The sequence below is a fragment of the Streptomyces sp. NPDC045998 genome (assembly GCF_056430285.1).
Window position 1 is genome coordinate 778,845 of the sequence record NZ_JBWKLJ010000001.1, and the last position, 114,808, is coordinate 893,652.

The 114,808-nt window shown below is 72.9% G+C and carries 96 protein-coding genes and 1 tRNA gene (2 of these 97 only partly in view); 65 read left to right on the plus strand and 32 right to left on the minus strand.

Annotated features, from left to right (window positions below; genetic code table 11):
* On the minus strand, window positions 1–1,042 hold the 5' portion of the coding sequence (locus tag AC07FJ_RS03495; RefSeq protein WP_479044762.1) for an oxidoreductase. Its footprint begins 566 nt before the window's first position; the window shows 1,042 of its 1,608 coding nt (coding positions 1–1,042); its start codon is at window positions 1,040–1,042; its stop codon lies beyond the left edge, outside the window.
* A gap of 159 nt (window positions 1,043–1,201) precedes the next feature.
* Here AC07FJ_RS03495 and hisD point away from each other — a divergent pair, with 159 nt between their 5' ends.
* The 8 genes from hisD to hisF are packed head-to-tail and all read left to right on the plus strand — an operon-like array spanning window position 1,202 to window position 6,994.
* The gene (gene hisD / locus AC07FJ_RS03500; protein WP_479044764.1) at window positions 1,202–2,524 is read left to right on the plus strand and encodes a histidinol dehydrogenase; all 1,323 of its coding nucleotides are present in this window, start codon (window positions 1,202–1,204) and stop codon (window positions 2,522–2,524) included.
* Entirely contained in the window at window positions 2,521–3,651 is a 1,131-nt protein-coding gene (locus AC07FJ_RS03505; RefSeq protein ID WP_479044766.1) for a histidinol-phosphate transaminase, read from the plus strand. The genes hisD and AC07FJ_RS03505 overlap by 4 nt, the downstream gene beginning before the upstream one ends.
* On the plus strand, window positions 3,648–4,241 hold the full coding sequence (gene hisB, locus AC07FJ_RS03510; protein WP_030492957.1) for an imidazoleglycerol-phosphate dehydratase HisB: 594 nt from the start codon (window positions 3,648–3,650) through the stop codon (window positions 4,239–4,241). The genes AC07FJ_RS03505 and hisB overlap by 4 nt, the downstream gene beginning before the upstream one ends.
* The gene (locus AC07FJ_RS03515; RefSeq protein WP_479044769.1) at window positions 4,238–4,405 is read left to right on the plus strand and encodes a hypothetical protein; all 168 of its coding nucleotides are present in this window, start codon (window positions 4,238–4,240) and stop codon (window positions 4,403–4,405) included. The genes hisB and AC07FJ_RS03515 overlap by 4 nt, the downstream gene beginning before the upstream one ends.
* A complete protein-coding gene (gene hisH, locus AC07FJ_RS03520; protein WP_479044770.1) occupies window positions 4,402–5,040 on the plus strand; it encodes an imidazole glycerol phosphate synthase subunit HisH in 639 nt (212 codons plus the stop codon). The genes AC07FJ_RS03515 and hisH overlap by 4 nt, the downstream gene beginning before the upstream one ends.
* A 57-nt stretch (window positions 5,041–5,097) precedes the next feature.
* Complete coding sequence (gene priA / locus AC07FJ_RS03525; protein ID WP_355358373.1) at window positions 5,098–5,832, plus strand: bifunctional 1-(5-phosphoribosyl)-5-((5-phosphoribosylamino)methylideneamino)imidazole-4-carboxamide isomerase/phosphoribosylanthranilate isomerase PriA; 735 nt, start codon at window positions 5,098–5,100, stop codon at window positions 5,830–5,832.
* A complete protein-coding gene (locus AC07FJ_RS03530; protein ID WP_479044772.1) occupies window positions 5,829–6,242 on the plus strand; it encodes a RidA family protein in 414 nt (137 codons plus the stop codon). The genes priA and AC07FJ_RS03530 overlap by 4 nt, the downstream gene beginning before the upstream one ends.
* Entirely contained in the window at window positions 6,239–6,994 is a 756-nt protein-coding gene (gene hisF / locus AC07FJ_RS03535) for an imidazole glycerol phosphate synthase subunit HisF (protein ID WP_361414619.1), read from the plus strand. The genes AC07FJ_RS03530 and hisF overlap by 4 nt, the downstream gene beginning before the upstream one ends.
* 96 nt (window positions 6,995–7,090) lie before the next feature.
* On the opposite strand, the gene AC07FJ_RS03540 is transcribed toward hisF, so the two are convergent.
* Both AC07FJ_RS03540 and AC07FJ_RS03545 read right to left on the minus strand, forming a co-directional pair.
* On the minus strand, window positions 7,091–7,477 hold the full coding sequence (locus AC07FJ_RS03540; protein WP_479044776.1) for a VOC family protein: 387 nt from the start codon (window positions 7,475–7,477) through the stop codon (window positions 7,091–7,093).
* Window positions 7,478–7,592: 115 nt separating this feature from the next.
* The gene (locus tag AC07FJ_RS03545) at window positions 7,593–8,228 is read right to left on the minus strand and encodes a TIGR03085 family metal-binding protein (RefSeq protein WP_479044778.1); all 636 of its coding nucleotides are present in this window, start codon (window positions 8,226–8,228) and stop codon (window positions 7,593–7,595) included.
* Window positions 8,229–8,312: 84 nt separating this feature from the next.
* Between AC07FJ_RS03545 and hisI the strand changes: the two genes are divergently transcribed.
* The 11 genes from hisI to lgt all read left to right on the plus strand — a co-directional run bounded on the left by hisI (window position 8,313) and on the right by lgt (window position 17,564).
* Window positions 8,313–8,663, plus strand: coding sequence for a phosphoribosyl-AMP cyclohydrolase (gene hisI, locus AC07FJ_RS03550; RefSeq protein ID WP_355358359.1), 351 nt, complete (start codon window positions 8,313–8,315; stop codon window positions 8,661–8,663).
* A gap of 11 nt (window positions 8,664–8,674) precedes the next feature.
* Window positions 8,675–10,162, plus strand: coding sequence for an anthranilate synthase component I (locus AC07FJ_RS03555; RefSeq protein ID WP_479044781.1), 1,488 nt, complete (start codon window positions 8,675–8,677; stop codon window positions 10,160–10,162).
* Window positions 10,163–10,176: 14 nt separating this feature from the next.
* Complete coding sequence (locus AC07FJ_RS03560; RefSeq protein ID WP_479044782.1) at window positions 10,177–10,836, plus strand: TIGR02234 family membrane protein; 660 nt, start codon at window positions 10,177–10,179, stop codon at window positions 10,834–10,836.
* A 138-nt stretch (window positions 10,837–10,974) separates the two neighbouring features.
* A complete protein-coding gene (locus tag AC07FJ_RS03565) occupies window positions 10,975–11,247 on the plus strand; it encodes an HGxxPAAW family protein (RefSeq protein WP_479044784.1) in 273 nt (90 codons plus the stop codon).
* An 83-nt stretch (window positions 11,248–11,330) separates the two neighbouring features.
* Complete coding sequence (locus AC07FJ_RS03570; RefSeq protein WP_479044787.1) at window positions 11,331–11,921, plus strand: DUF2752 domain-containing protein; 591 nt, start codon at window positions 11,331–11,333, stop codon at window positions 11,919–11,921.
* Window positions 11,922–12,035: 114 nt separating this feature from the next.
* A complete protein-coding gene (gene trpC / locus AC07FJ_RS03575) occupies window positions 12,036–12,845 on the plus strand; it encodes an indole-3-glycerol phosphate synthase TrpC (protein ID WP_479044789.1) in 810 nt (269 codons plus the stop codon).
* A 175-nt stretch (window positions 12,846–13,020) separates the two neighbouring features.
* Window positions 13,021–13,269 carry a tryptophan biosynthesis modulator TrpM gene (gene trpM, locus AC07FJ_RS03580; protein WP_479045285.1) on the plus strand — a complete coding sequence of 83 codons (249 nt, stop codon included), beginning with the start codon at window positions 13,021–13,023 and terminating at the stop codon, window positions 13,267–13,269.
* Between the two features lie 167 nt (window positions 13,270–13,436).
* The gene (gene trpB, locus AC07FJ_RS03585; protein ID WP_479044790.1) at window positions 13,437–14,747 is read left to right on the plus strand and encodes a tryptophan synthase subunit beta; all 1,311 of its coding nucleotides are present in this window, start codon (window positions 13,437–13,439) and stop codon (window positions 14,745–14,747) included.
* Window positions 14,744–15,568 (plus strand): tryptophan synthase subunit alpha, encoded by an 825-nt coding sequence (trpA, locus tag AC07FJ_RS03590; RefSeq protein ID WP_479044793.1) that lies wholly within the window; start codon window positions 14,744–14,746, stop codon window positions 15,566–15,568. Before trpB ends, trpA begins: the two co-directional genes overlap by 4 nt.
* Before the next feature lie 63 nt (window positions 15,569–15,631).
* Entirely contained in the window at window positions 15,632–16,510 is an 879-nt protein-coding gene (locus AC07FJ_RS03595; protein ID WP_479044795.1) for a DsbA family protein, read from the plus strand.
* A 76-nt stretch (window positions 16,511–16,586) separates the two neighbouring features.
* Entirely contained in the window at window positions 16,587–17,564 is a 978-nt protein-coding gene (gene lgt, locus AC07FJ_RS03600) for a prolipoprotein diacylglyceryl transferase (RefSeq protein ID WP_479044797.1), read from the plus strand.
* Between the two features lie 75 nt (window positions 17,565–17,639).
* Here the strand turns inward: lgt and AC07FJ_RS03605 are convergent, their stop codons facing one another.
* The 7 genes from AC07FJ_RS03605 to AC07FJ_RS03635 all read right to left on the minus strand — a co-directional run bounded on the left by AC07FJ_RS03605 (window position 17,640) and on the right by AC07FJ_RS03635 (window position 25,972).
* Window positions 17,640–18,458, minus strand: a complete 819-nt coding sequence (locus AC07FJ_RS03605) for an HpcH/HpaI aldolase/citrate lyase family protein (RefSeq protein ID WP_479044800.1) — start codon at window positions 18,456–18,458, stop codon at window positions 17,640–17,642.
* A gap of 113 nt (window positions 18,459–18,571) precedes the next feature.
* The gene (locus AC07FJ_RS03610; protein ID WP_479044801.1) at window positions 18,572–19,810 is read right to left on the minus strand and encodes a CaiB/BaiF CoA transferase family protein; all 1,239 of its coding nucleotides are present in this window, start codon (window positions 19,808–19,810) and stop codon (window positions 18,572–18,574) included.
* Window positions 19,807–20,691, minus strand: a complete 885-nt coding sequence (gene rbsK / locus AC07FJ_RS03615; protein WP_479044803.1) for a ribokinase — start codon at window positions 20,689–20,691, stop codon at window positions 19,807–19,809. The genes AC07FJ_RS03610 and rbsK overlap by 4 nt, the downstream gene beginning before the upstream one ends.
* Window positions 20,688–22,334: an ADP-ribosylglycohydrolase family protein gene (locus tag AC07FJ_RS03620; protein WP_479044805.1), complete on the minus strand. Its 1,647-nt coding sequence runs from the start codon at window positions 22,332–22,334 to the stop codon at window positions 20,688–20,690. The genes rbsK and AC07FJ_RS03620 overlap by 4 nt, the downstream gene beginning before the upstream one ends.
* On the minus strand, window positions 22,331–23,509 hold the full coding sequence (locus tag AC07FJ_RS03625; protein WP_479044807.1) for an ADP-ribosylglycohydrolase family protein: 1,179 nt from the start codon (window positions 23,507–23,509) through the stop codon (window positions 22,331–22,333). The genes AC07FJ_RS03620 and AC07FJ_RS03625 overlap by 4 nt, the downstream gene beginning before the upstream one ends.
* Window positions 23,433–24,965, minus strand: a complete 1,533-nt coding sequence (locus AC07FJ_RS03630; protein WP_479044808.1) for an ADP-ribosylglycohydrolase family protein — start codon at window positions 24,963–24,965, stop codon at window positions 23,433–23,435. Before AC07FJ_RS03630 ends, AC07FJ_RS03625 begins: the two co-directional genes overlap by 77 nt.
* On the minus strand, window positions 24,965–25,972 hold the full coding sequence (locus AC07FJ_RS03635; RefSeq protein ID WP_361414655.1) for an ADP-ribosylglycohydrolase family protein: 1,008 nt from the start codon (window positions 25,970–25,972) through the stop codon (window positions 24,965–24,967). The genes AC07FJ_RS03630 and AC07FJ_RS03635 overlap by 1 nt, the downstream gene beginning before the upstream one ends.
* A 224-nt stretch (window positions 25,973–26,196) precedes the next feature.
* On the opposite strand from AC07FJ_RS03635, the gene AC07FJ_RS03640 reads away from it, so the two are divergent.
* The 6 genes from AC07FJ_RS03640 (at window position 26,197) to AC07FJ_RS03665 (ending at window position 36,538) form a co-directional block, all read left to right on the plus strand.
* Window positions 26,197–26,925, plus strand: coding sequence for a VIT1/CCC1 transporter family protein (locus AC07FJ_RS03640; protein ID WP_479044812.1), 729 nt, complete (start codon window positions 26,197–26,199; stop codon window positions 26,923–26,925).
* Between the two features lie 782 nt (window positions 26,926–27,707).
* Entirely contained in the window at window positions 27,708–32,267 is a 4,560-nt protein-coding gene (gene gltB, locus AC07FJ_RS03645; protein ID WP_479044814.1) for a glutamate synthase large subunit, read from the plus strand.
* Window positions 32,260–33,720, plus strand: coding sequence for a glutamate synthase subunit beta (locus AC07FJ_RS03650; RefSeq protein ID WP_479044816.1), 1,461 nt, complete (start codon window positions 32,260–32,262; stop codon window positions 33,718–33,720). Before gltB ends, AC07FJ_RS03650 begins: the two co-directional genes overlap by 8 nt.
* Before the next feature lie 404 nt (window positions 33,721–34,124).
* Window positions 34,125–35,093 carry a hypothetical protein gene (locus AC07FJ_RS03655; protein ID WP_479044818.1) on the plus strand — a complete coding sequence of 323 codons (969 nt, stop codon included), beginning with the start codon at window positions 34,125–34,127 and terminating at the stop codon, window positions 35,091–35,093.
* Window positions 35,094–35,100: 7 nt separating this feature from the next.
* Window positions 35,101–35,709 (plus strand): hypothetical protein, encoded by a 609-nt coding sequence (locus tag AC07FJ_RS03660; protein ID WP_479044821.1) that lies wholly within the window; start codon window positions 35,101–35,103, stop codon window positions 35,707–35,709.
* Entirely contained in the window at window positions 35,690–36,538 is an 849-nt protein-coding gene (locus AC07FJ_RS03665; RefSeq protein ID WP_479044824.1) for an inositol monophosphatase family protein, read from the plus strand. Before AC07FJ_RS03660 ends, AC07FJ_RS03665 begins: the two co-directional genes overlap by 20 nt.
* 3 nt (window positions 36,539–36,541) lie before the next feature.
* Here the strand turns inward: AC07FJ_RS03665 and AC07FJ_RS03670 are convergent, their stop codons facing one another.
* Window positions 36,542–37,705: an SLC13 family permease gene (locus AC07FJ_RS03670; RefSeq protein ID WP_479045287.1), complete on the minus strand. Its 1,164-nt coding sequence runs from the start codon at window positions 37,703–37,705 to the stop codon at window positions 36,542–36,544.
* Between the two features lie 125 nt (window positions 37,706–37,830).
* Between AC07FJ_RS03670 and AC07FJ_RS03675 the strand changes: the two genes are divergently transcribed.
* Window positions 37,831–43,719: a WD40 domain-containing protein gene (locus AC07FJ_RS03675; RefSeq protein WP_479044826.1), complete on the plus strand. Its 5,889-nt coding sequence runs from the start codon at window positions 37,831–37,833 to the stop codon at window positions 43,717–43,719.
* A gap of 20 nt (window positions 43,720–43,739) precedes the next feature.
* Window positions 43,740–44,459 carry a vWA domain-containing protein gene (locus AC07FJ_RS03680; RefSeq protein WP_479044827.1) on the plus strand — a complete coding sequence of 240 codons (720 nt, stop codon included), beginning with the start codon at window positions 43,740–43,742 and terminating at the stop codon, window positions 44,457–44,459.
* A gap of 3 nt (window positions 44,460–44,462) precedes the next feature.
* Here AC07FJ_RS03680 and AC07FJ_RS03685 read toward each other — a convergent pair whose 3' ends face one another.
* On the minus strand, window positions 44,463–45,374 hold the full coding sequence (locus AC07FJ_RS03685; RefSeq protein WP_479044829.1) for an aldo/keto reductase: 912 nt from the start codon (window positions 45,372–45,374) through the stop codon (window positions 44,463–44,465).
* Window positions 45,375–45,434: 60 nt separating this feature from the next.
* Between AC07FJ_RS03685 and AC07FJ_RS03690 the strand changes: the two genes are divergently transcribed.
* The 4 genes from AC07FJ_RS03690 to AC07FJ_RS03705 all read left to right on the plus strand — a co-directional run bounded on the left by AC07FJ_RS03690 (window position 45,435) and on the right by AC07FJ_RS03705 (window position 48,101).
* Window positions 45,435–45,788, plus strand: coding sequence for a MerR family transcriptional regulator (locus AC07FJ_RS03690; RefSeq protein WP_479044831.1), 354 nt, complete (start codon window positions 45,435–45,437; stop codon window positions 45,786–45,788).
* Window positions 45,789–45,870: 82 nt separating this feature from the next.
* The gene (locus AC07FJ_RS03695; RefSeq protein WP_479044833.1) at window positions 45,871–46,314 is read left to right on the plus strand and encodes a hypothetical protein; all 444 of its coding nucleotides are present in this window, start codon (window positions 45,871–45,873) and stop codon (window positions 46,312–46,314) included.
* Window positions 46,315–46,365: 51 nt separating this feature from the next.
* Entirely contained in the window at window positions 46,366–46,842 is a 477-nt protein-coding gene (locus AC07FJ_RS03700; RefSeq protein WP_479044835.1) for a pyridoxamine 5'-phosphate oxidase family protein, read from the plus strand.
* 185 nt (window positions 46,843–47,027) lie between these two features.
* A complete protein-coding gene (locus AC07FJ_RS03705) occupies window positions 47,028–48,101 on the plus strand; it encodes an AI-2E family transporter (RefSeq protein WP_479045289.1) in 1,074 nt (357 codons plus the stop codon).
* 138 nt (window positions 48,102–48,239) lie between these two features.
* Here the strand turns inward: AC07FJ_RS03705 and AC07FJ_RS03710 are convergent, their stop codons facing one another.
* Window positions 48,240–48,878 (minus strand): SIMPL domain-containing protein, encoded by a 639-nt coding sequence (locus tag AC07FJ_RS03710; protein ID WP_479044838.1) that lies wholly within the window; start codon window positions 48,876–48,878, stop codon window positions 48,240–48,242.
* A 230-nt stretch (window positions 48,879–49,108) separates the two neighbouring features.
* Between AC07FJ_RS03710 and AC07FJ_RS03715 the strand changes: the two genes are divergently transcribed.
* The 4 genes from AC07FJ_RS03715 to AC07FJ_RS03730 all read left to right on the plus strand — a co-directional run bounded on the left by AC07FJ_RS03715 (window position 49,109) and on the right by AC07FJ_RS03730 (window position 52,885).
* On the plus strand, window positions 49,109–49,312 hold the full coding sequence (locus tag AC07FJ_RS03715) for a cold-shock protein (RefSeq protein WP_005318814.1): 204 nt from the start codon (window positions 49,109–49,111) through the stop codon (window positions 49,310–49,312).
* A 344-nt stretch (window positions 49,313–49,656) separates the two neighbouring features.
* Window positions 49,657–51,246: a DEAD/DEAH box helicase gene (locus tag AC07FJ_RS03720; protein ID WP_479044839.1), complete on the plus strand. Its 1,590-nt coding sequence runs from the start codon at window positions 49,657–49,659 to the stop codon at window positions 51,244–51,246.
* A 138-nt stretch (window positions 51,247–51,384) separates the two neighbouring features.
* Window positions 51,385–52,392 (plus strand): ArsR/SmtB family transcription factor, encoded by a 1,008-nt coding sequence (locus tag AC07FJ_RS03725; protein WP_479044841.1) that lies wholly within the window; start codon window positions 51,385–51,387, stop codon window positions 52,390–52,392.
* 76 nt (window positions 52,393–52,468) lie between these two features.
* The gene (locus AC07FJ_RS03730; RefSeq protein WP_479044843.1) at window positions 52,469–52,885 is read left to right on the plus strand and encodes a guanyl-specific ribonuclease; all 417 of its coding nucleotides are present in this window, start codon (window positions 52,469–52,471) and stop codon (window positions 52,883–52,885) included.
* 33 nt (window positions 52,886–52,918) lie between these two features.
* Here the strand turns inward: AC07FJ_RS03730 and AC07FJ_RS03735 are convergent, their stop codons facing one another.
* The gene (locus tag AC07FJ_RS03735; protein WP_479045291.1) at window positions 52,919–53,791 is read right to left on the minus strand and encodes a hypothetical protein; all 873 of its coding nucleotides are present in this window, start codon (window positions 53,789–53,791) and stop codon (window positions 52,919–52,921) included.
* A 323-nt stretch (window positions 53,792–54,114) separates the two neighbouring features.
* Here AC07FJ_RS03735 and AC07FJ_RS03740 point away from each other — a divergent pair, with 323 nt between their 5' ends.
* Window positions 54,115–54,879 carry a S1 family peptidase gene (locus tag AC07FJ_RS03740; protein ID WP_468292774.1) on the plus strand — a complete coding sequence of 255 codons (765 nt, stop codon included), beginning with the start codon at window positions 54,115–54,117 and terminating at the stop codon, window positions 54,877–54,879.
* A gap of 62 nt (window positions 54,880–54,941) precedes the next feature.
* Here AC07FJ_RS03740 and AC07FJ_RS03745 read toward each other — a convergent pair whose 3' ends face one another.
* A complete protein-coding gene (locus tag AC07FJ_RS03745; protein ID WP_479044845.1) occupies window positions 54,942–56,711 on the minus strand; it encodes a glycoside hydrolase family 35 protein in 1,770 nt (589 codons plus the stop codon).
* A gap of 174 nt (window positions 56,712–56,885) precedes the next feature.
* On the opposite strand from AC07FJ_RS03745, the gene AC07FJ_RS03750 reads away from it, so the two are divergent.
* From AC07FJ_RS03750 to AC07FJ_RS03760, 3 genes are read left to right on the plus strand one after another with little or no spacing between them, the layout of a single operon-like run.
* On the plus strand, window positions 56,886–57,773 hold the full coding sequence (locus AC07FJ_RS03750; RefSeq protein ID WP_479044847.1) for a helix-turn-helix domain-containing protein: 888 nt from the start codon (window positions 56,886–56,888) through the stop codon (window positions 57,771–57,773).
* Window positions 57,774–57,784: 11 nt separating this feature from the next.
* Window positions 57,785–58,114, plus strand: coding sequence for a chorismate mutase (locus AC07FJ_RS03755; protein ID WP_479044849.1), 330 nt, complete (start codon window positions 57,785–57,787; stop codon window positions 58,112–58,114).
* Complete coding sequence (locus AC07FJ_RS03760; protein ID WP_479044851.1) at window positions 58,111–59,127, plus strand: asparaginase; 1,017 nt, start codon at window positions 58,111–58,113, stop codon at window positions 59,125–59,127. Before AC07FJ_RS03755 ends, AC07FJ_RS03760 begins: the two co-directional genes overlap by 4 nt.
* A gap of 88 nt (window positions 59,128–59,215) precedes the next feature.
* Here AC07FJ_RS03760 and AC07FJ_RS03765 read toward each other — a convergent pair whose 3' ends face one another.
* Window positions 59,216–59,917 carry a FadR/GntR family transcriptional regulator gene (locus tag AC07FJ_RS03765; RefSeq protein ID WP_479044852.1) on the minus strand — a complete coding sequence of 234 codons (702 nt, stop codon included), beginning with the start codon at window positions 59,915–59,917 and terminating at the stop codon, window positions 59,216–59,218.
* A gap of 279 nt (window positions 59,918–60,196) precedes the next feature.
* On the opposite strand from AC07FJ_RS03765, the gene leuA reads away from it, so the two are divergent.
* The 4 genes from leuA (at window position 60,197) to AC07FJ_RS03785 (ending at window position 67,464) form a co-directional block, all read left to right on the plus strand.
* A complete protein-coding gene (gene leuA / locus AC07FJ_RS03770; protein ID WP_479045293.1) occupies window positions 60,197–61,945 on the plus strand; it encodes a 2-isopropylmalate synthase in 1,749 nt (582 codons plus the stop codon).
* A gap of 78 nt (window positions 61,946–62,023) precedes the next feature.
* On the plus strand, window positions 62,024–64,507 hold the full coding sequence (pepN, locus tag AC07FJ_RS03775) for an aminopeptidase N (protein WP_479044854.1): 2,484 nt from the start codon (window positions 62,024–62,026) through the stop codon (window positions 64,505–64,507).
* 108 nt (window positions 64,508–64,615) lie between these two features.
* Window positions 64,616–66,097, plus strand: a complete 1,482-nt coding sequence (locus tag AC07FJ_RS03780) for a pyridoxal phosphate-dependent decarboxylase family protein (protein WP_479044856.1) — start codon at window positions 64,616–64,618, stop codon at window positions 66,095–66,097.
* The gene (locus tag AC07FJ_RS03785) at window positions 66,094–67,464 is read left to right on the plus strand and encodes a lysine N(6)-hydroxylase/L-ornithine N(5)-oxygenase family protein (RefSeq protein ID WP_479044858.1); all 1,371 of its coding nucleotides are present in this window, start codon (window positions 66,094–66,096) and stop codon (window positions 67,462–67,464) included. The genes AC07FJ_RS03780 and AC07FJ_RS03785 overlap by 4 nt, the downstream gene beginning before the upstream one ends.
* Before the next feature lie 218 nt (window positions 67,465–67,682).
* On the opposite strand, the gene AC07FJ_RS03790 is transcribed toward AC07FJ_RS03785, so the two are convergent.
* Window positions 67,683–69,488 carry a bifunctional metallophosphatase/5'-nucleotidase gene (locus tag AC07FJ_RS03790; RefSeq protein ID WP_479044860.1) on the minus strand — a complete coding sequence of 602 codons (1,806 nt, stop codon included), beginning with the start codon at window positions 69,486–69,488 and terminating at the stop codon, window positions 67,683–67,685.
* 112 nt (window positions 69,489–69,600) lie between these two features.
* Here AC07FJ_RS03790 and AC07FJ_RS03795 point away from each other — a divergent pair, with 112 nt between their 5' ends.
* Together AC07FJ_RS03795 and pyk are read left to right on the plus strand one after the other, a co-directional pair.
* The gene (locus AC07FJ_RS03795; RefSeq protein WP_479044863.1) at window positions 69,601–70,299 is read left to right on the plus strand and encodes an SIMPL domain-containing protein; all 699 of its coding nucleotides are present in this window, start codon (window positions 69,601–69,603) and stop codon (window positions 70,297–70,299) included.
* Window positions 70,300–70,431: 132 nt separating this feature from the next.
* A complete protein-coding gene (gene pyk, locus AC07FJ_RS03800; RefSeq protein WP_479044864.1) occupies window positions 70,432–71,859 on the plus strand; it encodes a pyruvate kinase in 1,428 nt (475 codons plus the stop codon).
* 194 nt (window positions 71,860–72,053) lie between these two features.
* Here pyk and AC07FJ_RS03805 read toward each other — a convergent pair.
* Window positions 72,054–72,126, minus strand: a tRNA-Leu gene (locus AC07FJ_RS03805).
* 102 nt (window positions 72,127–72,228) lie between these two features.
* Here AC07FJ_RS03805 and AC07FJ_RS03810 point away from each other — a divergent pair.
* Window positions 72,229–72,882, plus strand: coding sequence for an ANTAR domain-containing response regulator (locus AC07FJ_RS03810; protein WP_361414715.1), 654 nt, complete (start codon window positions 72,229–72,231; stop codon window positions 72,880–72,882).
* Window positions 72,883–72,898: 16 nt separating this feature from the next.
* Here AC07FJ_RS03810 and AC07FJ_RS03815 read toward each other — a convergent pair whose 3' ends face one another.
* The 6 genes from AC07FJ_RS03815 to AC07FJ_RS03840 all read right to left on the minus strand — a co-directional run bounded on the left by AC07FJ_RS03815 (window position 72,899) and on the right by AC07FJ_RS03840 (window position 78,284).
* Window positions 72,899–73,627 (minus strand): thioesterase II family protein, encoded by a 729-nt coding sequence (locus AC07FJ_RS03815; protein ID WP_479044866.1) that lies wholly within the window; start codon window positions 73,625–73,627, stop codon window positions 72,899–72,901.
* A complete protein-coding gene (locus tag AC07FJ_RS03820; RefSeq protein WP_479044869.1) occupies window positions 73,624–74,619 on the minus strand; it encodes a DMT family transporter in 996 nt (331 codons plus the stop codon). The genes AC07FJ_RS03815 and AC07FJ_RS03820 overlap by 4 nt, the downstream gene beginning before the upstream one ends.
* On the minus strand, window positions 74,606–75,241 hold the full coding sequence (locus AC07FJ_RS03825) for an alanyl-tRNA synthetase (protein ID WP_479044870.1): 636 nt from the start codon (window positions 75,239–75,241) through the stop codon (window positions 74,606–74,608). The genes AC07FJ_RS03820 and AC07FJ_RS03825 overlap by 14 nt, the downstream gene beginning before the upstream one ends.
* Window positions 75,242–75,339: 98 nt before the next feature.
* On the minus strand, window positions 75,340–76,296 hold the full coding sequence (locus tag AC07FJ_RS03830) for a chlorinating enzyme (protein ID WP_361414723.1): 957 nt from the start codon (window positions 76,294–76,296) through the stop codon (window positions 75,340–75,342).
* A 136-nt stretch (window positions 76,297–76,432) separates the two neighbouring features.
* On the minus strand, window positions 76,433–76,687 hold the full coding sequence (locus tag AC07FJ_RS03835) for an acyl carrier protein (protein ID WP_468292830.1): 255 nt from the start codon (window positions 76,685–76,687) through the stop codon (window positions 76,433–76,435).
* A 1-nt stretch (window position 76,688) separates the two neighbouring features.
* A complete protein-coding gene (locus tag AC07FJ_RS03840) occupies window positions 76,689–78,284 on the minus strand; it encodes an amino acid adenylation domain-containing protein (RefSeq protein WP_479044874.1) in 1,596 nt (531 codons plus the stop codon).
* Window positions 78,285–78,628: 344 nt separating this feature from the next.
* Between AC07FJ_RS03840 and AC07FJ_RS03845 the strand changes: the two genes are divergently transcribed.
* From AC07FJ_RS03845 to AC07FJ_RS03870, 6 genes are all read left to right on the plus strand, one after another.
* Window positions 78,629–80,113 (plus strand): cation:proton antiporter, encoded by a 1,485-nt coding sequence (locus AC07FJ_RS03845; protein ID WP_479044876.1) that lies wholly within the window; start codon window positions 78,629–78,631, stop codon window positions 80,111–80,113.
* Between the two features lie 121 nt (window positions 80,114–80,234).
* Window positions 80,235–81,455, plus strand: coding sequence for a branched-chain amino acid ABC transporter substrate-binding protein (locus tag AC07FJ_RS03850; protein WP_479044878.1), 1,221 nt, complete (start codon window positions 80,235–80,237; stop codon window positions 81,453–81,455).
* A gap of 133 nt (window positions 81,456–81,588) precedes the next feature.
* Window positions 81,589–82,512, plus strand: a complete 924-nt coding sequence (locus tag AC07FJ_RS03855) for a branched-chain amino acid ABC transporter permease (protein WP_468292842.1) — start codon at window positions 81,589–81,591, stop codon at window positions 82,510–82,512.
* A complete protein-coding gene (locus AC07FJ_RS03860; RefSeq protein WP_479044881.1) occupies window positions 82,509–83,876 on the plus strand; it encodes a branched-chain amino acid ABC transporter permease in 1,368 nt (455 codons plus the stop codon). The genes AC07FJ_RS03855 and AC07FJ_RS03860 overlap by 4 nt, the downstream gene beginning before the upstream one ends.
* On the plus strand, window positions 83,876–84,781 hold the full coding sequence (locus tag AC07FJ_RS03865; RefSeq protein ID WP_479044883.1) for an ABC transporter ATP-binding protein: 906 nt from the start codon (window positions 83,876–83,878) through the stop codon (window positions 84,779–84,781). The genes AC07FJ_RS03860 and AC07FJ_RS03865 overlap by 1 nt, the downstream gene beginning before the upstream one ends.
* 2 nt (window positions 84,782–84,783) lie before the next feature.
* A complete protein-coding gene (locus AC07FJ_RS03870) occupies window positions 84,784–85,545 on the plus strand; it encodes an ABC transporter ATP-binding protein (RefSeq protein WP_468293409.1) in 762 nt (253 codons plus the stop codon).
* A gap of 101 nt (window positions 85,546–85,646) precedes the next feature.
* Here AC07FJ_RS03870 and AC07FJ_RS03875 read toward each other — a convergent pair whose 3' ends face one another.
* Both AC07FJ_RS03875 and AC07FJ_RS03880 read right to left on the minus strand, forming a co-directional pair.
* Window positions 85,647–86,123 carry a PaaI family thioesterase gene (locus AC07FJ_RS03875; RefSeq protein WP_468292850.1) on the minus strand — a complete coding sequence of 159 codons (477 nt, stop codon included), beginning with the start codon at window positions 86,121–86,123 and terminating at the stop codon, window positions 85,647–85,649.
* Window positions 86,124–86,195: 72 nt separating this feature from the next.
* The gene (locus AC07FJ_RS03880; protein ID WP_479044885.1) at window positions 86,196–88,478 is read right to left on the minus strand and encodes an FdhF/YdeP family oxidoreductase; all 2,283 of its coding nucleotides are present in this window, start codon (window positions 88,476–88,478) and stop codon (window positions 86,196–86,198) included.
* Window positions 88,479–88,658: 180 nt separating this feature from the next.
* On the opposite strand from AC07FJ_RS03880, the gene polA reads away from it, so the two are divergent.
* Window positions 88,659–91,313, plus strand: coding sequence for a DNA polymerase I (polA, locus tag AC07FJ_RS03885; protein WP_479045295.1), 2,655 nt, complete (start codon window positions 88,659–88,661; stop codon window positions 91,311–91,313).
* A 92-nt stretch (window positions 91,314–91,405) separates the two neighbouring features.
* Here the strand turns inward: polA and AC07FJ_RS03890 are convergent, their stop codons facing one another.
* Window positions 91,406–92,368, minus strand: a complete 963-nt coding sequence (locus AC07FJ_RS03890; RefSeq protein ID WP_479044887.1) for a DUF4184 family protein — start codon at window positions 92,366–92,368, stop codon at window positions 91,406–91,408.
* Window positions 92,369–92,572: 204 nt separating this feature from the next.
* On the opposite strand from AC07FJ_RS03890, the gene AC07FJ_RS03895 reads away from it, so the two are divergent.
* A complete protein-coding gene (locus AC07FJ_RS03895; protein WP_479044888.1) occupies window positions 92,573–94,324 on the plus strand; it encodes a lytic transglycosylase domain-containing protein in 1,752 nt (583 codons plus the stop codon).
* A 59-nt stretch (window positions 94,325–94,383) separates the two neighbouring features.
* Here AC07FJ_RS03895 and hrpB read toward each other — a convergent pair whose 3' ends face one another.
* A complete protein-coding gene (gene hrpB, locus AC07FJ_RS03900) occupies window positions 94,384–96,879 on the minus strand; it encodes an ATP-dependent helicase HrpB (protein ID WP_479045297.1) in 2,496 nt (831 codons plus the stop codon).
* Window positions 96,876–97,670: a class I SAM-dependent methyltransferase gene (locus AC07FJ_RS03905; protein ID WP_479044891.1), complete on the minus strand. Its 795-nt coding sequence runs from the start codon at window positions 97,668–97,670 to the stop codon at window positions 96,876–96,878. The genes hrpB and AC07FJ_RS03905 overlap by 4 nt, the downstream gene beginning before the upstream one ends.
* A gap of 374 nt (window positions 97,671–98,044) precedes the next feature.
* On the opposite strand from AC07FJ_RS03905, the gene rpsA reads away from it, so the two are divergent.
* From rpsA to AC07FJ_RS03925, 4 genes are all read left to right on the plus strand, one after another.
* Complete coding sequence (gene rpsA, locus AC07FJ_RS03910) at window positions 98,045–99,547, plus strand: 30S ribosomal protein S1 (protein ID WP_345489430.1); 1,503 nt, start codon at window positions 98,045–98,047, stop codon at window positions 99,545–99,547.
* Window positions 99,548–99,743: 196 nt separating this feature from the next.
* Complete coding sequence (locus AC07FJ_RS03915) at window positions 99,744–100,682, plus strand: PAC2 family protein (protein WP_479044893.1); 939 nt, start codon at window positions 99,744–99,746, stop codon at window positions 100,680–100,682.
* 70 nt (window positions 100,683–100,752) lie between these two features.
* A complete protein-coding gene (gene coaE, locus AC07FJ_RS03920; protein WP_468292869.1) occupies window positions 100,753–101,352 on the plus strand; it encodes a dephospho-CoA kinase in 600 nt (199 codons plus the stop codon).
* 88 nt (window positions 101,353–101,440) lie between these two features.
* Entirely contained in the window at window positions 101,441–101,809 is a 369-nt protein-coding gene (locus tag AC07FJ_RS03925; protein WP_479044896.1) for a tetratricopeptide repeat protein, read from the plus strand.
* A 20-nt stretch (window positions 101,810–101,829) separates the two neighbouring features.
* Here AC07FJ_RS03925 and AC07FJ_RS03930 read toward each other — a convergent pair whose 3' ends face one another.
* On the minus strand, window positions 101,830–102,081 hold the full coding sequence (locus AC07FJ_RS03930) for a DUF6343 family protein (RefSeq protein WP_479044898.1): 252 nt from the start codon (window positions 102,079–102,081) through the stop codon (window positions 101,830–101,832).
* 152 nt (window positions 102,082–102,233) lie between these two features.
* On the opposite strand from AC07FJ_RS03930, the gene AC07FJ_RS03935 reads away from it, so the two are divergent.
* The 6 genes from AC07FJ_RS03935 to AC07FJ_RS03960 all read left to right on the plus strand — a co-directional run bounded on the left by AC07FJ_RS03935 (window position 102,234) and on the right by AC07FJ_RS03960 (window position 111,441).
* The gene (locus AC07FJ_RS03935) at window positions 102,234–102,707 is read left to right on the plus strand and encodes a DoxX family protein (protein ID WP_479044899.1); all 474 of its coding nucleotides are present in this window, start codon (window positions 102,234–102,236) and stop codon (window positions 102,705–102,707) included.
* A gap of 70 nt (window positions 102,708–102,777) precedes the next feature.
* On the plus strand, window positions 102,778–104,283 hold the full coding sequence (locus AC07FJ_RS03940; protein WP_479044901.1) for a carboxylesterase/lipase family protein: 1,506 nt from the start codon (window positions 102,778–102,780) through the stop codon (window positions 104,281–104,283).
* 213 nt (window positions 104,284–104,496) lie between these two features.
* Window positions 104,497–107,394, plus strand: coding sequence for a DEAD/DEAH box helicase (locus tag AC07FJ_RS03945; protein WP_479044904.1), 2,898 nt, complete (start codon window positions 104,497–104,499; stop codon window positions 107,392–107,394).
* A 44-nt stretch (window positions 107,395–107,438) separates the two neighbouring features.
* A complete protein-coding gene (locus AC07FJ_RS03950) occupies window positions 107,439–108,731 on the plus strand; it encodes an SWIM zinc finger family protein (RefSeq protein ID WP_479044906.1) in 1,293 nt (430 codons plus the stop codon).
* Between the two features lie 48 nt (window positions 108,732–108,779).
* Complete coding sequence (locus AC07FJ_RS03955; RefSeq protein WP_479044908.1) at window positions 108,780–109,220, plus strand: hypothetical protein; 441 nt, start codon at window positions 108,780–108,782, stop codon at window positions 109,218–109,220.
* Between the two features lie 16 nt (window positions 109,221–109,236).
* Window positions 109,237–111,441, plus strand: coding sequence for a hypothetical protein (locus tag AC07FJ_RS03960; RefSeq protein WP_479044910.1), 2,205 nt, complete (start codon window positions 109,237–109,239; stop codon window positions 111,439–111,441).
* Here the strand turns inward: AC07FJ_RS03960 and AC07FJ_RS03965 are convergent.
* Window positions 111,413–113,131, minus strand: coding sequence for a translation initiation factor 2 (locus AC07FJ_RS03965; RefSeq protein ID WP_479044911.1), 1,719 nt, complete (start codon window positions 113,129–113,131; stop codon window positions 111,413–111,415). The two genes, AC07FJ_RS03960 and AC07FJ_RS03965, sit on opposite strands and share 29 nt — an antisense overlap.
* Window positions 113,132–113,419: 288 nt before the next feature.
* Between AC07FJ_RS03965 and AC07FJ_RS03970 the strand changes: the two genes are divergently transcribed.
* Complete coding sequence (locus AC07FJ_RS03970) at window positions 113,420–114,196, plus strand: chaplin (RefSeq protein ID WP_479044913.1); 777 nt, start codon at window positions 113,420–113,422, stop codon at window positions 114,194–114,196.
* 29 nt (window positions 114,197–114,225) lie between these two features.
* Here AC07FJ_RS03970 and AC07FJ_RS03975 read toward each other — a convergent pair whose 3' ends face one another.
* Window positions 114,226–114,808, minus strand: the 3' portion of a protein-coding gene (locus AC07FJ_RS03975) for a DUF2293 domain-containing protein (RefSeq protein ID WP_479044915.1). Its footprint extends 80 nt past the window's final position; the window shows 583 of its 663 coding nt (coding positions 81–663); the start codon falls outside the window, past its right edge; its stop codon occupies window positions 114,226–114,228.

The window sequence follows — 114,808 nt, forward strand, 5'->3', positions numbered from 1 at the left end:
TGGTGGACAGGTCGATCAGCGTGACGACCTTCGCGCCGTTCAGCACGACCCGGCCCTCTTCCGGGCGCTCGCCGTTGAACCGCAGCTCCGGGGTGACGATCCGGCGCAGCGACAGCTCCTCCTTCCGCTCCGACGACAGCAAGAAGCGCGCGTGGTGGAAGTCGACCGCGTCACCGAAACGTCCGTCGTCCAGCCGCACCCCGCCCCGGCACTCGAAGGGCTGTATCCGGGCTCCGCGCATCGGCGTGTTGAAGTTGGCGAGCCCTCCCGGCGGTGTCGTCCCCGCCACGTTCCCCGAGTCGCTCACCCACGCGTACGTCATGTAGAGCGTGCGCTCCACGCTCAGCTGCGGCGCGTTGAGCGCCCGCCGGCCCTCCGCGCCGCGCAGCCGGCTGCCCCGCAGGTTCAGCGACACGCCGATCTTCGCGCCGCGCAGCGACAGCTCGCCGTACGTCTCGATCAGCTCCGCCTGCAGGTCCTGCGCGACCGACATGCCGTCCGCGACGATCGCCCGCCCGTTCCGGTCCGGCCGGACGTGGATCTGGTTGATGAGCAGGTCCGTGCCGATCTGGGCGTCCGTGAGCCGGATGCCGCGCTCCACCCGGCAGCGCGGCAGATGCAGATCGCCCTCCGTGTGCAGCCGGGCCGCCTCCAGCCGCGGTATCGCGCACCCGACCATGCGCAGCGTGCCGAACCGGCACTCCGGCAGCACCACTTCGTTCTCGAACCGGCAGCCGTGCAGCTCCACGTACGGGGAGACCGTGCCGCCCGCCAGGTCCAGCGTCCCGGTGATCTGCACCCCGCGCAGCTTCAGCGCCGACACCCGCCCCGGCAGGGCCGGCGGCCCGTCGAGGAGCAGCAGCGCGACCACCCGGGCGCGCACGCTGCGCTCGGGCGGCCAGGCGCGCGGCGAGAACGGATCGTCCAGCACCGCGTTGCCCACGCTTAGGTCGTAGGTCGCGCCGATCCGGAACGCCTGCCACATGCCCAGCTCGCTCGGGCTGAGGTCGCCCGGTACGTCGTCGTCGTGCGGCTCGGTCACTGCCGCCCCCTCCGCTTCCCCTGTTCGTACGGTTGTTCTTCCCTCTGTGTGACGGACCGAACGCTAACGGTCAGGTGTGACGACAAGACGCCACTGCGGCTTGTATCAGCCAGTGATACGGACGTCCGGCCGTGCGACGCCGTCTGAGAGAATTGACCTGTGATCTCACGAATCGATCTGCGTGGCGACGCCCTCCCGACGGGCGGCGCCCTGCGCGACCTGCTGCCCCGTGCCGAGTTCGACGTGGAAGCCGCCCTGGAGAAGGTGCGGCCCATCTGCGAGGCCGTGCATCATCGCGGGGACGCGGCGCTGATCGACTACGCGGAGAAGTTCGACGGTGTGGTCCTCGACCAGGTCCGCGTCCCGGCGGCCGCGCTCACGCGCGCGCTGGAGGAGCTGGACCCGGCCGTCCGCGCCGGTCTGGAGGAGTCGATCCGGCGCGCCCGCATCGTCCACCGCGAGCAGCGCCGCACCCCGCACACCACCCAGGTCGTGCCCGGCGGCACCGTGACCGAGAAGTGGGTTCCGGTCGAGCGCGTCGGGCTGTACGCACCGGGCGGCCGCTCCGTCTACCCCTCGTCCGTGATCATGAACGCCGTACCGGCGCAGGAGGCGGGCGTCGAGTCCATCGCCCTCGCCTCGCCGCCGCAGCGCGAGCACGGCGGCCTGCCGCACCCGACGATCCTCGCCGCCTGCGCCCTCCTCGGCGTCGACGAGGTGTACGCCGTGGGCGGCGCCCAGGCCGTCGCCATGTTCGCGTACGGCACCGAGTCCTGCGCCCCCGCCAACATGGTCACCGGCCCCGGCAACATCTGGGTCGCCGCCGCCAAGCGGTACTTCACCGGCCGGATCGGCATCGACACCGAGGCCGGCCCGACGGAGATCGCCGTCCTCGCCGACGACACCGCCGACCCGGTGCACATCGCCGCCGACCTGATCAGCCAGGCCGAGCACGACCCGCTCGCCGCCGCCGTCCTCGTCACCGACTCCGTCGACCTCGCCGAGGCCGTCGAGAAGGAGCTGGAGCCGCAGGTCGCGGCCACCCGGCACGTCGAGGACCGGATCCTGCCCGCCCTGCGCGGGCGGCAGTCCGCGATCGTGCTCGTCGACGGCCTGGAGGAGGGCCTGCGCGTGGTCGACGCGTACGGCGCCGAGCACCTGGAGATCCAGACCGCCGACGCCGCCGCCGTCGCGGACCGCGTCCGCAACGCGGGCGCGATCTTCGTCGGCCCCTGGGCGCCGGTCTCCCTCGGCGACTACTGCGCGGGCTCCAACCACGTCCTGCCCACCGGCGGCTGCGCCTGCCACTCCTCGGGCCTGTCCGTCCAGTCCTTCCTGCGCGGCATCCACATCGTGGACTACACGCGCGACGCGCTCGCCGAGGTCGCCCACCACGTGGTGACGCTCGCCGAGGCGGAGGACCTGCCCGCGCACGGCGCGGCCATCAAGGCCCGCTTCGGGTGGAAGGTGCCGCAGCAGTGACCGCCCCCGACACCGTCGGCATCGACGACCTGCCCATCCGCGACGAGCTGCGCGGCAAGTCCCCGTACGGCGCGCCCCAGCTCGACGTGCCCGTACGCCTCAACACCAACGAGAACCCGTACCCGCTGCCCGAGCCGCTCGTCGAGCGCATCGCCGAGCGTGTCCGGGAGGCGGCCCGTACGCTCAACCGCTACCCCGACCGGGACGCCGTCGAGCTCCGTACGGCCCTCGCCGCCTATCTCACGCGTACCACCGGATACGACGTGGGCCTCGCCAACCTCTGGGCCGCCAACGGCTCCAACGAGGTCATCCAGCAGCTGCTGCAGACCTTCGGCGGACCGGGCCGCCTCGCGATCGGCTTCGAGCCCTCGTACTCCATGCACGGACTGATCTCACGCGGGACCGGGACGGGCTGGATCTCCGGGCCGCGCACCGACGACTTCCGCGTGGACGTGGACGCGGCCAGGGCCGCCATCGCCCGGCACCGCCCCGACGTCGTCTTCGTCACCTCGCCCAACAACCCCACGGGCACCGCCGTCGAGGCCGACACCGTACTGGCGCTGTACGAGGCCGCGCAGGCCGCCAAGCCGTCGCTGGTCGTCGTCGACGAGGCGTACGTGGAGTTCAGCCACCGCCCCTCGCTGCTGCCGCTGATCGAGGGCCGGCCCCACCTGGTGGTCTCCCGGACCATGTCCAAGGCGTTCGGCGCCGCCGGACTGCGCCTGGGCTACCTGGCCGCGCACCCGGCCGTGGTCGACGCCGTCCAGCTCGTACGCCTGCCGTACCACCTGTCGGCCGTCACCCAGGCCACGGCGCTCGCCGCCCTGGAGCACACCGATACGCTGCTGGGGTACGTCGAGCAGCTCAAGGCCGAGCGCGACCGGATCGTCGCCGAGCTGCGCGCCATCGGGTACGAGGTGACCGAGTCCGACGCCAACTTCGTCCAGTTCGGACGCTTCACCGGCGAGGGCGGCGCCCATGCCGTCTGGCAGCGGATCCTCGACCGGGGCGTCCTGGTCCGGGACAACGGCGTACCGGGGTGGCTGCGGGTCACCGCCGGCACCCCCGAAGAGAACGACGCGTTCCTGGATGCGGTTCGCGCACTGAAGAAGGAGCAGAGTTCATGAGCCGCGTAGGACGGGTCGAGCGCACCACCAAGGAGACGTCCGTCGTCGTCGAGATAGACCTCGACGGCACCGGAAAGGTCGACGTGTCGACCGGCGTCGGCTTCTACGACCACATGCTCGACCAGCTCGGCCGCCACGGTCTGTTCGACCTCACCGTCAAGACCGACGGCGACCTGCACATCGACTCGCACCACACCATCGAGGACACCGCCCTCGCGCTGGGCGCCGCCTTCAAGCAGGCGCTCGGCGACAAGGTCGGCATCTACCGCTTCGGCAACTGCACCGTGCCGCTCGACGAGTCCCTCGCCCAGGTGACGGTCGACCTCTCCGGCCGCCCCTACCTGGTGCACACGGAGCCGGAGAACATGGCGCCGATGATCGGCTCGTACGACACGACCATGACCCGGCACATCCTGGAGTCCTTCGTCGCGCAGGCGCAGATCGCGCTCCACGTCCACGTGCCGTACGGGCGCAACGCCCACCACATCGTGGAGTGCCAGTTCAAGGCCCTCGCCCGCGCCCTGCGCTACGCCTCCGAGCGCGACCCGCGCGCGGCCGGGATCCTGCCCTCCACGAAGGGCGCGCTGTGACGGGTCTCTCGACCATCCTCATCGTCGTCGGCCTCTTCCTGACCGGCGGCGTGTACTCCTTCACCAAGCAGGAGATGCCCAAGGGACTCATCGTCCTGCTGGCCATCGCGTCGGTGATGTGCCTGGTCGCCGGCGTCATGCGGATTCAGGGGATCTGGGAATGACTTCCAAGAAGGTCGTGGTCTTCGACTACGGGTTCGGCAACGTCCGCTCCGCCGAGCGGGCCCTCGCCCGCGTCGGCGCCGACGTCGAGATCACCCGCGACTACGACAAGGCCATGAACGCCGACGGGCTGCTCGTCCCCGGCGTGGGCGCCTTCTCCGCCTGCATGACGGGGCTCAAGGAGGCCCGCGGCCACTGGATCGTGGAGCGCCGGCTCTCCGGCGGCCGCCCCGTGATGGGCATCTGCGTCGGCATGCAGATCCTCTTCGCGCGCGGCATCGAGCACGGCGTGGAGACCGAGGGCCTCGACGAGTGGCCCGGCACGGTCGGACCGCTCCAGGCCCCGATCGTGCCCCACATGGGCTGGAACACCGTCGAGTCGCCCGGGGACAGCGAGCTCTTCGCCGGCCTCGACGCCGACGCCCGGTTCTACTTCGTGCACTCCTACGCCGTGCACGACTGGGACCTGGAGATCACGAACCCCGCCATGCGCGCGCCGAAGGTCACCTGGTCCACGCACGGCGAGCGGTTCGTGGCGGCCGTCGAGAACGGCGCGCTGTGGGCGACGCAGTTCCACCCGGAGAAGTCCGGCGACGCCGGCGCCCAGCTGCTGACCAACTGGCTCCACACCTTCTGACCCCACCTTCCGACCTCCCCTTCTGATCTCCCTCCAAAGGATCTAGGACCCGCTGAGATGAGCAAGCTCGAACTCCTCCCCGCCGTCGACGTCCGGGACGGCCAGGCCGTACGGCTCGTCCATGGCGAGTCCGGCACGGAGACGTCGTACGGCTCTCCCCTGGAGGCGGCCCTGACCTGGCAGCGGGCGGGCGCCGAGTGGCTCCATCTGGTCGACCTCGACGCCGCCTTCGGCACCGGTGACAACCGGCAGCTGATCGCCGAGGTGGCCAAGGCCATGGACATCAAGGTGGAGCTCTCCGGCGGCATCCGCGACGACGCCTCGCTCGCCGCCGCGCTCGCCACCGGCTGCACCCGGGTCAACCTGGGCACCGCCGCCCTGGAGACCCCGGAGTGGGTCGCCAAGGTCATCGCCGAGCACGGCGACAAGATCGCGGTCGGCCTGGATGTCCGCGGCACGACGCTGCGCGGCCGCGGCTGGACCCGCGACGGCGGCGACCTGTACGAGACGCTGGCCCGCCTCGACTCCGAGGGCTGCTCCCGTTACGTGGTCACCGACATCGCCAAGGACGGCACGCTCCAGGGCCCGAACCTGGAGCTCCTGCGCAACGTCTGCGCCGCCACCGACAAGCCGGTCGTCGCCTCCGGTGGCGTCTCCTCGCTCGACGACCTGCGCGCCATCGCCGCGCTCGTCCCCGAGGGCGTCGAGGGCGCGATCGTCGGCAAGGCGCTGTACGCCAAGGCGTTCACCCTGGAGGAGGCCCTCGCGGCCGTCGCGGCGGTGGCCGAATGACCGCTTCCGTACGCAAGGTCGTGACCGGCGCGCCCTGGGAGGAGCAGTTCGGCTACTCCCGCGCCGTGGAGCTGCCGAACGGCCTGGTCCTGGTCTCCGGCTGCACCTCCGTCGTCGACGGCCAGATCGCCGAGGGCGGCCCCTACGAGCAGGCGGTCAACTCCTTCAACGTGGCCTTCGGCGCACTGGAGCAGCTCGGCCTGGGCGCGGCGGACGTGGTCCGCACCCGCATGTACATCACCCACGCGCGGGACGTGGACGAGGTCGGCCGGGCCCACAAGGAGCTGTTCGACGCCGTCCGGCCCGCCGCATCCATGATCATCGTCTCCGGTTTCGTCGACCCCCGGCTGGTCGTCGAGGTCGAGATCGAGGCGTACCGAGGAACAGAGCGAGGAGCGCAGTCCTCATGACCCTCGCGGTCCGAGTCATCCCCTGCCTGGACGTCGACAACGGCCGGGTCGTCAAGGGCGTCAACTTCCAGAACCTGCGCGACGCGGGCGACCCCGTCGAGATGGCCAAGCTGTACGACGCCGAGGGCGCCGACGAGCTGACCTTCCTCGACATCACCGCGTCGTCCGGCAACCGGGAGACCACCTACGACGTGGTGCGCCGCACCGCCGAGCAGGTCTTCATCCCGCTGACCGTCGGCGGCGGCGTCCGCAGCGCCGAGGACGTCGACAAGCTGCTGCGCGCCGGTGCCGACAAGGTCGGCGTCAACACCGCGGCGATCGCCCGCCCCGAGCTGATCCAGGAGATCGCCGAGCGCTTCGGCCGCCAGGTGCTGGTCCTGTCGGTCGACGCCCGCCGCACCCCCCAGGGCACCTTCGAGGTCACCACGCACGGCGGCCGCCGCGGCACCGGCATCGACGCCGTCGAGTGGGCCCACCGGGCCGCCGAGCTGGGCGCGGGCGAGATCCTGCTCAACTCGATGGACGCGGACGGCACCAAGGACGGCTACGACACCGAGATGATCGCGGCCGTGCGCAAGCACGTCACGGTCCCGGTGATCGCCTCCGGCGGCGCCGGCAAGCTCGCCGACTTCCCGCCCGCCATCGACGCGGGCGCGGACGCGGTGCTGGCGGCCTCGGTCTTCCACTTCGGCGACCTGCGGATCTCCGAGGTCAAGGACACCCTGCGCGAGGCCGGCCACCCGGTCCGCTGACGCGGCACCCGCCGTCCGCCGGGCTCGGCGGACGGGGCAGACCTGCGCGCCAGGCCGGGGTACCGGCAGACCCGCGCGCCAGGCCCGGCGGGCGGCTCAGGCCGCCCGCTGGGCCAGCTGTATGAGGTTGCCGACGGTGTCGTCCAGCACGGCCGTCAGCACCGGACCCTGCTCCATGGGCGCCTGCGTGAACCGCACGCCCAGGCCGCTCAGCCGCTCGTGCTCCGCCCGCAGGTCGTCCACCGAGAGCACCAGGCACGGCAGCCCGGCCTCGCGCAGCCCCTTCCGGTACTGCGCCGCCAGCGGGCTGTCCCCGGGCTCCAGCAGCAGCTCCACGTCCTGGCCGGGCGCGGCCACCGTGATGAACCGCGCCCCGCCCAGATCCAGGTCGGTTCTCGTCTCGAAGCCGAGCACGCCGGTGTAGAAGGCCTGCGCCTTCGCCTCGTCGTCGACGTACACGCTCGTCATCGCGATCCTGATCATCGTCCGCCTCCGGGGTCCGCCGGGATGAACCACGTACGTCCGATGATGCCCGCCACCACTGACAGTGGCCGATCGCGCGCCGTCGCCGCAGGTCGGAGGCGTCCGGCGGCAGCCGTCAGATACCCAGCTGCTTGGCCCCGTGCAGCCGCTCCACGGCCTCCTTGTCGCCCTCGACCTCCACGCTCGCCGCGTCCTGGCGGCCGAACGCGAACATCGTCAGCTCGCCCGGCTCCCCGGTCACCGTGACCACCGGGGTGCCCCGGCGGCCCACCGCCGTCTGGCCGTTCGGGCGGCGCAGCACCAGACCCACCGGCACCTTGCGGCACAGCATCCGCGCCCCCTTCTCCAGGCGCGACCACAGCGCGTCCGCGAAGACCGGGTCCAGCTCGCGCGGCGTCCAGTCCGGCTGGGCCCGCCGCACGTCCTCGGCGTGGACGTAGAACTCGACCGTGTTGGCCCCCTCGTCGACCTGCTTGAGCGCGTACGGGGACATCCTCGGTGGCCCCGTACGGATCAGCTGGATCAGTTCGTCGTACGGCTTCGAGGCGTACTCCGCCTGCACCTGCTCCAGGCGGGCGCGCAGCGGCCCGATCAGGATTCCCGCAGCGGCGTCCGGGCGGCGCTCGCGCACCACCACATGGGCCGCGAGGTCCCGGGTCTTCCACCCCTCGCACAGGGTCAGGGCATCCGGGCCCGCCGCTTCCAACAGATCGGCGAGCAGAAGTCGTTCACGCTTGGCATGGGTCGACATGGGCGCCAGCGTACGGGGGCAGGGCCCGGTCCGCCCAGTGGACGTGCCCCCGGGCCGACCCCGGGGCCACGGCACAATGGCGACATGACCAGCAACCTTGACCCGGCCATCGCCGCCCGTCTCAAGCGCAGCCCCGACGGGCTGGTCCCGGCCATCGCCCAGCAGTACGACACCGGCGAGGTGCTCATGCTCGGCTGGATGGACGACGAGGCCCTGCACCGCACCCTCACCACCGGCCGCTGCACCTACTGGTCCCGCAGCCGCCGCGAGTACTGGGTCAAGGGCGACACCTCCGGTCACGTCCAGCACGTCAAGTCCGTCGCCCTGGACTGCGACGCCGACACCGTCCTGGTCAAGGTCGACCAGGTGGGGGCCGCCTGCCACACCGGCGCCCGTACCTGCTTCGACGCCGACGTCCTCCCCCTCGCCGAATAGGGTCTGCCGCCATGGATCTCGAGACCTTCCGCAAGCTGGCGGCCGACCGCCGCGTCATCCCCGTCAGCCGCCGCCTGCTCGTGGACGGCGACACCCCGGTCGGGCTCTACCGCAAGCTCGCCGCCGAGCGCCCCGGGACCTTCCTGCTGGAGTCCGCCGAGAACGGCCGCTCCTGGTCCCGGTACTCCTTCGTCGGCGTCCGCAGCGCCGCCACCCTCACCGCGCGCGACGGACAGGCCCACTGGCTCGGCACCCCGCCCGTCGGCGTCCCCGTCGACGGCGACCCGCTGGAGGCGCTGCGCGCCACCATCGAGACGCTCCACACCCCCAGGGACCTCGCCTCCGGCCTCCCGCCCTTCACCGGCGGCATGGTCGGCTACCTCGGTTACGACGTCGTGCGCCGGCTGGAGCGCATCGGCGAGCACGGCCGCGACGACCTGCGGCTGCCCGAGCTCACCATGCTCCTCACCTCGGACCTCGCCGTCCTCGACCACTGGGACGGCACCGTCCTGCTGATCGCCAACGCGATCAACCACAACGACCTCGACACCGGCGTCGACGAGGCGTACGCCGACGCCGTCGCCCGCCTCGACGCCATGGCCGCCGACCTGGCCAAGCCGCTGGCGACGGAGCCCGCCGCCCTGCCGCCCTCCGAGCTGCCGCCGTACACCGCCTTGTGGGGCGGAAAGGCCTACCAGGACGCCGTCGAGGACATCAAGGAGCGCATCCGCGCGGGCGAGGCCTTCCAGGTGGTGCCCTCCCAGCGGTTCGAGACGCCCTGTACGGCCAGTGCCCTGGACGTCTACCGGGTGCTGCGGGCCACCAACCCGTCCCCGTACATGTACCTCTTCCGGTTCGACGGCTTCGACGTCGTCGGGTCCAGCCCCGAGGCACTGGTCAAGGTCGAGGACGGCCGCGCGATGGTGCACCCCATCGCCGGAACGCGTCCGCGCGGGGCCACCCCGCAGGAGGACCAGGCGCTCGCCGAGGAGCTCATCGCCGACCCCAAGGAGCGCGCCGAGCACCTCATGCTCGTCGACCTCGGCCGCAACGACCTGGGCCGGGTGTGCGAACCGGGCTCCGTCGAGGTCGTCGACTTCATGTCGATCGAGCGGTACTCGCACGTCATGCACATCGTCTCCACCGTCACCGGCCGCGTCGCCGAGGGCCGCACCGCCTTCGACGTGCTGACCGCCTGCTTCCCCGCCGGGACCCTGTCCGGCGCGCCCAAGCCGCGCGCCATGCAGATCATCGAGGAGCTGGAGCCCTCCCGGCGCGGACTGTACGGCGGCTGCGTCGGCTACCTGGACTTCGCCGGCGACTCCGACACCGCCATCGCCATCCGTACGGCCCTGCTGCGCGACGGCACGGCGTACGTCCAGGCCGGCGCCGGTGTCGTCGCCGACTCCGACCCGGTCGCCGAGGACACCGAATGCCGCAACAAGGCGGCCGCCGTGCTCCGCGCCGTGCACACCGCCAACCGGATGAACCACGCATGACGGCGTAAGGGATAGTGGAGTACGTGACTGCCGCATCCGTACCCCAGCCCCGTGCCACGCGCGCGGACGAGACGACGGCCGCCACCCGCGGCCGTCGCAGTCTCGCCGCCGCCCTGTTCCTCGGCGCCGTCGGAGCGGCCGTCGTCCTGCTCGCCTCCGGGCAGACCTGGGCCGAGGGCGAGGTCGCGGTGGGCGGCGGGGCGGCCCCGCTCGACGCCTCCGGCGGCGACGTCACCGGCGTACCCACCGCCCTCGCCATCGTCGGCCTGGCGGCCCTGGTGGCCGTCTTCGCGGTCCGCAGGGCCGGCCGCCTTCTGGTCTCCCTGCTGCTCACGCTGACCGGCGCGGGAGCGGCGGCCGCCGCGTACCTGGGCGCCTCCGACAGCGCCGCGCTGGACGAGAAGGCGGCGCGCACCACCGGGGACACCGCCGCCCGCGTGGACGCCCTCACGCACACCCCCTGGCCGTACGTGACGGCGGCCGGCGGCCTGCTGCTCCTGCTGGCCGGACTGCTGGCCCTGCGCTACGGCCGTACCTGGCCCGCCATGTCCGGGCGGTACGAACGCGACGGCGCCCCCCGGGCACGCGCGGCACGGCGCCCCGTGGACCCGGAGCGCCCCGAGGAGCTGTGGAAGGCCCTGGACCGCGGCGAGGACCCCACGCGCGGCGCCTGACGCCCGGGGGACGGCTCCGGGCGGCCGCCGGCGCGAGGGTGACCCCGGATCACCCCGCACGCGCGCGTGCGGGACAATATCGGCGAGCGTCCGCACTCGGCGGGGCCGTAACAGAGCAACATCAACGAGGAGCAACTCATGGCGGGCAGCGACCACGGACACACCCCGGCCGCCTGGACCGGTGTCATCATCTCCTTCGCCGGCTTCTGCGTCGCCGGTGCCTTCATGGTGGCGGCCAACCCGGTGGGCTTCTGGGCGGGCATCGGCGTCGTCCTGCTCGGCGGTGTCGTCGGTGCTGCCATGAAGGCCGCCGGACTCGGCGCGAAGCCGTCCCCGGAGCTCGATCGCGCCCGCGAGGAGGCCGCCCGCGCCGACCACACGCCCGAGACCGCTCACGCGGGCCGCTCCTGACCCGTTCGGGCGCACCGGCGACACGGGGCGCGGTCCGGCACGGCCGGGCTGCGCCTTTCCGTATCGCCGGGGACAATCCCCGGGTGGACGACGCCTTGCCGAACAGCCCGAACAGCCCGAACAGCCCGAACAGCCCGAGCAGCCCCGCCCCGTACGGCGCGGACCCTTACGGCGCGGACCCGTGCGGCGCGGGTCCGCACACACCGGTCCCGCCCGCCTCGGGGCCGCCGGCCGTGCAGCGTCCGCCGCACGCACCGACCCCCGCCCCGGCCCCGCCCCCGCTCGTACGGCGCCTCGCGGCGCCCGTGGGCACGCTGGCCGCGGTCGCCGCGGCCTTCGCGTACGTGGGCGCCGTCGACCCCAACGAGCCCGGCCACTACCCGGTCTGCCCGCTGCTGCGGTTCACCGGCCTCTACTGCCCCGGCTGCGGCGGCCTGCGCAGCGCCCACGCCTTCGTCCACGGTGACCTGGCCGCCGCCCTAGAGGCCAACGCCGTCGCCGTCGCCGGGTACGTCGCCTTCGCCGTCCTGATGGCCCTCTGGCTCGTACGGGCCGTGCGCGCGCAGCCCGTACGGATCGACATCGGACAGGTGTGGGTCTGGTCCTTCGGCGCCCTCCTGGTGCTGTTCGCCGTCGTCCGGAACCTGCCCTTCGGGTCCGCGCTCGCTCCGTGAACCCACAGGCCAGCGCGGTGCGCACCACCGGGTGCGCACACTGTCGCCGTCGGCGGATACCATCGAGGTGACTGATCCGGCTCCAACATCACCCTCCGGAAGGGGGCCTCTCGCGTGAGTGTGCTCGACGAGATCATCGAGGGCGTACGCGCCGACCTCGCGGAGCGGCAGGCGCGGGTCTCCCTCGACGAGCTCAAGGAGCGGGCGGCGAAGGCGCCCCAGGCCAAGGACGGCGCGGCCGCGCTCCGCGGCGACGGCGTCCAGGTCATCTGCGAGGTGAAGCGCTCCAGCCCGTCCAAGGGAGCGCTCGCCGCGATCGCCGACCCGGCCGGGCTCGCCGCGGACTACGAAGCGGGCGGCGCCGCCGTCATCTCCGTCCTGACCGAAGAGCGCCGCTTCGGCGGCTCCCTCGCCGACCTGGAGGCCGTCCGCGCCCGGGTCGACATCCCGGTCCTCCGCAAGGACTTCATCGTCACCGCCTACCAGCTGTGGGAGGCACGGGCGTACGGCGCCGACCTCGCCCTGCTGATCGTCGCCGCCCTCGACCAGCCCGCCCTGGAGTCCCTCATCGAGCGGGCCGAGTCCATCGGCCTCACCCCGCTCGTCGAGGTCCACGACGAGGAGGAGGTCGAGCGCGCCGTCGCCGCCGGTGCACGCGTCATCGGCGTCAACGCGCGCAACCTGAAGACCCTCAAGGTCGACCGCGCCACCTTCGAGCGGGTCGGCCCCGAGATCCCGGACGGCATCGTCAAGGTCGCCGAGTCCGGCATCCGCGGCCCGCACGACCTGATCGCCTACGCCAACGCGGGGGCCGACGCCGTCCTCGTCGGCGAGTCGCTCGTCACCGGCCGCGACCCCAAGGCCGCGGTGGCCGACCTGGTCGCCGCCGGCGCCCACCCCGCCCTGCGGCACGGACGGGGCTGACCCCGCCATGACCGCCGCCGCCCGCGCCCTCGCGCCGACCCCGCACCCCGCGCCCGCGCGCCCGGTGCGGTCGGCCGACGGGGCGTGCGCGCGTGCGGCCGGTCGCACGGCGCCCTCCACGGCTTCCCACACGGCCTCCGCCACCGCCGTCACCCGCGCCTGCGTGGGTGCGGGCGTGGGCGTGGGCGCCGGCTCCCCGACGGCGGGCCGCCCCCGCCGCCCGTACGCGCCCGGCCTCGCGACCGGCCCGTACGCCCTCCCCGACGCGTACGCCCGGCTCGCCCGCGGCTGCCGCCCGCGCGGCTGCCGGGCCCCGGCCCGGCGGGTGCACGGGCGCCGCGTCCGCTACGTCATCGGCGACGAGCCCGGCCAGGTCAACGGCATGCGATGGCGCGCGCGCACCGCGCGCCCCCACCACCGCTAGCCCGCCGCCCCTCGCCGGAGCGTCCCCGTACGCGCGTACGGGCACGCCCCGCGACGTCTCCACGACGTCACGCGCGACGGGCGGGGAGCGGTGGCACCGGCGCACCCCGTGACCACCGTCCCGCACCGTCATCCGGGAGCGTTCGCGCCCCCGTGAGGAGCAGTCGCATGCCCAGCGAGTTCTTCATTCCCGACCCCCAGGGTCACGTCCCGAGCACCGAGGGCTACTTCGGTGCCTACGGCGGCAAGTTCATCCCCGAGGCGCTCGTCGCCGCGGTCGACGAGGTCGCCGTCGAGTACGAGAAGGCCAAGGCCGACCCGGCCTTCGCAGCCGAGCTCGACGACCTGCTGATGAACTACACCGGCCGCCCCAGCGCCCTCACCGAGGTGCCCCGGTTCGCCCGGCACGCCGGCGGAGCCCGGGTCTTCCTCAAGCGCGAGGACCTCAACCACACCGGCTCGCACAAGATCAACAATGTGCTGGGCCAGGCCCTGCTCACCAAGCGCATGGGCAAGACGCGCGTCATCGCCGAGACCGGCGCCGGCCAGCACGGCGTCGCCACCGCCACCGCGTGCGCCCTCTTCGGCCTCGAATGCACCATCTACATGGGCGAGATCGACACCCAGCGCCAGGCGCTGAACGTCGCCCGGATGCGCATGCTCGGCGCCGAGGTCATCCCCGTGAAGTCCGGCAGCCGCACCCTCAAGGACGCCATCAACGAGGCGTTCCGCGACTGGGTCGCCAACGTCGACCGCACGCACTACCTCTTCGGCACGGTCGCGGGCCCGCACCCCTTCCCCGCCATGGTGCGCGACTTCCACCGCGTCATCGGCGTCGAGGCCCGCCGCCAGATCCTGGAGCGGGCGGGGCGGCTGCCCGACGCGGCCATCGCCTGCGTCGGCGGCGGCTCCAACGCCATCGGCCTGTTCCACGCGTTCATCCCGGACGCGTCCGTCCGGCTGGTGGGCTGCGAGCCCGCCGGACACGGCGTCGAGACCGGCGAGCACGCGGCCACCCTCACCGCGGGCGAGCCCGGCATCCTGCACGGATCGCGCTCCTACGTCCTCCAGGACGAGGAGGGCCAGATCACCGAGCCGTACTCCATCTCGGCCGGCCTGGACTACCCCGGCATCGGCCCGGAGCACGCGTACCTCAAGGACAGCGGGCGCGGCGAGTACCGCGCGGTGACCGACGACGCGGCGATGCAGGCCCTGCGCCTGCTGTCCCGTACGGAGGGCATCATCCCGGCCATCGAGTCCGCGCACGCCCTGGCCGGTGCCCTGGAGGTCGGGCGCGAGCTCGGTGAGGACGGCCTGATCATCGTCAACCTCTCCGGCCGCGGCGACAAGGACATGGATACCGCCGCTCGCTATTTCGGCCTGTACGACGCCGAGCCGCCCGCCGTGGTCGAGGCCGACGCCTCCGCCGAGAACGGCGCCGCCGAGATCCAGCGCGACACCCAGGGGGAGACCAAGTGAGCGGGAACATCCAGCTGCTGCAGGACACCCTGGAGCAGGCCAAGGCGGAGGAGCGCGCCGCCCTCATCGCCTACCTCCCGGCCGGCTTCCCCACCGTCGACGGAGGCATCGAGGCCGTCAAGGCCGTCCTCGACGGCGGCGCCGACATCGTCGAGGTCGGCCTGCCGCACAGCGACCCGGTCCTCGACGGCCCGGTCATCCAGACCGCCGACGACATCGCGCTGCGCGGCGGCGTGAAGATCGCCGACGTGATGCGCACGGTCCGCGAGGCCCACGAGGCCACCGGCAAGCCGGTGCTCGTGATGACGTACTGGAACCCCATCGACCGGTACGGCGTCGAGCGCTTCACCACCGAGCTGGCCGAGGCGGGCGGCGCCGGCTGCATCCTGCCCGACCTGCCGGTCCAGGAGTCCGCGCTGTGGCGCGAGCACGCCGAGAAGCAGAACCTCGCCACCGTCTTCGTCGTCGCGCCGAGCAGCAAGGACGAGCGGCTGGCCACCATCACCCGCGCGGGCAGCGGCTTCGTGTACGCCGCCTCCCTGATGGGCGTCACCGGCACCCGCGAGTCGGTCGGCGCCCAGGCGGCCGACCTGGTGCGGCGCACCCGCGCCACCACCGAACTGCCGGTCTGCGTCGGCCTCGGCGTCTCCAACGCCGAGCAGGCCGCCGAGGTCGCCACCTTCGCCGACGGCGTCATCGTCGGCTCGGCCTTCGTCAAGCGCATGCTCGACGCCGGGGACCACGCCGCGGGCATCGCGGCCGTACGGGAACTGGCGGGCGAACTCGCGCGAGGAGTGAAGCGCTCCCAGGGAGTGTCGTAGCTCGAACGGGTGGATCTGGACCGGGGAGGCGCGCCCGCGCCTCCCCGGTTCGTTGCTGTGGGCGTGAGCGAGAAGAACAGTGCAGGCAAGCGGAGCGCGCGAGAACGGCTCCAGATCGAACGCGAGCAGCAGAAGGCGCGGGAGCGGCGCAGGCGCACCCTGCTCGTCTCGGCGGCCGTCGTCGGCGTGCTCGGCCTGGCCGCGGTGGTCGGCGTCATCGCCGCCAACACCGGAGACAAGAGCGACGGCTCCGGCGACGGTCCGGTCGCCGCGCCCTCCGGAGCGGCCGGCAAGGACGGCCTGGCGATCCCCGCCGGCGCCACCGACGCCCCGTCGACGCTCACGATCTGGGAGGACTTCCGCTGCCCGGCCTGCGCCCAGTTCGAGAACGCCGTCCGGGACACCGTCCACGAACTGACCGAGTCGGGCCAGGTCAAGGTCGAATACCACCTCGCCACGATCATCGACGGCAACATGGGCGGCAGCGGCTCGCTGAACGCGGCGAACGCCGCGGCCTGCGCCCAGGACGCCGGCAAGTTCGTGCCGTACCACGACGTGCTCTACCAGAACCAGCCCCCCGAGCCGGACGACGCCTTCGCCAAGGACGAGCGGCTCTTCGAGCTGGCGGCGAAGGTGCCGGGCCTCGACACGCCGGCCTTCCGCAGCTGTGTGGCGGAGGGCAAGCACGACGGCTGGGTCAACAAGTCCGCCCAGGCCTTCCGGGACGGCGACTTCCGGGGGACGCCCACCGTGCTGCTCAACGGAGAATCGATCTTCCCGACCAAGGGCAAGGAGCAGATCTCCGTGGAGAACCTGAAGAAGTGGGTCGAGGAGGCCAACAAGGGCAAGAAGCGGGGTACGGCCTTCCCGACGGCGCCGGCGTCGCCCTCCGCCCCGGGCTCTCCGTCGGGCCAGGGCTCCCCGTCGCCCGGGCGGGGCTGAGCACCTCTCTTGTTATGCACTCTTTGCCGGGCGGGTTCCCGTGTCTCCCGCCCGGCACGGTAGCGTCGGTCCTGCCATGGACCTTGCCTACATTCCGAGCCCGTCGACCGGTGTGATCCACCTCGGACCGCTCCCGCTGCGCGGCTACGCCTTCTGCATCATCATCGGTGTCTTCGTCGCCGTCTGGTACGGCAACAGGCGCTGGCTCGCCCGGGGCGGCCGTGCCGGCACCGTGGCCGACATCGCCGTCTGGGCGGTGCCCTTCGGTCTCGTCGGCGGCCGGCTCTACCACGTCATCACCGACTACCAGCTGTACTTCAGCGAGGGTGAGGACTGGGTCGACGCCTTCAAGATCTGGGAGGGCGGCCTCGGCATCTGGGGCGCGATCGCCCTCGGCGCGCTCGGCGCCTGGATCGGCTGCCGCCGCCGCGGCATCCCGCTGCCGGCGTACGCGGACGCCATCGCGCCCGGCATCGCCTTCGCGCAGGCCATCGGACGGTGGGGCAACTGGTTCAACCAGGAGCTGTACGGCAAGCCGACCGACCTGCCGTGGGCGCTGGAGATCAGCGAGGGCGTGAACCGCGAGGCGGGGCTCTACCACCCGACGTTCCTGTACGAGTCGCTGTGGTGCGTCGGCGTGGCGCTCCTGGTGATCTGGGCGGACCGCCGCTTCACACTCGGCCACGGGCGCGCCTTCGCGCTGTACGTCGCGGCGTACTGCGCCGGGCGGGGCTGGATCGAGTACATGCGCGTCGACGAGGCGCACCACATCCTGGGCCTCCGGCTCAACGTGTGGACCGCGATCGTGGTCTTCCTGGCGGCGGTCGCGTACATCGTGATCTCGGCGCGGGTACGGCCGGGACGCGAGGAGGTCGTGGAGCCGGACGCGCCCGCGGGGAAGGCGGCGGCGGGCAAGGACGCCGTCGCCGGCACCGCGCCCGCGGACTCCGCGCCTACGGATTCCGTACCGGCGGACGCCGAGCGCGACGCCGGAGGGGACGCGGAGGCGGACGGCGAGACGGACGCGCAGGCGAAGTCCGCCGGACCGCGCTGACGCGGTAAGCACGTACGAGGCGGCCGCCGGGACCGAGAGGTTCCGGCGGCCGCCTCGCGCGTTACGTGGAGGAGGTCAGGTCCGGCGGGCGAGGGCGAGTGTGCGGCGGGCCTCGGCGACGATCGCCGCGTCGACGAAGCGGCCGTCGGGCAGGGCCAGCGCGCCCGCACCGGCGGCGCCCGCCGCGACGACCTCCTCCGCCGCCGCGACCTCCTCCGGGGTGGGGAGGTAGGCCCGCTCGATGACCGGGAGCTGGCGGGGGTGGATCGCGGCGCGGCCCAGGAAGCCCAGGGCGCGGCCGTGGGCGCAGGACGCGGCCAGGCCGTCGAGGTCGCGGATGTCGGGGTGGACCGACTGGGCGGGCGGCGGCAGGCCGGCGGCGCGGGCGGCGACCACGACGCGACTGCGCGACCAGTCGAGGCCGCGGTCGTCGCGTACGCCCAGGTCGGCGCGGAGATCGGCCTCGCCGATGGTGAGGGAGCGGACGGCGGGGTGGGCGGTGGCGATGGCGTACGCACGCTCGATGGCCAGGGCGGATTCCAGCAGCGGGTGGAGCGGGACGCCGGGGGCGAGGGCCGCGATCCGCTGAATGTCAGTGCCGTGTGTCACCTTGGGAACACGAAGAGTCGCGATGCCGGGGAGGGGGGCCAGCGATGCGATGGCCGTGTTGTCGTGCGCGGTGTCGTGAGGACCGGGGAGGCGGACGTGGACCGGTACGGGCTGGGGCGAGGAGAGCAGTTCGACGGTGGCGTCGAGGGCGTACGCCCTGCGGTCGGGCGCCACCGCGTCCTCCAGGTCGACCACCACCACGTCGGCGCCGGAGCGCAGCGCCTTGGCGACCACGTCGGGGCGGTCCCCGGGCGCGTAGAGGAAGGTGAGGGGGAGGGGGGTCATGGCGGGGAGCGAAGTCATGGAGGCCACCGGGGTGTGGGGGGTCACCGTGGTCCTGGAAGTCACCGTGGTCCTGGAGGTCACCGTGGTCGTGCCGGTCGCCGGGGTTCTGGGGGTCATACGGCCCCCTCGGCGCGCAGGGCGGTGATCTCGTCCGCGGACAGGCCGAGTTCGCCGAGGACGGTGTCGGTGTCCGCGCCGTGCGGGCGGCCGGACCAGCGGATGGAGCCGGGAGTCTCGGAGAGGCGGAAGAGGATGTTCTGCATACGGAGCGGGCCGAGCTCGGGGTCGGGGACTTCGGTGATGGTCTCCAGCGCCCGGTACTGGGGGTCCTCCATGACGTCACGGATGTCGTAGACCGGGGCGATCGCCGCCTCGGCCTTCTCGAACGCGGACATGGCCTCCTCGCGGGTGTGCCGGGCGATCCAGCCGCCGACCGCCTCGTCCAGCTCGTCGGCGTGGTCCGCGCGGGTGGTGCCTTCGGCGAACCACGGCTCGTCGATGAGCTCGGGGCGGCCGACCAGGCGCATCAGGCGTTCGGCGACGGACTGGGCGGAGGTGGAGACGGCCACCCAGGAGCCGTCGGCGGTGCGGTAGGTGTTGCGGGGGGCGTTGTTGCGGGAGCGGTTTCCGGTGCGGGGCTGGACGTAGCCGAGCTGGTCGTACCAGAGCGGTTGCGGGCCGAGGACCATGAGGATCGGTTCGATGATCGCCATGTCGACGACCTGGCCGCGGCCGGTGGCGGTGCGGGCGTGCAGGGCGGTCATCACGGCGTAGGCCGTGGCCAGGGCGGCGATGGAGTCGGCGAGGCCGAAGGGAGGGAGCGTGGGCGGGCCGTCGGGCTCGCCGGTGATGGCGGCGAAGCCGCTCATCGCCTCGGCGAGGGTGCCGAAGCCGGGGCGGTGCGCAGAGGGGCCGGTCTGGCCGAAGCCCGTGACGCGGGCCAGGACCAGGCGGTCGTTGACGGCGGAGAGCTCGGGCCAGCCGAGGCCCCAGCGCTCCAGGGTGCCCGGGCGGAAGTTCTCGACGACCACGTCGGCGGTGGCGGCGAGACGCAGCAGGGTGGTGCGGCCGCCCGGGGTGGACAGGTCGAGGGTGAGGGTGCGCTTGTTGCGGCCGAGCAGCTTCCACCACAGGCCGACGCCGTCCTTGGCGGGGCCGTGGCCACGGGAGGGGTCGGGCTTGCGGGGGTGCTCGATCTTGATGACGTCGGCGCCGAAGTCGCCGAGCATGGTCGCCGCGAGCGGGCCGGCGAAGAGGGTGGCGAGGTCGAGGACGCGGAGTCCTCGGAGGGGAGGGGTGCTGGTCGCCGCGGCGGCGGTCGCGGCTGTGCTGGTCGTCGGTGTGCTGGTCATAGGGCGTCGATCTCCGAGCGGTACGGCATCGAGGAGGAGGCGCCGGGGCGCTGGACCGACAGCGCGGCGGCGGCCGACGCCCAGGCCAGGGCGTCGGGTACGGGACGTCCCTCGCCGAGCGCCACGGCGAGGGCGCCGGTGAAGGTGTCGCCCGCGGCGGTGGTGTCCACGGCCCGCACGCGCGGGGCGGGGACGGTGACGGGGCTCGCGCCGCGCGCCGCGTAGAGGCTGCCGGACGAGCCCAGGGTGACGACCACCTCGGGGACGTACCGCAGCAGCTGCTCGGCGGCGGCGTGCGGGTCGGCGATGCCGGTGAGGGCCGCGGCCTCGTGCTCGTTGGGCACCAGGAGGTCGGTGGCCGCGAGGAGTTCGGGCGGCAGCGGCTGCGCGGGTGCGGGGGTGAGGACGGTCCGGACGCCGTGGCGGCGGGCCGCCTCCGCGCCGGCGATGACGGCGGAGAGGGGGAGTTCGAGTTGGAGCAGCAGGGAGTCTGCGGTGGCGATGAGCGGTTCGTCGCCGGGGGAGAGGGAGGTGACGGTGCCGTTCGCACCGGGGATGACGATGATCGCGTTGTCGCCGTCGTCGTCGACGACGATGTGGGCGGTCCCCGAGGGGCCTTCGACGGTACGGAGACGTTCGGTGGCCACACCGGCGCCGTCGAGCTCGGCGCGCAGGCGGGTGCCGAAGTCGTCGGAGCCGACGGCGCCGATCATCGACACCCGGGCGCCGGCGCGGGCGGCGGCGACGGCCTGGTTGGCGCCCTTGCCGCCGGGGATCGTACGGAACTCGCGCCCGGTGACGGTCTCGCCGAGCTTGGGCGCCCGGTGCACATAGGCGACCAGGTCCATGTTGGTGCTGCCGAGTACCGCGATGTGGGTCATGGGCGGTGTGCCTCCTGGTGGACGAGGTCGTGCGTGAGTGCGGCCAGTGTGTCGAAGCCGATGCCGTCGAAGGGGTGTACGGACGTGGCGAGCCGGTTCTTGAGGGGGGAGGTCCAGCGGTCCGGGATCCGGTCGGGGTGCCCGGCGAGGAGGCCGGCGACGGAGCCGGCGGTGGCGCCGTTGGAATCGGTGTCCCAGCCGCCGGATACGGCGCGGCAGATGGAGAGGGTGAAGTCGCCGTCGGCGTGGGTGAGGGCGGCGGAGAGGAGGGCGGCGTTCGGGACGGCGTGCACCCAGTGGTAGGCGCCGTAGGCGGTGTGGAGGCGGTCGGTGACGGTGTCGAAGTCGGCGTGGGCGCGGGCCGTGGCGATGCCGAAGCGCACCGCCCGGGCCAGGCGGGAGTCCGGCGGCACGACGGTGAGCCCGGCGGCGAGTGACCGGTGGACGTCGGCGGTGCCGGAGGCGGCGGTGGCGATGACGGCGGCGGCGAACATCGCCCCGTACACGCCGTTCGCGGTGTGCGTGAGGACCGCGTCCCGATGGGCCTGTTCGGCCGCGGCGGCCGGGTCGCCGGGGTGGGTCCAGCCGTGGACGTCGGCGCGGATCTGGGCGCCGATCCACTCGCGGAACGGGTTGCGGTGGGTGGCGGTCAGCGGGGGTTCGAGCCCGGAGAGGAGGTTGCGGTAGGCGACGCGCTCGGCGGTGAAGGCGCGGCCGGCGGGCAGTTCGTCGAGCCAGAGGCGGGCGACGTCCGCGGTGGTGAAGCCGTGGCCGTACCGCTGGAGGAGCAGGAGGGTGAGCAGGGGGTAGTTGAGGTCGTCGTCCTCGGGCATGCCGTCGATGTTCTCGGCGAGGGAGGTGGTGGCGGAACGGCGGTTCCAAGGGTGGGCCGCGGCGAGTGCCGGGGGCAGGCCCCTGGCGGTGAACCAGGAGGTCAGCGGCCAGTTCCCGGTGGCGCGGGCGAGGGCGCGGAGGGCGGCGAGGGGCAGCTTCTCGACGGGCTTGCCGAGCAGGCACCCGGCGGCGCGGCCGAGCCAGGCGGCGTGCAGCCGCTCACCCAGGCCGGGCGCCACGGTGCAGGCGGGGGGCGGGCCCGCGGCGTGGGCGGGGTGCGCTGCCGCGGGGTGCGCGCCGGTCCGCTGGGCGTCCGCCGGTCCGGAACCCCGCGCGTCGCCGGAGGCCCGCGGCGGGGCGTCTGCGGCGCAGGCACGGGCCCGACCCGGCGGCCGCCCGGCGGCCGCGTACCAGGTGCCGCCCGTCGCGGCTGCTTCGGCGGGGGCGTGGGCCGGGGCGCACGCCGAGGCCCTGGTCGGCGTGGTGGCGGAGGCGGTGGCGGAGGTGGTGAGCGGTTCGGGGGACGGCCAGGCCGGGCAGGCCCGGATGATACGGGGGAGGGAGGTGGGCTCGGCCGCGGCCAACGGACTCGGCACGGCGGCCAGTTCGTCCAGGAGGCGCTCCGCGAGGGCGCGCAGGTGCGGGGGCGCGGGCGTGGGGGAGGCGCCGGCCGCCGCGGGGGCGCGGGTGCCGCCGGCGGCGAGCCAACGGGCCTCGACGGCCGAGGCGTCGCGCCCGTCCTCGGCGGCCTGCCGCAGCTCGTGGCCGATCAGGTCCTCGGGCTGGACCCAGGTGAGGCGCACGCTCACGGGGTCACCCCGGGCCGGGGGGAGAGGGCGATGAACGCCGTCTCGTGGGCGCGGCGGCGGACCGTGTCCCGCATGAAGATCTCGCGGGCCACCTCGGCCAGCACCTCCGCCGGGGCGTGCAGGTCGAGGCGGCTGGCCTCGGCGACCTGCTTCACCCAGAACGCCGGGATCGCCGCCTCGCCGTGCAGCGCGCCCACGATCGCGCCCGCCATGGTGGCGATCGAGTCGCAGTCGCGGCCGTAGTTGACGGCGCCCAGCACCGTACGGCGGTAGTCGCCCTCACCGACCAGCAGCATGCCGAGGGCGATGGGGAGTTCTTCGATGGAGTGCAGCCGGGAGGGCCGACGAGCGGCCAGGGAGGGGGAGCGGTAGTCGGGGCCGACCGTGTCGAAGGGGGCGACCGCCTCGCGGAGGGGGCGCAGGGCGGACTCGAAGTCGGTGTGGAGCGCGGCCACCTCGCACACCGCTTCGATCGCCGCCCGGGTGCCGTCCTTGGCGAGGGAGAGCGCCGCGTCCACCACGGTCGTCGGAGTCGCGGTCGGCCGGCACGCCTCGGCGACCGCCGCGGCGAAGACGCCCGCCGCCTCACGGCCGTAGGACGACTGGTGGGCGCCGGCGATGTCGAGGGCCTCGGCGTACGCGGCCTCCGGGTTGGCGGCGTTGACCAGCCCGACGGGCGCCATGTACATCGCGGCACCGCAGTTGACGATGTTTCCGGTGCCGGCCTCGCGCGGGTCGACATGGCCGTAGTGGAGCCGGGTGACCAGCCACTTCTCGGCGAGGAAGATCCGCTGGAGGGGCAGCGCCTCGGCCTCCAGCTCCGGAATCCAGCGCGGGGTGGAGATCAGGTCGGGGACGAGGTGGTCGGCGACGGCGTACGCGTCGAGGTGGTCGCGGACCGTGTCGTACACCCGGATCAGCGCGTGGGTCATCAGGGTGTCGTCGGTGACGTGCCCGTCGCCCTTGTGGTACGGGGCGAGGGGCCGGGCGGTGCGCCAGGCGTCGCCGTGCCAGGGGCCGACGATGCCGGTGACGCGGCCGAAGTGGCGCTCCGCGATCTGCTCGGGGCTGTACCCCTCGACCGGGCCGCCGAGGGCGTCACCGACGGCGGCTCCGACGAGGCTGCCGGTGATCCGGTCCTCGAGGGTCGAGGGCGTGGGGGTGATGGTCGTCATGTCGGAATTGTCCACCCGGTGTGGCGAGTTCCGTGTGTGCCAGCCGCCCGGCGAGTTCCACGAGGTCCGTGCCCGCCAGGCGGGGGAGTGCGCAGCCCGCGAGCGTCCGGCACGCCTCCCGCCAGGTGGCCGGCACCCCGCCGCCGCCGCTGAACGCGCCGGTCAGCGCGCCCGCGAGCGCAGGTGCGGAGTCGGCGACCCGCGACAGGCAGGCCGCCGCCGGCACCGCCTCGGTGACCCTGCCGCCGGCGGCGATGGCGAGCGCCAGGGCGACGGGGACCGTCTCGGCGGCGGCGATGCCGTAGCTGTAGACGTGGTCGACGATCTGGTGTTCCAGGAGCGGCACCAGCTCGAAGGCGGTGTCGGCGGCGCGGGCGAGCCGGGTGGCGTGCTGGGCGTTGCGGCCGATCTCGGTGGCGTACGGCAGCTGGTCGAGCGCGGCGTCGACCGCCTCGCCGACCGGCGCGCCGCCGAGTGCCGTGGCGACGGCGGCGGCCATGGCGCGGGCGCCGTGGACCCCGTCGCCGTCCTGCGTGTAGCGCGCGTCGAATTCCGCGAGCTCGGCCGCGGCGCGCGGGTCGCCCGGGTGCGCGACGGCGAGGACGGCCGCCCGTACGCAGGCGGCGTCGTCGAAGTAGTGCGGGTTGTCGTGGCCCGTGGCGGGCGGGCGCAGGCCCGTGGCGAGATTGCCCAGCCCGGCGCGTACCGAGATGCGGGCGCGCAGGGGCAGCACGGCCGACTCCACCTCGGGGGCGCGGTCGGCGGCGGCGGCGATCTCGGCGGCGAGGGAGTTCCAGGCGAGGTCGACCGCGGCGCACAGGCGGCGGGCGGGTGGGAGGCCGCGGAGCAGCTCGCCGTCGGCGGCGAGGAGCGTCTCGGCGGTGAAGACCGCCCACTCGGCGTCGTCGGAGGGACCGAGGCGGAGGGGCTCGGGCGGCTGGTTGAGGGCGATGGGGACGGGGAGGGTGGTGGTGGCGTTCTGCTCGGCGAAGGTGTCCAGCTCACGGGTGAGGCGGCGGGTCCACTCGGGCATCCGGGCGGCGCGGTGGCGCGCGGCGGGCCACCCGGCGGCGTCGCCCGCGGCGAGGCCGAGGAGCAGGCCCTCGATGCGGCTCGCCGCGCGGGGGTGGTGGGCCGGGCGCCGTACGACGCGTTCCCCCGGGGCGTCCGCCGCGCCGTCCCCGGCGCGCGAGACGGTGGCCGGCCCGCGTCGAGGGTGGATCGGCGGGGACTGGACCGGTGACGGCTGGACCGGCGGGTCGCTGCTCGTCGGAGCGCTCCCGAGCGGGTGCCCGAGCGCGGCGTCCGGCGGGTGCCCGAGCGCGGCGTCCGGCGGGTGCACGAGTGCGGCGCCCCATGGGGCGCCGGGTGCGTCTCCCCGCCCGTCGCCGAGCGGGGCACCGCCCGGGGAAGCGGTGCGCCCCTGCGGGTCGCCTGAGAAGGGGGTCTGGGGCATCAGAGGGCCTCGGATTCGTCGGGGGTCAGGAGGTCCGCGATGTCCAGGACGTGGTAGCCGCGCATGGACGGCAGGCAGCTGCCGCGGACCGGGCCGATGGGGGCCGACCACTCCGGGGGGATCGCCGACGCCCCCGACATCGCGCCGGCCAGGGCGCCCGCCACCGCGGCCGTCGTGTCGGCGTCGCGGCCCATGTTCACCGCGGTCAGGACCGACGTACGGAAATCGCCGCGCGCCGCCGCGAACGCGCCGAACGCCAGGCCGACCGCCTCCGGGGCCAGGTCCGTCCACGGGTAGCCGCCGATGACGACGGCGGAGCGCACGGCGCGCTCGCGGACCAGCGGATCGGGCTGTACGCGCTGGGCCGCGACGACCGCGCGGCGCATCGAGCGCGCGGTCCACGAGTCCATCGGCACGACCGAGAGCGCGGCGGCGATGACCGAGGCCGGGTCGGCGCCGGACATGGCCGCCGCCACACCCGCCGCGACGGCCTGGCCGCCGTAGATCCCCTCGCCCTCGTGGCTGACCGTGCCGTCGATCGCCACCAGCCGCGCCGCCTCCGCCGGGCGCCCCGCCGCGAACACCCCGAACGGCGCCGCGCGTATGGCCAGCCCGTCGCTCCAGGCGTGCCGGTGCTGCGCCGAGATGGGTGCGGCGAGGCCCCGCCGGAGGTTCTCCAGCGTGCCGCGCTCGCTGAAACCCGCGCCCCGGAACGGGCCCTCGTCCAGGTCCGCGATCCAGTGGTGCCACGCCTTCTCGACGTGCGCCACCGTCAGCGCCGAGCCGTGCCGGGCGAGGAGCAGGCCGGAGAAGATCGCGTACTCCGTGTCGTCCGTGCCCGCCGGGTCCTCGCTGACGAAGCCCTCGATACGGCCCCACCTGCGGCGGATCTCGGACGGTCGCATGTTCTCGGCGGGCGCCCCGAGGGCGTCTCCGACGGCCAGTCCGAGCAGCGCGCCCCGGGCTCGGTCGAGGAGAACCGAAGGTGCCGTCGACTTCGACTCCATCGCGTGGGCCTTTCGATGCGCGTCGCTCGATCCGCTTCCTGGATGCGTGCCACGCGGGCCCGGGTGGTTGTCGCGGAGGGCCCCTCTGTCACCCCGATGACGCCCCGACGACCGCTGGTTAGTAAAGCCTGCCTTGCTGGCGCGCCCCTTACATCGCGCGTACTTTCGAGGTGTTGAGGGGCGCGGGCCGGTACGAGCCCGCCGCACGACGCAAGGGGAGAGCTGTGTCCATCATCGAGACCGAGGCGACGCTTCACGAGGCGCACCGCGACAACCACACGCACCGCGATGTGAACGGTGGCTGGCTGCGTCCGGCGGTGTTCGGCGCGATGGACGGTCTCGTGTCGAACCTCGCGCTGATGACCGGCGTCGCCGGTGGCGCGGTGTCCCAGCAGACCATCGTGATCACGGGGCTGGCCGGGCTCGCGGCGGGCGCCTTCTCCATGGCGGCCGGCGAGTACACGTCCGTCGCGTCCCAGCGCGAGCTGGTCGAGGCGGAACTGGACGTCGAGCGTCACCAGTTGCGCAAGCACCCCGTCGACGAGATGGAGGAGCTCGCCGCCCTGTACGTGGCCCGCGGCGTGGAGCCCCCACTCGCCCGCGAGGTGGCCATGCAGCTGTCGAAGGACCCCGAGCAGGCGCTGGAGATCCACGCCCGCGAGGAGCTCGGCATCGACCCGGACGACCTGCCGTCGCCGACGGTCGCCGCGCTGTCGTCCTTCGGGTCCTTCGCGCTCGGCGCGCTGCTCCCCGTCCTGCCGTACCTGCTGGGCGCCACCGCCCTGTGGCCCGCCGTGCTGCTGGCGCTGGCCGGGCTGTTCGCCTGCGGTGCGCTGGTGGCCCGCGTGACCGCGCGCAGCTGGTGGTACAGCGGCCTGCGCCAGCTCGCACTCGGCGGCGCGGCGGCGGCGGTGACGTACGCGCTGGGGGCGTTGTTCGGCGCGGCGCTGTAGCCGACTGCCGACCGCCGGCTGGCCAGGGCCGGGTGCCGGGTGCCGGGTGCCGGGCGCTCGGCGCCGTTGACCGTGGCGGAGTGCCGACGGGCCCCGCGCCTGCAGCCCGGGCCCCCCGCCTCCCGGCCGGCCCCGTACCTGCCGCCCGGGCCCCGTACCTGCCGCCCGGGCCCCGTACCCGCCGCCCGGCCCCGCGCCTGCGGCCCGGGCCTCACGCCTGCCGCCCCGGCCGGGCCCCGTACCTCCCGGCCGGGCCCCGTACCCGCCGCCCGGCCCCGTACCTCCCCGTACGCTCTCCGCGCCGCGTCGCCCGTCCCCGCGGGGCGGGGGCGTCTGCCGCTCTTCCCCCGTGCGCGCTTCGCGGTTACGGTGGCGATCCCGACAAGGCGGGCGCGGTGCCGCCCCCGATCCTTGTGACGAAGCTCCAATGGCGGGATCCGGCCCGCCGATGAGACACTATGCACCGCGGCGCATACTCAGCCGTAACGCGGCGGTTTCGATTCCTTCATCAGCGGGCATGAGCCGTTAGCGCTGCGGGCAATGAAGCCCGCTCTCCCTACCAGGACGCGCCGGACGGCCGACGAGGCCGGTCAAGGTGCCGGTCGGATGCCGGTCAGCTCGTACCTGGAGAACACTCCACCGCCTCCACGCGGTGTCCGCATGTTGGAATGAACTATCCGCGTTCCGAGAAACGTTCCATCATGTAATCTGCACGAAATTTCGCGGAGGGCCAACGTCGTCCCTCTGGCACTGCATATGCCACGACGACGACGGGAGAGCCGATGCGTTCCGACGCCTGGTCGCCCATGGACGGTCGCCCCGCCCCGCAGGGTATGTACGACCCCCGCAACGAGCACGACGCCTGTGGTGTCGGCTTCGTTGCCACCCTCACCGGTGTCGCCAGCCACGCGCTGGTGGAGCAGGCGCTGACCGTTCTGCGCAACCTGGAGCACCGGGGCGCCACCGGCTCCGAGCCCGACTCCGGCGACGGCGCCGGCATCCTGCTCCAGGTCCCGGACGCGTTCCTCCGCGAGGTCACCGACTTCGCCCTCCCGGCAGCCGGCGAGTACGCCGTCGGCATCGCCTTCCTCCCCGCCGACGGCTCCGCACAGGCCGTCGAGCGGATCGAGGCGATCGCCGCCGAGGAAGGCCTCACGGTCCTCGGCTGGCGCGAGGTCCCCGTCGCCCCCGAGCTGCTCGGCGCGACCGCCCGCTCCACCATGCCCGAGTTCCGCCAGCTCTTCGTGAGCGACGGCACCAGCGCCGGCATCGAGCTGGACCGCAAGGCGTTCCTGCTGCGCAAGCGCGCCGAGCGCGAGGCCGGGGTCTACTTCCCCTCCCTCTCCGCCCGCACCATCGTCTACAAGGGCATGCTCACCACCGGTCAGCTGGAGCCCTTCTTCCCGGACCTGTCGGACCGCCGCTGCGCCACCGCCGTGGCCCTCGTCCACTCCCGGTTCTCCACCAACACCTTCCCGAGCTGGCCGCTCGCCCACCCGTACCGCTTCGTCGCGCACAACGGCGAGATCAACACGGTCAAGGGCAACCGCAACTGGATGCGGGCGCGCGAGTCGCAGCTCGCCTCCGACCTCTTCGGCGCCGAGAAGCTGGAGCGGATCTTCCCGGTCTGTACGCCGGACGCCTCCGACTCCGCCTCCTTCGACGAGGTCCTGGAGCTGCTCCACCTCGGTGGCCGTTCGCTGCCGCACAGCGTCCTGATGATGGTCCCGGAGGCGTGGGAGAACCACGAGTCCATGGACCCGGCCCGGCGCGCCTTCTACCAGTACCACTCCACGATGATGGAGCCCTGGGACGGCCCGGCCTGTGTCACCTTCACCGACGGCGTGCAGGTGGGTGCCGTTCTCGACCGCAACGGTCTGCGCCCCGGCCGCTACTGGGTCACCGACGACGGGCTCGTGGTCCTCTCCTCCGAGGTCGGCGTCCTCGACATCGACCCCGCCAAGGTCGTCCGCAAGGGCCGCCTCCAGCCCGGCAAGATGTTCCTCGTCGACACCGCCGAGCACCGCATCATCGAGGACGACGAGATCAAGGCCGCCCTCGCCGCCGAGCACCCGTACCAGGAGTGGCTGGAGACGGGCATCATCGAGCTCGAGGACCTCCCCGAGCGCGAGCACATCGTCCACACCCACGCCTCGGTCACCCGCCGCCAGCAGACCTTCGGCTACACCGAGGAGGAGCTGCGCGTCCTCCTCGCGCCGATGGCCCGCACCGGCGCCGAGCCGATCGGCTCCATGGGCACGGACTCGCCGATCGCCGCGCTCTCCGAGCGGCCGCGGCTGCTGTTCGACTACTTCACCCAGCTGTTCGCGCAGGTCACCAACCCGCCGCTGGACGCCATCCGCGAGGAGCTCGTCACCTCGCTGCACTCCTCGCTCGGCCCGCAGGGCAACCTGCTGGAGCCGACCTCGGCGTCCTGCCGCAGCGTCACGCTGCCGTTCCCGGTGATCGACAACGACGAGCTGGCCAAGCTCATCCACATCAACGCCGACGGCGACATGCCCGGCATGAAGGCCGCCACGCTCTCCGGCCTCTACCGGGTCTCCGGTGGCGGCGAGGCCCTCGCGGCCCGCATCGAGGAGATCTGCGCCGAGGCCGACGCCGCCATCGAGGGCGGCGCCCGCCTGATCGTGCTCTCCGACCGGCACTCCGACGCCGAGCACGCGCCGATCCCGTCGCTGCTGCTCACCTCGGCGGTGCACCACCACCTCATCCGTACCAAGCAGCGCACCCAGGTGGGCCTGCTGGTCGAGGCCGGCGACGTCCGCGAGGTGCACCACGTCGCGCTCCTCATCGGGTACGGCGCCGCCGCCGTCAACCCGTACCTCGCCATGGAATCCGTCGAGGACCTGGTCCGCGCCGGCACCTTCGTCGAGGGCCTGGAGCCCGAGCAGGCCATCCGCAACCTGATCTACGCCCTCGGCAAGGGCGTCCTGAAGGTCATGTCCAAGATGGGCATCTCGACCGTCGCCTCCTACCGCGGCGCGCAGGTCTTCGAGGCCGTCGGCCTGGACGAGGCCTTCGTCGAGAAGTACTTCAACGGCACGGCCACCAAGATCGGCGGCGCCGGCCTGGACGTCGTCGCCAAGGAGGTCGCCGCCCGCCACGCCAAGGCGTACCCCGCCTCCGGCGTCCCCTCCGCGCACCGCGCGCTGGAGATCGGCGGCGAGTACCAGTGGCGCCGCGAGGGCGAGCCGCACCTGTTCGACCCGGAGACGGTCTTCCGCCTCCAGCACGCCACGCGCAACAAGCGGTACGACATCTTCAAGAAGTACACGGACCGCGTGAACGAGCAGTCCGAGCGGCTCATGACGCTCCGCGGTCTGTTCGACTTCAAGAGCGACCGCGAGCCGATCTCCCTCGACGAGGTCGAGCCGGTCAGCGAGATCGTCAAGCGCTTCTCCACCGGCGCCATGTCGTACGGCTCCATCTCCAAGGAGGCGCACGAGACCCTCGCCATCGCCATGAACCAGTTGGGCGGCAAGTCCAACACCGGTGAGGGCGGCGAGGACCCGGAGCGCCTGTACGACCCGGCACGCCGGTCGTCGATCAAGCAGGTCGCCTCCGGCCGCTTCGGCGTGACGTCCGAGTACCTGGTCAACGCCGACGACATCCAGATCAAGATGGCCCAGGGCGCCAAGCCCGGCGAGGGCGGCCAGCTGCCCGGTCACAAGGTCTACCCGTGGGTCGCCAAGACCCGGCACTCCACCCCGGGTGTCGGCCTGATCTCGCCGCCGCCGCACCACGACATCTACTCCATCGAGGACCTGGCCCAGCTGATCCACGACCTCAAGAACGCCAACCCGGCCGCCCGCATCCACGTGAAGCTGGTGTCCGAGGTCGGCGTGGGCACGGTCGCCGCCGGTGTCTCCAAGGCCCACGCGGACGTCGTGCTCATCTCCGGCCACGACGGCGGTACGGGCGCCTCGCCGCTCACGTCGCTGAAGCACGCGGGCGGCCCCTGGGAGCTCGGCCTCGCCGAGACCCAGCAGACGCTGCTGCTGAACGGCCTGCGCGACCGGATCGTCGTCCAGACCGACGGCCAGCTCAAGACCGGCCGCGACGTCGTCATCGCCGCGCTGCTCGGCGCCGAGGAGTTCGGTTTCGCGACCGCGCCGCTCGTCGTCTCCGGCTGCGTCATGATGCGCGTCTGCCACCTGGACACCTGCCCGGTCGGCATCGCCACCCAGAACCCGGTGCTGCGCGAGCGCTTCTCCGGCAAGGCCGAATTCGTCGTCAACTTCTTCGAGTTCATCGCCCAGGAGGTGCGCGAGCTCCTCGCCGAGCTCGGCTTCCGCACCCTGGAGGAGGCCGTCGGCCACGCCGAGCTCCTCGACACCGCCAAGGCCGTCGACCACTGGAAGGCGCAGGGCCTCGACCTGTCTCCGCTGTTCCACGTGCCCGAGCTGGCCGAGGGCGCGGTGCGCCACCAGGTGATCGAGCAGGACCACGGCCTGGAGAAGGCGCTCGACAACGAGCTGATCAGGCTCGCCGCCGACGCCCTCGCCGCCGAGACGGCGGAGCAGGCCCAGCCGGTCCGTGCCCAGGTCGCGATCCGCAACATCAACCGCACGGTCGGCACCATGCTCGGCCACGAGGTGACGAAGAAGTTCGGTGGCGCGGGCCTGCCCGACGACACCATCGACATCACCTTCACCGGCTCGGCCGGCCAGTCCTTCGGCGCGTTCCTGCCGCGCGGCGTCACGCTGCGTCTGGAGGGCGACGCCAACGACTACGTCGGCAAGGGCCTGTCCGGCGGCCGCGTGATCGTCCGCCCCGACCGGGGCGCCGACCACCTGGCCGAGTACTCCACCATCGCCGGCAACACCATCGGGTACGGCGCGACCGGCGGCGAGATGTTCCTCCGCGGCCGCACCGGCGAACGGTTCTGCGTCCGCAACTCCGGCGCGCTGGTCGTCTCCGAGGGCGTGGGCGACCACGGCTGCGAGTACATGACCGGCGGTCACGCGGTCGTCCTCGGCGAGACGGGCCGCAACTTCGCGGCCGGCATGTCGGGTGGCGTCGCGTACGTCATCGACCTCGACCGGGACAACGTCAACTCCGGCAACGTGGGCGCGATCGAGGCCCTGGACGAGACCGACCGGGCGTGGCTGCACGACGTCGTGCGCCGCCACCAGGAGGAGACGGGCTCGACCGTAGCCGAGAAGCTCCTTGCCGACTGGGACACCGCGGTGGCCCGATTCAGCAAGATCATCCCGACCACGTACAAGGCAGTGCTCGCCGCCAAGGACGCCGCTGAGCTCGCCGGTCTCTCCGAGCAGGAGACCACCGAGAAGATGATGGAGGCGGCGACCCATGGCTGACCCCAAGGGCTTCCTGACCACCGGGCGCGAGGGCGCCAAGACCCGCCCCGTGGCCGAGCGCGTCAAGGACTGGAACGAGGTCTACGTCCCCGGCTCCCTGCTGCCGATCATCAGCAAGCAGGCCGGCCGGTGCATGGACTGCGGCATCCCGTTCTGCCACAACGGCTGCCCGCTCGGAAACCTCATCCCCGAGTGGAACGACTACGCCTACCGCGAGGACTGGCAGGCCGCGAGCGAGCGCCTGCACGCCACGAACAACTTCCCGGAGTTCACCGGGCGGCTGTGCCCGGCGCCTTGCGAGGCGGCGTGCGTGCTGGGCATCAACCAGCCCGCCGTCACCATCAAGAACGTCGAGGTCTCCATCATCGACAAGGCGTGGGACAGCGGTGACGTCACGCCGCAGCCGCCGGAGCGCCTGTCCGGCAAGACCGTCGCCGTCATCGGCTCCGGCCCGGCGGGCCTCGCCGCCGCGCAGCAGCTGACCCGCGCCGGCCACACGGTCGCCGTGTACGAGCGGGCCGACCGCATCGGCGGTCTGCTGCGGTACGGCATCCCCGAGTTCAAGATGGAGAAGGTGCACATCAACCGGCGCATCGAGCAGATGCGCGCGGAGGGCACCAAGTTCCGCACCGAGATCGAGATCGGCCGCGACATCGACGCGGCGAAGCTGCGCCAGCGGTACGACGCGGTCGTCATCGCCGCCGGCGCCACCGTCTCCCGCGACCTGCCGGTCCCGGGCCGCGACCTCAAGGGCATCCACTTCGCGATGGAGTACCTGCCCCTCGCCAACAAGGTGCAGGAGGGCGACTTCATCCAGCCGCCCATCACCGCCGAGGGCAAGCACGTCGTGGTCATCGGCGGCGGCGACACCGGCGCGGACTGCGTGGGCACCGCCCACCGCCAGGGCGCGGCCTCCGTCACGCAGCTGGAGATCATGCCGCGGCCGGGCGAGGAGCGGAACGCGGCCCAGCCGTGGCCGACCTTCCCGATGCTCTACAAGGTCACCTCGGCCCACGAGGAGGGCGGCGAGCGGATCTACTCCGTCTCCACCACCCACTTCGAGGGCGACGAGGACGGCAACGTCCAGTTCCTCCACCTCGTCGAGGTCGAGTTCAAGGACGGCAAGCTGGAGCAGAAGCCCGGCACCGAGCGGAAGATCCCCGCGCAGCTGGTCACCCTCGCCATGGGCTTCACCGGCACCGACCAGTCCAACGGCCTGGTCCAGCAGTTCGGCCTGGAGCTCGACGAGCGCGGCAACATCGCCCGCGACGAGAACTTCGCGACCAACGTCGACGGCGTCTTCGTCGCCGGTGACGCGGGCCGCGGCCAGTCCCTCATCGTGTGGGCCATCGCCGAGGGCCGCTCGGCCGCCCGCGGCGTGGACCGCTACCTGACGGGCGCGAGCGAGCTCCCGGCCCCGATCCGCCCGACGGACCGCGCGCTGGCGGTCTGAGCCGGAACGGCCCGGACCCCGCGGGGTCCGGCGCCCGTCCCCGGTCCGAACCGCCAGGGCCCACGCAGCCCGGGCACACGGTCTAGACCACCCGGCTCGAGTCGTCGGCCGGGCGCCGCGTACGATGGCGTACGCGGCGTCCTCCGACGGCTCGGCAACGACCCACCGACACGCCCCACCGGCCCCGGCCGCATCGCGGCCCGAGGCACCCCTCATCGTCCCGTACAACGGCGTGCGGAACACAGCAGCGCCTGCCGCCGTCCTCGACCGGATCGATGGCAGGCGCTGCGCCCTGTCCGGGGCCGTGTGCCCCCGATGCGCCCTGGTGGGACCGGAGCGGGCCCGCCTAAGATCGGGTACCCGGCCGAGGGGGAGCGGGGAAGCGGGGGAGGGGACGGGACGCGATGACCACGGGGCGGACGGGGCGTACGGGCCGGATCGAGCGCGCGGTCGCCTTCGCCCTGCGCAACTTCGAGGTCGTCTTCGCCGCCGGTATCGGCCTCACCATCGGTTTCCTCGACATCTTCGGCGACAAGCTCATCGAGTCCGACCTCGCCTCCGGCGCCACCCTCGTCGTCCTCGGCGCCCTCGCCGTCGGCTCGCTCTCCGAGCGCGCCCGGCGCCCGCTCGCCATCCAGGACGCCATGGCCGGCACCCGCCGCGCCATCGAGGACCTCACCATGGTCCGCTCCCTCGCCGGCAACGAGGTCCGCGACGAGCTGCGCAAGGCCCGCCAGTCCACGAACCTCTGGTACTTCAAGGGCGGCACCGGCACCTACCTCCGGGCCGTCACCCTCCCCGAGTGCGTACGCGCCGCCAAGCAGAACCGCTCCCAGCTCAACGTCAAGATCGAGATCCTCAACCCGGCCGACGAACGGGCCTGCGCCACGTACGCGCAGTTCCGCCGCATGTTCTCCGGCGCCGGGTCCGGCTCGCACGGCGGGGACCTGTGGACCCCGGCCCGCGCCCGCAAGGAGTCGTACGCCACCGTCCTCGCCGCCTGCTGGTACCGCATGCAGCTGACGACCCTCGACATCAGCGTCCACCTGTCGTCGACCGTGCCGACCCTGCGCTTCGATCTCTCCGACTCCTGCCTGATCATCACGCAGGACGACCCGAACCGGGTCAACCTCAAGGTCGAGCGCGGCCAGCCGCTCTACGACTACTACCTCACCGAACTGCACCAGAGCCGCGAGCAGGCCACCACCCTCGACCTGCGCGACGCCACCCTGCTCAGCCTCTCCCCGACCGTCGACGAAGTGCGCGCGCTCTTCGACGCGTTGGCGCTGCCGCTGCCGCGCACGTACACCGAGGCGGACGTCGGCGGGATCATCGAGAAGGCCCTGCACGCCGAGGACCCCTACGGGAGGTGAGCCGCCCATGGACCTGGACGCCGCCGAACGGACCCTGCGCGAGATAGCGGCCGGAAGACGGCGGCTGCGCGCCGTGCGGCACCCGCTCGGCTTCCTGTGCCTGCCCCTTCTGCGCAGCGGCCCCGACGGCGTCTGCGTCCACCTCTTCGGCGAGCCCCTCGGCGACGACGATCCCGTCCCGCCGCTGCACGCGCACAGCTGGGAGCTGTACAGCCACGTCCTGTACGGCGAGGTCGGCAACGTGCGCGTACGGATACGGGACGACACCGACGCGCCCACGCACCGCGTCTTCGAGGTGCGCAGCCACCCCGACGGCGTGGACGAGATCCGGCCCACCACCCGGCTCGTACGCGGTGAGACCGGGCCCGTGCAGACCAGCCCGGCGGGCACGACGTACGCACTCGGCGCCGGCGAGTTCCACACCACGGTCGTGACGCCGGGCCGGACCGCCGTCACCCTGGTACGGGGACGGTCCCTGCCCGGCGGCCGCGACCTGTCGCTCGGGCCGCTCGACGGGCCGCCGCGCCGCACCACCCGGCGCCTGTGCGGCACCGAGGACACCCTTCACGCCGTCCGCACGGCCCTCGGGAGGATCCATGCCGCACGCCGGGACTGACGGGCCCTCGTCCTTCGCCACCGAGCGGCGCGTCGCCGTCGCCGCCGCCGAGGCCACCGGGCGGCTGCTGCGCGGCCACTTCGCCGACGCCAGGGCCGTACGCACCAAGGGCGCGGACGGGGACGTCGTCACCGACCTGGACCTCGCCGCCGAGGAGCTCATCCTCGGCCGGCTCCGGCGCCACTTCCCCCGGGACCGGATCCTCTCCGAGGAGGCCGGGCTCCTCGACACCGGCAACCGCCGCACCTGGCTGGTCGACCCGCTCGACGGCTCCAACAACGTGGCGATCGGCCTGCCCGCGTACGTCGTCGGCATCGGGCTCTGCCTGGGCGAGACGCCGGTCGTCGGCGTGGTCCACGAGCCGGTCACCGGCCGCACCTGGCACGCCGTCAGCGGCCAGGGCGCCCACGGCGACGACGGCACCCGCCTGCCCGGCCCACGCGGCGACCTGCCGGGTCCCGGGCCGGTCCTCGCCTGGACCCAGGGCCACGCCGTGGGCCGCGCCGACCCCACCGCGACCGCCCTGCGCTCCACCCTGGAACGCCGCTGCCGCCGCGTCCTGCAGCTGTGGGCCCCGCTGCTGGGCTGGAGCCTGCTGGCCCGCGGCACCATCGACGGCTTCGTCGGCTACCGCGCCGAGGGGGTGGACCTGCCGGCCGGCGCGCTGCTGGCCGCCGAGGCGGGCGTGGAGCTGCGCACCCTGGACGGGGCGCGCTTCCGCCCCGGCTACACCGGCCCGGACACCCGCCGCAGCTTCGTCGCGGCGCGGGCGGAGACGCTGGCGTACGTGCTGGAGGAGGTCGCGTCGGCGATGCGCGGTTCCTCGTAAGGGTCACCCCACCAGCACCAGCCCTCCCACCGCGCCTACCGTCCCCGTCACCGCCAGCACCAGGCTCGTCCCCATGAAGCGGCCCAGCGCGATGTGCGTGCCGTGCCAGCGGCAGCGTTCGAACCAGAGGAGCGTCGCCAGGGACGCCCAGGGGGTGACCAGGGGGCCGACGTTGACGCCGATCAGGAGGCCCAGCAGCTGGTCGTGGTGGGGGAGCGGGACGACCGCCTCACCCGCGACGTACGCCGGGAGGTTGTTCAGCGCGTTGGAGAAGCCCGCGCCGACCGCCGCCGTGCGCAGCACGCCCAGCGGGCCCTCCTCGGTGCCGATCAGGCGGGCCAGGATCTCGTGCAGGCCGTGCGCGCTGACCGTCTCCACCACCAGGAACATCCCCGGCACCAGCACCAGCAGCCGCCACGGCACCAGCGACCACCGCAGCTCGGCCCGGCGGCGTACCGCGAACGCCACCACCACGACCAGCGCCGCCGCCGACGACGCCGCCCACAGCGGGACCAGGTCCACCAGGAGCGCCACCAGGAAGGCGGCGCACGCCACCGCGCACACCCGCAGCAGCACCGGATCGGCCGGGCGCGGCGGCTCCGGCGGGGCGTACCGCTCGGCGCCCCGCCGGCCGCGGCGCCAGTAGAACACCCACAGGCACGCCATCGTCGCTCCGATCGCCACCGCCTGCGGCGCCCACATCGTCGCCGCCATGCCCGTCGGGGTGAGCGCTACCCGGTCGGCCGCCAGCAGGTTCGTGAGGTTGGAAACGGGCAGCAGCAGGCTCGCCGTGTTGGCGAGCCACACCGTCGTCATGGCCAGCGGCACCGCCGCGATGCCCACCCGGGTGGCGAGCGCCAGCATCACCGGCGTGAGCAGCACGGCCGTCGTGTCCAGGTTCAGCGTGATGGTGGTGACCGACGCGAAGAGCACGCACAGCCCGAACAGCAGCGCGTAACTGCCCCGCCCGGCCCGCGCCACCCAGGTCGCGACGACGTCGAAGACCTCCGCCTTCCCCGTCAGCTCGGCCAGCACGATCACCGTCGCCAGGAACACCAGCAGCGGCCCGATCCTCGCCAGCACGTCCGAGGCCGGCCCGGTCGGCAGCAGCCCCGTCGCCACGGCGAGCAGCCCCAGCGCCAGGAGCGCGACCGCCAGCCAGTCCAGCGGATGGAAGCCTCCGAGGAAGCGCCTGAAGTAATACGTCACGGTCACCGTCACGAGCACGAGCATAGGTTTTCGAGATGGGTTTTCGACCGGACAGGGCGCCTTCCCCGGCCTAATCTGTTCGCATGCTGACGGATGGTGAAACCGACGCCCGGGCAAGCGACTTGGACTTCTTCATCAGCTACTCGCCCGCCGACGAGGCGTGGGCGTCCTGGATCGCCTGGACCCTGGAAGAGGCCGGCTACCGCACCGTCGTCCAGGCCTGGGACTTCGTCCCGGGCAGCAACTTCATCGACTTCATGGACCGGGGCGTCAGCGAGTCGGCCGCCGTCATCGCCGTCCTCTCCCGCCACTACGAACGCTCCCTGTACGGCCGCATGGAGTGGCAGGCCGCCCTGCGCGCCGACCCCGAGACCCCCGAGCGCCGCCTGCTCACCGTGCGCGTCGACGACATCCCCATCGAGGGGCTGCTCGCCACCATCACGTACGTCGACCTCGTCGGCGTCCCCGACGCCACCACCGCCCGCGCCCTGCTGCTCACCCGCGTCGAACAGGCCCTCGACGGCCACGCCCGCCCCGGCCGCCGCCCCGGCTACCCCGGCGACGCCGCCACCGCCCGCGCCACGGGCGCGCCCGTGGCGGGACTGCCCGCCCAGCGGTGGCTCGGCGGCCCCGGCTGGGCCGGCCGCCGACGCCCCCAGCGCGCGCCCCGCTACCCGCAGGGCCCGCAGTCGCCCGCCGCCCACGACGCGGTCACCGTCCTCCACCTCGCCGGACCCGACTTCGGCCGCGGCCGCGAACCCGACACGCTCAGCCGCGAGCTGCGCGGCGAGCTCATCGTCCTGCGCGACGGCGGCGCACCCGCGCCCGACCTGCTCGTCGTCACCGGCGACCTCACCGCCTCCGGCAGCCCCCGCGAATGCGACCAGGCGCTGAGCTTCCTCACCGCCGTACGCTCCCAGCTCGATCTGCCGCCGCAGCGCGTCGTCATCGTCCCCGGCGCCCAGGACGTCAACCAGGCCGCCTGCCGCGCCTACTTCCACACCTGCGAGGCCGACGAGATCGCCCCGCAACCCCCGTACTGGCCCAAGTGGCGCCACTACACGCGCCTGTTCCGCAGCTTCTACCAAGGGCTCGACACCGTCTTCGACAGCGACCAGCCCTGGACGCTCTTCCCGGTGCCCGAACTGAACACCGTCGTCGCCGGGTTCAACTCGTCCATCGCCTACAGCCACCGCCTGGAGGACCAGTACGGCCACATCGGCCGCGACCAGGCCGTCTGGTTCGCCGAGGCGCTGCGCCCGTACGAGGAGGAGGGCTGGCTCCGGGTCGGCGCCCTGCGCCACCCCCTCACCCCCGGCAGCAGGCCCGGCGACGCCGTCGGCGGGCCCGGCGCCCTCACCGACACCGAGACCCTCACCGAGCTCGCCGGCCCCCGCCTCCACCTGCTGCTGCACGGCCCCACCGGCGGCCCCCGCTCCACCGGCACCGTGCCCGGCCACACCCGCCTGCCCGGCACCGGCGCCGACCCGGCCGCCGGGCTGCCCGTGTTCGGCGCCGCCGCCCCCGCCCGCTTCCAGCTGCTGCGCCTCACCGCCGAGGGCATCACCCGCTGGTACGACCGCGGCCGCACCGGCCCGGAGACGTTCCCCGCCGGCTGGCCCCGCGCCGGACGGGTCTTCCCCGTACCGGACGCGCCCCGCCCGGCCACGGCGGCCGACCCGGCGCGCGAACCCGCGGCCCTCCCCGCCGAGCCGGCCGACCCCGACTCGCTCACCGAACGCGTCAAGGAGGTCTGCCTGGCCCGCCGCGACGGCGTCCGCCTGCGCGACGTACCGCGCCGCGCCCCCGGCGACATGGACCAGATCATCGCCACCTGGCGCGAGGAGGGCGTCGTACGCCAGGCCCGCATCGCCGTCCACCCCGGCACCCCGACCGGCGAACAGCTGGACCGGCTCCTGGCCCAGCTCCACGCCGCCGGCCCCGGCGCCACCGGCTCCGGCGTCGAGGCCGAGCTCGTCCACGACGGCCCCGCACCCCCCGCCGAGCTGCGCGAGCGGGCCGTCCGCCACGGCGTACGCGTGCGCAGCTTCGTCGAGTTCCAGGGCCTGCTCGACCTGCGCGGCTACGTCACCGCCCAGACCGCCCGCCTCCTCGCCGGCGAGAGCTACGCCCCCGTCCGCTACCTCCCGCAGCGCTACCGCGACGCCGACCGCCCGCACGACGGCGCGCACGGGGGCGGCGAACACGACCACCTCGTCGACGACCTCCTGGAGCTCCTGGAGGCCGACCACGGCCGGTTCGTCCTGCTCCTCGGCGACTTCGGGCACGGCAAGACCTTCGCCCTGCGCGAGCTCGCCCGCCGCATCCCCGAGGAACTCCCGCACCTCACCCCACTGCTCATCCCCCTCAACACCCTCGACCGCGCCCACAGCCTCGAAGGGCTCGTCGCCGCCCACCTCGCCGCCCACGGCGTCGACACCATCGACCTGCGCGCCCTGCGCTACATGCTCGCCCAGGGCAGGGTCGTCCTCCTCTTCGACGGCTTCGACGAGCTCGTCAACCGCGTCAGCTACGACCGCGCCGCCGACCACCTCCAGGTCCTCCTCGACGCCGCCGTCGACCACGCCAAGATCGTCGTCTCCAGCCGCACCCAGCACTTCAAGTCCCACGAACAGGTCCTCACCGCCCTCGGCGAGCGCGTCGGCCTGCTTCCGCAGCGCCGCATCCTCTCCGTCGAGGGCTTCACCCCGGACCAGATCCGCTCCTACCTGGTCAAGACGTACGGCGACGAGGAGGCCGCCGACCGCCGCTACCGGCTCCTGGAGAACATCCCCGACCTGCTCGCGCTGTGCCGTAACCCCCGGCTGCTGTCCTTCGTCGCCCAGCTCGACGCCGACCGGCTGCGCGCCGTCGCCGGAGCCGGCCGCGCGCTCAGCCCCGCCCGCCTCTACGAGGACATCTTCACCTCCTGGCTCCAGTACGAGGAGGCCCGCCACCGCAAGGGCCCCGGCTCCCCGCCCGGCCTCGACCTCGCCGAACTGTGGGCCGCCGTCACCGCGCTCGCCGAACGCCTCTGGGAGTCCGGCCGCACCGCCCTGCGCCTCGACGAGCTCACCGAGGCCGTCGCCACCACCCTCAGCCGCCTCACCGAAACGCCCCGCTCCAGCGCCGAACTCGGCCACGCCATCGGCGCCGGCACCCTGCTGGTGCGCACCGACGACGGGCTGTTCCACTTCATCCACGGCTCCGTCGGGGAGTGGCTCCTCGCCCGCGAGGCCGCCCGCCGACTCGACCGGGGCGACGACGCGCTGCTGCGCGCCCGGCCGCTCAGCCGCCTCGCCGTCGAGTTCCTCTGCGACCTCGCCGACCACGAGCAGTGCGTCCGCTGGGTCCGCGACACCCTCGAAGGCGACCGCGCAAGGGCGGGCGACACCGCCCGCGCGGGCGTGAGCGAGGCCGCCCGCGCCAACGCCGTACGCATCGGCGACCGGCTCCGCGTCCCCGCCCACGCCGACCTGCGCGGCGCCCGCCTCGCCGGCGAGGACCTCTCCCACCGCGACTTCACCGGCGTCGACCTCACCGGCGCCGACCTCACCGACGCCCGCCTCGTCGGCGCCACCCTGGAGCGGGCCGACCTCACCGACGCCCGCCTCACCGGCGCCCGCCTCGACCGCGCCGACCTGCGCGGCGCCCGCCTCACCCGGGCCGACCTGCGCCGCGCCCGCCTCACCCGGACCGACCTGCGCGGCGCCGACCTCACCGGCAGCCGCTGGCACCGCGCCGCCCTCATCGACCCCGTCACCGACGACGCCACCCGCGCCGCACCCGAACTGCGCACCGCCGCCCTCGCCCCCGGCATGCCCGTCGACGCCGGCTTCCGCCCCTCCTCCGTCGGCGTCCCGTACGGCTACGACATGCGCACCAGCCGGCTCCCCGAGCCCATCGCGTACAGCCCCGACGGCGAACTCCTCGTCGTCGGCAGCGAGGACGGCGGCATCCTCGTCTGCGGCGCCGACACCGGCCGCGCCCTGCGCACCCTCCAGGGCCACGCCGGACGCGTGTACGCCATCAAGTGCGCCGCCGGCGTCATCGCCAGCGGCGGCTCCGACGGCACCGTACGCCTCTGGGACCCCGTCTCCGGCGCCTGCCGCCACGTCCTCGACGTCCACCCCGGCGGGGTGTGGCCCGTCACCCTCAGCGCGGACGGCACCCGCCTGGCCACCGGCGACGCCGACGGCCTGGTCACCGTCTGGGACACCGCCACCGGCACCCCCACGCACCGGCTGCCCGGCCACGCCGCGCCCGTCTACGCCGCCGCCTTCAGCCCCGACGGCACCACCCTCGTCACGGGCGACGCCGCCGCCGGCGTACGCATGTGGTCCCTGCGGACCGGCACGGAGCCGCTCGCCCGCGACCTGCCCGGCCACCAAGGCGCCGTCTACCGCGTCCGCTACAGCCCCGACGGCACCGCAGTCGCCACCGGCGACCAGGGCGGCACCGTACGGGTCTGGCAGGCGGCCGAAGGACGGCTGCGCCAGGAGTTCACCGGCCACACCGGCCGCGTCTACACCCTCGACTTCCACCCCGGCGGACGCCTCCTCGCCAGCGGCGACACCGACGGACAGGTACGGCTCTGGGACCCGGCCGTCGGCACCCCGCTCGGCGGCCTGGAACGCTCCGCCGGCGCCGTCTACCAGGTGCTGTTCAACGCCGACGGATCCCTGCTCGCCGCCTGCGACAGCGACGGGGCCGTCCGGCTGTGGACCGTCACCCGCACCCCGCGCCAGGGCCACGCCGTCACCCTCCACGCCCGCCAGCCCACCCCGCACCGCGGCTCCGCCTGGGCCTGCGCCTTCCACCCGTACGACACCCAGCTGCTCACCGTCGGCAACGACGGCGGCGCGCAGATCTGGGAGGCCGCCACCGGCCAGGGCAAGCGCATCCTGCGCGGCCACGGGCGGCGCGTCGGCGACCTCGCCTACAGCCCCGACGGCACCACGCTCGCCACCTGCGGCAGCGACGGCCACGTGCTGCTGTGGGACACCCGCACCGGGGTGCGCACCCACGAACTGTCCGGGCGCGGCGACCGGCTCGTCTCCGCCTCCTTCTCCCCGGCCCGACCCGTCCTCGGCACCGCCGGCAGTGACGGCGGGGTCTACCTGTGGAACACCGACGGCGAGTCCCTGCGCGAGCTCGACGCCGAGACCGAGCACATCTGGGCCCAGGCCTTCAACCCCGCCGGCGACCTGCTGGCCACCGCCAACGACGACGACACCGTCTGCCTCTGGTACCGCTCCACCGGAGCCCGGATCGCCACCCTCGCCCAGCACCGCGGCCGCGTCCGGTCCATCGCGTTCCGCGCCGACGGCTCCGCCGGAGACGTCCTCGCCAGCGGCTGCGACGACGGCTTCGTACGCCTCTGGCAGGCGCGCGAGGGACGGCTCCTCGCCGAGCTGGCCGGACACGGGGACCGGGTGTACGGCGTCGCCTTCGGCCCCGGCGACGCCTGGCTCGCCAGCGCCGGCTGGGACGGTACGGCCATCGTCTGGCGCGACGGCGAGGCCGCGCTGCGGCTGCGCCCGGGCGGCGGCAAGCTGTGGACCGTCGCCGCCCACCCCACCCGCCCGGTCCTCGCCGCCGCCGGCGACAACCGCAAGGTCACCCTGTGGAACGCCGACACCGGCGCCGTCCTCGCCGAACTCACCGGCCACTCCGGGCGCATCCTCGCCGTCACCTTCAGCCCCGACGGCACGGAACTCGCCAGCGCCGGCGAGGACGGCACCGTACGGCTGTGGAACCTGCCCCTGGACGGGGGCGCCCCCTCCCCGCGCGCCACCCTCATCGGCGTACCGGACGGCTGGGCGACCCTCACCCCGTCGGGCGGCTACAAGTACGAGGGGGACGTGGCGGGCGAGTTCTGGCACGTGGTGGGCATGTACCGGTTCCAGCCCGGGGAGTTGGACGAGTACCTCCCGGGCGTGCGGAGGCTGCCCCTGGGGGAGGAGGTGTGACGGTCCTCTAGTCTTCCCGTATGCCTCTCAGCCTCCAGAAGGTCGAGGAGACCGCGCCCGCGCTGGTCGGCCTCTACAAGACCGCGGCCGTCTCGCTGCGCAAGCACGGGCTGAGCGGCGCACGGGCGGCGGTCTACCTGGTCGTCGACTACTCGGGCTCGATGAGGCCCTACTACCAGGACGGCAGCGTCCAGGCGCTCGCCGAGCGGGTGCTGGGCCTGTCGGCGAACCTGGACGACGACGGGCGCGTGCCGGTCGTCTTCTTCTCGACGGACGTCGACGCCGAGACCGACATCGTGCTCGGGGAGCACGAAGGCCGCATCGACCGGATCGTGGCCGGGCTCGGACACATGGGCAAGACCAGCTACCACCTGGCCATGGACGCCGTCATCGACCACTACCTCGACAGCGGCGCCACCGCCCCCGCCCTCGTGGTCTTCCAGACGGACGGCGGCCCCATCAACAAACTCGCCGCCGAGCGCTACCTCTGCAAGGCCGCCGAGCTGCCGCTCTTCTGGCAGTTCGTCGGCTTCGGCGACCCCGGCAGCCGCCAGTTCGACTTCCTGCGCAAGCTCGACGAACTCGCCGTCCCCGCCAAGCGCCGCGTCGACAACGCCGGCTTCTTCCACGTGGGCACCGACCCGCGCCGCGTCCCGGACCCCGAGCTGTACGACCGGCTGGTCGCCGAGTTCCCCACCTGGCTGACGGCGGCGCGGGCCCAGGGCATCGTACGGAGCTGACGCTCACGGCCGGTCGAGCCGGCGGAACTGCTCCTCGGTGAGGGCGACGTCGAGCGCCGCGAGGTTCTCCCGCAGATGGGCGACGGACCTCGTGCCCGGGATCGGCACGATGTGCGGAGCCCGGTGCAGCAGCCAGGCCAGCGCCGTCTGCGCCGGGGTCGCGCCGAGCTCCGCCGCCACCGCAGCCACCGGGCTGCCCGGCCCGGCGTGCTCGCCCATCGCGATCGGGAAGAACGGCACGAACGCGATCCCGTGCTCGGCGGTGTGGTCCACCACCGCCTCGTGGTCGCGCGCGGCCAGGTTGTACAGGTTCTGCACGGCCGCGACCGGAGCCACCTCCTCCGCCTCCTTCAGCTGCTCCACGCCCACCTCCGAGAGCCCGATGTGCCGCACCTTGCCCTCCTCCTGGAGCTGCTTGAGCGCCCCCATCTGATCGGCCAGCGGCACCTCCGGGTCGATCCGGTGCAGGTACAGCAGGTCGATCCGCTCCGTACGCAGCCGGCGCAGGCTCAGCTCCGCCTGCTGGCGCAGGAACGCGGGGCGCCCGAGCGGCACCCACTCGGCGGGCGACGGCCGCACCAGGCCGACCTTCGTGGCCACGGCCACGCCCTCCCGGTACGGGTGCAGCGCCTCGGCGATCAGTTCCTCGTTCGCGCCCAGCGCGTACGCGTCCGCCGTGTCGAAGAGCTCCACGCCGGACTCCGCGGCGGTACGCAGCAGACGGATGGCCGCCGCCCGGTCGACGGGCGCCTCCCATATGCGCGCCTCGGCGCCGGACGGCCCGTCGGGGGCGTCCGCGAGGCGCATGGCGCCGTAGCCCAGGCGCCGTACGGGAAGGTCGCCGCCGATGCGGACGACGGAGTCGACGGTGCGGGTGCTGTGGGCGCCGTGGGTGCTGTGGATGTTGTTCGTCATGCTGAGAACCGTAGAAACTCACACCCGTGTGAGCTTCAAGTACCTGTGAGGGGGATCACGTTGAGGATCGGAGAGCTGTCCCGGCGGACCGGGGTGAGCGTGCGCCTGCTGCGCTACTACGAGGAGCAGGGCCTCCTCGACGCCCGGCGCACGGCCGGCGGCCAGCGCCTCTACGGCGACGACGCCCCCCTCGTCGTGCGCCGCATCCGGACCTTCCTGGGGGCCGGCCTGCCCACCAAGGTCATCCGCGAGGTGCTCGACTGCGTCTGCGGCAGCGACGCCGAGGTCGAACCGTGCCTCAGCCCGCTGCTCGTCGCCCGCCTCGACGAGATCGAGCACCGCATCTCGGACCTCCAGTCGGCCCGCACCTCGCTGGCCGCGCTGGTGGCGGCATCCACTGCGCCCAACGCGTGATTGTCACCCCGGCCGCCGGGACACCGCGGCGGGGCCGGGGTAGAGCTGCTCCTCGGTACCGGCTACCGGATGGGAGACACACATGCGCCGCGCAGGATTCGTGGTCGCCGCGGCGACCGCACTCACACTGGGAGCGGCCGGCACGGGCCGGGCCGACACGACCGCGACCGCCGAGGTGACGGCGAGCTGGGGGGACCGCGTACGGCTCCAGTACACCTGGACCGATCGCCAGACCATCACCGGCGGAACGCTCCGCGTCACGGACGCCACCTGCGACGACCGCGCGGTGTACGCCTCCCTCACCGTCACCACGGGCGCCGGCCGCACCGTCCCGCTCGGCGACCGGCACAACACCGGCGGCTGCGGCACGACCGCCGAGTTCCCCGACATCACCGCCTCCGACCCCAGCGGCGTCCTGCGCATGACCCTGCGCATCTGCCACCCGGCCCCCGGCGGCGCGACCGCCACCTGCGAGACGCGCTACATCGGCGCGAACCCGTACCGGCCGGACGCACTGCGCTTCTGAGCCTCCGGAAACACGACAGGAGATGTCCGGTATCCCGTCTTCCATGGAGCCATGACATTCAGGTGGTCAGAGTTCCAGGCGGCGGAGCCGGACTTCGCCGCAACCGTCCGGCGCCGTTTCGACCCGTACAAGCACCACGTCCTCGGGACCCTTCGCAAGGACGGCTTCCCCCGGCTGAGCGGGCTGGAGGTCACCTTCGGGCGCGGCGAACTGTGGCTCGGCATGATGCCGGGGTCGCGCAAGGCACGGGACCTGCTGCGCGATCCCCGGTTCGCCGTGTACGCCAACCCGGGCAGCGGTACTGACATGGGCGGCGGCGACGTACGGATCGGGGGACGGGCGGTCGAGGTGACCGACCCGGACACCCTGGCGTGGTTCGCCGACGAGGTGGGCGTGCCACAGCCGTTCCACCTCTTCCGCGCCGAGCTCACCGAGGTCGTCCGCACGACCGTCGAGGACGAGGCGCTCGTCCTGCGGATCTGGCGCCCGGGCGAGGCCCTGCGCACCATGCGGCCGGGCAAGGACTGAGACGGCCCACATGCGCGCGCCGTTCGCCCGGCGCGCCGGGGCGTGGTGGTACCAGGTGAGAGGTGCCCACCGACCCGCAGCCCGTCCCGCGTGCCCGGCCCGCTCGGCCTGCCCGCCGCCGCCCGCCCCGGCCCTCACCCCGCGTACGCCACCGGGCGGCGCCGCGCGGGGCCCCCGCAGGCCCCGTGCCCGGCGCGGCGGGCCAGGGCGGCCCCGAGGCGGGGGTGCGCGTCTACCCGCCGCTGCGCAGCGCCGCCGCGCACGCCTGGCGCGTGCTGGTCGTCGGGGCGCTGGTCTACGCGCTCTTCGCGCTGCTGGGGCGGTTCCACGAGATCGGGGTGGCGGTCTTCCTGGGGCTGGTGGTGACGGCGATGCTCCGCCCGGCCGTCGACATCGTGGCGCGGGCGCTGCCGAGACCGCTGGCCGTGGCCGTCTCGCTGCTCCTGAGCATCGTGCTCCTGCTGGGGGTCCTCGCCCTGGTGGGGGAGGCGGTGGCGGGGGAGCGCCGGGTGCTCCAGGACGAGTTCGCCACCGGGGTGGAACGGATCGAGCGCTGGCTGGAGCGGCCTCCGTTCCGGCTCCACCCGGAAGCGCTGACCGACATCCAGACACGCATCGGGCAGTTCCTCTCCGACCACCGCTCCACCCTCGTCTCCACCGCGATCAGCGGCGGCCGGCGCCTCGTGGAGGTGGTCACCGTCATCGCCCTGGCGCTGTTCTGCTCCGTCTTCTTCCTCCACTCCGGCGACCGCCAGTGGCGCTGGTTCTGCGCCCAGCTGCCCCCGGCCGCACGGACGCGGGTGGCCCTCGCGGGCCGGACCGCATGGCGCACCTTCACCGGCTACACGCACGGCATCGTCCTGGTCGCCGCGACCAACGCGATCCTCGTCGGCATCGCGCTTCTCCTCCTGGGCGTGCCCCTCGCCATGCCGCTCGCCCTGCTGGAGTTCTTCGCCGCCTTCGTCCCGCTGATCGGCTCCCCGATCGCGCTCGCGGTGGCGGCGGTGGTGGCGCTCGCGGCCAAGGGCCCGGTCGTCGCGGCCGTCGTCGTCGCCCTCATCGTGATCATCGGGCAGATCGAGGGCCATGTGCTGCACCCGCTCGTGATGAGCTGGGCCGTCCGGCTCCACCCCGTCGTCGTCGCCCTCGCCGTCATCGGCGGCGCCATCGCGGCGGGCGTGCTGGGCGCCGTGGTCGCGGTGCCGCTGGTGTCCGTGGTGTGGGCGGTCCACCAGGCCCTGCGCCGGGCCCGGGCGTGAGGCCCTGCGCCGGGCCGGGGCGTGACGACCGGCCGCCCGGGTTCGGGTGTGACGACCGGACCGCCGGGGCCTGGGTGTGACGACCGGCCGCCCGGGCCCGAGCCCGTCGCCGCGCCCTTCGACGGACCGCCGCCCCGCTCAGCGGCCGAGCGAGAAGCCCAGCAGCACCGCGGCGGTCACCTCCACCATCCCGGGCGCGAGGTCGCCCTCCAGGCCCTCGGCCGCGTCGCTGCCGTGGCCGCGGTAGCCCCGGCCCAGCTCCTCCGGGTCCACGTCCTCGATGTGGATGACGGGACCGAGCGGGACCCCGGTCGCCTCCGCGTACACCTCGGCCTTGCGGCGGGCCGCCGCGACCGCCCGGCGCCGCGCCTCGTCGCGCAGCGCGGGCTTGCCCTCGACGTCGAAGACGACGCGGTCGACCTCGTTGGCCCCGGCGGAGACGGCGTCCACCACCAGCTGCTGCAAGGTGTCCAGGGACGTCGTCTCGACCGTGTACCGCGCGGTGCAGCGGTAGCCGAGGAACGTCCGCTTGTCCCCGTACCCGTCGTACGCCGAGTTCAGCGCGAGCCGCGAGCCGGAGACCGACGCGTCCGGTATCCCGTGCTCGCGTAGGGTCCGGCGCAGCGCCGACACGGCCTCGCCCGCCTCCCGGAACGCGTCCTCGGGCTTCCCGGCCAGCTTGTCGACGGTCAGGTTCACCCGCGCGAGCCGCGGCTCGGCGAAGACCGTGCCGGCGCCGAAGACGCTGAGCCCCCATGGTTGCTTGATCGATGTCATCCGGGGATTCAAGCACCGCCGCGCCGACCCGGCGGTAGGGTTTCCGGACAGTGGCACAGGTCACGCGACCGGCCCGGCACACCCCGGGGCGGCGTGCTACGGTTGCCGTGTTGCAGTTTTGGTACCCATGAACTTTATGTGCGCCTGAGCGGGAATGACCTCAGGCGCACTCATTGTTTTCACCGGCGTTTTCTCCGGATGGGGCCCCGACACCATTCAGGAGAAAAATCATGGCTACTGGAACCGTGAAGTGGTTCAACTCGGAAAAGGGCTTCGGCTTCATCGAGCAGGACGGCGGCGGCGCCGACGTCTTCGCCCACTACTCCAACATCGCCACCTCGGGCTTCCGTGAGCTCCAGGAAGGCCAGAAGGTGACCTTCGACGTCACCCAGGGCCAGAAGGGCCCGCAGGCGGAGAACATCCTCCCCGCCTGATCGCCTGACGCGATTCCCCGCAGCCGGGGCCCGCACCCTGCAACCGCAGGTGCGGGTCCCGGCTTGCGCCGTCCTAGGTCGTGTCCGCAAAGTCCCGTCTGCCTGGCGGCGTCTGGCACGCACGCTCGCCGCGTTGTCGTCAGTCGCCAATGGCCCCCGTAGCCCTTCGGGCACGGGAGGTGCCCCCACCGCAGTGGCTCCCTCCTCCGCCTTGCGATCGCACGCTCCCCCAGAGCTGCGCCTGGGGGTGCCCCCAGACGCCGCCAGGCCCGCCCTCCGGGCGGACGACGCTACTTTGCGGACACTCCCCAGGCCCCAAGAGCCCTGAGAGCGAAGGCTGCTGCATGACCCGACCCGAACGCCCCGTCCGCAAGCGCTCCACGAAGCCCCGCGCCGCCGCCGGTGCCGGTCGCGCCACCGCCGGCGCCGCCCGCACCGTGATCGCGCCGCCGCGCGAGTTCACGCTGCCGGAGAGCGCCACCCCCGCCCTGCCGCCGGCCGCGGGCTTCGGTGACCTCGACATGCCGGCCGCGCTCCTGAAGACGCTCACCGCCCAGGGCGTGACCGAGCCGTTCCCGATCCAGGCCGCCACCCTGCCGAACTCCCTCGCGGGCCGCGACATCCTCGGCCGCGGGCGCACCGGCTCGGGCAAGACCCTCGCCTTCGGGCTCGCCCTGCTCGCCCGCACCGCGGGCCGCCGGGCCGAGTCGAAGGCGCCGCTCGGGCTGGTCCTGGTCCCCACGCGCGAGCTCGCGCAGCAGGTGACCGACGCCCTCACGCCGTACGCCACCTCCGTGCAGCTGCGGATCGCCACCGTGGTCGGCGGCATGTCGATCACCAAGCAGGCGGGCGCGCTGCGGCGCGGCGCCGAGATCCTGGTGGCCACGCCCGGCCGCCTCAAGGACCTCATCGAGCGCGGCGACTGCCGCCTCGACCAGGTGGCCGTCACCGTCCTCGACGAGGCCGACCAGATGGCCGACATGGGCTTCCTGCCCCAGGTCACGGCGCTGCTGAAGCAGGTCGAGGCGGACGGCCAGCGGATGCTGTTCTCGGCGACGCTCGACAAGAACATCGACCGGCTGGTGCGGATGTTCCTCACCGACCCCGTCGTGCACTCGGTCGACCCGTCCGCGGGTGCGGTCTCCACCATGGAGCACCACGTCCTGTACGTCGCGGACGAGACCGACAAGAAGGCCGTCACCACCCGCATCGCGGCCCGCGACGGCCGGGTGATCCTCTTCCTGGACACCAAGCGCTCCGTGGACCGCCTGGTCAAGCGCCTGCTCGCCAGCGGCGTGCGCGCCGCCGGTCTGCACGGCGGGCGCTCGCAGCCGCAGCGCAACCGCACGCTGGAGCAGTTCAAGGACGGCCGGGTCACCGCGCTCGTCGCGACCAACGTCGCGGCCCGCGGCATCCACGTCGACGACCTCGACCTCGTCGTCAACGTCGACCCGCCCATCGACCACAAGGACTACCTCCACCGCGGCGGCCGCACCGCCCGCGCGGGCGAGTCCGGCAGCGTCGTCACGCTCGTCCTGCCGGAGCAGAAGCGGGACATGAGCCGCCTCATGTCCCACGCCGGCATCACGCCGCAGGCCGCCCGCGTGAAGTCCTCCGACGAGGAGCTGGCCCGCCTCACCGGCGCCCGGGAGCCGTCCGGCGTCCCGGTCGTCATCGAGGTGCCGCAGCCGGCGCAGCCCGCCGAGAAGTCCGGCCCCCGACGCCAGGGCCGCGGCCGGGGCCGTGGCGAAGGCCAGGGCCAGGGCCAGGGCGAAGGCCAGGGTCAGGGCCAGGGCTCCGGAGGGCGCCGCCGCCGTCCTCGCCGTACGGGAACGGGCGCAACGGCCGGAGCGGCCGGCTCCGGGGGAGCGGCGAGCAGGGCGGGACGGGGCAACGGCACCGCCCAGTCCGGCCGTCGCCGCACCGCCGCGTGACGCCGGTCTCTCCGCGCCGAGTTCGCAGCTAGATTCGCGCGCGCTGGACTCGCGCGCGCTGGACTCGCGCGCGCTGGACTCGCGCGCGCTGGACTCTCAGGGCCGAACGCTTAGGCTGGCGCGGGGGAGGTCGAGGCAGTGATCCGCATTCATTTCACCGCCGCCGACTTCGCCCGCGTCCGCTTCTCGTCCCGCCCCGCTCCGCTGCAGGAGCTGAACGCGGCCTTCATGACGATGTTCCGCCCCGACGGCGACCCGCTCTTCGGGCGCTGGCGGGGCCGGCTGCTCCATGCCCTGCCGTCCGCCGTCGAACCGCTCGGGGACCTGGTCCCCGCGGGGCGGGCGCCCCGCTTCCTGGACGTGTTCGGCGGCACGCTCGACGAGGCCCTCGACACCGTCCGCGCCACGCGCCCCGAGACGGTCCGGGCCGAGCTCGAGCGCGTGTACGCCGCCCACCCCGCCCCGGCGCCGCCGTGGGTCCGGGAGCTGCACCGCGGCGACGCCGAGGCCTGGCGGGTACTGCGCCGCGCCCAGCACGCGGCGTTCGAGACCGTGGTGCGGCCGGTGTGGGACCAGGTACGGGACCTGCACCAGAGGGAGTTCGCCCGCCACGCCCTGGCCGCGGCCGAGCACGGCGTCGGCGCCGCCCTCACCGCGCTCGTCCCGGGCAGCCGGCTGCGCGACGGCGTCTGGGAGTGGCCGGACCCCGGAGCCCCCGCAGGCCTTGCGGCTCCCGGCGAGGACCGGGACATCCGGCTGCGCGGCCGGGGCGTCGTCCTCCTGCCGACGTTCCACTGGACCGGACACCCCCTGCTCGCCGATCTCCCCGACGGTCCCCTGGCCCTGACCTATGCCGCGGGCCCCGGCCTGCCGCTCACGCGGGCCCAAGCGCCCGGCACGGAGGACGCCCTGGCCGCCGTCCTCGGCCGCACCCGCCTGGACGTCCTGCTCCTGCTCGCGGAAGGGCACACCACCAGCGGGCTCGCCCGCCGCCTGCGCGTCAGCAACGCCACCGCCTCCGCCCACACCGCCGCCCTGCGCGGCGCGGGTCTGATCACCACCGTCCGCGCCGGCAAGTCGGTCCGCCACGAACGCACGGCGCTGGGCACCCTGTTGGTGCGCCGGCACGACGGAGCCGATCGGTAAAGGCGCCGTCAAGATCAGGAAAAGAGCCGGAGGGGAGACCTGACGTGGTCATGCCCGGCGACCTCATGATGGGCCCATGAGAACTCCCCCACGGCTCACCCTGCTCGGCGGTGCCGCCGCCCTGCTCTCCGCCCTCCTCGTCGGCCCGGCCGCCGCCAACACCCCCGCGGCGGCCCTCACTTCGGCGACGGCGTACTCCGCTGCGGCCGTCGGTGACATCTGCTACTCCGACCTGCCGCCCCAGGCGCACGACACCCTCGGCCTCATCGAGGACGGCGGCCCCTACCCGTACCGCAAGGACGGCTCCGTCTTCCAGAACCGCGAACGGATCCTGCCGAAGCGGGCCTCCGGCTACTACCGCGAGTACACCGTCATCACCCCCGGCTCCTCGGACCGCGGCGCCCGCCGCATCGTCACGGGCGACGCGCCCCGGGAGGACTACTACACCGCCGACCACTACAAGTCCTTCGACCTCGTCGACCACGCCTGCTGACCACGCCTGCTGAACCCGCGTGTTCTACGTGTTCTACGTGTCGCACTCCAGCACCGTCCGGCACAGCCCGCACCGGGCCCGCACCCGGCCCCGTACCGGGACCCGGATGCGCTGCTGGCACGTCGGACAGGGGAACGACACGCGCAACGCCGCGTCCTGACCGCCGTGTTCGAAGGCGTACGGCAGGCCCGTCGCCGCGCCCGGGTGGTCCTGGGCGTAGCGGCGGTCCTTCGCGTAGCGGTGGCGCCCCGCCCACCCCGCGGCCGTCAGCGGAGGCCGGCGCCCGTCGCGCAGGGCCTCGTCGCGGCCGCGGGTGTACGCGGTGTACGCCTGCGGGCTGGTGAACCACGGTGACGGGTCCTCGCCGAACACCAGCGCCCGCTTCGCGAGGACGTACCCGAACTCCTCCGGGGTGAGGTAGCCGAGCTTCTGGCTCGACACGGCGTCCTCGCGGTACGCGTCCAGCAGCAGCCACCCGGCGCCCAGGTACGTCGTCACCGTGTCCGTCAGGATCTCGTTGTCGCGCGTGCCCGGGAAGCCCAGTCCGAGCCGGTGCAGCAGCACGTGCGTGATCTCGTGGGCCAGCGCGGCCCCGATGTCGCGCCGGTGGGTGCGGAAGCGGTCGTTCAGCTCGATGAAGTACTCCGGCCCCGAGGCCAGTTCCACGCTCGCCGCGTGCCGCATCCCGCGGAAGCTGACGATCATCCGCGCCTCCGGCAGCCGCAGCTGCCGCACCAGCGCGCCGGCCACCCGCTGCGCCCCGAGGTGCAGATCGTCGGCGTCCGCGAAGGCCACGTCGGCGGGGGCGACGCTGGAGGCGTACGCGTACAGGCCCTCGGGGGTCAGGCGCCGGTACACCGCCGTGATCGCCGCCCGCACGGTGTCGAGGTGCGGGTAGCCGTGCACGACCTCGCCGCCGACTCCACCCTCGCGCTTGCCGCTGCCGCTGCCGCTGCCGCTGCCGCTGCCGCTGTCGCGGTTGCGGTTGCCGTTGCCGTTCGCCACGTCCCGTACCCCCAAGCACGACGCCGCCCTCTTCAACTGTACGGCGCCGGCCGGGGGCCGGAGTGGCCGAAAAGTCGCTCTTGTGGGGCTCATGATCCGCTCCCGACAATCGATCCACGCTTTGACGAGCCCATGTCACCCAACTGCCGGGCGGCATCGGCCCCTCATGTGCGCGTTAGGCTCAACCCCCCACGAAAGGCAGACAGTTGAACAAGATCCTCGGCATGTTCAAGAGATGCGCGGCCGCGGGTGCCGTCATACTCGCCGCGGTCAGCCTCCAGCCCCTTTCCGCGGGCGCCGCCCAGGCCGCCCAGCGGCCCGTCGTCGGCGGCACCCCCGCCGCCCAGGGCGAGTTCCCGTGGATGGTCCGGCTCTCCATGGGCTGCGGCGGAGCGCTCTACACCCAGCAGATCGTCCTGACCGCCGCCCACTGCGTCAGCGGCTCCGGCAACAACACCAGCATCACCGCCACCGCCGGTGTCGTGGACCTCCAGAGCGCCAGTGCCATCAAGGTCAAGTCGACCAAGGTCCTCCAGGCCCCCGGCTACAACGGCAAGGGCAAGGACTGGGCGCTGATCAAGCTGGCCAAGCCGATCAACCTGCCCACCCTGAAGATCGCCTCCACCACGACGTACAACAGCGGCACCTTCACCGTCGCCGGCTGGGGCGCGGCCCGCGAGGGCGGCAGCCAGCAGCGCTACATGCTGAAGGCCCAGGTGCCCTTCGTCTCCGACACCAGCTGCAAGCAGTCGTACGGCAACGAGCTCGTGCCGAGCGAGGAGATCTGCGCCGGCTACGCCCAGGGCGGCACCGACACCTGCCAGGGCGACTCCGGCGGCCCGATGTTCCGCAAGGACAACACCGGGGCCTGGATCCAGGTCGGCATCGTGAGCTGGGGCCAGGGCTGCGCCCGGCCGAACTACCCCGGCGTCTACACCGAGGTGTCCACCTTCGCCGCCGCCATCCAGTCCGCGGCCGCGACGCTCTAGACCCAGAGCCACCAGGGGGCGGGCCGCCCGAGCAGCGGCGGTCCGCCCCGTCCGCACACCTCTCAGGCCAGCCGTACGTCGAAGGCGCCGCCGGCGCCCTCCAGCTCCAGTACCCACACGTCGTTCGCCCCCTCCCGCAGCACCGGCCCCGGTACGAACAGCGACTTCTGCGGCCCCACGCTCCAGTACCGGCCCAGGCAGAAGCCGTTGACCCAGACGAACCCCCGCGTCCAGCCGGGCAGTTCCAGCGCCGCGTCACCGGCGGCCCCGTCGGTCACCTCCACGACCGCCCGGTACAGACCGGGCGCACCGGCGCCCGGCGCGCCCGGCAGGGGCCTGAACGGCACCTTCTCCACCGCCTCCGCCGTGAACGCGTCCAGCCGCAGCCCCCGCGCCCGCACCCCGTGGACGTACTGGCGCTCATGGCGCACCCCGCCCGTGATGCCCTTGGGCTCCGCGAGCCTCGGCCCGTAATTGACCCGCCCCAGCGACTCCACCCACAGCTCCACCTCCGCGGGCCCGGCCACCGGCTCCGCCAGCACCGCCTCCTCCGCCTCCAGCACCCCCGCGCGGACCCCGTCCACGTACACCACCGCCCGGTCCCGCAACCCGCTCACCGAGAGCGGGTACGGCTGCCGGGGCCCCGGCAGCCGCAGCCGGTAGCGCACCAGGCCGCGGTCCACGCCCAGCTCCTCGAAGGTCGGCGGAACCGGCCCCTCCCACTCCGCGTCACCCAGCGCGTCCAGGACCTCCGGCAGCGGCGCCCACCGCGACACCGCCGCCCGGACCGGCGCCGCCAGCCGCGCGGGCGGCGGCGGTACGTCCGGCAACGGGCGGCCGCCCTCCGCGTACGCCGCCAGCACCGACCGGAACGCCCAGAACTTCGCCGTCGGCAGGCCCGCCTCGTCGATCGGCGCGTCGTAGTCGTACGACGTCACCGTCGGCTCCAGCGGACCGTCGTGCAGCGGCCCCGACCGGTTCGCCCCGGCCCAGCCGCCGAAGCTGGTCCCCCCGTGAGCCATGTACACGTTGACCGACGCCCCGCACTCCAGGATCTCCGCGAGCGCCGCCGCCGCGTCGTCGGCGTCCCGCGCCGCGGACCCGTCGCCCCAGTGATCGAACCAGCCGCACCAGAACTCCATGCACATCAGCGGCCCACGCGGCCGGTGCCGCCGCAGCACCTCGAACGCCTCCCGCGCGCCCGACCCGAAGTTCGCGGTGGCCAGCACCCCCGGGATCGAGCCCCCGGTGAGCATGTGGTCCTCGGGCCCGTCCGCCGTGAACAGCGGCACGGTCACCCCGCACGCCGCCAGCAGATCCGCGACGTACCGCAGATAGCCCCGGTCGGAGCCGTAGCTGCCGTACTCGTTCTCCGCCTGCACCAGGACGACCGGGCCACCGCGGTCGATCTGCCGCTCCACCACCTGCGGCAGCAGCGCGCGGAACCAGCGCTCGACGTGGGCCAGGTACGCGGCGTCTCCCGTCCGCACCCGGCGCCCCAGCGGGCCCGTCAGCCAGTGCGGCAGCCCGCCGTTCTCCCACTCCGCGCAGATGTACGGGCCCGGCCGCACGATCGCCCACAGCCCGGCCGCCGCCACCGCGTCCAGGAACCGGCCCAGCGCCCCTACGTCCCGGTAGCGGCCGGGCTCCGGCTCGTGCAGATTCCAGGGGACGTACGTCTCCACGCAGTTCAGGCCCATCGCGCGGACCATCGCCAGCCGGTGGTCCCACTGCTCCTCGTGCACCCGGAAGTAGTGCACGGCGCCCGACAGCAGCCGCACCGGCCTGCCGTCCAGCAGAAAGTCATCGTCACCCACCGTGAACCCGGCCACCGTTCCGCCCCTCTCCCGATCACGTTCCGCGACCAACTCTCGCCCTCTGGCGGTCGGCCGGTCCATGGACAAAGATCAGCGCTGTTTGGACGCAAAAACGGTTCGCCCGGGAGTCCCGGGGGTCTTGTGAGTCCCGGGAGTTCCGGGAGTCTTGTGAGTCGGGGAGGGTGAGGGATGTACCGCACCTGGATGCGCTTCTTCACGCCCGGCCCGCTCCACCAGCGCCTCGGCCTGGTCTGCCTCGGCGTCGGCCTCCAGCACGGCGCCCTGCCCACGGTCGGCCCGCGCACCCTCGACCACCACGTCGCCGTCGTGATCAACGCGGGCGGCGGCTGGTACCGCTGCCCCGACGGGCGGCGCCTGACCGTCACCGCGCCCGCGCTGCTCTGGCTCACCCCCGGCGTACCGCACCACTACGCGCCCGACCCGGCCACCGGCTGGGACGAGGGTTTCGTCGACTTCACCGGACCCGTCACCACCACGTACACCGAACTCGGCTACATCGAGCCCGACCGGCCCGTCGTGCCGCTCGCCGACGCCGGGCCCGCCCGCTCCGTCATCGGCCGCATCGCGCGCGCCGCCCGGCGCGGCAACCCGCTCCTGGAGGTCGAGACCGCCGCCGCCGTCCACGAGCTCCTCGTCACCCTGCGCCGCGCCCGCGCCGACACCAACGCCGACGGCGACCCCGTCCTGGAGGCCCTCGCCCGCGACGCCTTCCAGCCCCTGTCGGTGGCCGAGCACGCGGCCCGGCACGGCATGACCCCCGCCGAGCTGCGCACGGCGGTACGGCGCGGCGCCGGGTGCAGCCCCAAGGACTACCTCCTCGGCATCCGGCTCGGCCGCGCCAAGGAGCTCCTCGCCGGCACGGAGCTGCCCGTCGCGGCGGTCGCGCGCCGCGTCGGCTACGACGACCCGGCGTACTTCTCGCGGCTGTTCACCCGGCGCGTGGGCACCGCGCCGATCCGCTTCCGCGAGCAGCAGGGGCGGTCGGTGCCGGGCGGCTGGAGCACGCGGATTCCAGATCCCGAACACCCACCGACGATCGGGTCCGGTCCCGTCTAAGCTCGCTCATCATGAGCACCAGCGAGATCGACGGCACCGATGAGGCCGTCCGTGAGGAACTGGCCGAGCTGCGGTCGAGCATCGACAACATCGACGCGGCGGTCGTCCACATGCTGGCCGAGCGCTTCAAGTGCACCCAGCGGGTGGGCCACCTCAAGGCCCGGCACCACCTGCCCCCGGCCGACCCGGCCCGCGAAGCCCGCCAGATCGCCCGGCTGCGGCAGCTCGCGGAGAGCGCGAAGCTCGACCCGGCTTTCGCCGAGAAGCTGCTGAACTTCATCATCGCGGAGGTCATCCGCCACCACGAGACCATCGCGACCGCCTCGTCCCCCGACGCATGACGGCCCGCGTCACCGTCTTCACCCTCGGCGGGACCATCTCCGCCTCCGCGCGGGGCGGTGACGCCGCACGGCTCGGCGGCGCCCAGGTACTGGCGGCGGCGGGCGCCCTCCCGGACGGCGTGACGGCCGAGGTACGCGACTTCCGGCGGCTCCCCAGCTCGTCGCTGGCCTTCGACGACCTCGCGGCCCTCGCCCGCGAGGTGCGGGAGGCGGTGGACGCGGGCTCCGGCGTGGTGGTGGTGCAGGGCACGGACACCCTGGAGGAGACCGCCTTCCTGCTGGACCTCACCTGCGCCACGCACCGTCGGCCGGTCGTGGTCACCGGCGCGATGCGCCGCCCGGACCTGCCCGGCGCCGACGGCGCCGCCAACCTGGCGGCGGCGATCGCCGTCGCGGCGGACCCCGGCTGCCGGGGGCTGGGCGTGGTCGCCGTGTTCGCCGACCAGATCCACGCCGCCCGGCACGTCCGCAAGACGCACACCACGTCGATCGCCACCTTCGCCTCCCCGGGCGCCGGCCCGCTCGGCACCGTGGTCGAGGGCGAGCCGCGCGTGCTGCTGCGGCCCGGGCGGCCCGTCGTCGATCGGCCGCTGCGCCTCGACCGGCCGGCCCGCGTCGCCTTGATCACCCTGTCGCTCGGCGACCGGGGCGAACTGCTGGAGGCCGTCGACGATCGCTTCGACGGCCTGGTCGTCGCGGCCTTCGGCGCCGGACACGTGCCGGCCTGGCTGGTCGAACCGCTGGCCCGGCTCGCCGCCCGGATGCCCGTGGTGCTCGCCTCCCGCACCGGTTCCGGCGCGCTGCTGACCCGCACCTACCGGGGCCCCGGCTCGGAGTCGGACGTCCTCGCCCGCGGCCTGATCCCGGCGGCGGACCTGGACCCGCCGAAGGCACGCCTGCTCCTGCACGCCCTCCTCGCCGACGGCGCCGACCACGCGCGCGTCGCGGCGGCGTTCGAGGCCCTGACCGCGCCCGCCGCTCCCGCCGCTCCCGCCGCGCCCGCCGCTCCCTGAGCGGCGAGGGCCGCGGGCGCGGGGTCGCGCAGGGGCCCCGGGTCTGGGCTTCCGGCCGGGTGGCACCTTCGGCCGGGTGGCGCTCCCGTCACGCCCCGTGCAGCAACGCCAGCGTCGCCTCCATGTCCGCGCGGAGCGCGCCGCTCGCGGCCTCAGGGTCGCCCCGGCGCACCGCCTCCACCAGCTCCGCGTGCAGGTCGGCGCTGTGGCCCGGCTCCCGGTCGCGCAGGTCCAGCAGCTGCACCAGGCTGATCAGGCCCTCCCGCAGCGCGGGCACGAACTCGCCGAACAGGTCCGTCAGCACGGGGTTGTGCGCGGCGGCCACCACCGCCGCGTGCAGCGAGATGTCCGCGTCCACGAACGCCGCGTCGTCGCCGCCCGCCGCCTCGGTCCGCGCCGCGAGCGCCGCGTCCATCGCCGTCAGGTCCGCGTCCGTACGGCGTACCGCGGCCAGCCGCGCCGCCTGGACCTCCACCATCGCGCGCACCTCGTATACGTCGGTGACCGCCGCGCGGCGCAGCCGGGTCGTCCAGTCCTCCACCGGCCCGGCCGGCTCGGTGGCGACGACGAACACGCCGGCGCCCTGCCGCGGCCGTACCAGCCCCGCGCCGGCCAGGACGCGCACCGCCTCGCGGACCGTGGAGCGGCCGACGCCCAGCTCCTTGGCGAGGGTCGTCTCGCCGGGCAGCTTGGTGCCCACCGGCCAGTGCCCGCCGGTGATCTGCTCGCGCAACCGTTCCGCGGCCTGTTCGACCAGGGGGCTGGGGCGCAGTGCGCCGAGGGACGACATCCCGTTCACCTCTCAGCTTGTCTGAGGAGTTGTTCCATGATTACTGTACCCGGCATGAAGCTGCGTGGTCTCCTTCTCGGCCGCCGCGGCGGGGCCTGACGCGACCGGCACCCCGCCGCGGGGCTCGGCCATGCCGGTCAACTCCGGTCCAACAGAGAAGGCTTCATGTCGTACGCCACCGATACCACCGGCAGCACCAGCACCACCGGCATCACTGGCATCACCGGCACCACGGAAAAGGACACCGCCCCCGCCTGGAACCCGCAGCGCGGCGGCACCATGCCGAGCCACCGCTACCGCCCCGCCCACTCCCGCGTCCCCCTCCCCGCCCTCACGGACCGCACCTGGCCCTCCCGCACCATCGACCGCGCCCCCCTCTGGGTCCCCGTCGACCTGCGCGACGGCAACCAGGCGCTGGCCGAACCCATGGACACCGCGCGCAAGCGCCGCATGTTCGACCTCCAGGTCGCCATGGGCTTCAAGGAGATCGAGGTCGCCTACCCCTCCGCCAGCCGCACCGACTTCGACTTCGTACGCCACCTCGCGCAGAGCGACGCCGTACCCGACGACGTCACCGTCGTCGTCTTCACCCCCGCCCGCCCCGACCTCATCGAGCGCACCTTCCAGGCCATCGACGGCCTGCCCCGCACCGTCGTCCACCTCTACACCGCCACCGCACCCGTCTGGCGCGACATCGTCCTCGGCCGGAGCCGCGACGAGATCCACGCCCTCGTACGCGACGCCGCCACGCTCATCGCCAAGCTCGCCGACGCCCGCCCCGGCCAGGACATCCGCTTCCAGTACTCACCCGAGGTCTTCAACGCCACCGAGCCCGACTACATCCTCGAACTCTGCGACGACCTCACCGGTCCCACCCTCTGGGACGCCTCACCCGACCGCCCCGTCACCCTGAACCTCCCCGCCACCGTCGAGATCGCCACCCCCAACGTGTACGCCGACCAGATCGAGTACACCCACCGCAACCTGGCGCGGCGCGACGCCGTCATCCTCTCCGTCCACCCCCACAACGACCGCGGCACCGGCGTCGCCTGCGCCGAACTCGCCCTCCTCGCCGGAGCCCAACGCGTCGAAGGCTGCCTCTTCGGCAACGGCGAACGCACCGGCAACGTCGACCTGATCACCCTCGCCCTCAACCTGCACACCCAGGGCGTCGACCCCCTGCTCGACCTCTCCGACATCGACGCCGTCCGCCGCACCGTCGAACACTGCAACCGCCTGCCCGTCCACGAACGCCACCCCTACGCCGGGGACCTCGTCCACACCGCCTTCTCCGGCACCCACCAGGACGCCATCAAGAAGGGCCTCGCCCACCACGCGGCCCGCGCCGCCGCCCTCGGCGTCCCGCCGGAGCAGGCCCCCTGGGAGGTCCCGTACCTGCCCATCGACCCCGCCGACATCGGCCGCGACTACGAAGCCGTCATCCGCGTCAACAGCCAGTCCGGCAAGGGCGGCATCGCCTACCTCCTCCACACGGCGTACGGGCTCGACCTGCCCCGCCGCCTCCAGATCGACTTCTCCCGCGTCGTCCAGCACGCCACCGACGACAGCGGTGAGGAGGTCACCGCCCCGCAGCTGTGGGACCTCTTCCACGCCACCTACCTCGCCCCGTACGAGCACGGCCCGCTGACCCCCGCCACCTGGCACACCACCGAAAACGCCCCCGGCCACCACACCTTCCACGCCACCCTCCCGGGCGGCCGCGAGGTGAGCGGCACCGGCAACGGCCCGCTCGCCGCGCTCACCGACGCCCTCGCCACCGCCGGGACCCCCGTCGACATCCGCCACTACGCCGAACACGCCACCGGCACCGGCCCCGACAGCCCCGCCGTCGCCTACGCCGAGTGCCGCATCGGCGACACCACCCTGTGGGGCGTGGGCCGGGACACCTCCGTGCTCACCGCCTCCGTACGCGCCGTCATCGCGGCGGCACACCGCGCCCACGCGGTGCACGAGACCGCCACCGTCACCACCGACGTCACCGCCACCGCCGTCACCCCGACCGCCTGAGGACCCCTGGGCTCGGGTCCGCTCAGCCCTGAGATGAACTCGCGTGTCCGGCCTTCAACCATCGGGCAGCATGGGCCCATGCCCGCACTGACGCGCGACGAAGCGCAGACCCGAGCCCGGTTCCTCGACGTCCAGCGGTACACGATCGACCTGGACCTCACCACCGGCGACGAGACCTTCGACTCCACCACCGTCATCCGGTTCACCGCCCGCACCCACGGCGACACCTTCGTCGAGCTCAAGCCCGCCACCCTCCGGGCCCTCACCCTCGACGGGAAGCCCCTCGACCCCGGGGCACTCGACGACAACCGCTACCCCCTCACCCTGACCGAGGGCCCGCACGAGCTCCGCGTCGACGCCACCATGCGCTACTCGCGCACCGGCGAGGGCATGCACCGCTTCACCGACCCCACCGACGGCGAGACCTACACCTACACCCAGCTGTTCCTCGAAGACGTCCAGCGCGTCTTCGCCGCCTTCGACCAGCCCGACCTCAAGGCCGTCTTCGAGGTGACCGTCACCGCGCCCGACCACTGGACCGTCCTCGCCAACGGCATCACCACCCGCCAGGCCGACGGCCGCTGGCAGACCGCCCCCACCCCCCTCATCTCCACCTACCTCGTCGCCGTCGCCGCCGGCCCCTGGCACTCCATCCGCACCGAACACGCCGGACTGCCCTTCGGCATCCACTGCCGCCGCTCCCTCGCCCCCCACCTCGACGCCGACGCCGACGAGATCCTCGACGTCACCCGGCAGTGCTTCGACCGGTACCACGAGAAGTTCGAGGAGCCGTACCCCTTCGACTCGTACGACCAGGCCTTCGTGCCCGAGTTCAACGCGGGCGCCATGGAGAACCCGGGCCTCGTCATCTTCCGCGACGAGTTCGTCTACCGCTCCGCCGTCACCGTCACCGAACGCCAGACCCGCGCCATGGTCATCTCCCACGAGATGGCCCACATGTGGTTCGGCGACCTCGTCACCCTCAAGTGGTGGGACGACATCTGGCTGAACGAGTCCTTCGCCGAGTACATGGGCTACCAGACCGTCAACGAGGCCACCACCCGCTACCCCGACACGTGGATCGAGTTCGGCGTCGTACGCAAGGCCTGGGGCTACGACGCCGACCAGCGGCCCTCCTCCCACCCCGTCGCCCCCGACGCCGACGCCGTCCCCGACATCGCCTCCGCGATGCTCAACTTCGACGGCATCTCGTACGCCAAGGGCGCCTCCGCACTGCGGCAGCTCGTCGCCTGGATGGGCGAGAAGGACTTCCTCGCCGGCATCAACGCCCACTTCGCCCGCCACAAGTTCTCCAACGCCACCCTCGCCGACTTCATCGACAACCTCGCCTCCGTGACCGACCGCGACGTCCACGGCTGGGCCGAGACATGGCTGCGCACCGCCGGCGTCGACACCCTCACCCCCGCCTACGACCCGGCCACCGGCACCCTCGCCGTCGAGCGGACCGGCAGCCGCCCGCACCGCGTCACCGCCGGCCTGTACGACCGCGAACTCGCCGACGGCAACCGGCTGGTGCTGCGCGACCGCATCGAGATCGACGTCCCCCAGGAAGCCCCGGCGCACATCCCCGGCCCCCGACCCGCGCTCATCGTCCTCAACGACGGCGACCACACCTACGCCAAGGTCCGCCTCGACGAGCACTCCGAGGAACCCGCCTTCCGCAACCTCTCCGGCATCCCCGACGCCCTCACCCGCGCCGTCGTGTGGAACTCCCTGCGGGACATGGTCCGCGACGGCGAACTCGCCCCCGCCGCCTATCTGGAGACCGCCCGCGCCCACCTCCCCGAGGAGAAGGACCTCGCCATCGTCCAGGGCGTCCTCGGCTTCGCCGCCACCCACATCGCCGACCGGTACGTCCTCCCCGAGGCCCGGCCCGACGCCCTCGACCTGCTCACCGACCTCACCCGCGACCTCATCCGCCGCACCGAGGACGGCACCGACCCGGGCCTCCGCCTCACCGCCGTACGCCACCGCATCGACACCGCCCAGCGCCCCGGCACCCTCCAGGGCTGGCTCGACGAAGGCGCCGTTCCCGGCGGCCCCGACCTCGACCCCGAGCTCCGCTGGCGCATCCTGACCCGCCTCGCCGTCCTCGGCGCCACCGACGAGGACGCCATCGCCGCCGAGCTGGACCGCGACCCCAGCGCCACCGGCCAGGAAGGCGCCGCCCGCTGCCGCGCCGCACTCCCGAGCCCCGAGGCCAAGGCGGCCGCCTGGGAGCGGATGTTCGCCTCCGACACCCTCTCCAACTACCTCTTCACCGCCACCGCGAAGGGCTTCTGGCAGCCCGAACAGGCCGAGCTCGTACGGGAGTACGTGCCCCGGTTCTACCCCGACGCCATCGCCCTCGCCGACCGCCGCGGCCCCGCCATCGCCGAGGCCGCCGGCCGCTACGCCTTCCCGGCCCACGCGGTCGACGCCGAGAACCTGCGCCTCGGCGAGGAGACCCTGGCGACCGGCACCATGATCCCGGCCCTGCGCCGCCAGCTCGCTGACCAGCTCGACGACCTGCGCCGCGCACTCCGCGTCCGGGAGGCATAGCAGCAGCGGGACCCGGCGGCGCACCTCTCGCCGAAGGCGTCCCACTTTCGGGTTGAGATCGCCCCGCACCGGTACCCACCCGGTGCGGCGGCGGTCCACGCTGGCCCCATGAGCACCCCGTCCCTCGCCGGAGGTCCCGCAGGCCCCGACGCGCTGCGCCCCCTCGTCGACACCGTGCTCGACGCCCTCCACACCGGCACCACAGCCCGCGGCGGCCCCCTACCCCCCGGCGGCCCGGCCGCGGTGACGGCCCATCTCTACGAGACCCTGACGGGGCAGGAGCCCGCCCCCTCAAACGCCCGCCCGGAGCGCCCCACCGGGGCCGCCGTCCCGGCAGGTGCCGCACCCGCCCGCCCCGGCACCGACGCCCTCATCCCGCCCACCGGCACCGGCCCCCACGAAGCCCTCCGGACCCTCACCCACGCCCTCGCCTACGGCGCCGCCGACCCCGCGCACCCCCACTGCGCCGCGCACCTGCACACACCACCGCTCGCCCTCGCCGTCGCCGCCGACCTGGCCGCCGCCGCCCTCAACCCATCCCTCGACTCCTGGGACCAGGCCCCCGCCGCCTCCGCCCTCGAAGAGCTCGTCACCCACGCCCTCGCCACCGAGGTCCACCCCACCGGACCCGCCCCCGACGCGCTCGTCACCACCGGCGGCACCGAAGCCAACCAACTCGCCCTCCTCCTCGCCCGCGAACGCCACGGCGCCTTCGGCGCCACCGTGCAAACCGTCTGCGGCGCCAACGCCCACCACTCCCTCCACCGCGCCACCTGGCTCCTCGGCATGCCCGAGCCCGTCACCGTCCCCGCACCCGACGGCACCCTCGACCTCACCGCCCTCGACGCCGTCCTCACCGGGCTGCGCGGCCCCGTCCTCGTCGCCGCCACCGCCGGCACCACCGACACCGGCCGCATCGACCCCCTCCCCGAGATCGCCGACCTCTGCGACACCCACGGCGCCGACCTCCACATCGACGCCGCCTACGGCGGCCCGCTGCTCTTCAGCGACACCCGCCGCCACCTCCTGCGCGGCCTCGACCGCGCCACCACCGTCACCCTCGACCTGCACAAACTGGGCTGGCAACCCCTCGCCGCCGGCCTCCTCGCCGTACCCGACCGCGCCCTCCTGCGGCCCCTCGCCCACACCGCCGAGTACCTCAACCCCGACGACGACACCGAAGCCGGCCTGCCCGACCTCCTCGGCCGCTCCCCGCGCACCAGCCGCCGCCCCGACATCCTCAAGATCGCCGTCACCCTCCGCGCCCTCGGCCGCAGCGGACTCGGCACCCTCGTCGACCAGGTCTGCGCCGCCGCCCAGCACCTCGCCGACCTCGTCGAGAAGAACCCCGCCCTGGAGCTCTACGAACGCCCCACCCTCTCCACCGTCCTCTTCCGCCCCACCGGCGCCCCCCACACCACCGTCGCCGCCATCCGCCGCACCCTCCTCACCGAAGGCCGCGCCGTCCTCGGCCGCGCCCGCACCGCCGACGGGCGCCTCTGGCTCAAAGCCACCCTCCTCAACCCCCACGCCACACCCGACGACCTGGCCCACCTCCTCACCCTCGTGGAAGGCAGCACCACCCGATGACCGAACACCCCCACACCACCGATCACCCCCACGACCTGGTGGGCATCGGCATCGGCCCCTTCAACCTCTCCCTCGCCGCCCTCGCCCACGGCGTCCCCGGCGGCCTCGCCACCGCCTTCTACGAACAGCGCCCCGCCTTCCACTGGCACCCCGGCCTCCTCATCGAGGGCGCCACCCTCCAAGTCCCCTTCCTCGCCGACCTCGTCACCCTCGCCGACCCCACCAGCCCGTGGACGTTCCTCAACTACCTCCGCAGCCGCGAACGGCTCTACCCCTTCTACTTCTCCGAGCGCTTCCACATCCACCGCGCCGAATACGACGCGTACTGCCGCTGGGTCAGCGACCACCTCCCCGGACTCCACTTCGGCCACAAGGTCGACGCCGTCCGCTGGAACCCCGACCGCGACGTCTTCGAAGTCGACTACACCCAGCTCGACGCCGACGGCGGGGCACAGGAACCCGGCCGCACCCACACCCGCCACCTCGCCGTCGGCATCGGCACCGAGCCCTACATCCCCGAACCCCTCCGGCCCCTCGCCGCCGCAGCCACCGTCCCCGTCCTCCACTCCGCCGACTACCTCCACCACCGCGACCGCCTCATCGCCGCCGAACACGTCACCGTCATCGGCTCCGGCCAGTCCGGCGCCGAGATCTTCCTCGACCTCCTGCGCGCCCGCCCCACCGGCGCCGAAAAGATCCACTGGCTCGCCCGCACCGAGGCCTTCGCCCCCATGGAGTACTCCAAACTCGGCCTGGAGCACTTCACCCCCGACTACACCCGCTACTTCCACGCCCTGCCCGAACACGTCCGCAACGACCTCGTCCCCCGCCAGTGGCAGCTCCACAAAGGCATCGACACCGACACCATCGCCGCCATCCACGACGAGCTCTACCGCCGCACCCTCCACGGCGGCTGGCCCGACGCCGTCCTCACCCCCGGCGTCCGCGTCCGCACCGCCGGACGCCTCGCCACCACCAAGGTCGAACTGCACGTCGAACACATCCAGCAGGGCACCCGCGACCGCATCGTCACCGACGCCGTCGTCCTCGCCACCGGCTACCGCCAACGCCCCCTCCACGGCGTCCTCGCCGGCCTCGACCCCTACCTCCGCCGCGACTCCGCCGAACGCCCCCGCATCGACGACCAGTACCGCCTCGTCCTCGACCCCTGCGTCACCGGCGCCGTCTACGTACAGAACGCCGAAACCCACACCCACGGCGTCGGCGCGCCCGACCTCGGCCTCGCGGCCTGGCGCGCCGCCACCATCCTCAACTCACTCACCGGCAAGGAGCCCTACCCGCTGCCGAGCCGGACGGCGTTCACCACCTTCGGCCTCCCGGGGCTCCCGCACCAGCGCAGCCGCTAGGGGGTGTCTTGCCGATCTTGCCGGGCTCGCGACGCCTGGCACCGCTCCCCCAGAGCTTCGCCTGGGGGTGCCCCCACGCCGCGTTGTCGTCGGTCGCCAATGGCCCCCGTAGCCCTGCGGGCACGGGGGTGCCCCCACCGCAGTGGCTCCCTCCTCCGCCTTGCGATCCACGGCACCAGACGCCGCTCCCTGATCCGGCCTGATCGACAAGACACCCCCTAGAACACCGGGACACCCTCCCGCGTCAGCCTCCACCCCACCGAGGCGAAGGCCGCCGGGTCGATCGCCCCCTTCGCCTCCACCCACCGGATGATCGTCGTACGGATCTCCTCCGAGTTCGACCACACCTGCTTCGCCGCCGCCACGTGCGGGAACGCCCCACCGCCACTCGCACGGTAGTTGTTCACCGCCAGCACGAACCGCGCCGCCGGATCCAGGGGCTTCCCCTCGAACGACAGGTTCACGATCCGCGAACCCACCGGCCGCGCGATGTCGATCTCGTACGTCAGCCCGTACACGGCGTCGTAGTTGTAGTCCGGCGTACCCTCCGCGTTCGTCAGCTTCGCCGTGTCCACCGGCGCCCCCGGCGCGGTCCGGACGTAGTACTTCGCCGAGTACTCCAGGTACTCCTTCAGCTGCGCACCCGTCAGCACCCGCGCCTCCAGCGTGTTCTCGAACGGATACAGCCCCGCCGCGTCCCGGATCGTCACCTGCCCCGCCGGGATCCGCGCCGTACGCGAGAAGCACGACGCCTGCGACAGCACCGGCAGCGCCGCGTACTCCCCGCCCGCCAGCGCCGCCCGCACCGTCTCCGCCTGGACGTGGTTGATCAGATCGATGATCGGCTCGTCCTTCCACGGCGCCTCCGCCGTGGACATCGCCACCGGTGACGTACCGATCACCTGGTTGACGTACGCCATCACCTTCGCGTGCTCGTCACCGAGCAGCTTCACGATCTCCGGGTCCTCCTCGGCCGTGTTCGAGTTGAGCACCGAGGCACCGACCTTCTCCACCACCCAGCGGCCCCTGCGCCACACCACCTCGAAGTCGAACAGCGTCAGCCGCTGCCCCCACTTCAACGGCTCGGACAGCACGACGTCCTTGCCCGTCTCCTTGTTCCGCACCCGGTACTCCGGGATCTCCGTGTGCGCGTGCCCCACCAGGATCGCGTCGATCCCCGGCACCTGCTCGGCCACCAGCGCCGCCGCGTTCTCGATGTACGGCAGCTGGTCCCCGTACGACGACGTCCCGCTCGACCCCGAGTGCGCCGACACGATCACCACGTCCGCACCCATCGCCCGCAGCTTCGGCACCCACTTCGCCGCCTGCTCCTCCAGCCCCGGGAAGACCATCTTGCCGCTGACGTTCGCCTTGTCCCAGATCGCGATCCCCGGGTTCGTCAGCCCCAGCACCGCCACCCGCACATCCCGCCCGCACGGCGTACGCAGCCGGTGCACGCTGTACGGCGGGAACGCCGGCCGCAGCGTCTTCGCGTCCAGCGCGTTCGCACCCAGCAGCGGGAAGTCGCACTGCTCCTGGAACTTCCGCAGCACCGGTATGCCGTAGTTGAACTCGTGGTTGCCGAGCGCCGCGGCGTCGTACCCGATCGCGTTCATCGCCTGCGCCATCGGGTGGACCGGGCCCCGCTCGGCCGTGATCGGATCCACCTTGGCGTAGTAGTACGCCAGCTGCGTGCCCTGAATCGTGTCGCCCGCGTCGATGAGCAGCGTGTTCCGCCGCCCCTTCGCCTCCCGGACCTGCTCGACCAGCGTGGAGATCTTCGCCAGACCGACGTCGTTGTGCGCCTTGTCGTCGAACTCCTTGTCGGTGAAGTAGTCCCAGTTGAAGACGTTCCCGTGCAGGTCGGTGGTCCCCATGACGGTGAAGGAGTACCGCTTGTCCTTCCCGGCCTTCCCGCCCGCCTCGTCCCGCGCCACGGCCGGGCCCGCGACCGACCCCGCCAAGGCCACACCGGCACCGGCGGCGGCCGACCGCTCCAGGAAGGTCCTACGGTTCAGCGGCATGTGATCTCCTTCGATTCGCAGTGCACAACGCGCGTAGATTCTGACGCACGGCAGCCCCCGGAAACAGGCCCCACCAGGTTTCGATCCGGTGACCAGGAGGAAATGACGGGCCATGACCAGCGACCTGCCGTACGGCACCGCCGAAGCCCCCCGCGTCGCCGTACGCGGCGAAGCCCGCCTCGAAGTCGACCCCGAAATCGCCCGCATCGGCATCTCCGTCGGCGCACGCGGCACCGACCGCCGCAGCGCCCTCGACGACCTCACCCGCCGCAACGCCGCCGTCCTCGACCTCGTCAAGTCCTACGGCGACGCCGTCGAAAAACTGGAGACCGGCGCCTTCTCCATCAGCCCCGAGCTCACCAAACGCGGCAAGGGCGAACGCGTCCGCGCCTACCACGGACGCGTCCACCTCACCGCCGAACTCACCGACTTCACCGCCCTCGGCGAACTCACCACCCGCCTCGCCGACCTGGAACTCACCCGCGTCGACGGCCCCTGGTGGGCCCTGCGCCCCGACTCCCCGGCCCACGGCGCCGCCCGCCGCCAAGCCGTCAAGGAAGCCGTCCAACGCGCCCGCGAATACGCCGACGCCCTCGGCACCCGCCTCGCCGCCCTCGTCGAACTCGCCGACCTCGGCGCCGAGAACGCCCCCTCCTACCCCCTGCGGCCCAACGCCCCCGGCGGATCACCCCGCATGGCCTTCGCCGCCGAAGCCACCGAGATGGCACCGGCCCTCGACCTCGAACCCCAGCGCCAGACCGTCACCGCTCAGGTGAACGCCCGCTTCACCATGCACCCGCCCGCCCTGTAGCGCTCACGCCCGGCGCTCATCAGAGCACCCCTGCGCACAATTCAACACTTGTCAATAGCCCTTCATGCAAAGGTTGTTGAGTCGTCATGCGGGACCAATTCTCTACCCGCCGGTAGGCCCTAGGGTCGAACCATGCGCCGAGCAAAAATCGTCTGTACCCTGGGGCCCGCCACCGACACATACGACCAGATCAAGACACTGGTCGAGGCCGGAATGGACGTCGCCCGCCTCAACCTCAGCCACGGCTCCTACGCCGAACACGAGGAGCGCTACGCGCACGTACGCAAAGCCTCCGACGAAACCGGCCGCAGCGTCGGCGTCCTCGCCGACCTTCAAGGCCCGAAGATCCGGCTCGGACGCTTCCGCGAAGGCCCCGTACTCCTTGAACGCGGCGACGCCTTCACCATCACCGTCGAACCCGTCGAAGGCGACCGCCACACCTGCGGCACCACCTACGAAGGCCTCGCCGACGACGTCACCCCCGGCGAGCGCATCCTCGTCGACGACGGCCGCGTCGCCCTCGAAGTCACCTCCGTCGACGGCCCCCGCGTCCACACCACCGTCACCGAAGGCGGCATGGTCTCCGACAACAAGGGCCTCAACCTCCCCGGCGTCGCCGTCTCCGTCCCCGCCCTCTCCGCCAAGGACGTCGAAGACCTCCGCTGGGCCCTGCGCACCGGCGCCGACGTCATCGCCCTCTCCTTCGTACGCAGCGGACGCGACATCGAGGACGTCCACCGCGTCATGGACGAGGAGGGCCGCCGCGTCCCCGTCATCGCCAAGATCGAAAAGCCCCAGGCCGTCGAGAACATCGACGACATCGTCGCCGCCTTCGACGGCATCATGGTCGCCCGCGGCGACCTCGGCGTGGAGATGCCGCTGGAGCAGGTACCCATCGTGCAGAAGCGCGCCGTCAAGCTCGCCAAGCGCAACGCCAAGCCGGTCATCGTCGCCACCCAGATGCTCGACTCGATGATCGAGAACTCCCGCCCCACCCGCGCCGAGGCCAGCGACGTCGCCAACGCCGTCATCGACGGCACCGACGCCGTCATGCTCTCCGGCGAGACCAGCGTCGGCCGCTACCCCATCGAGACCGTCCGCACCATGAGCCGCATCGTCGAGGCGGCCGAGGAGGACATCCTCGCCAAGGGCCTGACCCCCCTCACCGAGCGCAACAAGCCCCGCACCCAAGGCGGCGCCGTCGCCCGCGCGGCCGCCGAGATCGGCGACTTCCTCGACGCCAAGTACCTCGTCGCCTTCACCCAGTCCGGCGACACGGTCAAGCGCCTCTCCCGCTACCGCTCCCCGATCCCGCTCCTCGCCTTCACCCCGGACCCGGCCACCCGCTCCCAGCTGAACCTCACCTGGGGCGTCGAGACCTTCCTCGGCCCGCACGTCGAGTCCACGGACGCGATGGTCGCCCAGGTCGACGAGCAGCTCACCAAGATCGGCCGCTGCCGCAAGGGCGACCTGGTCGTGATCACCGCCGGCTCCCCGCCGGGCGTCCCGGGCTCCACGAACCTGGTCCGCGTCCACCGCATCGGCGACCGGGTGGCGTAGCCCCGGCTCATGTCAGTACTTCGGCCCGACATGGGCGTCCACGAGCGCGACGGACGCCCGTCGGGCGACGGAGATGGTGGAGGGGTTGCCTGCAGCGGGCGCGATGCCTCGGCCGGGGCGAGACGCGAGGGAATTCGATCGCGCTATCGAGAGCTACGCCACTGGGCGGCCGACCATGGAATCAAAAGCATTTGTACCCCGGGTGGGATTCGAACCCACGCTGGATGGTGTTTGAGACCACTGCCTCTACCGCTGGGCTACCGGGGTATCCTTCGAATCGAAGGTTGGCGGTTACCCGCCGTGCCCCTACCTTACAGGAGCTAGGTAGGCTCATGGGGAGCTGTGCCAGCCTTGGAACGAGGAGCCTACGTGACCGCCCCCGAGTCGCCCCAGCCCGTCGCCGACGACGACAAGTCGCACGTCCCGCCGCTGACGACCCGCGTCGTCATCGCCGAGGACGAGGCCCTCATCCGCCTCGACCTGAAAGAGATGCTCGAGGAGGAGGGGTACTCCGTCGTCGGTGAGGCCGGTGACGGTGCCCGCGCCGTCGAACTCGCGCGGGAGCACCGGCCGGACCTCGTGATCCTGGACGTGAAGATGCCCGTCCTCGACGGGATCTCCGCCGCCGAGAAGATCGCCGAGGAGTCCATCGCCCCGGTGCTGATGCTCACCGCGTTCTCCCAGCGCGACCTGGTCGAGCGGGCGCGGGACGCCGGGGCCATGGCGTACCTGGTGAAGCCGTTCAGCAAGAGCGACGTGGTGCCGGCCATCGAGATGGCGGTGTCGCGGTTCGCGGAGCTGAAGGCGCTGGAGAAGGAGGTCGCCGACCTCTCCCAGCGCCTGGAGACGCGCAAGCTGGTGGACCGGGCGAAGAGCATCCTGCAGACGCAGTACGGCCTGACGGAGCCGGCCGCGTTCCGGTGGATCCAGAAGACGTCGATGGACCGGCGCATGTCGATGCAGCAGGTCGCGGAGGCGGTCATCGAGGACGCCGAGGAGAAGAAGGCGGCCAAGGGTCAGTGACCGCCGGGCGGGCGGGTCAGGCGGGTTGGGCCACGCTGGCGGTGAGCCGTCGGGTGATGAGGTCCGCCAGGGCGGGTGCCTGCTCGGTGAGGTAGAAGTGGTCGCCGGGGAAGGGGACCAGTTCCGTGGTGGAGGCCGAGCTGCACCGCCACATGGTCAGCTGATGCTGGCTGAAGGAGTCCTCGGTGCCGTAGCAGACGACGAGGGGGCTCTCGGTGACGTTGCTGCGGAGTTCGCGGACGAACGAGTCGCAGACGCCGAAGTCGGCCCGCAGGGTGCGGGCGGTGCGCTGCCGTAGCTGTGGGTGGGCGAGGATCTGGGGGTCCAGGCCGCCGAAGCGGGCGCCGGTGCGCAGGATGTCCTCGTCGTCGGCTTCGAGTGGGTTCCCCTCGAAGAGCGGGACGGCGCACTGGGGTCCGGCGTTGGCCGAGGCGAAGAGGGTGGTGCACTGGGCGGGGGAGGCTTCCCGTTCCAGTTTCGCGGCGAGGGCGAGCGCGAGGTAGGCGCCCATACTGTGGCCGAAGAGGGCGAAGTGCCCGGTCACGCCCGCGGCGGGGAGTTGCTCGGCGAGGTCGGTGAGGGCTGCTTCGGCGGTGGTGAGGGGTTCTTCGCGCCAGCGGCGGCCGCGGCCGGGGAGTTCGAGGGGGACGGGGGTGATGGCCGGGGGCAGGGCGGCTATGAGGGGGGAGAAGACCTGGGCTGATCCGCCGGAGTGGTGCAGGAGGACCAGGGGGGTGGGTTTCATGGGGGTGTCTCCCGTTGTTCCGGTGTCTTCGTCGTGGGGCTGCCGTTGCGGTGGCGTGCGTCCACCCAGCGTCCGGCGATGGCGGACAGCAGGATGAGTCCGCCGCCGAGGATCTGGACGGGTCCGAGGTGCTCGTCGAGGAGGATGACGGCGAAGACCGCGGCGAAGAAGGGCTCCGTGGAGAGGACCAGTCCTACGCGGGTGGGGCTGGAGGCGCGGGCGGCGTGGAGTTGGACGAGGAAGGCGAAGGCTGTTCCGGCGATGCCGAGGTAGGCGATGACCAGCCAGGCGGAGGTGGGGAGTTGGGTGATCTGTGCCCATGACCGGCCGGGCTGGAGGAGGGCGACCAGGAGGCCGCCGGCGGCGACGACCCAGAGCTCGATGGCGGTGACGCGGAGCAGGGACAGGTCGCGGCCTTGGGTGCGGGCGCTGAAGAGGACGATCTGGCCGGCGCGGATGAGGGCGGCGGCGAGGATGATCAGGTCTCCGCTGCGTATGGAGAGGCCCTGGTGGAGGGTGAGGAGGGCGCAGCCGGCTACGGAGAGCAGGGTGAGGGGGTAGATGGTGCGTGCGATGCGGACGCGGAGGAAGAGGCGTTCCGCGAGGGGGACGAGCATGACGGAGAGGGCGATGAGGAAGCCGGCGTTGGAGGCGAGGGTGTAGCGGACGCCGAGGGTTTCGAGGAAGAGGATGGCGAAGAGCAGGATGCCGAAGAGGCAGCCGAGGAGCACTTCGTCGCGGGTGACGTGGCGCCAGAGGTGGAGGGAGAGGGCGGTGATGGCGAGGGCGCCGAGGGCGAAGCGGAGGAAGAGGAAGGCCGGTACGGAGATGTACTGGCCGGTCCACTGCATGGCGACGTAGGTGGAGCCCCAGACGATGGCGACGCCGAGGACGCCGAGGTCGGCCGTCCAGGCGCGGGTGGGGCGGTCGGTTTTCGGGGGGTGGGGCAGGGGGGCGGTGTCCTGGGGGACGGTGGCCTTAGAGGTGCTCAACGGTGTATCCCACCTTCAGCACACCGCTTTTGACCTTGATGGAGCGCAGGGAGAAGCCGGTGAGGCGGCCCAGTGAGGTGACGTGGGTGCCTCCGCAGGGGTCTTCCCCGACGCCGTCGATGGTGATGATCCGCTGGTCGCCGCGGTGGTCGGCGTGGACCTTGTGGTCGGCGGCGATGGCCTTGCGGGTCTGTTCCTCGATGGTGGCGGCGAGGTGCTGGAGGTCGGGCTTGTCGTCGCCGGCGTCGAACTCGATGCGGGCCTGGCCGGGGAAGTGGTTGCTGACACGATGGCGGAATCCCGCCTGTCGGATGAAGGAGTCGACGACGTGGCCGCAGGTGTGGAGGGCGGCGTGGCGGAGGCGTAGTTCTTCGTCGATGGTGGTGGTGACTTCGTCTCCGGCGGTGGCGTCGGTGTCGCAGGAGAGACGTACGGTGTGGCCGGGGGCCTCGGGGTCCTTGAAGGGGCGTGCGGGTGCGGTGCCGACGGTGCCCGTGTCGCTGGGCTGTCCGCCGCCCTGGGGGTGGAAGATGTTGTGTTCCAGCGTGATCCAGGGCCCGTGTTCGCTGTGCCCGGTGTCGAGGACGCGGGTGGTGACGCTGAAACGGTAGGTGTCTTCCAAGTACAGGTGATGCTGCCGCAACGGGGGCCTCCGGGCCTGGCTTTGTCAGTGTGCCGCTGCCGGCGGGGCGGGGGTGCCGTCCCGCCGGCTCGCGGGTGTCAGAGTGAGCGCGGGACGAATTCGTAGCCGCGCTGACTGCGGGTGGCTATGCGGTTGATGCCGTACTCGTCTTTACCAGAAACGAGTACGGCCCCGTAGTTGTCGAGGGGGATGCCACCGCCGTATTCGGCCACTTCCTCGGTGCCGGGGTAGACCTGTACTTGGGTGGGGACGTAGCGGGCGGCGAAGCCCATGCGGTAGTCCTTCTTGCTGCCGGTGTGGGGCAGGGAGGCGTGCATGAGGGTGGACCAGAAGATGACGCACTCGCCGCGCTTCATGACGAGGGGGAAGGCCTGGGACTCGTCGGGCTTCCAGTTGGGGTCCTTCTGGAGCTGGCGGTAGTCGTAGCCGAAGAAGCCGCGCCTGACGCCGTCCTTCTCGACGGCGTTGACGGCGTCGGGGTTGTACTCCATGGGCTTGGACTCGTCGTAGTTCATGTGGCGGTGTGTGCCGGGCATGAGCTGGAGGCAGCCGTTCTCCTTGGTGGAGTCGGTGAACGCCGTCCAGACGGTGATGGTGCCGCCGAAGGCGGGCTGGCCGTCCTGGGAGGGCCAGAGGATCTGGGGCTTCTTGCTGGCGTTGGCGAAGGTGGAGGCCTGGTGCCAGTCGGTGCCTTCGTCGCCGGGGTACTTGGGGAAGAACTCGGTGCGCCAGCAGAGCACGTCGGGGCCGAGGATGGAGGCGACGCGGTCGACGATCTCGGCCCTCATGATGTGTTCGGAGAGCAGGTCGACGTCGAGGTGGCGGTCGTAGTTGGAGATGTTGGTGACGCCGCCGAGGGCGTCGTTGGGGTAGATGGCGTGGGAGCGGTCCGGCAGTTGGCGCCGGATGGTGTTCCAGCGCTCTTCCATTTCCTCGGGCTCGTAGATCTTGATGGGGCCGATGTATCCGTCGCGCTCGAACTGCTCGAGCTGCTCGGGGGTGAGGCGGAAGTCGGTCTGTTCCGAGGTGGTCATGCGGGCTCGTCCATTCTCTTGCGCCGTCGTGGGACGGTCGTGTGTACGGAGGAGTGGTTCGCTTCTCGGTTTCTGCTGCCGGTCCGGGTGCTGTGGGGTGTGTGGTCCAGCGCTGGAGTGCTGGGGGGCCGGAGGGTCAGTTCAGGCGGCCGGCGAGGTGGGCGGCGGCTTCGGCGAGGGTGCCTTCGAAGAGGGTCTGGATGTCGTACTCGGCGCCGAAGCGTTCCTTCGCCTGCTGGTTGAGCTGGAGGGCGAGCATGGAGTGTCCGCCGAGGTCGAGGAAGTTGTCCTCGGGGCGGATGGCGGGGTCCTCCAGGAGTTCGGCGACCCAGTCGAGGGTGGCCTTCTGGACTTCGGCGGTGCGCGCCGAGGGGCTCAGGGTTTCCGACACGTCATTTCCTTTCTCGGATTGCCTGGAATGCCTGGACCACTGCGGTCCGGTCGACTTTTCCGTTGACGGTCCGGGGTAGTTCGGGGAGGGGGAGGTATCTGCCGGGGTGCATGTAGGACGGCAGTCGCTCCTTGACGTGGGCCCGCAGGGTGCGGGCGTCCGGTGTCCCGCTTCCCGGTGGGGTGGCGTAGGCGCAGACGAGGCGGGTGTCTCCGGGGGCGAACGTGTGGGCGAAGACGACGGCGTCGAGTACGGCCGGGTGGTCGCGTACGGCGCTTTCCACGTCGCTGAGCTCGATGCGGTGGCCGCGTAGTTTGACCTGGAGGTCGGCGCGGCCGTGGTAGACGAGGGTGTCGTCGGGGCGGCGGGTGACCAGGTCGCCGGAGCGGTAGTAGCGGCGCGGGGTTCCGTCGGCGGGGTCGGGTGCGGTGGGGAAGCGTTCGGCGTTGAGTTCGTCCCGGTGGAGGTAGCCGTGGGACACCTGGGTGCCCGCCAGCCAGAGCTCTCCCGGTTCGCCGGGTGCGGCTTCGCGGCCGTCCTCGGTGACGACGCGGGTGTGCAGGCCGGGCAGGGGGTGGCCGATGACGGAGTCCTCGCCGGCGAGTTCCTGTTCGGTCCAGGTGTGGAAGGTGGCGTGGACCGTGGTCTCGGTGATCCCGTACATGTTGACGAGCCGGGGGCGGGTGACTCCGTACCGCTTCGCCCAGGGGCGCAGGACCGGTGGGGTGAGTTTCTCTCCGCCGAAGACGATGTAGCGGAGGCTCGTGAGGTCGTGGCCGGAGGCCAGCGCGGCGTCGGCGAGGGCGCCGAAGGCCGTCGGGGTCTGGTTGAGCACGGTGATGCCGTGTTCTCGTACCGCTTTCAGGCATCCGTCCGATGTGCGGGCGCTCCAGTGGGGGAGGATGACGAGTTCGGCTCCGGTGGAGAGGGGTCCCCAGATTTCCCATACGGAGAAGTCGAAGGCGAGGGAGTGGAAGAGGAGCCACTTGTCCTCGGCGGTGAACTCGAAGAGCCGCGCGGTGGAGTGGAGGAGGGCGGCGACGCTTTCGTGGCGGACGGGTACGCCTTTGGGGCGGCCGGTTGTTCCGGAGGTGTAGATGACGTAGGCGGTGTCGTCCGGCTGCGGGCCCGTGTCCGCGGGTAAGGGGCGCGAGGGCGTGCTGTCGCGCAGGGCCGTCACCTCGTCGACGGTGATGACCGGCAGGCCGGGGGCGAGGAGGTTTCCGGTGGTGTCTCCGATGAGGGCGGTGGCGCCGCTGTCCTGGAGGATGAAGTCGTTGCGGGTGCGGGGGTTGCGGGTGTCGAGCGGTACGTAGGCCGCTCCGCAGTGGAGGACGGCGAGTATGGCGGCGATGGCTTCCATGCTCGGTGGAATGCGGAGGGCCACGCGGTCGCCGCGGCGTATTCCGTGGGTGCGTAATTGTTCGGCGAGGGCCAGGGACCAGTCGTTCAGCCGGGTGTAGGAGAGCGTTTCTCCTTCGAGTGCCAGTGCCCTGCGTGTGGGTGCTGTGGCGACGGTCGAGGCGAGGATCGAGGTGAGTGTCCGGTCCTCGGGTGTTTCTCCGAGGCCGGTGGGCGCCATCTCTGTCTTGCGCACAACGCTCCCTGGGGTTGGGGGAGTTGCTCGTGGAACAGAAGAACGGATGTGCTCGAACGTCGGTCATGCTGCCACAAACGGTCGACGATCAATCAGTGAGCGGCCCGATGTGGTCTTCATCACAACCTCGTTCGAGCTGGCTTGTTCATGCTTGACTTTCATTCGGTCATGTGACGCTGGCCTGGTCCCCATTCGGGACAGGAGCGGCGCCGACGTCTTGTCGGGCCGCGGCCTCCGGTGTTCCTCTCACGAAGATCCGCGCTTCCAAACGGTGTTCCTCGGTTCCCTGGTGCGAGCCCGCTGTGCTCTTCCGCCTCCGTAATCAAGGAGATTCGTTCGTGGTGATGCGTTCTGCTGCCCGGCGTGACCGTCGCGCCCTCTACGTCGCGATCGGTGTCACGGTCGTCCTGCCGCTCGTGGTGATCGCGTTAGCCGCCGCCCGGGCTTCCGGTCCGGACTCCGGGGCGGGACGGGGTGCCGCCCCGGCGGGCGGGCTGGACGGGGCGGGTCACTTCCTCCTCGCGGCCGGTGTGGTGCTCGCCGCCGCGCACCTCGGCGGCGCCGCCCTCAAGGCCCTGGGGCAACCCCGGGTGATCGGTGAGATCTGCGCGGGCCTGCTGATGGGGTCGACCCTGCTGGGGTGGCTCGCCCCCGGGTTCAGCGCATGGCTCTTCCCCTCCCAGGCACGGGACATGATGAGCGGGCTGGCCCAACTCGGGCTGGTGGTCTTCATGTTCGGAGTGGGCCGGGAGCTCTCCACGATGCGGCTGCGCGGGGCGGCCGCCCGGACCGTACTCATCAGCCAGGCCTCGCTCTTCGTGCCGTTCGCCGTCGGCGCGGTGATCGCGCTGCCGCTCGTGGAGCGCCATCTCGGGCCGGCGGGGCATCCGCTCGCCTTCGTGCTGTTCGTGGGCTGCGCCCTGAGCATCACGGCGTTCCCGGTGCTCGCGCGCATCCTCTCCGACATCGGCGCCACCAAGACGCGCACCGGTCAGCTCAGCCTGTTCTGCGCCGCGGTCGGCGACGCGGGCAGCTGGCTCCTGCTGACCGCGATCCTGGCGCTCTCGCACGGCGCGGGCATGGGCCCGCTGGCCGTGCAGGCCCTCCTCCTCGCGGTCGTGGTGGCGATCTGCCTGGGACCGGTCCGGCTGCTTCTCGCGCGGTGGGCGGAGAAGAGGGACAGGGCGGACGGCGGTGGCGGTGTGGTGGCCTTCCTCGTCGCGGGGGTCATGGCGGCGGCCGCGCTGACGGCGGCGCTCGGCGTCCACCAGCTCATCGGGGCCATGCTGGTGGGGCTGGTGTGGCCCCGGCACCACCGGGTCGCGGCGGTGGCCGTCGAGGGCGTGGCCGGGGTCGCCAAAACGATCCTGCTGCCGTTCTTCTTCTTCGGTTTCGGTCTGACCGTGAACCTGAGGGACCTGAGCTGGGGCGCCGGCACCCTGCTCACGCTCGTCGGCCTGCTGGTGTTCGCCATCGTGTCGAAGGTGGCGGGCGCGGGGATCTGTGCCCGCCTGACGGGCATGCCGTGGCCCGCCGCCCTGGGGCTGGGCGTCCTGCTCAACGCCCGTGGCCTGACCGAGCTCGTGGTGATCCAGATCGGTCGCGAGGCGGGCCTGATCGACGACAGGATGGCCGGACTGCTCACCCTGGTCGCCCTGGTCACGACCGTGGTGACGAGTCCCGTGCTGCGCTGGATGGGTCCCCGTGCCCTGGGTGAGGCGTCGCGCCCCGGCTCCGGGGAGGAAACAGTTCCGGCCGCCGTCGGTGCGGGTGAGGGGCCCGGACGGCTGGATCTTGTGGTTCGCTCTGACTTGTCCGATTCTCGGTAAGGTGCGTACCGCATTCCGCACATGACGCAGGTCACGGGCGGATCACACATCGTCGGCTCACCTATACGGGTGGCTCATCGCACGATTACATTCCCCGCACACCGCACTGACGCGCGGTTGGGTGTGGAGGGCGCTCCGCCCGCTGCACGCGCTTACAAAAGTCAGGCGCTTCTGGGGGCCTTCTGTGCTGAACAAGAACATCATCCGGTTCGCCATTCCCGTGGCTGTGGGCGCCTTGGCGCTCACTGGTTGCAGCAGTGATTCCGGAGGCGGCGGTGACGCCCTGAAGATTGCTTTCCAGGGGCCGCTCTCCGGTGACAACACGGCGCTGGGGGAGAACGAGGAGAAGGGCATCAAGCTCGCCATCGAGCAGGCGAACGCAAAGGGCGACCTTCCCTTCAAGATCGAGTACATGGCGGTGGACGACCAGGGTCTCCCCGAAAAGGCCACCGCCGCGGCCCAGAAGGCGATCGACGACCCGAACGTCGTCGCGCTGATCGGGCCCGCATTCTCCGGACCGACCAATTCCGCCGCGCCTCTGCTCGGTGACGCCGGTCTCGCCTCGCTCTCCGCTTCCGCAACGCGTGGAGACCTGACCGAGCAGGGTTTCAAGACCTTCCTCCAGGGCGTTCCCAACGACAACGCCCAGGGTGCCGGAATGGCCACCTACTACGCGAAGAAGCTGAAGCCGAAGAAGGTCTACCTGATCGACGACAAGTCCGACTACGGCGTCGGGCTCGCGGGGATCGCGGAGAAGGACCTCAAGGCCGCCGGCGTCGAGGTCATCAAGAAGTCCGTCCCCGCCAAGACCCCGGACTACAGCGCCACCGCCAAGGACGTGGTCAACTCCAAGGCCGACGCGCTGATTTACGCGGGCTACTACCAGGACGCCGCGCCGTTCGCCAAGAAGCTCGTCGAAGCGGGCTACAAGGGTGCCGCGATTTCCGGTGACGGCACGAACGACATGAAGTTCATCGAGCTCGCCGGTGCGGCCGCGAACAACTGGTACCTGACCTGCCCGTGCACCGACGCGAAGGTCGAGGAGAACACCAAGAAGTTCACCGAGGAGTACCGAAAGAAGTTCAAGGTCGACCCGGGCACGTACTCGGCCGAGGCCTACGACCTCACCAACATGGTGATCGCGGAGCTGAAGAAGCTGGGTGACAAGCCGGACCGGCAGGCGGTGTACGAGGCGCTGAAGAAGGCTTCCTACAAGGGCATCACGAAGGAATTCTCCTTCGACGAAAAGGGTGCGCTGAAGATTCAGGACGTGTTCCTGTACCAGGTGAAGGACGGAAAGATCGCCTACCTGGGCCCGGTCGAGGAGCTGGCCGGAAGCTGATTTCCGGAAGCGGGCCACATCTCCGGCCGGGAGTGTGGCCCGCAGCCGATCGCTTGTCTGCGCTGCGCATCGGACCCCACGTATGCGCACACCGCTTCTCCGGCCGCTCAGCTCCCACAAGGAAGTCAGCAAGATGTCCCTCAGTGAATTCTGGGACTATTTGGTCCTGGGGGCGGTGCTCGGTTCCATCTATGCCGTCATCGCCATCGGTTACACACTGGTCTACGGCGTACTGCAGCTGATCAACTTCGCGCACAGCGAGGTGTTCATGTTCGGTGCGTACGGCGGCCTCATATCCCTCACCCTGGTTGCTCCCGGAAGCAACCCCTCAGGTGTGGCATCGGTCGGATACGTCGCCCTCGGTCTGACCGCCGGCGCCGCTTTCGGAGCCCTCACCGCCTACGGTCTGGAAAAGGTCGCGTATCGGCCACTGCGCCGGCGCGGAGCGCCCCGCCTGATCTTCCTGATCACCGCCATCGGCGCGTCCTTCTTCCTCTACAACCTCGCGGGCAAGCTCTTCGGCCGCGACCCGCTGCCGATGCCGGAGGCGTACAAGAACGAGCATGTCCTCACGGTCTTCGGGGCCACCCTGAACGTCACCCAGCTGCTGCTGCTGGGCTCCGCGGTCGTCATGATGATCGCCCTCGACCTGTTGGTGAACCGTACGAAGCTCGGCGCGAGCATCCGGGCGGTCTCCCAGGACGCCGAAGTCGCCGCACTCATGGGCGTGGACATCGACAAGGTCATCTCCCGCACCTTCGTGATCGGCGGCGTGCTCGGCGGAGCGGCGGGCTACCTCTACGGCACCTTCCTCCAGGTCAAGTTCGACATGGGCTTCATCCCCGGCATCACCGCGTTCGCCGCGGCAGTGGTGGGCGGCATCGGCAACATCCGGGGGGCGATGCTCGGCGGCCTGATGCTCGGCATCGTCGAGACGCTGACCGTTCCGCTCCTCGGCGGTGAGTGGCGCCATGTCGCCGCGTTCACCGTGCTCATCATCGTGCTGATGTTCCGGCCCACGGGAATTCTCGGCGAGCGTGTGGGGAGGACGGCATGACCACGGACACTTCGGTGAAGAAGCCCATGACGGCGGCGGCGAAGCTGCGCCACGTCGCGTGGTACCAGCAGCCCCGCTGGCAGCGGCTCGGCGCCCTGCTGGCGCTCGGCGTGGTGCTCACCGTGATGGTGGGGGAGCAGGGCAACACCCGGGACATCTTCTACTCCCTCAGGACCAGCTTCACCGGCGTCAACCTCTGGGTGATCCTGGCGCTGGCCGTCGCGATCTGGTGCGTCCGCGAGTTCACCTCCGGCCTGCTGACCAAGGCGAACGAGCGGGCCAGGTCGCTGGCCGCCGGCGCGGCCGGCGGGAAGCTGGAGCAGGCGCGCACGGTGGTGCGGACCCAGCCGAAGGTGCGGTGGGGCCTCCTCGCCGCCGTGCTGCTGATCGTCCTCCTGGTGCCGGGGCAGCTGTCCGGCTACTGGCAGACCGTGCTCGTCGACCAGGTCGCCATCTACGCGCTGCTGGCGATCGGCCTCAACGTGGTGATCGGCTGGGCGGGCCTGCTGGACCTGGGCTTCGTGGCGTTCTTCGCGGTCGGCGCGTACAGCGCCGCCTTCTGGACCGGCGCGCTGCCCGTCGAACCGCCCGTCGTGCTCAACAACTTCCTGGTCATCCCGGTCGCGGTGGTCACCTGCCTGATCGCGGGCATCCTGCTGGGCGCGCCGACGCTGCGGCTGCGCGGCGACTACCTCGCCATCGTCACCCTGGGCTTCCACGAGATCGTCTACCTGGTGGCCAAGAACGCGGACGGCATCACCAACGGCTCGGCCGGCGCCCGGCAGATCCCGAAGTTCTCCGCGTTCGGCTACCAGTGGTCGCTGGAGCGGATGCCGTACTGGTACCTGCTGGTGACGCTGATCGTGCTCATGGTCGTGATCTTCGTCCGGCTGGAGCACTCCCGGGTCGGGCGGGCCTGGACCGCCATCCGCGAGGACGAGGTGGCGGCCGCCGCGAACGGCGTGGACACGGTGAAGTTCAAGCTGATGGCGTTCGCCATCGGAGCGTCCACCTCCGGTATCGCCGGTGTGGTCTACGCGAGCAAGGTCGGCTACTTCAACCCCGAGAACTTCGCCATCCTCAACTCCATCCTGGTGCTCGCCTACGTCATCTTCGGCGGCATGGGGTCGCTCCCGGGCGTGCTCATCGGCGCGGCCGTCCTGGTGTGGCTGCCCGAGGCGCTGCGTGACTACGTGGAGCCGTCCGACCGGTACATGTACCTCGGTGCGCTGCTCGTGGTGATGATGATCTACCGTCCGCAGGGCGTCTGGCCGTCCCGCCGTCGCCAACGGGAACTGAAAATGGCGGACGAAGGACTCGGAGAGGCCGATGCCATGACCGAGCGGGCGGGAGGCAAGCTGTGATGGCCACCAAAGTGACGAGTGGCGAGGCGCAGGCCGGGCGACCGGAGGCCCCGGACGCCACCACGGTCCTGGAGACCTCGGATCTGACCCTGCGGTTCGGCGGTCTGACCAGCCTGGACAAGGTCGACCTGTCCATGCGGCGGGGCGAGATCCTGGCGGTGATCGGCCCGAACGGCGCGGGCAAGACCTCGCTGTTCAACTCCCTGACGGGTGCCTACACCCCGCAGGAGGGCAGCATCACCTTCCACGACAAGGACGGTGGGCACCACCAGCTGCTGGGACGCAAGCCCCATGTGGTCAACCGCCTGGGCCTCGCGCGGACGTTCCAGAACATCCGCCTGTTCTCGGCGCTGACCGCGCTGGAGAACGTGAAGATCGCCGCCGAGACCCGGCTGAAGGCCGGGCCGGTGTCGATCATCCTGGGTCTGCCGAACGCCCGGCGGGCGGAGCGGCACAGTGACGAGCGGGCCCACCGGCTGCTGACGTTCGTGGGCCTGGAGGACAAGCTCAACGACATCGCCGGGTCCCTCAGCTACGGCGACCAGCGCAGCCTGGAGATCGCGCGGGCGCTGGCCACGGAACCGCAGGTACTGCTCCTCGACGAGCCGGCCGCCGGTACGAACCCGACGGAGAAGCTCCAGCTGGAGCAGCTCATCCGGCGGATCAACACCGAGCTGGGCGTGAGCGTGCTGCTGATCGAGCACGACATGCGGCTGGTGATGTCGGTGGCGGACCGGGTCATGGTGCTCAACTTCGGCAAGAAGATCGCGGAGGGCACGCCGAGCGAGGTGCAGCGGCACCCCGCCGTCATCGAGGCCTATCTCGGATCGTCGGCCGAGGACGCCGAAACGGTGCAGAACATCATCGCCGAGCGGTCGGCCTCGGACGCGGAGGAGGGGCAGTGAGCGTGACGACGGATCCGGCGAGCCGGGCGGAAACCGAGGGGACGGCCGGCGTGCCGCTGCTCGAACTGAGCGCCCTGCGGGTCTCCTACGGTGCGATCGAGGCGCTGAAGGGCATCGACCTCAGGGTGAACGAGGGCGAGATCGTGGCCCTGCTCGGAGGCAACGGCGCGGGCAAGACCACGACGCTGCGCACGGTCTCCGGCATGCTGCGGCCGAGCGCCGGCGAGGTGCGGCTGCGTGGCGAGCGCATCGACGGCATCAAGTCGCACGAGCTGGTCCACTTCGGGATCGGGCACGTGCCGGAGGGCCGCCGGGTCTTCCCGCGGATGTCGGTCCTGGAGAACCTGGAGATCGGCGCCTACCGCTTCTCGTCGGTGGACTCCGGGGACCTGGACCGGATCTTCGGGCTGTTCCCCCGGCTCGCGGAGCGGCGGACGCAGCTCGCGGGCACCCTCTCGGGTGGCGAGCAGCAGATGCTGGCGATCGGCCGGGCCCTGATGGGCAAGCCGGAGCTGCTGCTGCTCGACGAACCGTCCATGGGGCTCGCCCCGCTGATCGTGCAGCAGATCTTCGAGATCATCCGCGACATCAACGAGCAGGGCACCACGGTGCTGCTCGTGGAGCAGAACGCCACTCAGGCGCTGGGGCTCGCCCATCGCGGCTATGTGCTGGAGACCGGGTCGGTGTCGGTGGACGGAGAGGCGCGGGACCTGCTCGCCGATTCCCGGATCCGGGCCGCCTACCTCGGTGAGGGCGCTGCCTGACCTGATCCGCCGGTACGGGAGCCGGGGGAGCCTTTCGGGGCTCTCCCGGCTCTCGGCTGTTCCGGTACCGAGGTTTCCGGCGGACGCGTGGTGCCGGGCGGTCAGCCGGTGGGGCCGTCGCCCTGCGGGGCCTCCCGCAGCAGGCACGTCAGGCGGGCCGTGCACACCCGCTTGTCCTGCTCGTCGGTGATGACGATCTCGTACGTGGCGGTGGAGCGCCCGCGGTGCACGGGGGTGGCCACGCCGGTCACCAGTCCGCTGCGGACGCCCCGGTGGTGGGTGCAGTTGAGGTCCACGCCCACCGCGATCTTGGAGATGCCGCCGTGGAGCATGGAGCCGACCGAGCCGAGGGTCTCGGCGAGGACGGCGGACGCGCCGCCGTGCAGTAGTCCGTACGGCTGGGTGTTGCCCTCGACCGGCATGGTGCCGACGACCCGCTCGGCGGAGGCCTCCAGGATTCGCACGCCCATGCGGGTGCCGAGGTGCCCGGCGGAGAAGAGGGCGGGCAGGTCGACACCGAGCGAGGCGTACTCGTCGATGACTTCCTGCGGGAACTTCACGCTGGTCTGCTCGCCCATGGGGCCCGGCTCCGTTCGTCGTCGTACGGCCTTGTGCCGACTGGTTGGCTGGCTGGCTGGCTAAGCGAACGCTCAGACGGTCGCCGATTGTTCCAGACGCACGATCACGGACTTGCTGGCGGGGGTGTTGCTGACGTCGGCGGTGGAGTCCAGGGGCACCAGGACGTTCGTCTCCGGGTAGTACGCGGCGGCGCAGCCCCGCGCGGTGGGGTAGTGCACCACCCGGAAGCCGGGCGCGCGCCGCTCGGAGCCGTCGCGCCACTCGCTGACGAGGTCGGCGTACGACCCGTCGGCGAAGCCCAGCGCACGGGCGTCCTCCGGGTGGACCAGGACCACGCGGCGGCCGCCCTTGATGCCGCGGTAGCGGTCGTCCAGGCCGTAGATGGTGGTGTTGTACTGGTCGTGCGAGCGCAGGGTCTGCAGCAGCAGCCGCCCCTCGGGGACCCGCGGGTACTCGACGGGCGCGGCGGTGAAGTTCGCCTTGCCGGTCTTCGTGGGGAAGCGCCGCTCGTCGCGCGGGGCGTGCGGCAGGGCGAAGCCGCCGGGGTTCGCCGCGAGGCGGGCGTTGAAGTCCTCGAAGCCGGGGACCACGCGCGCGATGCGGTCGCGGATCGTCGCGTAGTCCTTCTCGAACTCCTCCCACGGCGTGGCCGACGCCTCGCCCAGCACGGCCCGCGCCATGCGCGCCACGATGGCCGGCTCGGACAGCAGGTGCGGACTCGCCGGCGGCAGGTTCCCGCGCGAGGCGTGGACCAGGCCCATGGAGTCCTCGACCGTGACGAACTGCTTCCCGGTGGCCTGGACGTCCTTGTCGGTGCGGCCGAGCGTGGGCAGGATCAGCGCGCGCGTGCCGGTGACCGCGTGGGAGCGGTTCAGCTTGGTCGACACGTGCACGGTGAGCCGGGCGCGGCGCATGGCCGCCTCGGTGACCTCCGTGTCGGGCGTCGCCCCCACGAAGTTGCCGCCCATCGCGAAGAACACCTTCGCCTCGCCGTCGCGCAGCGCCTGGATGGAGCGCACCACGTCGAAGCCGTGGTGGCGGGGCGCGGCGATGCCGAACTCCTTGTCCAGGGCGTCCAGGAAGGCGGCGGACGGGCGCTCGAAGATGCCCATCGTGCGGTCGCCCTGCACGTTGGAGTGCCCGCGCACCGGGCAGACCCCCGCGCCCGGGCGGCCGATGTTGCCGCGCAGCAGGAGGAAGTTGACCACTTCGCGGATGGTCGGCACGGAGTGCTTGTGCTGGGTGAGGCCCATGGCCCAGCAGACGATGGTGCGCTCCGAGGCGAGCACCATGCGCAGGGCGCGCTCGATCTCGGAGCGCTCCAGGCCGGTGGCGGCGAGCGTCTCGTCCCAGTCGGCGGCCTTGGCGGCGGCCGCGAACTCCTCGTACCCGTGCGTGTGCTCGCGTACGAACTCCTCGTCGACGGCGCCGTCGGTCTCCAGGATCAGCTTGTTGAGGAGCCGGAAGAGGGCCTGGTCGCCGCCGATGCGGATCTGGAGGAACAGGTCGGTGAGGGCGGCGCCCTTGAGCATGCCCTGCGGGGTCTGCGGGTTCTTGAACCGCTCCAGGCCCGCCTCGGGCAGCGGGTTGACCGAGATGATCCTCGCCCCCGCCGCCTTGGCCTTCTCCAGGGCGGAGAGCATGCGCGGGTGGTTGGTGCCGGGGTTCTGCCCGGCCACGATGATCAGGTCCGCCCGGTGCAGGTCCTCCAGGGAGACGCTGCCCTTGCCGATGCCGATCGTCTCGGTGAGCGCGGAGCCGGACGACTCGTGGCACATGTTGGAGCAGTCCGGGAGGTTGTTCGTGCCGAACTCGCGGGCGAAGAGCTGGAGCAGGAACGCGGCCTCGTTGCTGGTGCGGCCGGAGGTGTAGAAGACCGCCTCGTCGGGGGAGCCGAGCGCGGTCAGCTCCTCCGCGATGATCGCGAAGGCGCGCTCCCACGTCACCGGCTCGTAGCGGTCGGCGCCCTCCGGCAGGTACACGGGGTGGGTGATCCGGCCCTGCTGCCCGAGCCAGTACCCGCTGCGGGTGGCCAGGTCCGCCACGGGGTGCGCGGCGAAGAAGGCGGGCGTCACGCGGCGCAGCGTGGCCTCCTCGGCGACGGCCTTCGCGCCGTTCTCGCAGAACTCCGCGACGTGTCGCTTGTCGCCCTCGGGCCAGGCGCAGCCCGGGCAGTCGAAGCCGTCCTTCTGGTTGACCCTGAGCAGGGTCCGCGCGGTGCGGGCGAGGCCCATCTGCTGCTGGGCGATCTTGAGGGTGTGCCCGATCGCGGGGAGGCCGGCAGCGGCGTGCTGGGGCGCCTGGACCTGCGGCGCGTCCTGGACCGGGTCACCTGCGGGCGGCTTGCTGGCCATCGCGCTCCCCCTTGAGCGGTTGTGTCCGATGTACGTCTCCGATCCTGTCACGGCCCACTGACAGCGGGCACCGCCCCTCGGCCGGGACCGGCATTGTCGGTGGTCCGTGGCAGGATCGTGTCCGTGGCTGAGACAGCATCGAAGAAGACCCCAGACGACAACCGTCCGCGCCTGCTCCTCATGGACGGGCACTCCCTGGCGTACCGGGCGTTCTTCGCGCTGCCCGCGGAGAACTTCACCACCGCGAGCGGCCAGACGACCAACGCCATCTACGGCTTCGCGTCGATGCTGGCGAACACGCTGCGTGACGAGTCGCCGACGCACTTCGCCGTCGCGTTCGACGTGTCGCGCAAGACGTGGCGCTCGGCGGACTTCCCCGAGTACAAGGCGAACCGCTCCGCGACCCCCGACGAGTTCAAGGGGCAGGTCGAGCTGATCGGCGAGCTGCTCGACACCATGAACGCCGAGCGGTTCGCCGTGGACGGGTTCGAGGCGGACGACGTGATCGCCACGCTCGCCACGCAGGCCGAGGCCCAGGGCTTCGAGGTGCTGATCGTCACCGGCGACCGGGACTCGTTCCAGCTGGTCTCCGACCACGTGACCGTGCTGTACCCCACGAAGGGCGTCTCCGAGCTGACCCGGTTCACCCCGGAGAAGGTCCAGGAGAAGTACGGGCTGTCCCCGTCGCAGTACCCCGACTTCGCCGCCCTGCGGGGCGACCCGTCCGACAACCTGCCGGGCATCCCGGGCGTCGGGGAGAAGACGGCCACGAAGTGGATCAACCAGTTCGGTTCGTTCGCCGAGCTGGTCGAGCGGGCCGACGAGGTCAAGGGCAAGGTCGGCCAGGCCCTGCGCGACCACCTGGAGTCCGTCAAGCTCAACCGCCACCTGACCGAGCTCGTCCGTGACGTGGAGCTGCCGAAGACGGTGGCGGACCTGGAGCGCCGGCCGTACGACCGGACCGCGCTCAAGGGCTTCCTGGAGGTCCTGGAGATCCGCAACCCGAGCCTGCGCGACCGGCTCCTCGCGGTCGACCCGGGCGCGCAGGAGGAAGAGGCCCCCGCCCCGGCCGCCGGGGTGGAACTGGACGGTACGGTGCTCGGCTCCGGCGAGCTCGCCCTCTGGCTGGAGCAGCACGGCGGCCAGCCGCTCGGCGTGGCCACCGTCGCCACCTGGGCCCTCGGCGTGGGGAACGTCGCCGAGGTCGCGCTCGCCGGTGCCGACGGCAAGGCGGCCTGGTTCGACACCACCCAGCTCGACGAGGCCGACGAGAAGGCCTTCGCCGCCTGGCTCGCCGACCCGGCCCGCCCCAAGGTGCTGCACAGCGCGAAGGAGGCCCTGCGGGTCTTCCCCGAGCACGGCTGGCACATCGAGGGCATCACGATGGACACCGCCCTCGCCGCCTACCTGGTCAAGCCGGGCCGCCGCTCCTTCGCGCTGGACGCCCTCTCCGTCGAGTACCTCCACCGCGAGCTGGCCCCCGCCGCGGCCGACGGGCAGCTCGCCTTCGGCACCGACGAGCAGGCCGAGGCCGACGCACTGATGGCCCAGGCCCGCGCGGTCCTCGACCTGGGCGAGGCCTTCGGCGAGAAGCTCAAGGAGGTCGGCGCCACCGAGCTGCTGCACGACGTGGAACTGCCCACCTCCGTGGTGCTCGCCCGGATGGAGCGGTACGGCATCTCCGCCGACCGCGCCCATCTGGAGGCGATGGAACAGCAGTTCGCCGCAGCGGTGCAGCAGGCGGTCAAGGAGGCGCACGCCTCCGTGGGCCACGAGTTCAACCTCGGCTCCCCGAAGCAGCTCCAGGAGGTCCTCTTCGGCGAGCTGAACCTCCCCAAGACGAAGAAGACCAAGACCGGCTACACCACGGACGCGGACGCGCTCGCCTGGCTGGCCGGCCAGACCGAGCACGAGCTGCCGGTCATCATGCTGCGCCACCGCGAGCAGGCCAGGCTGCGCTCCACCGTCGAGGGCCTGATCAAGACGATCGCCGCCGACGGCCGCATCCACACCACCTTCAGCCAGACGGTCGCGGCGACCGGCCGCCTCTCGTCGACCGACCCCAACCTGCAGAACGTGCCGGTCCGCACCGACGAGGGCCGCGCCATCCGGCACGGCTTCGTCGTCGGCGAGGGCTTCGAGTCGCTGATGACGGCCGACTACAGCCAGATCGAGCTGCGCGTCATGGCCCACCTGTCGGAGGACGAGGGCCTCATCGAGGCCTTCACCTCCGGCGAGGACCTGCACACCACCGTCGCCTCCCAGGTGTTCGGCGTCGAGCGGTCCGCGGTCGACGCGGAGATGCGCCGCAAGATCAAGGCGATGTCGTACGGCCTGGCGTACGGCCTGTCCGCGTTCGGCCTCTCCCAGCAGCTCAACATCGAGGCCGGCGAGGCGCGTGCCCTGATGGACACGTACTTCGAGCGGTTCGGCGGGGTGCGCGACTACCTGCGCCGCGTCGTCGACGAGGCCCGCGCCACCGGTTATACGGAGACCATGCTCGGCCGCCGCCGCTACCTCCCGGACCTCAACAGCGACAACCGCCAGCGCAGGGAGGCCGCGGAGCGGATGGCGCTGAACGCCCCGATCCAGGGCACGGCCGCCGACATCGTGAAGGTCGCCATGCTGCGCGTCGACCGCGCCCTGCGCGAGGCGGACCTGAAGACCCGCCTGCTGCTCCAGGTCCACGACGAAATCGTCCTGGAGGTCGCCCCCGGCGAGCGCGACCGGGTCGAGGCCCTGGTCCGCCACGAGATGTCCACGGCGGTCGACCTCCGCGCCCCCCTGGACGTCTCGGTGGGCGTGGGCCCGGACTGGGACTCCGCGGCGCACTGACGCACGCTCACGCGCCGCGCACCGCTCGCCCCCTGTGAGCGGTGCGCGGCGCGAAGCCGCCGCCCCGAGGGGGCGGCCGCCCCGCAGTGGCCTCAACCCCTGCGGGGTCCGGGGGCGGAGTCCTCGGTTTCGGGGAGTCGAGCTCCGCCCACGCCCGCCGGCACAGGAGGGGCAGGGGGAGGGGTGGGGGAAGGACCCGCCGTCCGCAGCCGCATCACCACGCCGTACACCAGCACCCCACCCGCCAACCCCGCCCCCGCGCCGAAGCAGGCCGTCGGGATGATGTCCAGCGGCGTCTCCGGCGCATGCCCCCAGTACGCGTACCACCGCGCGCACCGGTGCACCACGCCCACCGTCACGGACACCCCGAGCAGCCCCGCCGCCAGCCACCGCCCCCGCCGCCCGAGCACCGGCACGGCCCCCGAGGCGCCGGCCCCCGAGGCGCCGGCCCCCGAGGTACCGGCCCCCGAAGCGCCGGGCACCGAAGCCCCGGACCGCGACATCCGCCGCACCCCGCTTCCCACGAACCACGCCAGCACCAGCAGCGCCACCGCCGATCCGCCGTACTGCGCGTACAGGTACATCGGGAAGCCGGCCACCACCTCGCCCAGCATCGGCAGCAGCTTCATGCCCCACCGGTCCAGGTGCGTGAAGGCGTCCCACACCACATGCGTCGTCGCGCCGACGACCGCCGAGACGTAGAACCACGCCGCCAGCTCCGCCCGCCGCCGCCCACGCCACGCCTGCCCCCGCAGCAGCGCGTGCAGCGGCCCCTGCCACCGCCCGGGCACCAGCGCCACCAGCGGCTCACGGACCATCAGCCACACCGCAACCAGCGCCGCCGCGATCGCGACATCAACGGTCAGCACGCCCAGCACCCCGTGCGTGACGTCCCCGAAACGCATCGCCCCGGGCAGCGCCGTGTCCGCGAAGTACGTCATGTCCGGCGCGAACGACCCGGCGACGAGCGCCGACGCGACCAAGGGCCCGCGTGCCGCGCCGGACCTCCGTATCGCGGGCAGCACGGCCGCGGCATGGCTGAGAGTGAACGGCATGGTGGAAGGTCCCCCTTGAGCATGTCGGTCAATGGCCGCCAGTATGCGTGACGTTCGGACTCCGGATTCCGGTGAACCAAGCGGTGACGAAAGCGTGAAAAGCGGTCAGCGGGCGGTGTGCCGGAGCCGCCGGTTGACGTAGGGTCGCTTGAGTCCTCGCGCGGGGAGCGCGGACGGCAGTGTCAAAGGGGAGGGACCACACGTATGGCAGCGCACATCGGCCGCCGGCTGCGCAAGGGAGCCACCAGCACCGCTGTGGCAGCCGCCGCGGTGGCGGCACTCTCCGCCTCGCAGGCCCCGGGCGTGACATCCGCCGCCGAGGGCGGCAGCGGTGACCCCCAGGCCGCCGACGCCACCCCCCAGCCCCACGAGAACTCGGCCACCGGCAACTCGCCGTACTACACCGACCTGCCCCCGCTCAACACCCCGGACAAGCCCGGCACTCCCGCGGCACCGATCGTCACGGGCCCCGCGGAAGCGGGCATACCGGCCACCGTCCTCGCCGCCTACAAGCAGGCGGAGCAGCACCTCCGCGCCGCCGACCCCGGCTGCAACCTCCCCTGGCAACTCCTCGCGGGCATCGGCAAGGTGGAGTCCGGCCAGGCCCGCGGCGGCCGCGTGAGCGCCGACGGCACCACCCTCTCGCCGATCCTCGGTCCCGTCCTCAACGGTGTCGGCTTCGCCAACATCTCCGACACCGACGACGGTGCGTACGACGGCGACACGACGCACGACCGCGCGGTCGGTCCCATGCAGTTCATCCCGTCCACGTGGGCGAGCTGGGGCCAGGACGCCAACGGCGACGGCCGCAAGGACCCGAACAACATCTACGACGCCGCGCAGGCCGCCGGCATGTACCTCTGCGCCAACAACCGCGACCTCGCCCTCAAGGCCGACCTCGACAAGGCGATCCTCAGCTACAACCGCTCGACGGAGTACCTGCGTACGGTTCTGTCCTGGTTCGAGTACTACAAGCGCGGTACGCACCGGATTCCGGACGGTACGGGTGTCCTGCCGGCCGACCGCAGCGACAACAAGCCGGCGGCCCGCCCGACGCCGACGCCGATGCCGACCCTCCCCGTCACGCCGTCCCCCACGCCGACCCCGCCTCCCGTGAAGCCGTCCCCGTCGACGCCCACGACCCCGCCGGTCACCCCGGGCCCGGCCAAGCCGACGCCCACGACCCCGCCGGCCACCCAGGACCCGACCAAGCCGCCCGTCACCCCCACCCCCGCGCCGCACGAGAAGGTCGCACGCCTCACGGACGCCGGGACGGGCCCGCTCACCGCGATGGCGGGCAGCCGCTTCACCGAGCGCCCCGAGGTCAAGGCGCTCGACCGGGCGGGCAAGCCCGTCGCCAAGCTGGCGGTCGAGTTCGAGATCGTCGGCGCCACGGAGGCGCGCTTCGCGGCCGGGACCGGCTCGGTCGGCAGCGTCGTCGTCACCACGGCCGCGGACGGAACGGCCGCCGCCCCGCCGATCGTGGCGGGGGAGCGGACCGGCGAGTTCACCGTACGGGCCACCGTCGTGCGCCGTGCGACGCTGCCCGCCGTCGACTTCACCGCGACCGTCACGGAGCGCGCGGCCGACGCGCTCGCCAGGACGGACGAGAAGGCCCTGACGGCCGCCCCGGAGACGGAGTTCGCCGACCAGGTCGAGGTGAAGGCCACGTACAAGGGCGCCGTCGCGTCCGGCGTCGCGCTGACCGCCACCATGATCACGTCCGCGGACAGCGCCACCGCCAACGACAAGGGCCCCTTCTTCAAGGACGAGCAGGGCAACCCCGTCCGGACCCTCGCGGGCCTGAAGACGGACGCCAACGGCGTCCTCAAGCTGCCGAAGATGTACGCGGACGGCCAGACCGGCACCTTCCTGCTCCGTCTGACCACCGCCGGCGGCGCGACCCTGACCGTCGAGCTCAAGGTCGCGGCCCCGGCCCCGGCCCCGGCGGCCTGAGGCCCCCAGCCCCCGAGGCCCAGCCCGGGGCCCGGCGCTGGCCCGAGCCCCGGAAGCGCTCAGCGGCGCGTGTTCGTCCGCTTCGTCGGCTCCGCCCCCGCCGGGTCCTCCGGCCACGGGTGCTTCGGGTACCGGCCGCGCAGCTCCGCCCGCACGGAGCGGTACCCGTCGCGCCAGAAGGACGCCAGGTCCGCCGTGACGGCGGCGGGCCGGCCGGCCGGGGACAGCAGGTGCACCAGCACCGGAACGCCCGCTATCCGCGGGGTCTCGCCGAGCCCGAACATCTCCTGCAGCTTCACCGCCAGCACGGGCTGCTCCCCGGCGCCGTACTCCACCCGGATCCGCGACCCGCTGGGCACCTCGATCCGCTCCGGGGCCAGCTCGTCCAGGCGGGCCGCCTCACCGGTGGCCCAGGGCAGCAGCCGCCGCATCGCCTGACCGGCGTCGACACGGGCCAGATCCGCCCGCCGCCGCGCCCGGGACAGCTCCGGTTCCAGCCAGTCGCCGGCCCGCTCCAGCAGCGCGGCGTCCGACACGTCCGGCCACGGCGCGCCGACCACCCGGTGCAGGAACGCCAGCCGCTGCCGCAGCCCCTCCGCTTCCCGCGACCACCGCAGCAGCCCGAGCCCCTCGCGCCGCAGACCCTCCAGCAGCGCCTCCCGTACGCGTACGGGGTCCGGGTCGGTCAGCGGCCGTACGGTCAGCTCGACGGCGCCCAGCCGCTCCACGGACCGGGCGACCACGTCACCGGCCTCCCAGCCGACCTCCTCACCCGCCAGGAACAACCCCCCGGCGGCCGCCCGCGCGGTCTCCTCGTCGATCACGGCCGCCAGCCGCACCCGCGCGGACGCCGCGTGAGCGGGCCGGTCCGCGACGGCGACGGCCAGCCACTCCGACCCGCGCAGCCGGGACCCCTCGCCGAGCTCGGCCCGCGTCCCGGAGGCCATGAGGAACGCGCCCTCGGCCTTCGCGCCCCGCGCACGCGCCACCCGTTCCGGATACGCCAGGGAGGTCACCGCACCGACGGCGGCGTCGTCCGGCACCCCACGGCCCGGGCCGTCGGCGGCGTCCAGCTGCCCCGCGAGGCGCCGTGCCTCCTGCCGCCAGCGGGCGCCGTACGCGTCGCCCGGTGAACGCCGGGCCGTACGCCAGGCGGCCGCCAGGTCGTCGCCGTACTCGCGCGGAGGTTCCTCGCTCAGCAGGGCCACCACCTCCGCAGCGCGCCGCGCGCCCACCACAGGCGCTCCGTCCAGCAGGGCGCGGGCCAGCCGGGGGTGCACGCCCAGCCGCGACATGCGCACGCCCCGGTCCGTCACCCGCCCGGACCCGTCGACCGCGCCGATCGCGGTCAGCACCTCCCGCGCCGCGCCCATCGCGCCCGCGGGCGGCGCATCCAGCAGCGCGAGACCCGCGGCACCCGGGTCGCCCCAGGCGGCGGCCTGCAGCGCGAACGCGGTCAGATCGGCCACCTGGATCTCGGGCGCCGGGAACGGCTGCCGCCGCGTGTCCTCCGCCTCGGCCCAGCACCGGTAGACGGTGCCCGGCGCCTCGCGCCCGGCGCGCCCGGCGCGCTGCCGGGCGGCTGCCCGCGACGCCCACACCGTGGTCAGCGACCCCAGGCCCCGCGCGTGGTCCACCCGCGGCTCACGCGCGAGCCCCGAGTCGACCACCACGCGCACGCCGGGCACGGTCAGCGACGACTCGGCGACCGACGTCGCCAGCACCACCCGGCGGCGGTCCCCGCCGGGGGAGAGGACCGCGTCCTGCACCGCCGCCGGGGCCCGGCCGTGCACCTGGAGCAGCTCCACGCCGGGCAGGCCGGACAGCAGGCCCGCCACCCGCGCGATCTCCCCGACACCGGGCAGGAAGCACAGCACGTCCCCCGACCGCTCCGCCAGCGCCCGCCGCACCACCGACGCGACGTGCCCGAGCAGCGCCGGGTCCACCCGCATCCCGTGCGGCGGCCGCACCGGCGCCGCCGGAGGGGCCCACACCACCTCCACGGGGTGCGCCACACCCGCCGCCTCCACGACGGGCGCGCCGCCCAGCAGCCGCGCCCAGCCCTCGGCGTCGGTCGTCGCGGACGCGGCCAGCAGCCGCAGCTCGGGCCGCAGGGTCTCCCGTACGTCCAGCAGGAACGCCGCCGCCGTGTCCGCGTCCAGGTGCCGCTCATGGCACTCGTCGAGCATCACGACGTCGGTGCCGCCGAGCTCCTGGTCCCGCTGGAGGCGCTGCAGCAGGACACCGGTCGTCACCACCTCGACCACCGTCTCGCGCGACACCACCCGTTCGCCGCGCACGGTGAAGCCGACCCGGCCGCCCACCTTCTCGCCCAGCAGCCACGCCATGCGCCGGGCCGCGGCCCGGGCGGCGATCCGCCGCGGCTCCGCGACAAGGACGCGTGCTCCCCGCTCGGCGAGCACCAGCGGCACCAGCGTGGTCTTGCCGGTGCCGGGCGGCGCGCACAGCACCGCCGCCCCGTGCCCGTCCAGCGCCCGCTCCAGGGCGGGCAGGGCGGTGCGTACGGGCAGGTCCAGGGCCTCCGCACGCATCACGCGCGCTCGCACACGAAGATCGCCGTCCCCGGGATCAGGTTTCCGCGCAGCGGGGACCAGCCGCCCCACTCCTGGGTGTTCCAGGAGGGCCATTCCGGTTCGACCAGGTCCACGAGGTGGAAGCCGCCCGCCACCACGTCCCGCACCCGGTCCCCGAGGGTCCGGTGGTGCTCCACGTAGACCGCCCGGCCCTCCTCGTCCTGCTCGACGTAAGGGGTGCGGTCGAAGTACGAGGAGGCGACCGACAGCCCCTCCGGTCCGGGCTCGTCGGGGAACGCCCAGCGGATCGGGTGCGTCACCGAGAACACCCACCGCCCGCCCGGCCGCAGCACCCTGCGTACCTCGCGGAAGACCCGCACCGGATCGGCGACGAAGGGCACCGCCCCGTAGGCGGAGCAGGCCAGGTCGAAGGAGCCGTCCCGGAAGGGGAGGGCGCCCGCGTCGGCCTCCACGAGCGGGACGTCCGCGCCGATCCGCAGGGCGTGCTGGAGCTGGCGGTGGGAGAGGTCCAGGGCGACCGGGCGGGCCCCCTGCGCGGCGAGCCAGCGCGAACACTGCGCGGCGCCCGCGCCGATCTCCAGGACGTCCAGTCCGGAGACGTCCCCCAGGAGGCGGGCCTCCGCCTCGTCCAGCCCCTCCGGCCCCCAGACGAAGCGGTCGTCCCCGAGGAACGCGCCGTGCTCGGTCTGGTACTCGTCGGCGTTCCGGTCCCACCAGCCCCGGTTCGCCCGGCTGCTCTCGGTGTCACCGGCGTGGCGCCTGGTGGCCTCGGGCTCGTACTCTTGGATCATCCCCACCGCCGTTGTAGGTTGCGCACGGCCGTCTGCGGGAGCCCCGGAGCGGGCGTCCGCGGAAGCCGTAGCCGCGGCCACGATGGCCTTGGGAAACATTAAATGTGCCGGGTATGTGACGTTCTGCCCCGGGTGTGCGCCTTCGCGCATTGACCGTGTCCGGCCGTCCCCGTATGCTAAAGGTTGCGCTGCGGGCCTGCGCGCCTCAGACGGAGCAGGCCGCGCTCGCATCTGTTGTATGTCCCCTCGGTTCTCGAGGCGTCGCCCCTCCGGGGCGGGTGCTTCCTTGGCTGTCCGGCTTCTGCAGAGGCGATACGGGCTCTCGGCGTAGCAGTACCTACGACTTCAATGTCCGTACCGGAGCCCTTTCCCACATGACGAGCAGCACCGAGACCACCGCCACCACCCCGCAGGTTGCGGTCAACGACATCGGTAACGAGGAAGCCTTCCTCGCCGCGATCGACGAGACGATCAAGTACTTCAACGACGGCGACATCGTCGACGGCGTCATCGTGAAGGTCGACCGGGACGAGGTCCTGCTCGACATCGGTTACAAGACCGAAGGTGTCATCCCGAGCCGCGAGCTCTCGATCAAGCACGACGTCGACCCGAACGAGGTCGTCAAGGTCGGCGACGAGATCGAGGCCCTTGTTCTCCAGAAGGAGGACAAGGAAGGCCGCCTGATCCTCTCGAAGAAGCGCGCCCAGTACGAGCGTGCCTGGGGCACCATCGAGAAGATCAAGGAAGAGGACGGCATCGTCACCGGTACCGTCATCGAGGTCGTCAAGGGTGGTCTCATCCTCGACATCGGCCTCCGTGGCTTCCTGCCGGCCTCCCTCGTCGAGATGCGTCGTGTCCGCGACCTCCAGCCCTACGTGGGCAAGGAGCTCGAGGCGAAGATCATCGAGCTGGACAAGAACCGCAACAACGTGGTCCTGTCCCGCCGCGCCTGGCTCGAGCAGACCCAGTCCGAGGTCCGCCAGACGTTCCTCACGACCCTGCAGAAGGGTCAGGTCCGTTCCGGCGTCGTCTCCTCGATCGTCAACTTCGGTGCCTTCGTGGACCTGGGTGGCGTCGACGGTCTGGTCCACGTCTCCGAGCTGTCCTGGAAGCACATCGACCACCCGTCCGAGGTTGTCGAGGTCGGCCAGGAAGTCACCGTCGAGGTCCTCGACGTCGACATGGACCGCGAGCGTGTCTCTCTGTCGCTGAAGGCGACGCAGGAGGACCCGTGGCAGCAGTTCGCCCGTACGCACCAGATCGGTCAGGTCGTCCCGGGTAAGGTCACCAAGCTCGTTCCGTTCGGCGCGTTCGTCCGCGTGGACGAGGGCATCGAGGGTCTGGTCCACATCTCCGAGCTGGCCGAGCGCCACGTGGAGATCCCGGAGCAGGTCGTCCAGGTCAACGACGAGATCTTCGTCAAGGTCATCGACATCGACCTCGAGCGCCGCCGCATCAGCCTCTCGCTGAAGCAGGCCAACGAGTCCTTCGGTGCCGACCCGGCCTCGGTCGAGTTCGACCCGACCCTGTACGGCATGGCCGCGTCCTACGACGACCAGGGCAACTACATCTACCCCGAGGGCTTCGACCCGGAGACCAACGACTGGCTGCCGGGCTACGAGGCCCAGCGCGAGGCGTGGGAGACCCAGTACGCCGAGGCGCAGCAGCGCTTCGAGCAGCACCAGGCCCAGGTCATCAAGTCCCGCGAGGCCGACGAGGCCGCCGCTGCCGAGGGTGGCGCCGCCGCTCCGGCCGGTGCCCCGGCGGGTGTCTCCGGCGGTTCGTACTCCTCGGAGTCGGACGACAACTCCGGCGCCCTGGCGTCGGACGAGGCGCTGGCCGCCCTGCGCGAGAAGCTGGCCGGCGGCCAGAGCTGACGATCGACTCGCATCGATGCGGCTGGAAACGGCCCGATCGATCGATCGACTCGCCGCTGAGCGGTAGGTAGCAGTACTGAGGCCCGTCCCCGGAAGGGGGCGGGCCTCAGTCGTGTTCGCGACCCGGGGCCGCGGAGTGGGAATGCCTGTGCGGTGAGTGACGTTCTTCCCAGAGATATGAGGAGGAGCGGTAATCGTGCTTGATCCCCGGGATTTGTACGCATGGGAGCCGAAGGGCCTGGCCGTCGTCGACATGGCGCTGGCACAGGAGTCGGCCGGCCTCGTCATGCTCTACCACTTCGACGGATACATCGACGCGGGTGAGACCGGCGAGCAGATCGTCGACGGCCTGCTCGGATCCCTGCCCCACCAGGTGGTGGCCCGCTTCGACCACGACCGGCTCGTGGACTACCGGGCCCGTCGCCCGCTGCTGACGTTCCGGCGCGACCGCTGGACCGGGTACGAGACGCCCGCCATCGAGGTCCGCCTCGTCCAGGACTCCACCGGGGCCCCCTTCCTGCTGCTGTCGGGTCCGGAGCCGGACGTCGAGTGGGAGCGGTTCGCCGTCGCCGTACGGCAGATCGTCGAGCGGCTGGGCGTGCGCCTGTCGGTCAACTTCCACGGCATTCCCATGGGCGTGCCGCACACCCGCCCCGTCGGGCTCACCCCGCACGGCAACCGCACCGACCTGATGCCCGGCCACCGCAACACCTTCGACGAGGCCCAGGTGCCGGGCAGCGCCGAGTCGCTCCTGGAATACCGCCTCATGGAGGCGGGCCATGACGTGCTGGGCGTCGCCGCGCACGTACCGCACTATGTGGCGCGGTCCTCGTACCCGGACGCGGCCCTCACCGCGCTGGAGGCCATCACCGCCGCGACGGGCCTGGTCCTGCCGGGTGTCGCGCACGCGCTGCGCACCGAGGCCCAGCGCACCCAGACCGAGATCGAGCGCCAGATAGGCGAGGGCGACGAGGAGCTCGTCGCGCTCGTACAGGGCCTCGAGCACCAGTACGACGCGATGGCCGGTGCCGAGACGCGCGGCAGCCTGGTCGCCGAGCCGGTGGAGCTGCCGTCCGCCGACGAGCTCGGCCGCCAGTTCGAGCGGTTCCTCGCGGAGCGGGAGGGGGAGGCGTAGCGTCGGTGCCCCGCGATGCCGTTGAAGGGTGCCCGACACGGCGGGGGAGCCAGGGCCTAAGCTTCGGCACATGCTGAGAGTGGGGCTGACCGGCGGCATCGGAGCCGGCAAGAGCGAGGTGTCGCGGCTGCTCGTCTCGTACGGAGCGGTCCTGATCGACTCCGACAAGATCGCCCGCGAGGTCGTCGAGCCCGGCACGCCCGGGCTCGCGGCCGTCGTGGAGGCGTTCGGGCCCGAGATCCTCACCCCTGAGGGCACCCTCGACCGGCCCCGGCTCGGCTCCATCGTCTTCGCCGACCCGGACCGCCTCGCCACCCTCAACGCCATCGTCCACCCCCTCGTCCGCGCCCGCTCCGCCGAGCTGGAGGCGGCCGCGGGGCAGGACGCGGTGGTGATCCACGACGTCCCCCTGCTCACCGAGAACGGCCTGGCGCCGCTCTACGACCTGGTCGTCGTCGTGGACGCCTCGCCCGCGACCCAACTGGACCGGCTCGTACGGTTGCGCGGGATGACCGACGCCGAAGCCCGCGCCCGGATGGCGGCCCAGGCCACACGCGAGCAGCGCCTCGCCATCGCCGACCTCGTCATCGACAACGACGGGCCGCTGGAGGCGCTGGAGCCGCGCGTGCGCGAGGTGTGGGCGGAGCTGGGCGAACGGGCCGCACGCTAGGGCCTGTCTTCCGGATCAGGCCCTGGCCGCCGGAATACGGGCCGCGCCGACGATGTTGAAGGGCTGGAGCAAGGGGAAGGATGTGACCGTGCCCGACAGCAGCCCCGAGACCCACGTCATCGACTTCCGCGCCGCGGAGCAGCTCCTCGCCGCACGGGACCCGCGCGGAGCCGTCAAGCTGCTCGACTCGGTGATCGCCGCCCATCCCGAGAACACCGCCGCCCGTCTGCTGCGCGCCCGTGCCTTCTTCGCGGCGGCGCAGCTGCGCCCCGCCCAGCTGGAGTTCGAGCTGGTCCTGGAGCGCGAGCCGGACAACGCCTTCGCCCACTTCGCGCTCGCCCGGACATTCCAGCGCTCCGGCCGGCCGGACCAAGCCAAGCGCCACTTCCGCCTGGCCGCCGCGCTCGACCCGAAGCCCGAGTACCTGGAGGCGGCCCGCTTCGAGCCGGACTCGTAGCCCTCCGGCAGCGGGCGGGCTCAGGGCTCGTACGGAGGGACGTCGCGGCCCGGCTGGTAGCGGGGGCCCTGGCGGATGTGCCGCGTGATGAACACCAGGTCCGCCGTGACCACCAGGAACAGCACACCGCAGGCCACCGCCCACCCGGTGCGCCCGGCCAGGGCGAAGCCCGCCGTGCCGGCGGCCGCCCAGATCAGACCCCAGACCGCCAGCCAGAACCGGATGCGCAGCGGACTGCGTGCGGTCCTCGGTTCACTGCCCGTACGTCGCATGGTGATCGCTCTCCCGTGCGTTCCTCCGCGCCGGGTACCCCGTTCAGCGCGCACCTCTTCCCGGACGCTCCGATGAGTTCTCGGCGCGGGCCCGGTCTACCCCTTCGAACCGCCGCGGAGAGGCCGGGCGGTGATACGAGGAGGGCACCGCCATGACCGCACCCACCGCACCCGCCACTGCCACCGCTACCGCTACCGCTACCGCGCCCGCGCCTACGGGCACCGTCCGTCCCTCCGGTCTCGGCCGCCGCGCCGACATCGGGGTGCGGGTGCTGCAGATCGTGCTCGCCCTGTTCTTCGCCATCCCCAGTGCCGGGCCCAAGCTGGTCGGGCACTGGTCGGCCGCGGAGTCCTTCGACGCGATCGGCGCCGGCGACTGGCTCATGTACACGGTGGGGGCGCTGGAGCTGGCCGGTGCCATCGCGCTCGTGGTCCCGATCCTCTCCGGGCTCTCCGCGCTGGCCCTGATCGCCCTGATGGCCGGTGCCTTCGTCACCCAACTGACGGTCTTCGACGGGCAGTACGCCGCCACCCCCGTCGTCTTCGCGGTGCTGCTCGCGGTCGTCGCCCGGACCCGCCGCCACCACAACGCGGAGCTGCTCGCGCTCGTCCGTCGACGGAAGTGACCCCTGCGCCGGGCACGTACGCGAGACACTGAGGTGCTCCGACGTCGACCGAAGGGACCCGGTGAACCCCATGCATGAAGCGGTGTGCAGGACACGGCAGGGCGCGGTGCGCGGCACGCTCTCCGCCGACGGGGGCGTCGCCTCCTTCCTCGGAATCCCATACGCCGCCCCGCCCTTCGGCCCGTTGCGCTTCCAGCCACCGGCTCCCCCGCGGGCGTGGAGCGGCACGCGCGATGCCACCACCCACGGGCCGACGGCCCCGAAGGCCCCGTACACCCCGCCCTTCGACGCCCTCATACCGGAGGGCACCGTACCGGGAGAGGACTGCCTCAACCTCAACGTGTGGACGCCCTCACCCGGCCCCGGAGCGCGGCTGCCGGTCATGGTCTGGCTGCACGGCGGCGCCTTCACCAACGGGTCGGCGTCGTCGTCCGCGTACGACGGCAGTGCCTTCGCCCGCGACGGTGTGGTGTTCGTGTCGCTCAACTACCGCCTCGGCGCGGACGGGTTCCTGCACCTGGACGGTGTGCCCGACAACCGGGGGCTGCTCGACCAGGTGGCCGCGCTGGAGTGGGTGCGGGACAACATCGCGGAGTTCGGCGGCGACCCGGACCGGGTCACCGTCTTCGGCGAATCGGCCGGCGCGCTCGCCATCGGTTTCCTGCTCGCCGACGAACAGGTGCGCCGACGCGGCCTCTTCAGGCGGGCGATCCTGCAGAGCGGCGCCGCCCACCACTTCCTCCGCCCCCGGTCGGCCCGCCGCATCACGGAGCACCTGGCCGGGAAGCTCGGCGTCGAACCGACCGCCGAGGCGTTCGCCGCGGTGCCGATGGACCGGCTCCTCGCCGCGCAGTCCGAGCTGCGCCGCGAGATCGGCGCCCGGCCCGACCCCGCGGTGTGGGGCGAGGCGGCGCTCAACGTCATGCCCTTCGAGCCGGTGACCGCCGGACCCGCCGAGGACGGGCTGGAGCTCCCGGGCCCCGACTGCGGCGTCGAGCTGCTCCTCGGCAGCAACCGCGAGGAGTACCGGCTCTTCCTGGTCCCCACCGGGCGACTGGAGCTGCTGCCGGAGGCCAAGCTGCGCGCCTCGGCCGAGGCGTACGGTCTCGACCCCGACAAGGCCCTGGCCGTCTACCGGGACGCGCGGCCCGGCGCGGTGCCGGGCGAGATCTTCGACGCGGTGACGACGGACTGGTTCTACCGGATTCCGGCGATCCGGCTGGCGGAGTCGGTGCCCGGTTCGTACATGTACGAGTTCGCCCGGCGCTCCTCCGCCTTCGACGGGCGCCTCGGCGCCTGCCACGGCAGCGAGCTGGCGTACGTCTTCGACCGCCTCGACGACCCGGCGTACACCCCGCTGGCGGGAGAGGACGCGCCGCAGGCGGTGGCGGACGCCATGCACGGGGCGTGGGTCGCCTTCGCGAAGACCGGGGACCCGGGGTGGGCCCCGTACGACACCGGGGCGGCGGCCGCGGGCGGCGGCACGCGGGCGACGATGGTCTTCGACGATGTCGCCCCCGGGGTGGTGGAGGACCTGCGAGCGGAGGAGCGGGCGCTGTGGGAAGGGATCCGCTGAGGCTGCGCTGACGGCTGCGCTGCCAGCGGTGCCGACAGTTGTGCCGAGGGCTGTGCTGAGGGCTGTACCCACGGTTGTGCCGAGGGCTGTGTGGGCAGCCGCCCCGAAGGCGCTCGGGGCCGATTGTCAGACCCCACCCGTAAGGTCGTAGATCCAGGCGGTTCCATGACGCGGACCGCGTGACACGACCAGCGTGAGGGGAGGTGACCGGCCATGGGCCAGGGTCCGCCGCACCACCGGCTGCCGGCCGGCTGCGCCGCCACCTTCCTCCCTGCCGACCTGCCCCGCGACGGCCGCGTCGCCTTCTGGTCCGTGACGGGCGGCCCGCTGCCGGCCCTCCCCCCGGACGGGGAGCGGCCGACGGCGGGCGCGACCGGACCGACGGCCGACGGGGCCGGGACGACGCGTGCCGGCACCGACACCGTCACCGTCGTACGGCCCCACGGGAGCGGGGTGCGCAGCCGGGCGGTCCCCGCCGTCGTGCTGCCGGTCGCGGAGGCCCTGCCGCTGCTCGTCGCCGCCCGGCAGGACGGCGGCGCGCACCCCGCGGCGGCGTGCTGGGGAGCGGCCGCGCTGCACGCCCTGCACCTGGTGGCGCGGGGGCGGCTGCTGCCCGGCCTGACCGCCGCCGACTTCGACGCCTGGCGGGCCGGGCCCCTCGACCCCGACGACATCGCCCACCTGCGGACGATCGCCGCCGCCATGCCGTACGAGGCCCACGCCGCGCCCGTCCCGGGTCTGCGCCCGCTCCGGCTGCCCGAGCCGGAGGCGCTGGTGCGGGCGTTCCTGGACGCGGTCGCCGACACCCTGCCGCGTACGCCCGCCGCCGCGTACGCCGCGGGGGCGCCGTTCGCGGCCCGTGCGCCGCAGCACCTGCCACACGCGCGTGCCTGGGCCGCCGAGGCGGCGGCGGGCATGGACGCCGGGGTCCGCGTCTCGCTGCGCCTCGACCTGTCCGGGTACGAGCTGTTCGACACGCTCCCGGAGGGCGGCGAGGAGCGGCAGGCCGCCGCCGCCCTCCTCCAGGTGCACAGCCTCGCCGACCCGTCCCTCGTCGTCGACGCGGCCGAGCTGTGGGCGGGCGCGGGCGACGAGCACTTCGGGCCGCGCGCCCGGATCGACACCGTCCTGGCGCTGCGCCGCGCCGCCCGCGTATGGCAGCCGCTGGCCCGGCTGCTGGAGCGGGACGTGCCCGACGTGCTGCCCCTCACCGAGGACGAGCTGTACGAGCTGCTGGGCCCCGCCGCCGCACGGCTCGGCGCGGCGGGCGTCACCGTGCACTGGCCCCGGGAGCTGGCCCGCTCGCTGACCGCCGCCGCGGTCGTCCGGCCCGCGCCGGGCTCGGCCACCGACGGCACGGCGTTCTTCGACAGCGAGCAGCTGCTGAGGTTCAACTGGCAGCTGGCGCTGGACGGCGACCCGCTCACCGAGCGCGAGATGGACGCCCTCGCCGAGGCGCACCGCCCCATCGTGCGGCTGCGTGACCAGTGGGTGGTCGTCGATCCCGCGCTCGTACGCAAGGCGCGCAAGCGCGAGCTGGGGCTGCTGGAGCCGGCCGACGCCCTCGCCGTCGCGCTCACCGGCACCGCCGAGGTGGACGGCGAGACGGTCGAGGCCGTCCCCGCCGGTGCGCTCGCCGCGCTGCGCGACCGGCTCCTGGCCGGCCCGGCCGACGTGACCCAGCCCCCGGGACTGGACGCCACCCTGCGCGACTACCAGCTCCGCGGCCTCGCCTGGCTTGACCTGATGACCTCCCTCGGCCTCGGCGGCTGCCTCGCCGACGACATGGGCCTCGGCAAGACCGTCACGCTGATCGCCCTCCACCTGCGCCGCGCCCACCCCGCCCCCACCCTCGTCGTCTGCCCCGCCTCCCTCCTCGGCAACTGGCAGCGGGAGATCACCCGCTTCGCGCCCGGCGTGCCCGTGCGCCGCTTCCACGGCGCCGACCGCACCCTGGAGGGGCTGGACGGCCCGGACGGCGGCGGCTTCGTCCTCACCACGTACGGCACCATGCGCACCAGCGCCGAGAAGCTGGCCGCCCAGCGGTGGGGGATGGTCGTCGCCGACGAGGCCCAGCACGTGAAGAACCCGTTCTCCGCCACGGCCAAGGCCCTGCGCACCATCCCCGCCCCCGCGCGCGTCGCGCTCACCGGCACCCCCGTCGAGAACAACCTCTCCGAGCTGTGGGCGCTGCTCGACTGGACGACGCCGGGGCTCCTCGGCCCGCTGAAGGCGTTCCGGTCCCGCCACGCCCGCGCCGTCGAGAACGCCGAGCGGATCGAGAACGACGAGGCCGTCGAGCGGCTCGCCCGGCTGGTCCGCCCCTTCCTCCTGCGCCGCAAGAAGTCCGACCCGGGCATCGTGCCGGAGCTGCCGCCCAAGACGGAGTCCGACCACCCCGTCGCCCTCACCCGCGAACAGGCCTCCCTCTACGAGGCGGTCGTACGGGAGACGATGGCGCAGATCGAGGGAGCGGAGGGCATGGCCCGCCGCGGCCTGATCATGAAGCTGCTCACCTCCCTCAAGCAGATCTGCAACCACCCCGCGCAGTATCTGAAGGAGGAGCAGGCGCGGCTCGCCGGCCGCTCCGGAAAGCTGGCCCTCCTCGACGAACTGCTCGACACGATCCTGTCCGAGGACGGCTCGGTGCTGGTCTTCACCCAGTACGTGTCCATGGCCCGGCTGCTCACCGCCCACCTGGCCGCCCGCGCGGTGCCGTCCCAACTGCTGCACGGCGGCACGCCGGTGGCCGAGCGGGAGCGGATGGTGGACCGGTTCCAGTCCGGCGAGGTCCCGGTGTTCGTGCTGTCCCTCAAGGCGGCGGGCACCGGCCTGAACCTGACCCGCGCGGGCCATGTGGTCCACTACGACCGCTGGTGGAACCCGGCCGTCGAGGAGCAGGCCACCGACCGGGCCTACCGCATCGGCCAGACCCAGCCCGTCCAGGTCCACCGGCTCATCGCCGAGGGGACGGTGGAGGACAGCATCGCGGAGATGCTCCGGAGCAAGCGGGCCCTCGCCGACGCGGTGCTGGGGTCCGGGGAGGCGGCCCTGACGGAGCTCACCGACCGGGAGCTGGCCGACCTCGTGTCGCTGAGGAGGCCGTCATGAGGAGGCTGTCATGAGGAGGCCGAGGCTGTCATGAGGAGGCCGTCATGAGCCCGCACCGTACGCGTCCGGGCGCCGCCCGCCGCGCACCGCTGCACGACGACCACCGCCGTACGTTCCCGCAGCTCGCCCCGGCCCAGGACGCCGAGGGGCGGTTCGCCGCCACCTGGTGGGGCAACGCCTGGGTGCGGGCCCTGGAGGACACCGCCCTGGACCCGGCACGCCTCGCCCGTGGGCGGGCCTACGCGGCCGGGGGCCACGTGGACGCCATCACCGTGACGCCGGGCCGGGTCGTCGCGTACGTCCACGGCAGCAGGCCGCGCCCGTACCGCGCGGAGATCCGCCTGCGGGTCCTCCGCGACGACGACTGGGAACGCTTCCTGGACCTGGCAGCGGCCCGACCCGACCACATCGCGGCCCTGCTGGACAAGGACGTGCCGCACGCGCTGGCCGCCGTCGCCGACCTGCTGCCCGGCAGCGGGGACCTGATTCCCGACTGCTCCTGCCCCGACCACGGATACCCCTGCAAACACACGGCCGCCCTGTGCTACCAGGCGGCGCGGCTCCTCGACGAGGACCCGTTCGTGCTGTTCCTGATGCGGGGCCGCGGCGAACAGGAGATCCTCGCGGCACTCAGCCACCGCAACGCCACCCGCTCCGCCGCCGAGACCAGCGCGGCGCCTCCGCGGATGCCGACGGTCCCGGCGCGCGAGGCGCTGGCGCCCCTGCCCGGCGCCGGGGCCGCGGGCGGCGCGCTCGCCCTGCCGCCGCCGTTGCCCGTCCTGGAGCACCCCGGTCGCCCGCCCGCGTACCCGGAGGACCCGGACGGTCCCGACCCCCTGGCCCTGGAACTGCTCGCCACCGAGGCGGCCGCCCGCGCGCACGCGTTCCTGACGACGGGCCGGGACCCGGTGGCCGCGCTCACGCCCTGGCAGGACGCCGTGCGCCTCGCCGCCGCCCACCCCGGCTCGGGCCTGACGGCCGCGACCCGCGCCCTGTACCGCGACCTCGCCGCCGCACTGGACCGCACCCCGGCCGACCTGGCCCGCGCGGTCGCCGCCTGGCGTCAGGGCGGCCCGGCGGGCCTCGCCGTCCTGGAGGAGGCCTGGGACCCGCCCGCAGGCCCCTTCGACCGGGCGCGCCCCGCCCTGATCGCCGCCGACTTCCCGCACTTCCGCCCGTGGCGCAACCGCCTGTCGAGCCGCTCCCTCCAGCTGCGCTACGGCCGCGACGGCCTCTGGTACGGCTACGAGTCCGACCCCGACCGCGAGGACTGGTGGCCACGCGGCACTCCCGACGCGGACCCCGTCGGCGTACTCGCCGACCTGCTCGGGCGCTGATGGGTAGGCTGCCGTCGGATACGGGGAAACGACCACGAAGGGAGCCGGGTGGAAGCCGAGTTGATGACGCTGGCGACGGCGGGGGCGACCGCGCTCGTCCAGCAGATGGTGGGCGACGGCTGGGAGCAGGTCAAAGGCCGGATCGTCGCGTTCTTCGCCCGCCGCGCGGGCACGGACCCGGCGGTGATCGAGGACGAGCTGGACACGGTACGAGCGGAACTGCTCGCCGCCGAGGAGACGGGCGACGAGCGTACGACGGCCGACGCCCAGGCCGAAGCGCGCACCGAGTGGCGGGCCCGCATGCGCCGCACCCTCCAGGCGGACCCGGAGGCGGCCGCCGAACTCCGCGACATCTTGGACGAGATGATGCCCAGGAACCCGGCCCCGACGACCATCACGACGCACAACACGATGAACGACGGGGTCAACTACGGCGGCGTGATCCAGGCCGGCGTCATCGTAAGGAACTACGGCGCACCGGGCGCCTGACCCCTACAGTTGGGCCGTGAGCGACGAGACACGGAACAGCGTGGGCGGCAGCGCACGGGTGGACACGGTCGTACAGGCGGGCCACATCGGCGAGCTGCACCAGCACCGCCACGACCACCACCACGTGACCCCACCGCCCCCGGAGCTCACGGCCCACCAATTACCTCCGCGCCCCCGCCACTTCGAGAACCGTGACGCCGAGCAGCGGCGACTGCTGAGTGCCGCGCTCACGGACCGGCCGCGGGACGGCCGCCCGTTCGTCGCCGCCCTCAGCGGTCTGCACGGCGTCGGCAAGACCACCCTCGGCGTACTCCTCGCCCGCAAACTCGTCGACCGGCACACCGGCGAGCAGGTCGACCACGAGCACACCTCCGACGAGCACACCTCCGACGAGCGGGCATCCGGCGAGCAGGCCTCCCACGAACACGCCTCCGACGAGCACGCCATCCGCTACATCGATCTCGACGACCACCGCACCGACGGCGGCGCCGACATCGCCGAGGCCCTCGCCGACCTGCTGCGCTCGCTCGGCGTCCACCCCGGCTGGATCGAGCGCACTCTCGCCGGGCGCCGGCGCCAGTACTGGGCGAGCACCGAGCACAGGCCCCTCGTCCTCGTCCTCGACAACGTCCGCTACGGGACGGAGGTCGACCAACTGCTGCCCGCGTCGCCGCACAGCACCGTGATCGCGATCAGCAGGCGCCGCCTCTACGACATCCGGGGCGGCGCCGACCTCGACCTCCCGCTCGGCCCGCTCGACGCGCACCACGCCCAGCAGCTGCTGCGCCGCATCGCCGCCGACGACCCGCGGCTGTCGGCCGAGGCGACCGCCGTCGCCGAACTGGCCCGGGCCTGCGCAGGTCTGCCCGCCGCCCTGGAGGTCGCCGCCGAGTGGCTGCGCCGCCACCGCCGCCGCCCCGTCGGCCGGCTCGTCACCCAACTCGCCGACACCTGGCGGGACAACGGCGTACCGGAGGTGGAAGCGGTGTGGAACACGGCGTACCGGGAACTGAGCCCCGAGTCCGCCCGCCTCTACCGCCTCCTCGCCGTGCACCCCGGCCCGTACGTCGCCCCCGACGCCGTCGCCGCCCTCCTGGGCACCGGGCCGGACGCCGCCGAGGACGCGCTCGACGAGCTGGAGGTCTCCGCCCTCCTCCCGCTGGGCCGGGGTGGCCTGTACCGCCTGCACGACCTGCTGCGCGACCACGCGCACCGCAGCGCCCGGCGCGACGACCCGGACGGCACCGAGGCCGCCGCCGGCCGCACCCGGATCATCCGCTGGTACCTGCGCCAGGCACAACGCGCGGACGCGCTCTGGGCGGGCACCAGGCTGACCCTCGCCGCACCTGTGCCCCCGCTCCCCGGGGACGTACCGGACGTGGACTGGGGAACCGCGAGGGGCGACGCGCTGCGCTGGCTGGAGGCGCGCAGGCACGCCCTCTTCGCTGCCGTCCGGTCGGCGTACCGGCACGGTATGGACGACGACGCCTGGGCCCTGTGCGAGCCCCTGTGGACCCACTTCCTCGACCACCAGCACTACGCCGACGTGACGGACGCCTTCACCGCCGGGCGCGACGCCGCCCGCCGCGCCGGGAACGTCCCCGCGCTCATCCGGATGCGCTGCCAGCTGGCCCGGCCCCTGTGGGAGCAGGAGCGTTTCGACGAGGCGGAGGCCGAGGTGGAGGCGGCGGTCGACGCGGCGGCCGGCCTCGGCGACAGCACGCTCCACCGCAAGCTGCGGGCGTCGGCGTGCGAGTTCCGGGGCAAACTCCGCACCGTACGGGGCGACTGGCGGGCGGCGGCGCCCGACTTCGAGACGGCGCGCCGCGTCCACCAGGAGATCGGCAACGACTACGGGGTCATGCTCCAGACCTACCTCCTCGCCCAGACCGCCCGCGAAACCGGTGACCTCGACACGGCTGTGCGCCTCGCCGAGCAGGCGCACCGCATGGCCGCCGCGCCCCCCGAGCGCCCCCGGATGAAGGCCCGCACCGCCTTCGAGCTGGGCCGGACGCTGCACGCCCTCGGCCGCACCGACGAGGCGCGCCCGCTCTACGCGTCCGCCCTGGCCGGCGCCCGCGAGCGCGCCGCCACCCGGGAACAGGCCACGATCCTCACCGCCCTGGCCGCCCTCGCCGACGACACCGGCGACCGGCCGGCGGCGCAGCGCCATCGGGAGGAGGCCCGCGCGATCAGGGCCGCGGCGACAGCCGCAGACTGACCCGCCGACCACCCACGACGCACCACACCTCACCGCTGCCGCCACGACCACCGCCACCGCCGCCACCGCCGCCGGTACGGGCACCCCGTTCCAGCCATGCGTGGACGCCGCTGAGCAGGGCGGCCGGATCGGCACGGTGCCGGCGCTCGGCGGCCACGTCGTACACCTCGCCGTCCCGCCGCCGTACGACGAAACGCTCTGGGGACCGCACGACGGCGGCCGTACGGCAGCCGGGGAACGCCGCCAGGGTCCGCGCGGCCCAGGCAGCCGCCCCGTCGGCCGGTTCGGCGCGCCGGTAGAGCAGCGCGGCGCTCTGCCGCTGCCGTACGCCCGCCAGGTCGTCCTCGGCGGCGAGATGGTCCACGTCCACATCCGCTTCCGCCGCGGCGGGATACCGCTCGACGCCCACCGTCCGCCCGTCCACCGTCCGCCCGTCCACCGCCGCCCGTACGGCGAAGGCCGCCGGTACGGCCCCGGGCCCGCCCGGGGCCGGCCCCCATCCCGTGGGCACGGGAAGCGGCCGCGGCTCGGCCGGGTAACCCGGCGGATCGAGCCCGAGCAGCCGGTACACCTCGGCCCGCAGCCGCTCCAGCGACTCGCCCTCGCACGCGAACGCGCCCCGCGCGTACGCCCGTACGCCGCCCGCGCGATGCTCCCGCACCACCCTGTCGAGCTCCCGGGCACCCCTGAAAGCGGGCACCGCGCCCAGCAGCCGCGCCATCGGGCTTCCCTCGATGAGCTCACGTCCCCCGTCGTACGCCCCGACGACCGGCCGGTCGAGAGCGGCCGCGTACAGCGCCGCCGACCCGTGGTCGGTGACCACGACGTCGGACGCCACGAGCAACGCGCCCCACTCCTCGTACGGCCGCGCCAGCACCGCCCCCGCGTCGAGGGCGGGCCCCAGCGCCAGCCGCAGGTCGTACGCCCCGACCTCGCTGAACTCGTTGGGGTGTACGACGACCGCCACCTGCCAGCCGTCGTACGGGAGGGCGCCGACGAGCTCGGCGGCGAGACCGGGCCGTCGGCGTATCAGCGACTCGGGCCCCCACGTCGACGCCACGACCACCAGCCGCCGCGCCCCGGTCCCGAGCGCCGCCCGGTACCGTTCACGGAGCCCCGTGGACGTGAGGATCCGGTCGAGCGTGGGATCCCCCACGACCACGCCGCGCCGGGCCGCCCGGGGGCACGCCGCGGCGATCCGCTCGATCTGCCGGCCGTGCGCGAGCGCGTGTACCGCGGCCAGCGGCCGTCCGTCCCGCATCAGGTACGACGGGTCGAGGCCGGATGCGGAGTCCGCCGGACCGCCTTCCTCCACCGCCTTGTTGAAACCGGCGCCGTGCGGCATCAGCACGAGCGGCCCGTCCAGAAGCTCCAGCCGGCCCTTGGGGCTCGCGGCCACCACCAGGTCGTACCGCGATGCGACGGCCTCGTCCCACGCGACCGTCCGCGCCCCCGCCTGCTCCAGCGCGGCGAACGCGTCCACCCCGAAGTCCGACCCGGGTACGAGGACGAAGCGCCGGTGGATCCGGTGGTCCCCGTGGAAGACGGGCATCACGTCAAGCAGTCGATGCAGCGCGGTCGCCGACCGTACGGCGAACAGCACGGTCCTCGACCCCTCCCGGCCCCGGCCCCGGGCCTGCTGCCCGCTGCCCGCTGCCCGCTGCCCGCTGCCCGCTATGTGATTGTTCATCCTACTCTGTGCCGATTTCGTACCTATGCCGTTCCGCTCAACTGGCTCCGGTGCACCCGTCGTCGGCATGCCGGCGATCGTACGTGAGTGCGCCAACCGGCCCAGTGCCTGCCCGGATCGCGCGCTCACGCCGCGCCCAGGGGTGCGATCCGTAGAGGACCTGTGAGGGTTCGATTAAGCCGCCACTCGATGGGGTGAATGACAGATGCGACATAACCCGCCTTGTCTGTAAGGCGTTAATTCCGGTGCGGGCGGGTGCCCGTGAAAGTCTCCGGAAGGCAGGAAGCCATGAGGCACACTCGCCGAAATGGTCTGGCCACCCTGGTGGCCACCGGCGGCGCGCTCGCTATGGCGGCGGGTTATGCGTACGCCGACTCCGAGGCGGCCGGCGTTACGGCCGACTCGCCGGGGCTGGTCTCCGGCAACAGCGTGCAGCTGCCGGTGGACGTCCCGGTCAACGTCTGCGGCAACACCATCAACGTGGTCGGCCTCCTCAACCCCGCGGCCGGCAACACGTGCGCGAACAAGAGCGGCGGCAAGTCCGCCCACAAGGACCAGGCGACCACCCCGCACGGCGGCAGCGGCAGCGGAAGCGGCGACAGCAGCGGCAAGGGCAGCGCGAACGACGGCGGTGCGTCCGCCGAAGGCGTCATCAAGGGGTCTCCCGGGGTGATCACGGGCAACGGCATCCAGCTGCCCGTCGACCTGCCGGTCAACATCAGCGGCAACTCCGTCAACTTCGTCGGTGTCCTCAACCCCGTCTTCGGCAACGCGTCCAGCAACGGCGGCGGCAAGACCCCCGTCACCCCGCCGACGCCGCCGAAGGGCGACGAGCCGTCCCAGCCGCCGAAGCCGGGTGCGTCGAAGCCGGAGGAGCCGTCCGCAGCGGGGCCCGCTCCGGCGCCCGACACCCGCCCCGCACTGGAGACCAGCACGACGCCGCTGGCCGAGACCGGTGCCGACGGCGACCTGCTCGCCCTCGGCGGTGCGGCCATGGGCCTGCTGCTCGGCGGCGCCGTCCTCTACCGCCGCTTCCGCGGCCCCGCGACGCACGAAGGCGTCTGACTGCTCAGGCCGGCACCGAGGCGTAGGTCTCACCGCCGCCAGGACTCCAGCACCGCGTCGATGGCCGGTGCCAGGCGGGCACGGGCCTGGTGGCGGGGGACACCGCGCATCAGCAGCGTGTCGTACTCCGTGTCGAGGTGCCGCACCGACGCCCGCACCGCCGCGGTCACCGCGCCCTCGTCCAGGGCCCGGCCCGCCGCCGTACGCCCGACACGCCCGCTGCCGCGCAGCGAGGCGTGCGCCGCGATGCCGGCGGCCCGCTCCGGGGGACACCCCGGGAACAGGCGCCGGATCTCGGCGGCCAGGGCGGCCGTGAACCGCTCGTCCTCGGCCGCCCGCCGCTCCGCGTCCCTCGCCCTGCGGCGGGCGCGCGCCTCGGCGTCGGCGAGACAGGCGGCCTCGGCCCGCGCCAGGGCCGCCTCCTCCACGAGGATGCCCTGGCGCTCGTATCGGGTACGGCGCCGGTTGTGGCGCACGACCACGGCCCACAGCCCGCTCGCCTCGCGGGCGCGACGGGTGAGCGCCGCGTCGCCGCGCGGCAGGTAGACCAGGTGGCCGAGGTCGGCGCAGTCCAGGCAGAGCGGCGCGTGGAACTCCAGGACCATCCGGTCC

What these genes read in the sequence shown, in the direction of transcription:
- AC07FJ_RS03755 (WP_479044849.1), top strand. Translation starts at nt 57,785, where the DNA reads ATGAGCACCAGCGAGATCGACGGCACCGATGAGGCCGTCCGTGAGGAA.
- AC07FJ_RS03785 (WP_479044858.1), top strand. Translation starts at nt 66,094, where the DNA reads ATGACCGAACACCCCCACACCACCGATCACCCCCACGACCTGGTGGGC.
- AC07FJ_RS03555 (WP_479044781.1), top strand. Translation starts at nt 8,675, where the DNA reads ATGGATCTCGAGACCTTCCGCAAGCTGGCGGCCGACCGCCGCGTCATC.
- hisB (WP_030492957.1), top strand. Translation starts at nt 3,648, where the DNA reads ATGAGCCGCGTAGGACGGGTCGAGCGCACCACCAAGGAGACGTCCGTC.
- AC07FJ_RS03660 (WP_479044821.1), top strand. Translation starts at nt 35,101, where the DNA reads ATGGACCTGGACGCCGCCGAACGGACCCTGCGCGAGATAGCGGCCGGA.
- AC07FJ_RS03935 (WP_479044899.1), top strand. Translation starts at nt 102,234, where the DNA reads ATGACCGCACCCACCGCACCCGCCACTGCCACCGCTACCGCTACCGCT.
- pepN (WP_479044854.1), top strand. Translation starts at nt 62,024, where the DNA reads ATGCCCGCACTGACGCGCGACGAAGCGCAGACCCGAGCCCGGTTCCTC.
- AC07FJ_RS03890 (WP_479044887.1), bottom strand. Translation starts at nt 92,368, where the DNA reads ATGCCGTTCACTCTCAGCCATGCCGCGGCCGTGCTGCCCGCGATACGG.
- AC07FJ_RS03565 (WP_479044784.1), top strand. Translation starts at nt 10,975, where the DNA reads ATGGCGGGCAGCGACCACGGACACACCCCGGCCGCCTGGACCGGTGTC.
- AC07FJ_RS03765 (WP_479044852.1), bottom strand. Translation starts at nt 59,917, where the DNA reads ATGTCGTCCCTCGGCGCACTGCGCCCCAGCCCCCTGGTCGAACAGGCC.
- AC07FJ_RS03760 (WP_479044851.1), top strand. Translation starts at nt 58,111, where the DNA reads ATGACGGCCCGCGTCACCGTCTTCACCCTCGGCGGGACCATCTCCGCC.
- AC07FJ_RS03795 (WP_479044863.1), top strand. Translation starts at nt 69,601, where the DNA reads ATGACCAGCGACCTGCCGTACGGCACCGCCGAAGCCCCCCGCGTCGCC.
- AC07FJ_RS03720 (WP_479044839.1), top strand. Translation starts at nt 49,657, where the DNA reads ATGACCCGACCCGAACGCCCCGTCCGCAAGCGCTCCACGAAGCCCCGC.
- AC07FJ_RS03545 (WP_479044778.1), bottom strand. Translation starts at nt 8,228, where the DNA reads ATGTCGACCCATGCCAAGCGTGAACGACTTCTGCTCGCCGATCTGTTG.
- AC07FJ_RS03730 (WP_479044843.1), top strand. Translation starts at nt 52,469, where the DNA reads ATGAGAACTCCCCCACGGCTCACCCTGCTCGGCGGTGCCGCCGCCCTG.
- AC07FJ_RS03625 (WP_479044807.1), bottom strand. Translation starts at nt 23,509, where the DNA reads ATGACGACCATCACCCCCACGCCCTCGACCCTCGAGGACCGGATCACC.
- AC07FJ_RS03950 (WP_479044906.1), top strand. Translation starts at nt 107,439, where the DNA reads ATGAGCCCGCACCGTACGCGTCCGGGCGCCGCCCGCCGCGCACCGCTG.
- rpsA (WP_345489430.1), top strand. Translation starts at nt 98,045, where the DNA reads ATGACGAGCAGCACCGAGACCACCGCCACCACCCCGCAGGTTGCGGTC.
- priA (WP_355358373.1), top strand. Translation starts at nt 5,098, where the DNA reads ATGAGCAAGCTCGAACTCCTCCCCGCCGTCGACGTCCGGGACGGCCAG.
- AC07FJ_RS03650 (WP_479044816.1), top strand. Translation starts at nt 32,260, where the DNA reads ATGGCTGACCCCAAGGGCTTCCTGACCACCGGGCGCGAGGGCGCCAAG.
- AC07FJ_RS03845 (WP_479044876.1), top strand. Translation starts at nt 78,629, where the DNA reads ATGCGTTCTGCTGCCCGGCGTGACCGTCGCGCCCTCTACGTCGCGATC.
- AC07FJ_RS03790 (WP_479044860.1), bottom strand. Translation starts at nt 69,488, where the DNA reads ATGCCGCTGAACCGTAGGACCTTCCTGGAGCGGTCGGCCGCCGCCGGT.
- pyk (WP_479044864.1), top strand. Translation starts at nt 70,432, where the DNA reads ATGCGCCGAGCAAAAATCGTCTGTACCCTGGGGCCCGCCACCGACACA.
- AC07FJ_RS03675 (WP_479044826.1), top strand. Translation starts at nt 37,831, where the DNA reads ATGCTGACGGATGGTGAAACCGACGCCCGGGCAAGCGACTTGGACTTC.
- AC07FJ_RS03740 (WP_468292774.1), top strand. Translation starts at nt 54,115, where the DNA reads ATGTTCAAGAGATGCGCGGCCGCGGGTGCCGTCATACTCGCCGCGGTC.
- AC07FJ_RS03875 (WP_468292850.1), bottom strand. Translation starts at nt 86,123, where the DNA reads ATGGGCGAGCAGACCAGCGTGAAGTTCCCGCAGGAAGTCATCGACGAG.
- coaE (WP_468292869.1), top strand. Translation starts at nt 100,753, where the DNA reads ATGCTGAGAGTGGGGCTGACCGGCGGCATCGGAGCCGGCAAGAGCGAG.
- AC07FJ_RS03970 (WP_479044913.1), top strand. Translation starts at nt 113,420, where the DNA reads ATGAGGCACACTCGCCGAAATGGTCTGGCCACCCTGGTGGCCACCGGC.
- AC07FJ_RS03930 (WP_479044898.1), bottom strand. Translation starts at nt 102,081, where the DNA reads ATGCGACGTACGGGCAGTGAACCGAGGACCGCACGCAGTCCGCTGCGC.
- AC07FJ_RS03830 (WP_361414723.1), bottom strand. Translation starts at nt 76,296, where the DNA reads ATGACCACCTCGGAACAGACCGACTTCCGCCTCACCCCCGAGCAGCTC.
- AC07FJ_RS03905 (WP_479044891.1), bottom strand. Translation starts at nt 97,670, where the DNA reads ATGATCCAAGAGTACGAGCCCGAGGCCACCAGGCGCCACGCCGGTGAC.
- AC07FJ_RS03965 (WP_479044911.1), bottom strand. Translation starts at nt 113,131, where the DNA reads ATGAACAATCACATAGCGGGCAGCGGGCAGCGGGCAGCGGGCAGCGGG.
- AC07FJ_RS03940 (WP_479044901.1), top strand. Translation starts at nt 102,778, where the DNA reads ATGCATGAAGCGGTGTGCAGGACACGGCAGGGCGCGGTGCGCGGCACG.
- AC07FJ_RS03865 (WP_479044883.1), top strand. Translation starts at nt 83,876, where the DNA reads ATGGCCACCAAAGTGACGAGTGGCGAGGCGCAGGCCGGGCGACCGGAG.
- AC07FJ_RS03750 (WP_479044847.1), top strand. Translation starts at nt 56,886, where the DNA reads ATGTACCGCACCTGGATGCGCTTCTTCACGCCCGGCCCGCTCCACCAG.
- AC07FJ_RS03945 (WP_479044904.1), top strand. Translation starts at nt 104,497, where the DNA reads ATGGGCCAGGGTCCGCCGCACCACCGGCTGCCGGCCGGCTGCGCCGCC.
- leuA (WP_479045293.1), top strand. Translation starts at nt 60,197, where the DNA reads ATGCCGAGCCACCGCTACCGCCCCGCCCACTCCCGCGTCCCCCTCCCC.
- AC07FJ_RS03665 (WP_479044824.1), top strand. Translation starts at nt 35,690, where the DNA reads ATGCCGCACGCCGGGACTGACGGGCCCTCGTCCTTCGCCACCGAGCGG.
- AC07FJ_RS03715 (WP_005318814.1), top strand. Translation starts at nt 49,109, where the DNA reads ATGGCTACTGGAACCGTGAAGTGGTTCAACTCGGAAAAGGGCTTCGGC.
- AC07FJ_RS03895 (WP_479044888.1), top strand. Translation starts at nt 92,573, where the DNA reads ATGGCAGCGCACATCGGCCGCCGGCTGCGCAAGGGAGCCACCAGCACC.
- hisI (WP_355358359.1), top strand. Translation starts at nt 8,313, where the DNA reads ATGACCAGCAACCTTGACCCGGCCATCGCCGCCCGTCTCAAGCGCAGC.
- AC07FJ_RS03530 (WP_479044772.1), top strand. Translation starts at nt 5,829, where the DNA reads ATGACCGCTTCCGTACGCAAGGTCGTGACCGGCGCGCCCTGGGAGGAG.
- AC07FJ_RS03610 (WP_479044801.1), bottom strand. Translation starts at nt 19,810, where the DNA reads ATGACCAGCACACCGACGACCAGCACAGCCGCGACCGCCGCCGCGGCG.
- polA (WP_479045295.1), top strand. Translation starts at nt 88,659, where the DNA reads ATGGACGGGCACTCCCTGGCGTACCGGGCGTTCTTCGCGCTGCCCGCG.
- rbsK (WP_479044803.1), bottom strand. Translation starts at nt 20,691, where the DNA reads ATGACCCACATCGCGGTACTCGGCAGCACCAACATGGACCTGGTCGCC.
- AC07FJ_RS03860 (WP_479044881.1), top strand. Translation starts at nt 82,509, where the DNA reads ATGACCACGGACACTTCGGTGAAGAAGCCCATGACGGCGGCGGCGAAG.
- AC07FJ_RS03680 (WP_479044827.1), top strand. Translation starts at nt 43,740, where the DNA reads ATGCCTCTCAGCCTCCAGAAGGTCGAGGAGACCGCGCCCGCGCTGGTC.
- AC07FJ_RS03700 (WP_479044835.1), top strand. Translation starts at nt 46,366, where the DNA reads ATGACATTCAGGTGGTCAGAGTTCCAGGCGGCGGAGCCGGACTTCGCC.
- AC07FJ_RS03685 (WP_479044829.1), bottom strand. Translation starts at nt 45,374, where the DNA reads ATGACGAACAACATCCACAGCACCCACGGCGCCCACAGCACCCGCACC.
- hisH (WP_479044770.1), top strand. Translation starts at nt 4,402, where the DNA reads ATGACTTCCAAGAAGGTCGTGGTCTTCGACTACGGGTTCGGCAACGTC.
- gltB (WP_479044814.1), top strand. Translation starts at nt 27,708, where the DNA reads ATGCGTTCCGACGCCTGGTCGCCCATGGACGGTCGCCCCGCCCCGCAG.
- AC07FJ_RS03630 (WP_479044808.1), bottom strand. Translation starts at nt 24,965, where the DNA reads ATGCCCCAGACCCCCTTCTCAGGCGACCCGCAGGGGCGCACCGCTTCC.
- AC07FJ_RS03780 (WP_479044856.1), top strand. Translation starts at nt 64,616, where the DNA reads ATGAGCACCCCGTCCCTCGCCGGAGGTCCCGCAGGCCCCGACGCGCTG.
- trpB (WP_479044790.1), top strand. Translation starts at nt 13,437, where the DNA reads ATGCCCAGCGAGTTCTTCATTCCCGACCCCCAGGGTCACGTCCCGAGC.
- hisF (WP_361414619.1), top strand. Translation starts at nt 6,239, where the DNA reads ATGACCCTCGCGGTCCGAGTCATCCCCTGCCTGGACGTCGACAACGGC.
- AC07FJ_RS03635 (WP_361414655.1), bottom strand. Translation starts at nt 25,972, where the DNA reads ATGGAGTCGAAGTCGACGGCACCTTCGGTTCTCCTCGACCGAGCCCGG.
- AC07FJ_RS03815 (WP_479044866.1), bottom strand. Translation starts at nt 73,627, where the DNA reads ATGAAACCCACCCCCCTGGTCCTCCTGCACCACTCCGGCGGATCAGCC.
- AC07FJ_RS03710 (WP_479044838.1), bottom strand. Translation starts at nt 48,878, where the DNA reads ATGACATCGATCAAGCAACCATGGGGGCTCAGCGTCTTCGGCGCCGGC.
- lgt (WP_479044797.1), top strand. Translation starts at nt 16,587, where the DNA reads ATGGACCTTGCCTACATTCCGAGCCCGTCGACCGGTGTGATCCACCTC.
- AC07FJ_RS03855 (WP_468292842.1), top strand. Translation starts at nt 81,589, where the DNA reads ATGTCCCTCAGTGAATTCTGGGACTATTTGGTCCTGGGGGCGGTGCTC.
- AC07FJ_RS03655 (WP_479044818.1), top strand. Translation starts at nt 34,125, where the DNA reads ATGACCACGGGGCGGACGGGGCGTACGGGCCGGATCGAGCGCGCGGTC.
- AC07FJ_RS03695 (WP_479044833.1), top strand. Translation starts at nt 45,871, where the DNA reads ATGCGCCGCGCAGGATTCGTGGTCGCCGCGGCGACCGCACTCACACTG.
- AC07FJ_RS03605 (WP_479044800.1), bottom strand. Translation starts at nt 18,458, where the DNA reads ATGACCCCCCTCCCCCTCACCTTCCTCTACGCGCCCGGGGACCGCCCC.
- AC07FJ_RS03540 (WP_479044776.1), bottom strand. Translation starts at nt 7,477, where the DNA reads ATGATCAGGATCGCGATGACGAGCGTGTACGTCGACGACGAGGCGAAG.
- AC07FJ_RS03880 (WP_479044885.1), bottom strand. Translation starts at nt 88,478, where the DNA reads ATGGCCAGCAAGCCGCCCGCAGGTGACCCGGTCCAGGACGCGCCGCAG.